We start from the raw sequence: 115,343 nt of genomic DNA, 5'->3' as shown, positions 1-115,343 counted from the left end.
CGGCCCCAGCGTCGCCCACGGCTACTGGGGCAACGAAGAGGCCACCCGCGAGGTGTTCCGGGCCCGCACCGCCGACGGGCAGGAAGGGTTCCTGCGCACCGGCGACCTCGGCGCCCTCCACAACGGCGAGATCCTGACGACCGGACGGCTGAAGGAAGTCCTCATCATCCGCGGGCGCAACCTCTACCCGCAGGACATCGAGTACGAACTGCGCGCCCAGCACAGCGAACTCGTCGGACTGTTCGGCGCCGCGTTCGCCGTGCCCTACCGGCAGGCGGTCGGAGCGACGGAGAACCTGCTGGTCATCACCCATGAACTCCGCGGACGCCACTCCGACGCGGACATGGCCAAACTGGCCAGCGACATCAAGCGGACCGTGTCCCGGGAGTTCGGCGCCAGCGCGTCCGGCGTGGTCCTGGTGCGCCGCGGCGGAATCCGCCGGACCACCAGCGGCAAGATCCAGCGGACCGCGATGCGGGACCTGCTGCTCGCCGGCGGTCTCAACATCGTCCACCTGGACGCCGACCCGAAGCTGCGCACGCTGCTCGACGCATGAGGTCCGGGCGGCCCGCCGGGGACGTCCGGCCGCCCGTCCAGCCGCTACCGCCACAGACAGAAGGCACGTTATGGGGGAGTTGGAAATGAGCATGCATCACTCGTCTGTTGCGGCTCTCGAAAAAGCGATGGGCGACGCCGACCAGCACGACGGCCCCTTCCGGCCCGGCAGCCTCGCCGAACTCGACGAGCGGGAGGCGTTCCCCGCCGCCGCGATCCGGGCGCTCGACGACTTCGGACTGGCCCGCCACTACGTGCCCGCACGCTTCGGCGGCCTGCTCGGCGACCACAGCGAACTGCTGCACCTCCTGCGCGCCGTCGCCCGCCGCGACCTCACCGTCGCCGTCGCCCACGCGAAGACCTTCCTGGGCGGCGCCTGCGCCTGGGTGGCCGGCGACACCGCACAGGCCACCGCCCTCGGCGCGGAGATCCAGCGCGGCGCGGTGGCCGCGTGGGGCCTCACCGAACGCCATCACGGCAGCGACCTGCTGGCCGGCGAGCTCTCCGCGACCCGCACCGACGCCGGCTGGGTCCTCGACGGCGAGAAATGGCTGATCAACAACGCCACCCGCGGCGACCTGATCTCCGTACTCGCCCGCACCGACCCGGCCGGCGGCCCCCGCGGCTTCAGCCTCTTCCTGGTCGACAAGCGAGCGCTCCCCGACGGCAGCTACACCCATCGGCCCAAGATCCTCACCCACGGCATCCGCGGCGCCGACATCAGCGGCATCGCCTTCCACCACGCCACCGTCCCCGAGGACGCCCTCATCGGCGAGGCCGGCGGCGGCGTGGAGACGGTCCTCAAGGCGCTCCAGCTCACCCGGACCGTGGCCGTCGGGCTCTCCCTCGGCGCGGCCGACCACGCGCTGAGCCTGGCCACCGGGTTCGCCGAGGGCCGCAACCTCTACGGCCGGCGCCTGACCGACCTGCCGCGCGTGCGCCGCATCCTGGGCGAGATCTCCGCGACGATCTTCCTCGCCGAGGCCACCGCCCTGGTCTCCGCCCGCAGCCCGCACGCCCTCACCGCGGAGATGAGCGTCGTCTCCGCCGTCACCAAGGCGGCCGTGCCCACCCTCGCCCAGGACGCCATCGACCGGCTCACCGAACTCATGGGCACCCGGGGCTTCCTCAGCCGCACCTACGCCGAGGGCCAGTACGCCAAGCTGGAGCGCGACCACCGCATCGTCGCCATCTTCGACGGCAGCACCGTCGTCAACCGCAACGCCCTCATCGACCAGTTCGCCCGGCTGGCCCGTGAATACCGCAAGGGCCGGTGGAACGCGGCCGGGCTCACCGAAACCGTCGACACCCAGCAGGAACTCACGGCCTTCGACCCCGCCCGCCAGCGACTGCTCTCCAGCGACGGATGCAGCCTCGTGCAGAGCCTGCCCGACGCCGCACGGAAGATCGCCGACTTCGCCGACCGCGGCCTCCTGCCGCTCCAGGTCTCCCGCATGGCGGACGAGCTGACCGCCGTCGCCGACCGGCTGCACGAGGACATGGCCGCCCTCCGCCGCACCCCCCGCGACGTACCGCCGGCCGCCTTCCACCTCGCCGAACGCTACGAACTGGTCTACGCCGGCACCGCCGCACTGCGGCTGTGGCTGCACAACGCCCACATCACCGACTCCGCCGCGGACCCCCAGCTGTGGCGCAACGGCCTGTGGCTGGGGGCGGCCCTCGCCGCCGTGCTCACCCGGCTCGGCTGCCCCGTCGACGAGTCGCACGCCGCCGCCTACGACCGGGTGGCCGACCGGCTGCTCCTCGAAGCGCCCACGGGCACGTTCTCCCTCCTCAGCACCGACCTGGCCTGGAGCACGTCATGACTGCCCCGCACAGCTCGCCGGACGCCGCCACCGCCCCCGCGCAGGCCCGGCTGGACGAACTCGACAAGCGGCTCGGCGATCCCTGGGACCGCGGCAACCCGCTCGGCTTCACGGCCGTACTCGACGCCGACGAACGCGCCGAGATGTTCGCCGACGGCGAGAGCGCCCTCGACGCCTACGGCCTCAACGCCGAGTTCGTACCCGCCGAGCACGGCGGCCGGCTCACCCGCGTCGACCACCTCGTCGAGATCATGCGGACCGTCTACCGCCGGGACCCCTGCCTCGGCCTCGGCTACGGCTTCAGCTCCTTCATCTCCTCCGTCAACGTCTGGACCGCCGCCGACGCGGCCCAGCAGCGCCAGGTAGCCGACATCCTGCTGCGCGGCGGCAAGATCGCCGCCGCCTACCACGAACTCGCCCACGGCAACGACATGGCGCGCACCGACTTCCAGGCCCTGCCCTCCGGCGCCGGCCGCCTGCTGCTCAACGGCCGCAAAGAGGTCGTCACCAACATCCAGCGCTCCGACGCCATGGTGATGTTCGCGCGCACCGACGCCCGCCAGGGCAGCCGCAGCCACTCCCAGATCCTCGTCGAGAAGGACCGCGTCGCCGCCGACCGGATGAGTTATCTGCCGCGGTTCGGCAGCGCCGGCATGCGCGGGGTCCAGCTCGGCGGCGTCGAGTTCCGCGACTGCCCCATCCCCGAGGACCGTGTCCTCGGCAATCTCGGCCAAGGACTTGAGACGATGCTCAAGTCCTTCCAGATCACCCGGACCACCCTCGTCGGCATGTTCACCGGCGCCCTCGACACCGGACTGCGCACCACCCTGCGGCACGTGCACGACCGCCGGCTGTACGGCCGTGCCGTCGCCGAACTGCCCCAGGTACGCTCCACCCTGACCGGCGTCTTCCTCGACCTGCTCATGTCCGAGGTCTTCGCCACCATCTCCACCAGAGCGCTGCACCTGGTCCCCGCCGAGACCGGGATCTACGCGCAGGCCGTGAAGTACTTCGTCTCCAAGACCCTCATCGACGCGATGAACCGCCTCTCCGGCGTACTCGGGGCGCACTTCTACATCCGCGACCCGCACAGCACCAACGCGATCTTCCAGAAGATGCTGCGCGACATCCAGCCCGCCGGCTTCGGCCACATCGCCCGCTCCGTCTGCCAGATGTCCCTGCTCCAGCAGCTCCCGCTGCTCGCCCGCCGGTCCTGGCTGCCCGGCACCCCCGCACCCGACGACCTCTTCCGGCTCGACGCCGACCTGCCGCCCATGCCCTTCGACCGGCTCGCCGTCAGCGCCGGCGGACGCGAACGGCTCAGCTCCTCGCTGGCCGCCGGACTCCAGGCGCTCTCCGCCGACGACCCGCAGCACCGCGAGGTCCGCCGGCTCGCCGAAGGGTTCGTCACCCAACTCGCCGCACTCGCCGAGGAGTGCGGGCGGCTGCCCGTATCCGAACTCGCCGTCGACGCGAGCTCCCACTCCTACGACCTGACCGCCCGCTACATCAACATCCTCGTAGCAGCCGCCTGTTACGAGACCTGGCGGCACAACCAGCACCACCCGGACCCCTTCTGGCGGGACCCCACCTGGCTCATCGCCGCCCTGGAACGGCTGTCCGCCCCGGCGGGCGCCGTCCGGGCCCCGCTCCCGGAGCACCTCGAACGCCACCTGTTCACCGAACTGACCCAGCGTCATGAAGCCGGACAGGGCTTCGGGATCAACAAGAACGGCCTGTCCGCCGGCTGACCGCGGGCCGACGGCCACAGCGCCGCCGCACGGCCGCCCGCGGCCACCGCGCCCCGAACCGCACATCTCGACCCGCACCAGGCGAAGGAGCCGTCATGTCCACTTCCGCTGTAGAGAACCAGGCCGACGGCAGGTCCACCGAAGACCTGCGCGTGTGGCTGACCGAGTGCGTCGCCCTGCACGTACAACTGGCACCCGAGCAGATCAAGCCCGACGTACCGCTCACCGACTACGGCCTGGACTCCATCTACGCCCTGACGGTCGCCAGCGAGATCGAGGACCACCTCGACATCAACCTCGACCCCACCGTCATGTGGAACCACCCGACCATCGACGAGCTCGTCGGCTTCCTCACCGAGGAAACGGCCTGACCGAGGCCCGGACGGCCCGGTCCGGGGCCGGCCGCTGAGGCCCGGTGAATTCGAAGTCAACCGCAGTCCCAAGAGAGCGTGGGTAGTTAGAAGTGACTGATGTGCGGATCGCCCGACGTGCCGTCTCGGCCGCGCAGCTGGGCGTCTGGGTGGCTCAGGAACTCGCCCCCGGCAGCCCGCTCTACAACTGCGGCGTCTACTTCGACATCAGCGGCCGCGTCGACCGCGCGGCGCTGCGGCTGGCCGTGCACCGCGCGCTCACGGAGACGGAGGCGCTGCGCGCCGAGTTCGCCGCGGACGGCGATGACCTCTGGCAGGTCATCGCCCCCGCCCCCGACGAGCCGCTGCGCTCCGTGACCACGAGCGGCGCCGCCGACCCGGCCGCCGCCGCGGCCGAGTGGATCGACGCCGACATGGCCACCGGCGTGGACCTCCGCTCCGGCGACCCCCTGTACACCCACGTCCTCTTCGAACTCGGCCCGGATCACTACCACTTCTACGTCCGCTTCCACCACATCGCCCTCGACGGCTACGGCCAGACCCTCTACCTCGACCGGCTCCGCGAGCTGTACACCGAACTGGCGGCGGGCCGCGAACCGGCACCGGCCCCCTTCCACCCGCTTTCGGACCTGCTCGACGAGGAAGCGGCCTACCGCGACTCGGCACGCCACTCCCGGGACCGGGACTACTGGCTCGGCGCCTTCGCCGACCGCCCCGACTCCGCGAACCTCGCCGGCCGCACCGCGCCCGCCTCACCCACCGCCCTGCGGCGCACCGTGACCCTGCCCGCGCCCCGCCTCGCCGCCCTGCTGGCGGCGGTCCCCGCGCTCTCGGGCCGCTGGCCCCTCCTCGTCATCGCGGCCGCGGCCGCCTACACGCACCGCATGACGTCCACCGACGACGTCGTACTGGGCCTGCCCACGACGGCCCGGATGAGCAAGGCATCCCTGGCCACTCCCGCCATGCTGGCCAACGAACTGCCGCTGCGGCTGCCCGTACGGCCCTCGATGCCCTTCACCGAACTGATCGAAGCGGCCGCGCGGCAGGTGCCGATGGTCGGCAAGCACCAGCGCTACCGCAGCGAGGACCTCCACCGCGAACTCGGCCACACCGGCGGCTTCACCGGCCCCTCGGTCAACGCCATCACCTTCTCCAGGAAGTCCCGCTTCGGCACGCTCCCGACGAGCACCCACTACCTGTCGACGGGCGCCGTCAAGGACCTCTCGATCGTCGTGTCCGGGGACGCGGCGGGGACCGACGGCCTCCAGATCGAATTCCAGGCCAACCCGGCGCTCTACACCACCGAGCAGCTGACCGCACACCAGGACCGCTTCCTCGCCCTCCTCGACGGCCTCGCCGACGCCCCGCAGCAGGCCATCGGGCAGCTCGCGACGGTCACCGAGGACGAGCGCCGCCAGGTGCTGGAGGCGGGGACGGGAACGGCCCGCCGCACCCCGCCCGCCACGGTGCCCCAGCTCTTCGAGGACCAGGTCCGCCGCGCCCCCGACACCACCGCCCTGGTCTCCGGCGACGAGACGCTCACCTACCGCGAGCTCAACGCGCGCGCCAACCGGCTCGCACGCCACCTCGCCGCCCAGGGCATCGGCCCGGAGTCCCTGGTCGCCGTCGCGCTGCCGCGCTCGGCCGACCTTGCCGTCGCGCTCCTCGCGGTCCTCAAATCCGGTGCGGCCTATCTGCCCCTCGACGTGACGCACCCCGCCGACCGGATCGCCCACATGCTCTCCGACGCCCGCCCGGCGCGGGTGCTCACCTCGCGCGCGGCGACGGCCGCCGTGCCCGCGACGGCCGGCACGGCCCGTACCGTCCTCGACGAGGACGACGTGGCCAAGGCGGTGGCCGCGCTCGACGGCGGCGACCTCGCCCCGGCCGAACGCACCGGTCCGCTCACCCCGCACCACCCCGCGTACGTGATCTACACCTCGGGCTCCACCGGACTCCCCAAGGGCGTCGTCGGACTCCACGAGGGCGTGGCCAACCGCCTGGCGTGGTTCGGTGAGACCTTCCCCTACCGCGCCGACGAGCCCGTCCTCGCCAAGACCTCCATCAGCTTCATCGACGGCACCACGGAGCTGCTCGGCGCCCTCGTGCACGGCGCGCCCGTCATCATGACGAGCCCTCAAGAGGCCCGTAACGCAGCCGAGATGGCCGAACTCGGCGCACGGCACGGCATCGGCCGCATCACCGTCGTACCCAGCCTGCTCGCCGGACTGCTGGAGAGCGGCGGCGCCGAACAGCTCACCGAGTGCGCCCTGTGGATCAGCAGCGGCGAAGCGCTGCCCGCCGCCTACGCCCGGCAGTTCGCCGAGACCCTGCCGCACGCCCGGTTGGTGAACCTCTACGGAGCCTCGGAGATCACCGGAGACAGCCTGTTCGCCGTCACCGACGGCGACGCCGCACCGATCGGACGACCGATCAGCGACACCCGCGTGCTCGTCCTGGACAGCGCCCTGCACCCGGTGCCGCCGGGCGCGGCCGGCGAACTCTACATCGCCGGAGCGGGCCTGGCCCGGGGCTACCTGGGCCGCCCCGGCCTCACGGCGGAGCGGTTCGTCGCCGACCCGTACGGACCGGCCGGCGCCCGCATGTACCGCACGGGCGACCTGGCGCGGTGGAACGCGGACGGCGCGCTGGAGTACGCCGGCCGCACCGACTTCCAGGTCAAGATCCGCGGCTTCCGCATAGAACTCGGCGAGGTCGAAGCCGTCCTCGGCGCCCACGCCTCGGTATCCCGGACCACGGCGGTCGTGCGCGAGGACCGGCCCGGCGACAAGCGCCTCGTCGCCTACGTGGTACCCGCGCCCGGCCACCGCCCCGACCCCGGCGAACTGCGCGAACACGCCTTCGCCGCACTCCCCGACTACATGGTGCCGTCCGCGGTCGTCACGCTGGACGAACTGCCCCTGACGCCCAACGGGAAGCTCGACCGCGAGGCGCTGCCCGCCCCCGACCACAGTGCGGGCTCCACCGGCCGGGCCCCGCGCGACACCCGCGAGACGCTGCTCACTGACCTGTACGCGGACGTCCTCGGCCTTCCCCGCACCACCATCGACGACAGCTTCTTCGACCTCGGCGGCGACAGCATCCTCGCCCTGCGCCTCGTCGGCCGGGCCCGCCGGGCCGGGCTGGAGTTCTCCGTCCGCGAGGTCTTCGAGCACCGCACCGCCGCCGCCCTCGGCGAGCACTGCCGTACGGTGCCGGCCACCGCGCCGCACCGGACGGCAGACGTGGAGCTGACGCCGCTGCCCGCCGACGAACTCGCCGGGCTGCTGGCCGCCGAGCCCGGCGCGACCGACGTGCTGCCGCTGTCGCCGCTCCAGTCGGGCCTGCTCTTCCACGGCCTCTACGACGAGCAGGGCCCCGACATCTACACCCTCCAGGTCCGCTTCGACCTCGAAGGCCCCGTCGACGCCCCCGCCCTGCGGGCCGCGGGTCAGGCGCTGCTGGAGCGGCACGCGAATCTGCGTGCCGGGTTCCGGCACGAGGGGCTGAGCCGCCCGGTGCAGGTGATCGCCGCCGAGGCCGTGGTGCCGTGGCGCGAGCTGGACCTGTCCGGCCTGGGAGAGGCGGAGCGCGAGGCGGAGGCCGAGCTGTTCCTGGCCCGCGACCGGGAGGAGCGCTTCGACCTGTCCCGGCCGCCGCTGCTGCGCTTCACCCTGCTCACCCTCGGCGACGGCCACCACCGCCTGGTGTTCACCCACCACCACCTGCTGCTCGACGGCTGGTCGCTGCCCGTACTCGCGCGCGAACTGTTCGCTCTGTACGCGGGCTCCCACGAGCTGCCCGCCGTACGCCCGTATAGCGACCACCTCAAGTGGCTGGCCGGACAGGACCGTTCGGCGGCGGAGACCGCCTGGCAAGAGGCGTTCGCCGACTTCGAGGAGCCGACCCGCGTCGCGCCCGTCGGTGAGCACACGCTGACGGAACCGGACCGGGTGGAGTTCGCCTTGTCGCGGGAGCGGACGGCCGCGCTCGCGGAGCGGGCCCGTGCGTACGGTCTGACGCTGAACACCGTCGTGCAGGGCGCGTGGGCCCTGGTGCTGGGCAGCCTGACGGGGCGTGAGGACGTCGTCTTCGGCGTCACCGTCTCCGGCCGCCCGCCGGAGCTGGCCGGTGTCGAGGACATGGTGGGTCTGTTCATCAACACCCTCCCGCTGCGCGCCCGTCCGCGCCCCGCCGAGCCCCTGGTCCGGTTCCTCGCCCGCCTCCAGGGCGAGCAGGCGCGGCTCCTGGACCACCAGCACCTGGGTCTGACGGACATCGCGCGCCGCACCGGCTTCGGTGAACTCTTCGACACCCTCCTCGTGTTCGAGAACTTCCCGCTCGACGCGGCCGAACTCGACGCGTCGGCCGCCGCGGCCGGCCTGCGGCTGCGCGGCGCCACGGCGCGCGACGCCGTGCACTACCCCCTCGGCCTGGTCGCCCTGCCGGGCGACTCCCTCGGCTTCCGGCTGCACTACCAGCCCGGCCTCTTCGACCGGGCGTCGGTCGAGCGGATCGGCGAGCGGTTCGTGCGGCTGCTGGAAGCGGTGACGGCCACGCCTGAGCTGGCGGTCAGTCAGGTCGATGTCCTCGGTAAGGCTGAGCGGCGGCGGGTGCTGGAGGAGTGGAACGACACCGCGCACGAGGTGCCGCGAGCGACACTGCCCGCACTCTTCGAGGCGCAGGTGGCTCGCACCCCGAATGCGGTGGCTGTCGTATGCGGTGAAGTCTCGTTGTCCTACGCGGAGTTGAATGAGCGTGCCAATAGGCTCGCGCACCACCTGATCGCGCTGGGCGCGGGCCCCGAGGGCTTTGTGGGGATCTCCCTGCCGCGCTCGGAGCTCACCATGGTCGCGGTGCTCGCCGTGCTGAAGTCGGGTGCGGCATACGTACCCGTGGACCCCGGATACCCTGCCGACCGCATCGCCCATCTGCTCACCGACGCCGCGCCCGCCCTGCTGATCACGGTCGACGACGTGCTGTCCCGGCTGCCCGAGGGCGGCCCGGCGCGCCTGGTGCTCGACGATGCACAGACCGTTGAGGCCGTCGCGAATCGTCCCGCCGCCGATCCGGTGGACGGGGACCGAAACGCCGCGCTGCTTCCGCTCCACCCGGCGTACGCGATCTACACCTCCGGCTCCACCGGTCTGCCCAAGGGTGTCGTGGTGCCGCACGAGAACGTCGCGGACCTGGCGGCGTGGGCGGCCGGAGAGTTCGGGGCCGAGGAGCTGGCCCGCGTGGTGGCGTCCACGTCCCTCAACTTCGACGTCTCCGTCTTCGAGATGTTCGGCCCCCTGCTCTCGGGCGGCTCGATCGAGGTCGTACGGGACCTGCTCGCCCTCGCGGACGGCTCGTACTCCGGCGCCAGGGCCGGGCTCGTGAGCGGAGTGCCCTCCGCCCTCGCCCACATCGTGGCGGGCGGCGAACTGCGCGGCGGCGCGCGCAGTGTGGTGCTGGCGGGTGAGGCGTTGTCGGCGCAGGCGGCGAACGACATCGTGCGGGCGGTCGGCGCGGAGCGGTTGGCGAATATTTACGGGCCGACGGAGGCCACGGTGTACGCGGCGGCGTGGTATTCGCGGTCGGGTGCGAGCGTGACGCCGCCGATCGGGCGGCCGATCCGCAATACCCGGCTGTATGTGCTGGACGCGGGGCTGCGTCCGGTCGCGCCGGGTGTCAGCGGTGAGCTGTACATCGCGGGCGAGGGCTTGGCGCGCGGGTATCACGGGCGTCCTGACCTGTCGGCGGAGCGGTTCGTGGCCGATCCGTACGGTCGGGCCGGTGCTCGTATGTACCGCACGGGTGACCTGGTGCGGTGGAGCGTCGACGGTGAGCTGGAGTACATCGGGCGCACCGACTTCCAGGTCAAGATCCGCGGGTTCCGCATCGAACTCGGCGAGATCGAATCGGTCCTCGGAGCCCACGCGTCGGTGGCGCGGACGGCCGCGGTCGTGCGCGAGGACCGGCCCGGCGACAAGCGGCTGGTCGCCTATGTGGTGGCCGCCGACGGCGCCGAAGCGGATGCGGGTGCGCTGCGCCGGCATGTGGGCGAGGCGCTGCCCGACTACATGGTGCCGTCCGCCGTCGTCACTCTCGACGCGCTGCCGCTGACGCCCAACGGCAAGCTGGACCGCAAGGCCCTGCCCGCCCCCGAATACACCGCCGAGAACGCCGGCCGCGAGCCCCGCACCCCGCGCGAGGAGCTGCTGGCCGCGCTCTACGCCGAGGTGCTGGGGGTGCCGGCGGTCGGCATCGATGACAGCTTCTTCGACCTCGGCGGCGACAGCATCCTGTCCATCCAGCTCGTGAGCCGGGCCCGCCGGGCGGGGCTGGAGTTCTCCGTCCGCGAGGTCTTCGAGCACCGGACCGTCGCGGCCCTCGACGCACACTCCCGTACGCTGCCGTCTTCCGCGTCGCACGAGGTAGCCGACGTAGAACTGACGGCGCTGCCCGCCGATGAACTCGCCGGGCTGCTGGCCGCCGAGCCCGGCGTGGTGGACGTGCTGCCGCTGTCGCCGCTCCAGTCGGGGCTGCTCTTCCACGGCCTCTTCGACGAGCGCGGCGACGATGTCTACACCGTCCAGACCGTCCTGGACTTCGAGGGCGCACTCGACATCCCGGCCTTCCGGGCCGCGGGTCAGGCGCTGCTGGAGCGGCACGCGAATCTGCGCGCCGGGTTCCGGCACGAGGGGCTGAGCCGTCCGGTGCAGGTGATCGCCGCCGAGGCCGTGGTGCCGTGGCGCGAGCTGGATCTGTCCGGCCTGGGGGAGACGGAGCGGAACGCCGAGACCGAGCGGTTCCTGGCCGAGGACCGGCAGCGGCGCTTCGACCTGTCCCGCGCCCCGCTGCTCCGCTTCACCCTGCTCACCCTCGGCGACGGCCACCACCGGCTCGTGCTGACCTGCCATCACCTCCTGCTGGACGGCTGGTCGTCGCCGATCGTCATGCGCGAGCTGTTCGCCCTCTACATCGGCGACGGCGAGCTGCCGCCCGTACGCCCGTACAGCGACCACCTCAAGTGGCTGGCCGCCCAGGACCATTCCGCCGCCGAGTCCGCCTGGCGCGAGGCCCTGGAAGGCTTCGAGGAGCCGACCCGGATCGCGCCCGCCGACGCGGAGCACGCCGTGTCCGACCCGCAGAAGGTGGAGTTCGCCCTGTCGCGGGAGCGGACGGCCGCGCTCGCGGAGCGGGCCCGTGCGCACGGTCTGACGCTGAACACCGTCGTGCAGGGCGCGTGGGCCCTGGTGCTGGCCGGCCTGACGGGGCGTGAGGACGTCGTCTTCGGCGTCACCGTCTCCGGCCGCCCGCCGGAGCTGGCCGGTGTCGAGGACATGGTGGGCCTGTTCATCAACACCCTCCCGCTGCGCGCCCGGCTGCGCCCCGCCGAACCCCTGTCGCGCCTGCTCGCCCGCATCCAGGACGATCAGACGGCGATGCTGGACCACCAGCACCTCGGCCTCGCCGACATCCAGCGGAAGACCGGCATCGGCGAACTCTTCGACACCTCCCTGGTATTCGAGAACTACCCGCTGGACGACGGCGAGTTCACCTCGCTGATCGAGGCGTCCGGCCTGCGGCTGCACCGGGCCAAGGCCCGCGACGCCGTGCATTACCCCTTGGGGCTGAAGGCGCTCCCCGGCGAACAGCTGCGCTTCGTCTGGGACTTCCAGCCCGACCTGCTCGACCGGGCCAGGGTCGAGGCGATCGCCGAGCGCTTCACGCGGGTGCTGGACATCGTCGCCACGGACCCGGAGCGCCCGGTGGGGCGTATCGACGTCCTAGGCGACGCCGAGCGGCGCCGGATCGTCACCGAGTGGAACGACACGGATGTGGAGTTCCCGGGGGACACGGCGGTCCATGTGCTGTTCGAGGCTCAGGTGGCTGCGACGCCGGACGCGGTGGCTGTGGTCTCGGGTGGGCGGTCTCTCACGTACGCGGAGCTGAACGTGCGGGCGAACCGTCTCGCGCATCGGTTGATCGGGCTGGGTGTGCGGCAGGAGAGCCGGGTCGCGGTGCTTCAGGAGCGGTCGGCGGAGGTGGTCGTCTCCAGCCTCGCCGTGCTGAAGGCGGGCGGCGTGTACGTGCCGCTCGACCCGAACCAGCCCGCCAGCCGCTCCGAATTCATCCTCGGCAGCACGGACGCGGTGGCGCTGCTCACCGACCGCGCCCCCGAGGAGGTCGGGTTCGCCGTCGCCGCTCCGATCGTCCACGTCGGCGAGGACTTCTCCGCCGAGCCGGACACCGACCCCGGGGTTCCGACGGACGCGCGGCAGCTGATCTACGTGATGTTCACGTCCGGTTCGACGGGCACGCCGAAGGGCGTGGCCAATACGCACCGCAATGTGGTGCATCTTGCGGCGGACCGGTATTGGCGGGGTGGCAACCATGAGCGGGTGCTGATGCACTCGCCGTACGCGTTCGACGCCTCGACCTTCGAGATCTGGACGCCGCTGCTGACCGGCGGCCGCGTCGTCGTCGCACCGGCGGGCCGTCTCAGCGGCACGGAGCTGGCGGCCGTGATCACTGAGCAGTCCGTCACCGGCATGTTCGTCAGCGCCGGGCTGTTCCGGGTGCTGGCCGAGGAGCGCCCCGAGTGCTTCGCCGGGGTCCGTGAGATCTGGGCCGGTGGTGACGTTGTGTCACCGACCGCTGTCCGTCGCGTCCTTGATGCCTGCCCGGGGATCACCGTCGCCAATGAGTACGGGCCGACGGAGACCACCGTCTTCTCCAGCGTCAACCCGCTGCGCGCCGAGGACGACGTGCCCGACACGGCCGTACCCATCGGCCGCCCCCTGTGGAACACGCAGGTCTACGTCCTGGACACGGGCCTCCGCCCCGTCGCGCCCGGTATCAGCGGCGAGCTGTACATCGCGGGCGACGGCCTGGCGCGCGGCTATCTGGGCCGGGCGGAGCTGACGGCGCAGCGGTTCGTGGCCGACCCGTTCGGCGGCGACGGCGGCCGGATGTACCGGACCGGCGATGTCGTGCGGTGGACGGCGGACGGCAAGCTGGAGTTCGTCGGCCGCGTCGACGACCAGGTCAAACTGCGCGGCTTCCGCATCGAACCCGGTGAGGTGGAGGGCGTCCTCGCCGGGCGCCCCGAGGTGGCGCAGGCCGCCGTGATCCTCCGCGAGGACCGCCCCGGCGCCAAGCGGCTCGTCGGATACGTCGTCACGGCCGCCGGAGCGACCGTCGACCCCGACGCGCTACGGGCCCACGCCGCCGACTCGCTGCCCGAATACATGGTGCCGTCCGCGATCGTCACGCTCGACGCGCTGCCGCTCACCCTCAACGGCAAGCTCGACCGCAAGGCGCTGCCCGCACCCGAATACGGTGCGGAGACCTCCGGGCGCGCGCCGCGCACCCCGCGCGAGGAGCTGCTGTGCGGGCTGTTCGCCGAGGTGCTGGGGCTGGAGCGGGTCGGCGTGGACGACAGCTTCTTCGAGCTGGGCGGGGACAGCATCATGTCCATCCAGCTGGTGAGCCGGGCCCGCCGGGCCGGGCTGGAGCTGTCGGCGCGCGATGTCTTCGACCACAAGACGGTCGCGGCGCTCGCCACGTCGGTGAGTGATGCCCAGGAAGCGGTGTCGGAGGAGGCGGGCGCCGGGGTGGGCCCGGTGCCGCAGACGCCGATCATGCGCCGGTTCGCGGAGAGCGGCGGCCCCGTCGAGCGGTTCAACCAGTCGCTGGCGCTGCGCGTGCCCGCCGGCATGGCGGAGCGCGACCTCGTGACCGCCGTGCAGACCCTGCTCGACCAGCACGACGTGCTGCGCATGCGGGTGGTCCCCGGGGCCGGTGACCGGACGGTGGAGGTCACCGCGCCCGGTTCGGTACGGGCCGGAGACCGCGTGCTGCGCGTGGACGAGACGCACCTGGACGAGGCGGCCCGCGAGGTTCGGTACGCGGCCGAGGCGGACGCGGCGCGTGACCGTCTGTCGCCCGCCGACGGGTCGGTGGTGCAGGTGGTGTGGTTCGACCGGGGTCCGGAGGAGCCGGGCCGGCTGCTGGTGATGGTGCATCACTTCGCGGTGGACGGCGTGTCCTGGCGGCTGCTGGTGCCCGCCTTGGCCGACGCGTGGCGGGCGGCGTCCGCCGGTCGCGCGGCGGAGCCGGAGCCGGTGCCGACGTCCTTCCGCAGCTGGGCCCAGCGCCTGACCGCAGAAGCCCAACAGCCTTCGCGGGCTGCGGAGTTGGAGTTGTGGCGGCGGACGCTCGGCACCTCCGATCCGGTGATCGGTGCCGGTCCGCTGGACTCGGCGCTGGACACGTACGGGTCGGCGGGCTCGGTGACGCTGCGGCTGCCCGCCGACGTCACGGAGGTGCTCCTGACGACCGTGCCGGGCACCTTCCGGGCTGGAGTCAACGACGTGCTCCTGTCGGCGTTCGCGCTCGCCGTCGCCGACTGGCGGCGGGACGACGTCTCCCCGCACGTCCTGGTGGACCTGGAGAGCCACGGCCGCGAGGAAGAAGCGGTCGGCGGGGTGGACGTATCCGAGACCGTGGGCTGGTTCACCAGCCTCTACCCGGTGCGGCTGGACGTCTCCGGACTCGACCGGACCCAGGCGTGGGACGGCGGGCCCGCCGCCGGGACCCTGCTCAAGCGCGTCAAGGAGCAGTTGCGGGCCGTACCGGACAACGGCCTCGGCTTCGGGCTGCTGCGGTACCTGAACCCGCGGACGTCCGGCGAGCTCGCGGGCCTCGGCGCGCCGCAGATCGGCTTCAACTACCTCGGGCGCATCGCGGCGGAGAGCTCCGCCGAGTCCGCCGACTGGTCCGTACTGGCCGGGTCGGCGGGCAGCGGCGGCACCGACGACGCCCTGCTGCTCACCCACACCATCGAGCTGAACGCGCTCACCGAGGACGGCGCTCGCGGCCCGGAACTGGTCGCGACCTGGACCTTCGCCGAGCGGCTGCTGGACGAGGAGAGCGTGCGGGAACTGGCCGAAGGCTGGTTCCGGGCGCTGCGCGCCCTCGCCGCGCACGCCGAACGCCCCGACGCGGGCGGCCTCACCCCCTCCGATGTGCCGCTGGCCGCCCTCACCCAGCCCGAACTCGACGGCGTCCTCGCCGCGTACCCGGACACCGCCGACGTGCTGCCACTGTCGCCGCTCCAGTCCGGCCTGCTCTTCCACGGCCTGTTCGACGAGCACGCCCAGGACGTCTACACCGTCCAGATGGTCCTGGACTTCGACGGCGCCCTGGACGCCTCCGCCATGCGGGCCGCCGGACAGGCGCTGCTGGACCGGCACGCCAACCTGCGCGCGGGGTTCCGGCACGAAGGGCTCACCCACCCGGTGCAGGTGATCCCCGCCGACGTCCCCCTGCCCTGGCGCGAGGTGGACCTCACCCGGCTGGGCGAGGCGGAGCGGGCGGCCGAGGCCGAACGGCTGCTCGCGGCGGACCGCGCGCTCCGCTTCGACCTGGCCCGGCCCCCGCTGCTGCGCTTCACCCTGCTCACGCTGGGCGCCGAACACCACCGGCTGGTGCTCAGCAACCACCACCTGCTGCTCGACGGCTGGTCGCTGCCCGTGCTCGTCCGCGAGCTGTTCCAGCTCTACACGGGCACCGGCGGGCTGCCGCCCGTACGCCCGTACCGCGACTACCTCGGCTGGGTCGCCGACCAGGACCGGCCCGCCGCCGAAGCGGCCTGGCGCGAGGCCCTCGAAGGCTTCGAGGAGCCGACCCGGCTGGCCCCCGCCGACCGCGCCGGGCGGCCCCCGGCCGCCCCCGAGCACCTGCGGTTCGCCCTGTCCGAGCAGGCCACGGCCGAACTCGCTGAGCGGGCCCGTACGCACGGGCTGACGCTCAACACCGTCGTCCAGGGCGCCTGGGCGCTGGTCCTGGCGAGCCTGACCGGCCAGGACGACGTGGCGTTCGGCTTCGTGGTCTCCGGCCGGCCCCCGGAGCTGACGGGCGTCGAGGACATGGTGGGCCTCTTCATCAACACCCTCCCGCTGCGCGCCCGGCTGCGCCCCGCCGAACCCCTGTCGCGGCTGCTCGCCCGCATCCAGGACGAACAGGCGCGGTTGCTGGAGCACCAGCACCTCGGTCTGACGGCCATTCAGCAGCAGGCCGGCACCGGCGAACTCTTCGACACCTCCGTGGTGTTCGAGAACTACCCCCTCGACCGGAACGCGCTGGACGACCTCGCGGGCCTCGGCGGGCTGCGCGTGGCGGACGCCGCGATCAGCGACTCCACGCACTACACCCTGGCCCTCGTCTCCATGCCCGGCGAAAGCCTCGGCTTCCGGCTCGACTACCAGCCCGACGTGCTCGACGCGGCGGCCGTACGGGCGGTCGCCGACCGCCTCACCCGCGTCCTGGACACCATGCGGACCGACCCGGACCGGCCCGTGGGGCGCATCGCCCTGCTGACCGGCGCCGAGCACCGGGCGCTGGTGACCGGCTGGAACGACACCCGCCGCGACGTGCCGGCCGCGACACTGCCCGAGCTCTTCGAGGCGCAGGCGGCCCGCACCCCCGACGCGCCCGCCACCGCGTCCGAGGACGGCGAGCTGACCTACGCCGAGCTCGACGCGCGGGCCAACCGGCTGGCCCGGCTGCTCATCGACCGGGGGGTCGGCCCGGAGCGCTCCGTGGCGGTCTCACTGCCCCGCTCCGCCGACCTGGTCGTCGCGCTGCTCGCCGTCGTCAAAGCGGGCGGCGCGTACCTGCCCGTCGACCCCGAGTACCCCGCCGACCGCATCGCGTACATGCTGGACGACGCCGCCCCCGCGCTGCTCCTGACGGACACCGCGCTCGCCGGCCGGTTCGGCGGCGTCGATGTGCCGCTGCTGCTCGTCGACCACGCCGACACCAGCGGCTACGGAGCCGCCGGCCTCACGGACGCCGACCGCGCCGCGCCGCTGAAGCGGACCCACCCCGCGTACGTCATCTACACCTCGGGCTCCACGGGCCGCCCCAAGGGCGTCGTCGTGACGCACACCGGCCTGGCGAGCCTGGCCGCCGGGCAGATCGACGGTTTCGCGGTGGAGCCCGGCAGCCGCGTCCTGCTGTTCGCCTCGCCCAGCTTCGACGCCGCCGTCTCCGAACTCTGCATGGCCCTGCTCTCCGGCTCCTGCGTCGTCCTGGCGGACGCGGACCGGCTGCTGCCGGGGGCGCCGCTGACCGCGCTCCTCGCCGAACAGCGGATCACCCACGCGACGCTCCCGCCGTCCGCCCTCGCGCAACTGGCCGACGACGCCCTGCCCGCGCGGATGACCCTGACCGTGGCGGGCGAGGCGTGCCCGCCCCACCTCGTGGAGCGCTTCTCGACCGGCCGGCGCATGATCAACGCGTACGGCCCCACCGAGTCCACCGTGTGCGCCAGCATGAGCGGCCCGCTGGCCGGAGCGGTCGTACCGCCGATGGGCCGACCGATCGTCAACACCCGCCTGTACGTGCTCGATTCGGCCCTTCGGCCCGCCGCTCCGGGCGTCACCGGAGAGCTGTACATCGCGGGCGACGGCCTGGCCCGCGGCTACCACCGCCGCCCGGCCCTCTCCGCCGAGCGGTTCGTCGCCGACCCGTACGGACCGGCCGGCGCCCGCATGTACCGCACCGGCGACCTGGCCGTGCGACGCCCCGACGGCGACCTCGAATTCGTCGGCCGCGCCGACAGCCAGGTCAAGGTCCGCGGCTTCCGCGTCGAGACCGGCGAGGTCGAGGCGGCCCTCGCCGGCCACCCGGCCGTGGCGCGCTGCGCCGTGATCGTGCGCGAGGACCGGCCCGGCGACAAGCGCCTGGTGGCCTACGCCGTGCCCGCCGCGGGCGCCGCCCCCGAGGCCGGCTCGCTGCGCGAGCACCTCGGCGGCTCGCTGCCCGACTACATGGTGCCGTCGGCCGTCGTCCTCCTCGACGCGCTGCCGCTCACCCCGAACGGCAAGCTGGACCGCAAGGCGCTGCCCGCGCCCGAATACGGGGGAGCGGCGGCCGGCCGCGCCCCGCGCTCCCCGCAGGAGGAGATCCTGTGCGGGATCTTCGCCGACGTGCTCGGCGTACCCAAGGCGACCATCGACGACAGCTTCTTCGACCTCGGCGGCCACTCGCTGCTCGCCACCCAGCTCGTCAGCCGGGTGCGCGCCGCACTCGACGTCGAGCTGTCCATCCGTCAGCTCTTCGAGGAGCCCACCGTCGCCGGTCTCGCGGCGGTCATCGGGGCGGCCGGCACGGCCCGCGCCGCCCTCGCGCCGAGGGAGCGCGACGAGCGGGTGCCCGCGTCCTTCGCTCAGCAACGCCTGTGGTTCCTCGGCCAGTTCGAGGGACCCAACGCCACCTACAACCTGCCCGCGGCGCTCCGCCTGTCGGGCCGCCTGGACCGCGCCGCGCTACGGCACGCGCTCGACGACGTCGTGGAGCGGCACGAGAGCCTGCGCACCGTGTTCGCCGAGGACGCCGAAGGCCCGCATCAGCGGGTCCTCGACGCCGCCGCGAACCGGCCCGAACTGACGGTGGCGACCGTCACCGAGGAGGAGCTGGCCGAGGAGCTGCGCCGCGCCGCCCGGCACGGCTTCGACCTCACCGCCGAAATCCCCGTACGGGCCACGCTGTTCGAGCTGGGCGCCGACGAGCACGTACTGCTGCTGCTCGTGCACCACATCGCGGGCGACGGCTGGTCGATGGGGCGTCTGGCCGCCGACTTCTCCACCGCCTACGCCGCGCGCCGCACGGGGGCGGCCCCCGACTGGGCGCCGCTGCCCGTGCAGTACGCCGACTACACCCTCTGGCAGCGCGAGACCCTCGGCGACGAAAGCGACCCCGACAGCCCCGCGTCCAGGCAACTCGCCTACTGGAAAGACGCGTTGGCGGGGCTCCCCGAGGAGCTGGAGCTGCCCACCGACCGGCCGCGGCCCGCGGCCTCCGCCCACCGGGGCGGCCACCTCGCCTTCGAGATCCCCGCCGATCTGCACACCGAGCTCGCCGCACTGGCCAAGGAGCGCCGCGCCAGCCTCTTCATGCTGGTGCAGACGGCCCTCGCCACGCTGTACGCACGGCTGGGCGCCGGCACCGACATCCCCCTGGGCACGCCGGTCGCCGGCCGCACGGACGACGCTCTCGAAGACCTCGTCGGGTTCTTCGTCAACACGCTGGTGCTGCGCACCGACGTCTCCGGCGACCCGACCTTCGCCGAGCTGATCGACCGGGTGCGGGCGGCGGATCTGGCGGCCTACGCCCACCAGGACGTGCCGTTCGAGCGGCTGGTCGAGGTGGTCAACCCGGCCCGTTCGCTGTCCCGGCACCCCCTCTTCCAGACCTCGCTGACCTTCGACACCGACCGGCGCGAGGCGCTGGACGCGATCGGTGCCCTGCCCGGCCTGACCGCCGTGCCGCAGCCGGTGGACACCCGCGTCGCCAAATTCGACCTCGACTTCAACGTCGCCGAGCTGTACGGCCCCGAGGGCGCGCCCGCGGGTCTGAGCGGCGTCGTCGAGTACAGCACCGAACTGTTCGACCGCGAGAGCGTCCAGCGCCTCGTCGACCGGCTCGTCCTGGTCCTCACCGCGATGACCGAGGCCCCCGACCGGCCCGTCGCGGCCGTCGACATCCTCGACCCCGCCGAGCGGCACCGCATGGTGACCGAGTGGAACGACACGGATGTGGAGTTCCCGGGGGACACGGCGGTCCATGTGCTGTTCGAGGCTCAGGTGGCTGCGACGCCGGACGCGGTGGCTGTGGTCTCGGGTGGGTGGTCTCTCACGTACGCGGAGTTGAACGTGCGGGCGAACCGTCTCGCGCATCGGTTGATCGGGCTGGGTGTGCGGCAGGAGAGCCGGGTCGCGGTGCTTCAGGAGCGGTCGGCGGAGGTGGTCGTCTCCAGCCTCGCCGTGCTGAAGGCGGGCGGCGTGTACGTGCCGCTCGACCCGAACCAGCCCGCCAGCCGCTCCGAATTCATCCTCCGCGACACCGAAGCGGTCGCCCTGCTCACCGACCGGAGCCCCGAAGAGATCGGGTTCACCGCCTACGCCCCGATCGTCCGTACCGGCGGCAGCGAGACCGGCTCCGGTGAGACCAGCTCCGGTGACGACCTCTCCGCCGAGCTGGACACCGATCCCGGCGTGCCGACCCACTCCCAGCAGCTCGTATACGCCATGTACACCTCCGGTTCGACGGGCACGCCGAAGGGCGTGGCGAACACGCACCGCAATGTGGTGCATCTTGCGGCGGACCGGTATTGGCGGGGCGGCAACCATGAGCGGGTGCTGATGCACTCGCCGTACGCGTTCGACGCCTCGACCTTCGAGATCTGGACGCCGCTGCTGACCGGCGGCCGCGTCGTCGTCGCACCGGCGGGCCGCCTCAGCGCCGCCGACCTCGCGACGGTGATCGCGGAAGAGGAGGTGACGGGCCTCTTCGTCAGCGCCGGGCTGTTCCGGGTGCTGGCCGAGGAACGCCCGGAGTGCTTCGCCGGGGTCCGTGAGATCTGGGCCGGTGGTGACGTCGTGTCACCGACCGCTGTCCGTCGTGTCCTTGACGCGTGCCCGGGGATCACCGTCGCCAATGAGTACGGGCCGACGGAGACCACCGTCTTCTCCAGCGTCAACCCGCTGCGCGCCGGGGACGACGTGCCGGAGGCCGTCGTGCCCATCGGCCGCCCCCTGTGGAACACCCAGGTCTACGTCCTGGACGGCGCGCTGCGCCCGGTGCCCGTCGGCGTCAGCGGCGAGCTGTACATCGCCGGTGCCGGACTGGCGCGCGGCTATCTGGGCCGGGCGGAGCTGACGGCGCAGCGGTTCGTGGCCGACCCGTTCGGCGGCGACGGCGGCCGGATGTACCGGACCGGCGACGTCGTACGGTGGACGGCGGACGGCAAGCTGGAGTTCGTCGGCCGCGTCGACGACCAGGTCAAACTGCGCGGCTTCCGCATCGAGCTGGGCGAGGTGGAGGGCGTCCTCGCGGCGCGTCCCGAGGTGGCGCAGGCCGCCGTGATCCTCCGCGAGGACCGCCCCGGCGACAAGCGGCTCGTCGGATACGCCGTGGCCGTCTCCGGCGCGAACCTCGACCGCGACGCGCTGCGGGCGCACATCGCCAAGTCGCTGCCCGAGTACATGGTGCCGTCCGCGATCATGACGCTCGACACGCTGCCGCTCACCCTCAACGGCAAGCTCGACCGCAAGGCGCTGCCCGCACCCGAATACGGCATGGAAGCCACCGGCCGCCCGCCGCGCTCCCCGCAGGAAGAGATCCTGTGCGCCGTCTTCGCGGAGGTGCTCGGCGTCGCCCACGTCACCATCGACGACAGCTTCTTCGACCTCGGCGGCCACTCGCTCCTCGCGACCCGCCTCGTCAGCCGGGTCCGCGCCGCCCTCGGCGCCGAACTGGCCATCCGCCAGCTCTTCGAGACACCCACCGTGGCCGCCCTGGCCGGAGCGCTGGCGCAGGCCGGCGGGGCACGCACGGGCGTCGTCCCCCGGGAACGCCCGGAGCGCGTCCCGCTGTCCTACGCACAGCAGCGCCTCTGGTTCCTCAGCCACCTCGACGGCCCCAGCGCCACCTACAACCTGCCCATCGCGATGCGCCTGTCCGGAGCCCTGGACCACGACGCCCTGCGCCACGCCCTCGCCGACGTCGTCGCGCGCCACGAGAGTCTGCGCACCCTCTTCGCCGAGGACGCCGACGGCGGACACCAGGTCGTACTCGACCCGGCCGACCCGCGCGCCCGTCCGGCCGTCGAGACCGTCGACGCGAGCGCCGACACCCCCGCCGCCTTCCGCGAACGGCTCGACGCCGCGTCCCGGCGCGGCTTCGACCTGGCCGCCGCCACACCCGTACGGGCCACCCTCTTCGAGGAGCGTGCCGACGAGCACGTACTGCTCGTCCTGGTGCACCACATCGCGGCCGACGGCTGGTCGCTGCCCGTGCTCGTGCAGCACCTGATGACCGCGTACGAGGCGCGCTGCGCCGGCGGGGCCCCCGACTGGGCGCCGCTGCCCGTGCAGTACGCCGACTACGCCCTGTGGCAGCGCGAGATGCTCGGCAGCGAGGACGACGCCGGCAGCGAGATATCCCGTCAACTCGCCTACTGGAAGGATAAGTTGGCCGATCTTCCGGAGGAGCTGGAGCTGCCCCGGGACCGGCCGCGCCCCGCCACGGCCACCCACCAGGGCGCCCGGATCTCCTTCGACGTCCCCGCCGACGTGCACCACGCCCTCGCCGGCCTGGCCAAGGAGAGCCGCGGCAGCCTGTTCATGGTGGTCCAGGCGGCGCTGGCGACGCTGCTGGCGAAGCTTAGCGGCTCGACGGACGTACCGATCGGCATGCCGATCGCCGGCCGCACGGACAGCGCGGTGGAGGAACTCGTCGGGTTCTTCGTCAACACGCTGGTGCTCCGCACCGACGTCTCCGGCGACCCGACGTTCGCCGAGTTGACCGAGCGCGTACGCGAAGCGGACCTGGGCGCCTACGCGCACCAGGACGTGCCCTTCGAACGGCTCGTCGACGTGCTGAGCCCGACCCGCTCCATGGCCCGCCACCCGCTGTTCCAGACGGCGCTGACCTTCGAGACGGACCACCGCGGCGCGCTCGACGTGATCGGCCGCCTCCCCGGCCTCAGCGTGGCCCCGGCCGCCGTGGACACCGGCGCCGCCAAGTTCGACCTGGCGTTCTCCTTCACCGAGCGGCACACCGACGACGGAACGCCCGGCGGCCTCACCGGACACCTCGAATACAGCACCGACCTCTTCGACGAGGACACCGCCGTCACCATGGGCGACCGGCTGGTCCGACTGCTGTCCGCCGTCGCCGCCGACCCCCGGCAGCCCCTCGGCACGCTGGAGATCATGGACGCCGCCGAACGCCGGCGCGCCCTGACCGACTGGAACGACACGGCCCGCGACGTGCCGCGGCGCACCCTCGGCGCGCTCGTCGAGACCCAGGCGGCCCGCACCCCCGACGCCCCCGCGGTGATCGCCGGGGAGACGGACCTGGCCTGCCTGTCCTACGCGGAGCTCAACGCCCAGGCCAACCGGCTCGCCCGGCTGCTGATCGAGCACGGCGTCGGCCCGGAGACGACCGTCGCCCTCGCCCTGCCGCGCTCCGCCGACCTCGTCGTCTCGCTCCTCGCGGTCGTCAAGGCGGGCGGCGCGTACCTGCCCGTCGACCCCGGCTACCCGGACGACCGCATCGCCTACATGCTCGACGACGCCCGACCGGTGCTCCTGATCAGCACCACGGAGACCGCCGAACGGCTCCCCGCCACCGGCACCGCACGGCTGCTCCTCGACGAGGCCGCCGCGATCCGGGCCCTGGACGGCGTCGACGGCCGCGCCGACGGCGACGTGCGGGACAGCGAGCGCACCGCCCCGCTGACGACCGACCACCCCGCGTACGTCATCTACACCTCCGGTTCCACGGGCCGCCCCAAGGGCGTCGTCGTCACGCACGCCGGTCTCACGAGCCTCGGCTCGACCCAGGTGGAACGGCTGGCCATCGACGCCGGGAGCCGCGTCCTGCAACTGTCGTCGCCGAGCTTCGACGCCGCGGTCATGGAACTGCTCATGGCCTTCCCGGCCGGAGCCGCGCTCGTCGTACCGCCCGCGGGCCCCCTCGCCGGCGAGGAACTGGCCGACATCCTGGCCGACCGCCGGATCACCCACGCGCTGATCCCGCCGACCGTGCTCGGCAGCGTGCCGGAACGGGAACTCCCGGACTTCCGCACCCTCGTCGTCGGCGCCGAGGCGTGCTCGGCGGAGCTCGTCGCCCGCTGGTCTCCCGGCCGCCGGATGGTCAACGCCTACGGCCCGACCGAGGCGACCGTCGCCGCCACCATCAGCGCCCCCGTCTGCGGCCCGGCCCTGCCGCCCATCGGCGGCCCGGTCGACAACACCCAGGTGTACGTGCTGGACGCGGGGCTGCGGCCGGTCGCGCCCGGCGTGGCCGGCGAGCTGTACATCGCGGGCGGCGGCCTCGCCCGCGGCTACCTCGGCCGCCCCGGACTGACCGCGGAGCGGTTCGTCGCCGACCTGTACGGACCGGCGGGCGCCCGCATGTACCGCACCGGCGACCTGGCCCGCCGGCGCAAGGACGGCGTCCTCGAATACGCCGGCCGCGCCGACGACCAGGTGAAGGTCCGCGGCTTCCGCATCGAACTCGGCGAGGTCGAGGCGGCCCTGTCGGCGCATAGCCGTGTCGCCCAGAGCACCGTCCTGGTCCGCGAGGACCGGCCCGGCGAGAAGCGGCTCGTGGCCTACCTCGTGCCGGACGGCGCCGAGGCCCCGGCCGTCGGCGAACTGCGGGAGTTCCTGTCCGCCTCACTGCCCGACTACATGGTGCCCGCCGCGTTCGTGGCCCTGGACGCCCTGCCGCTCACCCCGAACGGCAAGCTCGACCGCAAGGCGCTCCCCGAACCCGAGTACCGCGCCGAACTCTCCGGGCGCGCGCCGCGCACCCCGCGCGAGGAGCTGCTGTGCGGGCTGTTCGCCGAGGTGCTGGGGCTGGAGCGGGTCGGCATCGACGACAGTTTCTTCGAGCTGGGCGGGGACAGCATCATGTCCATCCAGCTGGTGAGCCGGGCCCGCCGGGCCGGGCTGGAGCTGTCGGCGCGCGACGTCTTCGACCACAAGACGGTCGCCGGCCTGGCCGGAGCCGTCGCCGTCGCCCGGGGCACGGTCGCCGAAGCGCCGGGCGCCGGGGTCGGCCCCGTACCGCTGACGCCGGTCATGCACTGGCTCGCCGAACGCGGCGGCCCCCTCGACCGGTTCAACCAGTCGACGGTCCTCCAGGCCCCGGCCGGCATGGTCCGGCAGGACCTGGTGACCGCCGTGCAGACCGTGCTCGACCACCACGACGCGCTGCGCGTGAAGGTCGTCACCGGGCCCGCCGCGGCCGACTGGGCGATGGAGGTCACCGCACCCGGCTCCGTACGGGCAGAGGAACGCGTGCTCCGCGTCGACCAGTACGGCCTGGGCGAGGCGGCCCGCAGCGCCCAGTACGCGGCCGAGGCGGACGCGGCGCGCGACCGCCTGTCGCCCGCCGACGGGTCGGTGGTGCAGGTGGTGTGGTTCGACCGGGGTCCGGAGGAGCCGGGCCGGCTGCTGGTGATGGTGCATCACTTCGCGGTGGACGGAGTGTCCTGGCGGGTGCTGGTGCCCGCGCTGGCCGACGCGTGGCGGGCGGCCTCCGCCGGCCGCCGTGCGGAGCCGGAGCCGGTGGCGACGTCCTTCCGGGGCTGGGTCCGGCGCCTGGCCGAGGAGGCCCGACAGCCCTCGCGGGCTGCGGAGTTGGAGTTGTGGCGGCGGACGCTCGGCACCCCCGATCCGGTGATCGGTGCCGGTCCGCTGGACCCGGCGCTGGACACGTACGGGTCGGCGGGCTCGGTGACGCTGCGGCTGCCCGCCGACGTCACGGACGCGCTCCTGACGACCGTGCCGGGCACCTTCCGGGCCGGAGTCAACGACGTGCTGCTGTCGGCCTTCGCGCTCGCCGTCGCCGACTGGCGGCGAGACGACCGCTCCCCGCACGTCCTGGTGGACCTCGAAGGACACGGCCGCGAGGAGGACGCCGTCGGCGGCGTCGACGTATCCGCCACCGTGGGGTGGTTCACGAGCGTGTACCCCGTGAGATTGGATGTGTCGGGACTGGACCGCGCACAGGCGTGGGCCGCCGGACCGGCCGCGGGCGCGCTCCTCAAGCGGGTCAAGGAAGACCTGCGGACGGTGCCGGACAACGGCATCGGCTACGGCCTCCTGCGATACCTGAACCCGGACACCGGCCGCGGACTGGCGGGCCTCGGGGCGCCGCAGATCGGCTTCAACTACCTCGGGCGGTTCACCACCGCCACCGACGCCCGGCCGGCCGACTGGGCCCTCACCCCGGAAGCGGACGGCAACGCCCCGGGCACCGACGACAAGATGCCGCTCCCGCACGTCCTGGGCCTGAACGCCCTCACCGAGGACGGCGCGCGCGGCCCGGAGCTGGTCGCGTCCTGGACCTTCGCCGAGCGACTGCTGGACGAGAAGAGCGTGCGGGAACTGGCCGAGGGCTGGTTCCGGGCGCTGACTGCGCTGGCCGAACACGCCGAACACCCCGACGCGGGCGGGCTCACCCCCTCCGACGTGGGCCTCGGCTCGATCACGCAGAACGAGATCGATGAATTCGAAGACGACCTGGTAGCCGAGTGGGAGATCTGAACGTGAGCCGACAGTCGCGGGTAATCGAGGACATTCTGCCGCTGTCCCCGTTGCAGGAAGGGCTGCTCTTCCACAGCGTGTACGACGAGGCGGCCCCGGACGTGTACACCGTCCAGCTCGTGTTCCACCTGGACGGCGAGCTGGACCACGAGGGAATGCGGGCCGCCGGCGGCGCGCTGCTCCAGCGCCACTCGAACCTCCGGGTCGCCTTCCGGCAGCGCAAGACCGGCGAATGGGCCCAGCTCGTCGCCCGCACCGTCCCGCTGCCCTGGGAGGACGCCGACCTCAGCGGCATCGCCGACGAGACGGAGCGCACGGCCGAGGCCGACCGGCTCGTCGCCGCGGACCGCGCCCGGCGCTTCGACGTAAGCCGCCCGCCGCTCGTACGGTTCCTGCTGGTCAAGCTCGCCGAGCAGCAGCACCGGCTGGTGCTCTCCATGCACCACACCCTGCTCGACGGCTGGTCCCTGCCCGTTCTGCTGCGCGAGTTCCACGCCCTCTACGTGAGCCGCGGCGACGCCGGCGGCCTGCCCGAGGCGCGGCCCTACCGGCACTACCTCGACTGGCTGGCGAAGCAGGACCGGCCCGCCGCGGAGCGGGCCTGGCGGGAGTCGCTGGCCGGGCTGACCGAGCCGACCCGCGTCGCCCCCATGGACGCGGGCCGGATGCCGGCCGCGCCGCAGCGGTACGAGTTCGGGCTGACCCAGCAGGCGACGGCCGCGCTCGTCGAGCGGGCCCGCGCGCACGGCCTGACCCTGAACACCGTGGTCCAGGGCGCCTGGGCGCTGGTACTCGGCCGCCTCACCGGCAGCGAGGACGCGGTCTTCGGCGTCACCGTCTCCGGCCGCCCGGCGGACCTGCCGGGCGTCGAGGACATGGTGGGCCTCTTCATCAACACCCTCCCGCTGCGCGCCCGGCTGCGCCCCGCCGAGCCCCTTTCGCGGTTCCTCGTGCGCGTACAGGAGGAGCAGTCCCGGCTGCTGGACCACCAGCACCTCGGCCTCGCCGACATCCAGCGGCAGGCCGGCATCGGCGAACTCTTCGACACCTCCCTGGTCTTCGAGAACTTCCCGCTCGACCAGGCCCGCGAGCAGACCGGCGCCGCCCCCGGCGGGCTCAAGGTCTCCGCCGCGGAGAGCACCTCCGCCAACCACTACACGCTCAGCCTCGTGGCGATGCCCCACACCAACCTGGGCTTCCGGTTCTTCTACCAGCCCGACCTGCTCACCGAGGCCGACGTCGAGGCCATCGGCGACCGCCTGCTCCAGGTCCTCGACACCTTCGCCACCGACCCGGACCTGCCCGTGGGCCGCACCGACGTGCTGCGCGCGGACGAGCGCCACCAGCTGCTGGAGGGCTGGAACGACACCGCCCGCGAGGTCCCCGCCACGACGCTGCCCGAGCTGTTCGAGGCGCAGGCGGCGCGCACCCCCGACGCCCCGGCGCTCGTCTTCGGCGACGAGTCCCTGACCTACGCGGAGCTGAACGCCCGGGCGAACCGCCTGGCGCGGGTGCTGGCGGGCCGCGGTGTGGGTCCGGAGCGGTTTGTGGCGATCGTGTTGCCGCGGTCGGCGGAGAATGTGGTGGCGATGCTCGCGGTGCTCAAGGCGGGTGGCGCGTATGTGCCGGTCGACCCGGAGTACCCGGACGAGCGCATCGCCCACATGCTGGCCGACTCCCGACCGGTCCTGACCCTGACCGAGGAGGAGATGGGCTCCCTCGCGCTCGACGGCGTATCCGACGAGAACCTGGGCCGCACCCCCGCGCAGTCCCACGCCGCGTACATGATCTATACGTCGGGTTCGACGGGTGTGCCGAAGGGTGTGGTGGTTGAGCACCGTTCGGTGGGTGCGTATGTGGTGCGGGCGCGTGAGGTGTACGCGGACGCGGCGTCGGGTGTGTCGTTGGTGCATTCGCCGTTGGCGTTCGACTTGACGGTGACCGCGTTGTACACGCCGTTGGTGAGTGGCGGGTGTGTGCGGTTGGCGGAGCTGGATGAGGGCGCTGCCGCTGGTCCTCGGCCGTCGTTCATGAAGGGGACGCCGAGTCACCTGTCGGTTCTGGAGGCGCTGCCGGAGGAGGTGTCGCCGTCGGGGATGTTGGTTCTCGGTGGTGAGGCGCTGGTCGGTGGGGCGCTGGACGGTTGGCGTGCGGCGCATCCGGGTGTGACGGTCTTCAATGCGTACGGTCCGACGGAGGCGACGGTGAACTGCCTCGAATTCCGTCTCGCGCCTGGTGAGTCGACCCCGGCGGGTCCGGTGCCGATCGGGCGGCCGTTCGCCAATACGCGTGCGTATGTGCTGGACGCGTCGTTGCAGCCGGTGCCGGTGGGTGTTCCTGGTGAGTTGTATGTGGCGGGTGTGGTTCTGGCGCGTGGGTATCACGGGCGTGCCGGGTTGACGGCGGAGCGTTTCGTCGCGGATCCGTTCGGCGGCGGTGGTGGTGGGCGGATGTATCGCACGGGTGATGTGGTGCGTCGTCGTGCCGGTGGTGATATCGAGTACGTGGGTCGTGCGGACGATCAGGTGAAGGTGCGGGGTTTCCGTATCGAACTGGGGGAGATCGAGGCGGCGTTGGCGGGTCATCCGTCGCTGTCGCGGGCTGCCGTGGTCGTGCGGGAGGACGAGCCGGGCGACAAGCGCCTCGCCGCCTACGTCGTGCCCAACGGATCGTCCGACGCGGTTCCCGGCTCCGCCGAACTCCACACGCGCCTGGCCGCGTCGCTCCCCGACTACATGGTGCCGTCCGCGTTCGTCGTCCTCGACGCGCTCCCACTGACGCCCAACGGGAAGCTCGACCGCAAGGCCCTGCCCGCACCCGACTACGGAACCCAGCAGGCGTACGCCGGACTCGCACCCGCCACGCGGGGCCCGCGCTCGCCGCGCGAAGAGATCCTGTGCGGGCTGTTCGCGGAGATCCTGGGTGTGGCGCGGGTCGGTGTCGATGAGGACTTCTTCGAGCTGGGCGGGCATTCGCTGCTCGCCATCCGGCTGGTCAGCCGGGCCCGTTCGACGCTCGGTGTGGAGATGGCGATCCGTCAGCTCTTCGAGACGCCGACGGTCGCCACCCTCTCCGAAGCCCTCGCCACCGCTGGAACAGCCGGCAGCGCACGGGCCGCCGTCGTCCCCATGGAGCGCCCCGACCGACTGCCTCTCTCCTTCGCACAGCAGCGGCTGCTGTTCCTCGGCAAGCTCGAAGGCCCCAGCGCCACCTACAACCTCCCCGCCGCCCTGCGCCTGACCGGCGCCCTCGACCAGCAGGCGCTAGGGGCCGCGCTGCGCGACGTGGTCGCCCGGCACGAGAGCCTGCGCACCCTCTTCCCCGAGGACGCCGACGGCGGACACCAGCTGGTCCTGGACCCCGGCGCGGAAGCCGCGCGGCCGACGTTCGAGATCGAGTCCGTCGGCGAAGACCGGCTCCAGGAACGGCTCGACGCCGCGGCCCGGCACGGATTCGACCTCTCCACCGAAATCCCCATCCGTGCCTGGCTGTTCGAGGTGGGACCGCAGGAACACGCACTGCTGCTCCTCGTGCACCACATCGCCAGCGACGGCTGGTCGATGCCACTGCTCGTACGCGACCTGGCCGGCGCCTACAACGCGCGCCGCACCGGACGCTCCCCGCGCTGGTCGCCGCTGGAGGTGCAGTACGCCGACTACGCCCTGTGGCAGCGTGAACTGCTCGGCGGCGAGGACGACGCCGAGAGCGCCATCTCGAAGCAGCTCGCACACTGGCGGGACGCGCTCGCGGGTCTGCCGGAGGAGCTGGAGCTGCCGACGGACCGGCCCCGCCCGGCGAAGGCCACCTACCGGGGCGACGAAGTCCCCCTGGAGATCCCCGCGGAACTCCACGGGCGGCTCGCGGCCCTCGCGCGCGCCAATCAGGCGAGCGTGTTCATGGTGGTACAGGCGGCCCTCGCGACCCTGATGTCGAAGCTCGGCGCGGGCGACGACATACCGATCGGCACGCCCATCGCGGGCCGTACGGACGACGCGCTGGAGGACCTGGTCGGGTTCTTCGTCAACACGCTCGTGCTGCGCACCGACGTTTCCGGCAACCCCTCCTTCCGCGATCTGGTCGGACGCGTGCGGGAGGCGGACCTGGCGGCGTACGCGCACCAGGATGTGCCGTTCGAGCGGCTGGTCGAGGTCCTCAACCCGGCCCGCTCGCTCTCGCGGCACCCTCTCTTCCAGACCCTGCTGGCCTTCAACAATAACGATCAGCACGCCTCGGCCGACGCCGCGGACGGGCTCCCGGGCCTGGCCGTCGAGGGCCGTCGGGTGAGCACCGGGGTCGCCAAGTTCGACCTCGCGTTCAACCTCGCCGAGCAGCTCGACGCCGACGGCGCGCCCGCCGGTCTCGACGGCGTCATCGAGTACAGCGCCGATCTCTTCGACCGGGCCACGGCCGAGCGGTTCGCCGAGCGGTTCGTGCGGGTGCTTGAGGCGGTCGCCGCCGCGCCCGAGGCGCCCCTCGGGCGGCTCGACGTCCTAGCCGACGCCGAGCGGCGGCAGGTGCTGGCGGAGTGGAACGACACCGCCCGCGACGTTCCCGGCGCGACGCTGCCCGCGCTCTTCGAGGCGCAGGCGGCGCGCACCCCGGACGCCACGGCGCTGGTCTTCGGCGACGAGACCCTTTCGTACGCGGAGCTCAACGCCCGCGCCAACCGCCTCGCCCGGCATCTGGCCGACCGGGGCGCGGGCCCGGAGCGGCTGGTGGCGGTCGTGCTGCCGAGGTCTGTGGACCTGGTGGTGTCGCTGCTGGCGGTGCTGAAGTCGGGCGCCGCGTATGTGCCGGTGGACCCGGAGTTCCCGCAGGACCGCGTCACGTACATGCTGGAGGACGCGCGCCCGGTCCTGACGCTGACCGAGGCCGACCTCCGGACACTCTTCCTCGACGGGTACTCCGCCGCGAACCTCGACGTGACCGTGCTGCCCTCGCAGGCGGCGTACGCGATCTACACCTCGGGTTCGACGGGCCGCCCGAAGGGCGTGGTGGTGCCGGGTTCGGCGTTGGTGAACTTCCTGTCGTCGATGCAGGAGCGTTTCGAACTCGGCGCGGATGACCGGCTGTTGGCGGTCACCACGGTGGGCTTCGATATCGCCGGTCTGGAGCTGTATCTCCCGTTGCTCAACGGCGCGGGGCTGGTCCTCGCCTCCCGCGAGACCGTCAAGGACCTGCCGGGTCTCGCGGCGCTCGTACAGCGCTCCGGGGCCACGGCGATGCAGGCGACCCCCAGCCTGTGGCACGCGCTGGTCGAGTCCGGCGTCGAGCTGTCGGGTGTGCGGGTGCTGGTCGGCGGTGAGGCGCTGCCGGGTGATCTGGCGAGTGCGCTCGCGGGGTCCGCCCGTTCGGTGACCAACCTCTATGGTCCGACGGAGACGACGATCTGGTCGACGGCTTCGGAGGTGGACGCTTCCGGGGCGGTGTCGATCGGTCGGCCGATCGGAAACACGCAGGTGTATGTGCTGGACGCTGGGCTGCGTCCGGTGGCCCCTGGCGTGGCGGGGGAGTTGTATATCGCGGGTGACGGCTTGGCGCGTGGTTATCACGGGCGTCCGGATCTGTCGGCGGAGCGGTTCGTGGCTGACCCGTACGGTCGGGCCGGGGCGCGTATGTACCGCACGGGTGATCTGGTGCGGTGGAGCGCGGTCGGTGAGTTGGAGTACATCGGCCGTACGGACTTCCAGGTGAAGGTCCGCGGCTTCCGCATCGAACTCGGCGAGATCGAATCGGTGCTCGCCGCGCACCCCTCGGTGGCGCGCGGCACCGTAGTGGTCCGCGAGGACCGCCCCGGCGACAAGCGGCTCGTCGCGTACATCGTCCCGGCCGAGGGCGCCGTCCCCGAGGCGGGCGCGCTGCGCAAGCACATCGGCGCGTCGCTGCCCGACTACATGGTGCCGTCGGCGTTCGTGACGCTGGAGGCGCTGCCGCTCACGCCCAACGGCAAGCTGGACCGCAAGGCGCTGCCCGCGCCCGAGTACGGCGTCGAGAGCGCCGGGCGCGCACCGCGCACCCCGCAGGAGGAGATACTCGCCGGCCTGTTCGCCGAGGTGCTCGGCGTCCAGCCGTCCTCCATCGACGAGGACTTCTTCAAGCGCGGCGGCCACTCGCTCGCCGCCATGCGGCTCGTCGGTCGCATCCGCTCCACCTTCGGCGTCGAACTGGCCATCAGCAGGCTCTTCGAGACTCCGACCATCGCCGGCCTCGCCGACGTGCTGCGCGGCGCGGGCGGCGCCCGTACCGCGCTCACCGCGCGACCGCGCCCCGAACGGATCCCGCTGTCCTTCGCACAGCAACGCCTGTGGTTCCTCAACCAGTTCGAGGGCCCCAGTTCCACCTACAACGTCCCCGCGGCCCTCCGCCTCACCGGCGCCCTCGACCGCGACGCCCTGCACTCCTCGCTCACCGACGTCGTGACACGGCACGAGAGCCTGCGCACGGTCTTCGCCGAGGACTCCCAAGGCGGCCACCAGATCATCCTGGACGCCCAGGACCCCGCCGTACGGACCGGCATCACGTTCGCCGAGGTCGCCACCGAGGGCGAACTGGAGGCGCGGATCGACGAAGCGGGCCGCTACAGCTTCGACATCACCGCCGAAATCCCGCTGCGCGCCTGGCTGTTCGGAATAGGCCCCGACGAGCACGTACTGCTGCTCCTCATGCACCACAGCGCGGGCGACGGCGGCTGGTCGATGCCGCTGCTCGTACGCGACCTCACCGTCGCCTACGCCGCACGCTCCCAGGGCCGGGCCCCGGAGTGGGCGCCGCTGCCCGCGCAGTACGCGGACTACACGCTCTGGCAGCGCGAGGTCCTCGGCTCCGAGAGCGACCCGGAGAGCGTGCTCTCCCAGCAGCTCGCCTACTGGCGGGACACCCTCGCCGACCTCCCGCAGGAGCTCAGGCTCCCCACCGACCGGCCCCGGCCGGCCGAGGGCTCGCACCGCGGCGGCACGGTCCGCTTCGACCTGCCCGCCGCTCTGCACCAGCGGCTGGAGACGCTGGCACAGGAGAACCACGCGAGCCTGTTCATGGTGGTACAGGCCGCCCTCGCCGCCCTGCTGGCGAAGCTGAGCGGATCGGACGACGTACCGCTGGGCACGCCCATCGCGGGCCGTACGGACGACGCGCTGGAGGACCTGGTCGGGTTCTTCGTCAACACGCTGGTGCTGCGCACCGACGTCTCCGGCGACCCGACCTTCGCCGAGCTGGTGGGCCGGGTGCGGCAGGCGGACCTGGCGGCGTACGCGCACCAGGACGTGCCGTTCGAGCGGCTGGTCGAGGTGGTCAACCCGGCTCGCTCCATCACCCGGCACCCCCTCTTCCAGACCCTGATCACCTGGCACAACGCCGGGCACCAGGCCGTGCAGTCGACCACCCAGCTCCCCGATCTGGCCGTGGACGGGCACTCGGTACGCACCGGAGTGGTCCGCTTCGACCTGCGCTTCGCCCTCGCGGACCTGCGCGGCGACGAGGGCACGGCGGCCGGGATCAGGGGCGAGGTGGAGTACAGCGCCGACCTATTCGACCAGGAGACCGCCCAGACCTTCGCCGACCGGTTCGTGCGCGTACTGGAGGCGGTGGCCGCCGCCCCCGACAGCCCGGTCGGCCGGATCGACATGCTGGACGCGGCCGACCGCCGGCGGGAGCTGGTGGAGTGGAACGACACGGACCGCGAGGTCCCGGACGCGCTGCTGCCCGACCTCTTCGAGGCGCAGGCCGCGAGCACACCGGACGCACCGGCTGTGATGGACGGTCAAGCGACGCTCACCTACCGACAGTTGGATGAGCGGGCCGGTCGCCTGGCGCGGTTGTTGGTGGATCGTGGTGTGGGGCCGGAGCGGTTTGTGGCGATCGTGTTGCCGCGGTCGGCGGAGAATGTGGTGGCGATGCTCGCGGTGCTCAAGGCGGGCGGTGCGTATGTGCCGGTCGACCCGGAGTACCCGGACGAGCGCATCGCGTTCATGCTGACCGACGCGGCCCCCGCGCTCGTGCTCACGAACGGCGAACTCGCCGCGCGACTGCCCGACGCCGCCGCCAAACGGCTGCTGCTGGACACCCCCGAAACCCTGGAGGCGATGGCCTCCGGACCGGCCGACGTGGCACGGCTCGCACCGCTGTCGGTACGTCACCCCGCGTACATGATTTACACGTCGGGTTCGACGGGTGTGCCGAAGGGTGTGGTGGTTGAGCACCGTTCGGTGGGTGCGTATGTGGTGCGGGCGCGTGAGGTGTATGCGGACGCGGTGTCGGGTGTGTCGTTGGTGCATTCGCCGTTGGCGTTCGACTTGACGGTGACCGCGTTGTACACGCCGCTGGTCAGTGGCGGGTGTGTGCGGTTGGCGGAGCTGGATGAGGGCGCTGCCGTTGGTCCGCGTCCGACCTTCATGAAGGGGACGCCGAGTCACCTGTCGGTTCTGGAGGCGTTGCCGGAGGAGGTGTCGCCGTCGGGGATGTTGGTTCTCGGTGGTGAGGCGCTGGTCGGTGAGGTGCTGGACGGTTGGCGTGTGGCGCATCCGGGTGTGACGGTCTTCAATGCGTACGGTCCGACGGAGGCGACGGTGAACTGCCTCGAATTCCGTCTGTCGCCCGGTGTGCCGACTCCGGCGGGTGCGGTGCCGATCGGGCGTCCGTTCGCCAATACGCGTGCGTATGTGCTGGACGCGTCGTTGCAGCCGGTGCCGGTGGGTGTTCCTGGTGAGTTGTATGTGGCGGGTGTGGTTCTGGCGCGTGGGTATCACGGGCGGGCGGGGTTGACGGCGGAGCGTTTCGTCGCGGATCCGTTCGGCGACGGTGGTGGGCGGATGTATCGCACGGGTGATGTGGTGCGTCGTCGTGCCAGTGGTGATATCGAGTACGTGGGTCGTGCGGACGATCAGGTGAAGCTGCGGGGGTTCCGTATCGAACTGGGGGAGATCGAGGCGGCGTTGGCGGGTCATCCGTCGCTGTCGCGGGCTGCCGTGGTCGTGCGGGAGGACGAGCCGGGCGACAAACGCCTCGCCGCCTACGTCGTGCCAGACCCGTCAGTCACCGCCGCTCCGAGCGCTGCGGAACTCCACGCCTACCTGTCCGACGCACTCCCCGAGTACATGGTGCCGTCCGCGTTCACGACGCTGGAGGCCCTGCCGCTGACGCCCAACGGGAAGCTGGACCGCAAGGCCCTGCCCGCACCCGACTACGGCACCCAGACGCTGTTCACCTCCGCTCCCGCCACCCGCGGACCGCGCTCCCCGCAGGAGGAGATCCTCTGCGGGCTGTTCGCGGAGATCCTGGGTGTGGCGCGGGTCGGCGTCGATGAGGACTTCTTCGAGTTGGGCGGGCATTCGCTGTTGGCGATTCGGCTGGTCAGCCGGGCCCGTTCGACGCTCGGTGTGGAGATGGCGATCCGTCAGCTCTTCGAGACGCCGACGGTCGCCACCCTCTCCGAAGCCCTCGCCGCCGCCGGAGGGGCCGGCAGCGCGCGGGCCGCCGTCGTGCCCATGGAGCGCCCCGACCGGCTGCCGCTGTCCTTCGCACAGCAGCGGCTGTGGTTCCTCCACCAGATGGAGGGCCCGAGCGCGACCTACAACATGCCGACCGCACTCCGCCTCAAGGGCGAGCTGAACCAGCAGGCGCTGGGGGCGGCCCTCGCCGACGTCGTGGCGCGGCACGAGAGCCTGCGCACCGTTTTCGCCGAGGACGAAGACGGCAGCTACCAGGTGATCCTCGCCCCCGACGAGGCCCGCCCCGCCATGGAGGTCGTACGGACCGAGGGCGCGGAGGTGGAGCGGCGCGTCGCCGAGGCGGCACGCAGGCCGTTCGACCTCGCGGCCGAGATACCCATCCGCACCTGGCTGTTCGAGGTGGGTCCGGACGAGCACGTCCTGCTGTTCCTGGTGCACCACATCGTCACGGACGGCTGGTCGGACCTCGTGCTCGCCCGGGACGTGGCGCGCGCCTACGCGGCGCGGTGCGCGGGCGCGCTCCCGCAGTGGTCGCCGCTGCCCGTGCAGTACGCCGACTACGCCCTGTGGCAGCGTGAGCTGCTGGGCAGCGAGGACGACGCCGACAGCGCCATAACCCGTCAACTCACCTACTGGGAAGAAGCGTTGGCCGACCTCCCGGAGGAGCTGGAACTTCCCCGCGACCGGCCCCGCCCGGCTACGGCGACCTACCGCGGCGAGACCGTGTCCTTCGGCCTGAGCGCCGAGTTGCACGCGGGGCTGGCGAAACTGGCGCGGGAGAGCCGCGCGAGCCTGTTCATGGTGGTCCAGGCCGCCGTGTCCACCCTGCTGTCGAAGCTCGGCGCGGGCGAGGACGTACCGATCGGGACGCCCATCGCGGGCCGCACGGACGACGCGCTCGACGAGCTGGTCGGGTTCTTCGTCAACACGCTCGTGCTGCGCACCGACGTCTCCGGCGACCCGACGTTCGCCGAACTCGTCGAGCGCGTAAGGGAGACGGACCTCGCGGCCTACGCCCATCAGGATGTGCCGTTCGAGCGGCTGGTCGAGGTGGTCAACCCGGCCCGCTCGATGTCCCGCCACCCGCTGTTCCAGACGATGCTGATGTGGAACAACAACGAGTCAGGCGGCTCGGCCGGCCGCGACGCCGTCGGGCTGCCGGGCGTCGAGGTCACGGGCGAGCAGGTGAGCATGGAGTTCGCCAAGTTCGACCTGGCCTTCAACCTCGCCGAGCGGCATGACGCCGCGGGTGTGCCGGAAGGGATGGACGGCGTCATCGAGTACAGCGCCGACCTCTTCGACCGGGCGACGGCCGAGGGGTTCGCGCGGCGGCTCGTACGCCTGCTGGAAGCGGCCGCCGAGACGCCCGGGGCTCCCGTCAGCACCATCGATGTGCTGGACGCCGCCGAGCGGCGGCGGGCGCTGGTGGAGTGGAACGACACCGCGCGTGAGGTTCCCGAGGTGTCGCTGCCGGTGCTGTTCGAGGCGCAGGTGGCGCGGACGCCGGATGCGGTGGCATTGGTGTTCGAGGGTGTGGAGTTCTCGTATGCGGAGTTGAACGCGCGTGCCAACCGTCTGGCGCGGTATCTGGTGGAGCGGGGTGCCGGCCCCGAGCGGTTCGTGGCGGTCGTGCTGCCGAGGTCCGTGGATCTGGTGGTGTCGTTGCTGGCGGTGCTGAAGTCGGGCGCCGCGTACGTACCGGTGGACCCGGACTTCCCGCAGGACCGCATCGACTACGTCCTCGACGACGCGCGGCCGGTCTTGACGCTGACAGAGCCGGAACTCGCGGGCCTCGATCTGAGCACGTACTCGACAGCGGACCCCGAGGCCGCCGTGCTGCCCTCGCAGGCGGCGTACGCGATCTACACCTCGGGTTCGACGGGCCGCCCGAAGGGCGTGGTGGTGCCGGGTTCGGCGTTGGTGAACTTCCTGTCGTCGATGCAGGAGCGTTTCGAACTCGGCTCGGATGACCGGCTGTTGGCGGTCACCACGGTGGGCTTCGATATCGCCGGTCTGGAGCTGTATCTCCCGTTGCTCAACGGCGCGGGGCTGGTCCTCGCCTCCCGCGAGACCGTCAAGGACCCTGCCGAGCTGGCCGCTCTCGTCAAGCAGTCCGGAGCCACGGCCGTACAGGCCACCCCGAGCCTGTGGCACGCGCTCCTGGAAGCCGGGGCCGCGCTCTCCGGCGTGCGGGTGCTGGTCGGCGGTGAGGCGCTGCCGGGTGATCTGGCGAGTGCGCTCGTCGCGGCCGGTCGTTCGGTGACCAACCTCTATGGTCCGACGGAGACGACGATCTGGTCGACGGCTTCGGAGGTGGACGCTTCCGGGGCGGTGTCGATCGGTCGGCCGATCGGAAACACGCAGGTGTATGTGCTGGATGCCGGGCTGCGTCCGGTGGCCCCCGGTGTGGCGGGAGAGCTGTATATCGCGGGTGATGGTCTGGCGCGTGGTTATCACGGGCGTCCGGACCTGTCGGCGGAGCGGTTCGTGGCCGACCCGTACGGACCGTCCGGTGCCCGTATGTACCGGACGGGTGACCTGGTGCGGTGGAGCGCGGTCGGTGAGCTGGAGTACATCGGCCGTACGGACTTCCAGGTGAAGGTCCGCGGCTTCCGCATCGAACTCGGCGAGATCGAAGCAGTCCTGACCGGCCACGCCGACGTCTCACGCGGTGCCGTCGTGGTGCGCGAGGATGCGCCCGGCGACAAGCGGCTCGTCGCGTACGTCGTCCCGGCCGAAGGCACGGCCCCCGAGGCGGGCGCGCTGCGCAAGCACATCGGCGCGTCGCTGCCCGACTACATGGTGCCCGCGGCCGTCGTCACCCTCGACGCCCTGCCGCTGACACCCAACGGCAAGCTGGACCGCAAGGCCCTGCCCGCACCCGACTACGGGACCGCGAGCGCCGGGCGGGCGCCCCGCACACCGGAGGAAGAGACCCTCGCCGGCCTGTTCGCCGAGGTGCTCGGCGTCCCGGAGGTGACCATCGACGACAGCTTCTTCGACCTCGGCGGCCACTCGCTCCTCGCGACCCGCCTGGCCAGCCGGGTCCGCTCGGCCCTCGGCAAGGAGATGAGCATCCGCGGCTTCTTCGAGGAGCCCACGGTCGCCGGCCTCGCGAGCAGCCTGGCCGAGAAGAAGGCGGCCAAGGCCCGCCCGGCCCTCCGCCGCCAGCCCAAGAACAAGGAGAACTCGTGATTCCGCTGTCCTTCGCGCAGCGCCGGCTGTGGTTCCTCCACCAGTTGGAGGGCCCCAGCGCGATCTACAACATCCCCACCGCGCTGCGACTGTCCGGGGAACTGGACCGGCAGGCGCTGCGCGCCGCCCTGGCCGATGTCGTGGAACGGCACGAGACGCTCCGCACCCTCTTCGCCGACGGCCCCGACGGGCCGCACCAGGTCATCCTCGACGCGCGGGACGCCCGCCCCGAGCTGACCGTCGTGCCCGTGGGCGAGGAAGGGCTGGACCGGGAGTTGGAGTCGGCCGCCCGACACGCCTTCGACCCGCTCGCCGACATCCCGCTGAAGGCGACGCTCTTCGAGGCCGGGCCCGGGGACCATGTGCTGCTGCTCCTCGTGCACCACATGGCCGGCGACGGCTGGTCGACGCCGGTGCTCGTACGCGACCTGCTCACGTCCTACACGGCCCGACGCGAGGGCGGAGCGCCGGACTGGGAGGAACTCCCGGTCCAGTACTCGGACTTCACCCTCTGGCAGCGGGATGTCCTCGGCTCCGAGGACGACCCGGAGAGCGTCATCTCCCAGCAGCTGGCCTACTGGCGGGCCACGCTCGAAGCGCTCCCGGAGGAACTGGAGCTGCCGACGGACCGGCCGCGCCCGGCCACCGCCTCCTACCGCGGCGACACCCTGCCCATCGAGGTACCGGCCGCAGTGCACGCCGGGCTCGCGGGGCTGGCGCGGGAGAGCCGCGCGAGCGTGTTCATGGTGGTGCAGGCGGCCCTGGCGGCCCTGCTGTCGAAGCTGGGCGCGGGCGATGACGTACCCGTCGGCACGCCGATCGCCGGCCGTATGGACGACGCGCTGGAGGACCTGGTCGGGTTCTTCGTCAACACCCTCGTGCTGCGCGCCGACGTCTCCGGCAACCCCACGTTCCGCGATCTGGTCGGACGCGTGCGGGAGTCGGACCTGGCGGCGTACGAGCACCAGGACGTGCCCTTCGAGCGGCTGGTCGAGGTGCTCAACCCGACCCGCTCCATGTCCCGGCACCCCCTCTTCCAGACCCTGCTGACCTGGAACAACAACGACGAGAGCCAGGCCCGGGCGGCGGCCGACCGCACGGCGGGGCTGACGGTCGCCGAGCATCCGACGGGCAGCGGTTTCGCGCGCTTCGACCTCTCCTTCACCCTGGGCGAGCAGCACGGCCCCGGCGGCCGGCCGGAGGGGCTGGCCGGCGCGCTGAACTACAGCACCGACCTGTTCGACCGCGCGACGGCCGAGGGGATCGCGGAGCGGTTCGTACGGGTGCTCGCGGCGGTCGTCGCCGCGCCCGACGCGCCTGTCGCACGGCTCGACGTCCTCGCGGACGCCGAGCGGCGGCGGGCGCTGGTGGAGTGGAACGACACCGCGCGTGAGGTTCCCGAGGTGTCGCTGCCGGTGCTGTTCGAGGCGCAGGTGGCGCGGACGCCGGATGCGGTGGCGTTGGTGTTCGAGGGTGTGGAGTTCTCGTATGCGGAGTTGAGCGGGCGTGCCAACCGTCTGGCGCGGTATCTGGTGGAGCGGGGTGCGGGTCCCGAGCGGTTCGTGGCGGTCGTGCTGCCGAGGTCTGTGGACCTGGTGGTGTCGTTGCTGGCAGTGCTGAAGTCGGGTGCCGCGTACGTACCGGTGGACCCGGACTTCCCGCAGGACCGCATCGACTACGTCCTCGACGACGCGCGGCCGGTCCTGACGCTGGCTGTGGAAGACCTCCGGGACCTCGACCTCAGCGGCCGCTCGCCCGAGAACGTACAGGTTCCGGGCCGCTCGCCGGCCCATGCCGCGTACGCGATCTACACCTCGGGCTCGACGGGCCGCCCGAAGGGCGTGGTGGTGCCCGGTTCGGCGCTCGTGAACTTCCTGTCCTCGATGCAGGAGCGTTTCGAACTCGGCGCGGATGACCGGCTGTTGGCGGTTACCACGGTGGGCTTCGATATCGCCGGTCTGGAGCTGTATCTCCCGCTGCTCAGCGGCGCCGGGCTGGTCCTCGCCTCTCGCGAGACCGTCAAGGACTCGGCAGCTCTGACCGATCTGATCAAGCTCTCGGGCGCCACGGCGATGCAGGCGACCCCCAGCCTGTGGCACGCGGTCGTCGAGACCGGCGCGGATCTGTCGGGTGTGCGGGTGCTGGTCGGCGGCGAGGCGCTGCCGGGCGATCTGGCGAGTGCGCTCGTCGCGGCTGGTCGTTCGGTGACCAACCTCTATGGTCCGACGGAGACGACGATCTGGTCGACGGCTTCGGAGGTGGACGCTTCCGGGGCGGTGTCGATCGGTCGCCCGATCGGAAACACGCAGGTGTATGTGCTGGATGCCGGGCTGCGTCTGGTGGCCCCCGGTGTGGCGGGAGAGCTGTATATCGCGGGTGACGGGCTGGCGCGTGGTTACCACCGGCGTCCGGACCTGTCGGCGGAGCGGTTCGTTGCCGACCCGTACGGTCCGGCCGGTGCCCGTATGTACCGGACGGGTGACCTGGTGCGGTGGAGCGCGGTCGGTGAGCTGGAGTACATCGGCCGTACGGACTTCCAGGTGAAGGTCCACGGCTTCCGCATCGAACTCGGCGAAATCGAAGCAGTCCTGACCGCCCATCACGACATCGCGCGCGCCGTCGTCATCGTGCGCGAGGATCAGCCAGGGGACAAGCGGATCGTCGCCTACCCCGTCTCCGCCGACGGCACGGCGCTCGACCCCGCCACGCTGCGCAAGCACGTCGCCGCGTCGCTGCCCGACTACATGGTGCCCTCGGCCTTTCTCACCCTCGACGCGCTGCCGCTGACGCCCAACGGGAAGCTGGACCGCAAGGCCCTGCCCGCCCCCGAGTACGGTGTCGACAAGGCCGGGCGCGCGCCGCGCACCCCGCAGGAAGAGATCCTGTGCGGACTGTTCTCCGAGGTCCTGGGCGTACCGCGGGTCACCGTCGACGACAGCTTCTTCGACCTCGGCGGCCACTCGCTGGCCGCGATCCGCCTCGCCGGCCGTATCCGCTCCACCTTCGACGCGGAGATGTCCGTCCGCAGGCTCTTCGAGACGCCGACCGTCGCCGGGCTGGCCGAGGCGATCGGCACGGGCGGCGGCGCGCGGACCGCGCTGGCGGCACGCCCCCGCCCGGAGCGGGTACCCGTCTCCTTCGCCCAGCGGCGGCTGTGGTTCCTCAACCAGCTGGAGGGCCCCAGCGCCACCTACAACATCCCCACCACCCTCCGGCTGTCCGGCGCCCTGGACACCGACGCGCTGCGCGCCGCGCTCGGCGACGTCGTGGCGCGCCACGAGAGCCTGCGCACGGTCTTCGGCGAGGACGCCGAGGGCCCGTACCAGCGGGTCCTGGACGCGAGGAGCGCGCGGCCCGAGCTGACGCCGGTACGCACCACCGAGGCCCGCCTGGAAGAGGAGCTGCACCGCGCGGCGCGCCACGGCTTCGACCTGGCCGCCGAACTTCCGCTGCGCGCCTGGCTTTTCGAGACCGGGACGGACGAGCACGTCCTGATGGTCCTCGTGCACCACATCGTGAGCGACGGCGGCTGGTCCACGCCGCTGCTGGTGCGCGACCTCACCACGGCCTACACCGGCCGCTCCATGGGACAGGCGCCCGACTGGGCGCCGCTGCCGGTGCAGTACGCGGACTACACCCTCTGGCAGCGGGAGATCCTCGGTTCCGACGAGGACCCGGACAGCCCGATCTCCCGTCAGCTCACCTACTGGGAGACGGCGTTGGCCGGGCTGCCGGAGGAGCTGGGGCTGCCGGCCGACCGGTCCCGACCGGCCGTGACCTCCTACCGCGGCGACAACGTGCCGATCGCGATACCCGCAGCCCTGCACCAGCGCCTGGAGACGCTGGCCCAGGAGAACCGGGCCAGCCTGTTCATGGTGGTGCAGGCCGCGCTGGCGGCGCTGCTGACGAAGCTCACCGGCGGTACGGACATCCCCCTCGGCACGCCCATCGCGGGCCGTACGGACGACGCGCTGGAGGACCTGGTCGGGTTCTTCGTCAACACGCTCGTGCTGCGCACCGACACCTCCGGCAACCCCGCCTTCACCGATCTGATCGCCCGTGCGCGGGAGGTGGACCTGGCGGCGTACGCGCACCAGGACGTGCCCTTCGAGCGGCTGGTCGAGGCGGTCAACCCGGCCCGGTCCATGTCCCGGCACCCGCTGTTCCAGACGATGCTGGCGTTCAACAACGTCGACCAGCGGGCGGCCCTGGGGGAGCGGGGCGGGCAGCTGCCGGGGCTGAGCGTCACCGGCCACCGCGTCGGCACCGGCATCGCCCAGTTCGACCTGCGCTTCGCCCTCGCCGACGGGCGGGCCGCCGACGGCGCGCCCGACGGGATCAACGGCGTCATCGAGTACAGCACCGACCTGTTCGACCGGGTGTCGGTCGAGCGGATCGGCGAGCGGTTCGTGCGGCTGCTGGAGGCGGTCGCCGCCGCCCCGGAGCTGCCGGTCAGTCAGGTGGACGTGCTCGGGGAGGGCGAGCGGCGGCGGGTGCTGGAGGAGTGGAACGACACCGCGCACGAGGTGCCGCGGACGACGCTGCCCGCACTGTTCGAGGCGCAGACGGCCCGTACTCCGCACGCCGTCGCTGTCGTGTGCGGCGAAGTGGCCCTGTCCTACGCGGAGTTGAATGAGCGTGCCAATAGGCTCGCGCACCATCTGATCGCGCTGGGCGCGGGCCCCGAGGGCTTTGTGGGGATCTCCCTGCCGCGCTCGGAACTCACCATCGTGTCCCTGCTCGCCGTGCTCAAGTCGGGGGCGGCGTACGTACCGGTGGACCCGGAGTACCCGGCCGACCGCATCGCGTACCTCTTGACGGACGCCGCGCCCGCCTTGTTGATCACGGTCGAGGACGTGCTGTCGCGGCTGCCCGAGGGCGGCCCGGCGCGCCTGGTGCTCGACGACCCGCAGACTATGGAGGCCGTCGCGGATCGCTCCGCCGCCGCTCCGGTGGACGGGGACCGCAGCGCCGCGCTGCTTCCGCTCCACCCGGCGTACGCGATCTACACGTCGGGGTCCACGGGAATGCCGAAGGGTGTGGTGGTTCCCCATGAGAATGTCGCGGATCTGGCGGCGTGGGCGGCGGCGGAGTTCGGGGCCGAGGAGCTGGCTCATGTGGTGGCGTCGACGTCCCTCAACTTCGACGTCTCCGTCTTCGAGATGTTCGGGCCTCTGCTCTCGGGTGGTTCGATCGAGGTCGTACGGGACCTGCTCGCACTCGCGGATGGCTCCCGGAAGGCCGTGGCCGCCGGCCTGGTGAGCGGCGTGCCCTCGGCGATGTCCCAGATCGTCGGCGAAGGGCGGCTCCCTGTCACCGCGCGCAGTGTGGTGCTGGCGGGTGAGGCGTTGTCGGCGCAGGCGGCGAATGACATCGTGCGGGCGGTCGGTGCGGAGCGGTTGGCGAATATTTACGGGCCGACGGAGGCCACGGTGTACGCGGCGGCGTGGTATTCGCGGTCGGGGGCGAGTGTGACGCCGCCGATCGGGCGGCCGATCCGCAATACGCGGCTGTATGTGCTGGACGCGGGGCTGCGTCCGGTCGCGCCGGGCGTCAGCGGTGAGCTGTACATCGCGGGCGAGGGCTTGGCGCGCGGGTATCACGGGCGCCCGGGGCTGTCGGCGGAGCGGTTCGTGGCTGATCCGTACGGTCGGTCCGGGGCGCGTATGTACCGCACGGGTGACCTGGTGCGGTGGAGCGTCGACGGTGAGTTGGAGTACATCGGGCGCACCGACTTCCAGGTCAAGATCCGCGGCTTCCGCATCGAACTCGGGGAAATCGAGTCGGTGTTGGGCCGCTCGCCCCAGGTCGCGCACAGCGCCGTCGTGGTGCGCGAGGACCGGCCCGGCGACAAGCGGCTCGTCGCCTATGTGGTGGCCGCCGACGGCGGTGAAGCGGATGCGGGTGCGCTGCGTCGGCACGTGGGTGAAGCGCTGCCCGACTACATGGTGCCGTCCGCCGTCGTCACTCTCGACGCGCTGCCGCTCACCCCCAACGGCAAGCTGGACCGCAAGGCGCTGCCCGCCCCCGAATACACCGCCGAGAACCCCGGCCGCGAGCCCCGCACCCCGCAGGAGGAGATCCTGTGCGGGATCTTCGCCGAGGTGCTCGGCGTGGACCGCGTCACTGTCGACGACGACTTCTTCGAGCTGGGCGGCCACTCGCTCCTCGCGACGCGGCTCGCCGGCCGCGTCCGTACGGCGCTCGGCACCGAACTGTCGGTCCGTCAACTCTTCGAGCGGCCGACGGTCGCAGCTCTCGCCGCGGAGCTGTCCGGTTCCGCCGCCGGACGGACCCCGCTGACGGCGCGCACCCGGCCCGACCGGCTTCCGCTGTCCTACGCACAGCAACGCCTCTGGTTCCTGCACCAGTTGGAGGGACCCAGCCCGACCTACAACGTGCCGACCGGCATCCGGCTGTCCGGTGCGCTGGACACCGACGCGCTGCGCGCCGCGTTCGCCGATGTCGTGGCGCGGCACGAGACCCTGCGCACGGTCTTCGCCGAGGACGCCGAAGGCCCGTACCAGAGGGTCGTGGCGGAGCGGGACGCCGCGCCGGAGCTGACGGTCGTCGCCACGTCCGAGGACGGCCTCGCGGGAGAGCTGGAGCGGGCCGCGCGGCACGCCTTCGACCTGACCCGCGAACCCCCGCTGCGCGGCTGGCTGTTCGAGACCGGGGGCGACGAGCGCGTCCTGTTGATCCTGGTGCACCACATCGCCACCGACGGCTGGTCCATGCCGCTGCTCGTCCGCGACTTGACGGCCGCCTACACGGCGCGCTCGACCACGGGCCGGGCGCCGGGCTGGACGCCGCCGCCCGCGCAGTACGCGGACTACACCCTGTGGCAGCGCGAGGTCCTCGGCGCCGAGGACGACCCCGAGAGCACCATCTCGCGGCAGCTCGCGTACTGGCGGAAGGCGCTGGCCGGGCTGCCGGACCAGCTGGAGATCCCCGCCGACCGGCCGCGCCCGGCGGAGGCCACCTACCGGGGCGACGAGGTCGCCTTCGAGATCCCCGCCGACGTGCACGCGGCGCTGGCCCAGGTGGCCCGCGCGACCCAGTCCAGCGTGTTCATGGTGGTGCAGGCCGCGCTGGCGACCCTGCTGGCCAAGCTCAGCGGATCGACGGACGTCCCGGTGGGCACCCCCATCGCGGGACGCACGGACGACGCCCTGGAGGACCTGGTCGGGTTCTTCGTGAACACCCTCGTCCTGCGCACGGACGTGTCGGGGGACCCGGCCTTCACCGAGCTGGTGGCCCGGGTGCGGGAGACGGCGCTCGCCGCCTACGCGCACCAGGACGTGCCGTTCGAGCGGCTGGTCGACGTGGTCAAGCCGGTCCGGTCGATGTCCCGGCACCCGCTTTTCCAGACGATGCTGGTCTTCAACAACGCGGGCCACCACAGCGAGTCGGGCCCGGACGCCGGCGGTTCCCCGGACGTGGCGGTCTCCGGCCACCGGGTCGGCACCGGCGTCGCCCGCTTCGACCTGCTGTTCTCGCTCGGGGAGCGGACACCGGCCGACGGCGCTCCGGCGGGCATCGGCGGCCTGCTGGAGTTCAGCACCGACCTGTTCGACCGCGAGACGGCGCGGACCATCGCCGGCCGCCTGGTGAGCGTGCTCACCGCCGTGGCCGCCCGGCCGGACCTCCCCGTCAGCGCCATCGACGTCCTCGAACCGGCCGAGCGGCGGCGTGTGCTCGTGGAGTGGAACGACACCGCGCTCCCGGTGCCCGACGAGTCGCTGCCGGACCTCTTCGAGGCGCAGGCGGCCCGTACCCCGGACGCGGTGGCCGTCGTCTTCGAGGACGAGGAACTGTCGTACGCGGAGCTGAACGCGCGGGCGAACCGGCTGGCCCGGCTGCTCGTCGAGCACGGCGCGGGCCCGGAGCGGTTCGTGGCGGTGGCCCTGCCGCGCTCCATCGACCTGGTGGTCTCACTGCTGGCCGTGGTCAAGGCGGGCGCCGGCTACGTGCCCGTCGACCCGGAGTACCCGGCCGAGCGCATCGCCCACATGCTGGCCGACATCGGCCCCGTCCTGGTGCTGACCAGCACCGCCGCGGCCCGGTCCCTGCCGCCCGCCGACGCGGGGAGCACCCCCCGGCTCGTACTGGACGGCCCGGAGCTCGCGGAGCTGATCGGCGGTCAGGGGCCCGCGCCGGACCTCACCGCCGCCGAGCGGACCACGGCCCTGCTGCCCGACCACCCCTCGTACGTGATCTACACCTCGGGGTCGACGGGCAAGCCGAAGGGCGTCGTGATGACCGTCGGCGCGCTGAAGAACCTGCTGACCTGGCACGCGGCAGAGCTGCCGAGCCCGCCGGGCACCCGCGTCGCGCAGTTCACGGCGGTCAGCTTCGACGTGTCGGTCCAGGAGATCCTCTCGGCGCTGCTGCACGGCAAGACGCTGGTGGCCTGCCCCGAAGAGGTACGGCGCGACCCGGAGCGGCTCGTCGCCTGGCTGGAGCGCCACCGGGTGGCGGAGCTGCACGCCCCGAACCTGGTGGTGGACGCCCTGTGCGGGGCCGCCGAGGAGCAGGGCGCACCACTGCCCGCGCTCAAGCGGCTCATACAGGGCGGAGAGGCGCTGACGCTCGGCGGTGCGGTGCGCGCGTTCACCGGCCGGGGCGAGGGCAGGCGGCTGCACAACCACTACGGGCCGTCGGAGACCCACGCGGTGACGGCGTACACGCTGCCCGAGTCCGTCACCGGCTGGCCGGGCGTCGCCCCGATCGGGCGGCCGATCGCCAACTCCCGGGCGTACGTGCTCGACGGCGCGCTGCGCCCCGTGGCGCCGGGTGTCGCGGGCGAGCTGTACCTGGCGGGCGCGGCGCTGGCGCGGGGCTATGTCGCGCGGCCGGGGCTGACGGGGGAGCGGTTCGTCGCCGACCCCTACGGCCCGGCCGGCGCGCGCATGTACCGCACCGGCGACCTGGTGCGGTGGAACGCCCAGGGGCAGCTGGAGTACCTGGGCCGCACCGACCACCAGGTGAAGGTCCGCGGCTTCCGCATCGAACTCGGGGAGATCGAGGCGGCGCTCGCCTCCCACCCGCACGTCGCCCGCGCGGCGGTCGCCGTGCACGAGGAAGGGCCCGGCGGCAAGCACCTCGTCGCCTACGTCGTGCCCGCCGAGGGCGCGGCGCCGAGCCCGGGCGACCTGCGCGAACACGTCGGGACCGCACTGCCGGACTACATGGTGCCGTCGGCGTTCATGACCCTCGACGTGCTGCCGCTGCGGCAGAACGGCAAGCTGGACCGCACGGCGCTGCCCGCACCCGACTTCGCGGCCGCCTCCAGCGGCCGGGAGCCGCGGACGCCGCGGGAGACGGCGCTGTGCGCCCTGTTCGCCGAGGTCCTCGAAGTGGACCGGGTCACCGTCGACGACAGCTTCTTCGAGCTCGGCGGCCATTCGCTGCTCGCGGCCCGGCTGGTGAGCCGGGTACGGGCCGCACTGGGCGTCGAGGTGGCGGTCCGTCAGCTCTTCGCCGCCCCCACGGTCGCGGAGTTCGCCGCCGCGCTGGACTCGGGGGCGGAGCCGGACCCGCACGCGGTGCTGCTGCCGCTGCGTACGAGCGGATCGCGGCCCCCGGTCTTCTGCGTCCACCCGGGGGCCGGGCTGAGCTGGTGCTACGCCGCTCTGCTGGCGCACATCGGACCCGAACACCCGGTGTATGGGCTCCAGGCGCGCGGCATCGGCCGCGCGGAGCCGCTGCCCGCGACCGTCGAGGAGGCGGCGGCGGACTACCTGGCGCAGCTGCGCACCGTACAGCCCGAGGGCCCGTACCGGCTGCTGGGCTGGTCGATCGGCGGGCACATCGCGCACGCCATCGCGGCCGAGTTGCAGCGGCAGGGCGAGGAGGTCGAGCTGCTGGCGATCCTGGACTCCTTCCCGATGACCTGGCGGCAGGGCGAGTCGGTCCCCGCCGAGCGGGAGATCGTCGCCGGGAATCTGCGGGGCATCGGGTTCCCGTTCGAGGAGTCGGAGATCGAGGACGGGGCTTTTCCCGTGGAGCGCTACCGCGAGTTCCTGCGGCAGGGGAACTACGCGATGGCGCATCTGGGCGCGGAGGAGATCCTCGCCATGAAGGACCTGTGGGTGAACAACACGCGTCTGATGTGGGGGTTCACCCCGGGCCGGTTCACCGGTGACGTGATGTTCTTCACCGCCGGGCGGACCGAGGCGGACATCATGCGGCGGCGCGGCCCCGAGACCTGGCGCCCCTTCGTGGGGGGCGAGATCAGGGACCACTTGATCGACTCCGACCATGAGGGAATCATGGTCGAGGCGAGCGCCGTCGCCCATGTCGGACGTCTGCTGGACGAAATGCTGGACACGTTGTGAGCTGCCTGCGGGTGGCCTTCGCGAATACAGGAGTCAATCCATGACGAATCCGTTCGAGGATGCTGAGGGTACCTATCTGGTGCTGGTGAACGATGAGGGGCAGCATTCGCTGTGGCCCGCGTTCGTGGAGGTGCCGGCCGGTTGGGCGGTGGTGCTGAAGGAGACGGCGCGTCAGGCGTGCGTGGATTACATCAACGAGCACTGGACCGATATGCGGCCCAAGAGCCTCGTCGCGGCCATGGACGGCACCGCCGCCTGACCGTACGACGCCTGCCGGGACGGGCCGGCCGCTCACAGCGGCCGGCCCGTCCTCTCTTTGCGCGCGGGCGTGGCCGCCGCCGATATGGGTGCGCGACCGTGTCGGTTCCGGCCGCCGCCCACGGGGAAACGGGCGACGCCTCCGTCGGGGCGCCGCGCCGCGCGGCGGCCGGAATCCGCCGCCGGGGATCAGCCCTCGGACTCCAGGCTCCGGGCGATGGCCCGCAGCCCGATGGCCAGCTCACGGCTGCTGGGCGCCCGCTCCGGATCGATGAGCCACTGCTGGGTCAGCCCGGCGACCAGCGCCATGTGCACCGAGCCGACCGCCCGCGCGGTCTCCTCGTCGGCCTCCGCGTCCAGGCCGTGCAGCGCCGCCGCCATCTGCGGTCGGGACCGCTCCTGCGCGTCGGCGATCTGCTGCCGGATCTCCGCGGACCGCTCCGCCTGCGCCTGCGACTCGGTGGCCGCCACCAGCATCGGCCGGTCCGTCGCCACCGAGTCGATGATCTGCGACCACATCGACTCCAGCCGCACCGCGGGGCCGGACCCGGACCCGGACGCGGGCCGCGCCGACCGCGCGGCCGTGATCCGGTCGCCCCACTCGTTGAGCGACTCCAGCAGGGCGGCGTTGAGCAGCTCCTCCTTCGAGCCGTAGTGGTAATTGATCGTGCCGAGCGGGGCATTGGCCGCCGCGGCGATGTCCCGCGACGTCGTACGGGCGTAACCGCGCTCCTGGAGGCACCGCTTGGCGCCGATCATGAGTTGTTCCCGATGTCCCATGCGGATCACCCTACCCGGCTCTGGACGACCGTTCAGAACGGATGTTCATGGCGGCTCGCCCGGCCCGGCGCCGGGGTGCGGCACGGTACGCGCGGCGGTGACGGAGCCTTGGACACCACAGTGACCCGCGGCCCGCGCCCCACGCCCCGCGACCCGTGGACCCGCGACCCACGCCCCGCGTCAGCGGACCATCGCGGGTGACGAGCCGCCCGGCACGCGCAGCACCGGAGCACCCGTGCCGTCCGCCGGCACGGTCCAGATGTCGCTCTTACGCCCGTCGCGGCCCGGCAGGGCGTAGCCGACGGTGTGATCGTCCAGCCACGCCGCCTGGTCGTCGACGCTGCGCTCCTCGGCGAGCGGGGTCTCCCGCATGGTGCGCAGGTCCAGCGCGTACAGCCGCCAGGGGGCACTGGCCCCCGATCGCACCCGCTTCTTGAACACCAGCCGGGTGTTGTCGGGGGAGAGCGAGGGGCACTCCGCGTTCTCGCGCAGCGTGCGGGCCTTCCACGTCCTCATGTCGCCCTCGACGAGATAGGTCTTGCCCTTCGTGGAGACGGTGGCGTAGAAGCGGTTGTCGTCGCGGGCGAAGGTGACGCCCCAGTAGTTGACGTCGGGGGAGTGGTAGCGGTGGCCGTCGAGGGTGAGCTGGATCCCCTCCATGTTCTTGATGAGGTAGCCGGTGCGGGTGTCCAGGATCGAGGTGCGGGTGGAGAAGGACGACGTGGCGTACGAGTCGCCGGTCGCGAACATCGTCCACGACAGCATCCGGCCGGACGCCGAGACCCGAGCCCGGTTGGGGATGCCGGTCAGCGCGATGCGGCGCTTCTCGCGCAGCCGCCCGTCCAGCACGACGGCGTACGCGGTCGGCGGGATGCCGGGGCGGCGCGTGAGGCACAGGCCGGTGCCCCCCGCCGCGTAGAAGCGCTCGCACGCGGGCCCGCCGGTGGTGCGCTCCGCCGCGCTCACCCCCGGAGCGGCGGGCAGCCGCGCGACGCGGCCCTTCCCGGCGGTGGTACTGCGGAAGTACAGACTGCCGCTGTCGAGGCCGAACGCGGAAGCGGTGTCCTCCGGTTCGGCCCGCTGCGCCGCGCCGACCGTATAGACGGTCGCGACGCCGGCGAGCACGACGGCCGCCGTCGCGACGGCGATCACCTTGGCCCGCGTCGACAGCGTCGCGAACGGGGTACGGGCGACCATAGGGGGCTCCTGCGTGCGGCGGTCCGTGACGAGGGGCGTCGCCTCCGCCGCCGCGGTCGCACCGGTTTCGTCGCTCATGGGTGACGGCATGACTGTCATGCCTTCCTTTCGGGGCGGCGGAGCAGAACGGCCGAGCAGGCCAGCGCGGCCGCCAGCGCCAGCACGGCGGTGATGAGCGCGGGCCGGACGCCCCACAGCGTCCAGGCCGCGCCGAACCCGGCCGCGGCGAGCAGCCGGGCCAGGGCCTGCCCCGTCTGCAACAGGGCCATGCCGCTCGCGCGCCGGTCGGCCGCCAGCACCGGCCCGGCCAGCGCCATCAGCACGCCGTCGGTCGCCGCGTAGAAGACCCCGACCAGCAACAGCACACCGACCAGCAGGAATGGACCGGCGCCGGTGGTGAGCAGCAGCAGGTACGCGCCGAGCAGCGCCGCGTGCCCGAACAGGAAGGGCACCCGGCGGCCGACGCGGTCGCCGAGCCGCCCGGCGGGTACGGCGAGCGAGAGATAGACGGCGGCGGCCCCGAGCGGCAGCAGCGGGAACCAGCGCACGGCGAAGTCCAGTTGCTGCTGGAGCAGCAGGTAGACGAACGCGTCGCCGATGGTGGCCGCCCCGAGCAGCGACGCCGCGCCGAGGACGCGGCGGAAGACGGGGTCGCGGAACGGGTCGAGGATCTTGGTGCGTGCGGCGCCCGGGGCGGCGGGGGACGGCATGGCGGGGGATGGCGTGGCCGGGGACGCTGGAGCGGGCGAAGGCGGAGCGCTCGGCGCCGCTGGGGACGGCCGTACGTACAACTGCGCGGGCAGCGCGTCGCGTCCCGGCACGAAGGCGACCAGCATCAGCACGCCCAGCAGCCCGACACAGAAGCTGACGACGAAGACCGCGTCGTACGCGTCGGCGGTGGCCCACAGCAGGGCGAAGGCGGCGAGCGGGCCCAGGAGGGCGCCGGTGGTGTCCATGGCGCGGTGCACGCCGAAGGCCCGTCCCAGCGCCTCGGGCGGGCTGCTGAGCGAGATGATCGCGTCGCGCGGAGCGGTCCGCACGCCCTTGCCGATCCGGTCGGCGGCGAGCGCCGCGCCGATGCCCAGGGTGCCGCCGCCCGCCAGCAGCAGCCCGACGCGGGAGAGCGCGGAGAGCGCGTAACCGGCGCCGGCGACGAGCTTGTGCCGGTTGCCGCGGTCGGCGGCGTGCCCGCCGACGAGCCGGACGAGCGCGGTGACCCCGTTGTAGAGACCGTCGAGAAAGCCGAACTGGAGCGGGGAGAGGCCGAGATGGAGGACGAAGTAGAGCGGCAGCACGGCCGTGACCATCTCGGAGGAGACGTCGGTGACGAGGCTGACCGCGCCCAGGGCGAGAACGGGTCCGGCGACGCGGCCGCGCGACGCCTTGCGTGTCGCCGCGGCCGCGCCCGTGGTCGCGAGGTACATCAGGGGCTTCCGGGCCCGCTCAGCGGCACTTGTAGGACGGGCTGGCGTCCTTGGTCTTGCCGTCCGTGCCGATCAGTTCCCAGGAGTAGCCGTCGTCGGTGAAGTTCAGTTTGACCACGCCGAACGTCTTGGTCAGCCGCTTCTCGCTGTTCGGCTGGACCTCCTCGATCTTGTACGGGTTGGCGCCGCCCATCCCGCCGAGGAGCTCCACCAGGCCGTTCGGGTCGGCCTTGCCGTCCGCGTTCTGCGGCGCGAACCGCTCGTAGTGGTGGTCGTGGCCGTTGAGCACCAGCTCGGCCTTGGCGTCGATCAGCATCTTCCAGACGGGCCTGCTGACCGGGTCGTTGCCGTGCTCGCCGGAGGAGTAGAGCGGGTGGTGCCAGTAAGCGGCCACGCACTTCTTGGAGTTGGCGGCGAGGTCCGCCTTGAGCCAGTCGATCTGCTCGGACTTGTCGAGGCTGTTGGAGTCCAGCGCGATGAAGTGCCAGTTGTCCTGGTCGAAGCTGTAGTAGCTCTTGCCCTTGGGGTAGGCGATGGCGCCGAAGTAGGACTTGTAGCCCTTGAGCGCGCCGTCCGGGTCGTACGTCTCGTGGTTGCCCGCGATCGGGTGGGTCTTGTCCTTGAACGCGCCCCAGGTCTTGTCGTAGTACTTCTGGAAGTCCTTGAGCCGGGCGTCGTCGTACTGGTTGTCGCCCATGGTCATCACGAAGGCCGGGTTGATCTTCTTGACCAGCGCGGCAGTCTTGGGGTGGACGCAGCCGCTGCTGCTCGCGGTGCACTGCTCGGCGATGTCGCCCGCCGCGACGGCCGTGAACCCGGCGGCCTTCGCCCCGGCGGGCCTCGCCCCGGCCGGGCTGCTGGGCGCGGCGTCCGCCCGGCCGCCCGGCGACCACAGCAGCACGCCGCCGACCAGTGCGAGGGCGGCTCCCGCGGCCACGGGGACACCGATCCGGGGGTTCCTGATGAGCGGCTTCTTGGCGCGGGGGATGGGCGTCATGTCCGTCTCCTAGGTCGGCGTGGGAGCCGTTGCGAGGAATCCTGGCGATAGCTCATGTACGCGTCAAGAAGTACGGATGAATTATTGTTAGGAAACTTTCCTACCCTCGCTCTGCCGACCCGGCCCCGCTGCCCCCCGGACCGGCCTCACCGACCCGGCTCGGCCGCTCCTCTTCTAGCCCAACTCGACCTCGTAGAAGCAGTAGTGGTCCTTGATCCGGGCGACGCCGTCCTTCGGCTCGGGGTAGGCCCACACCAGGTCCTGCGGGCCGCCGTCGAGCGACCAGTAGGAGGCGGTGCCCTTGAACGGGCAGTACGTGTGGGTGTCGGACGGGGTCAGCAGCTCGGTGCGTACGTCCTCGGGGGCAGGTAGTAGCGCACCGGCAGCCCGGTCTCGTGCAGCAGGAGGGGGCGGCCGCTGTCCGCGAGCACCTGGCCGTCGCGCACGACGCGTACGCGCTCGGCGCCCTGTTCGATCTCGATGTGGTGTCCCTTGGGTGCCATGTCCGTGCCTTTCGGTCGGGGCCGCCCGCACGGGCGGGCCTGCGGTCCGCAGCCCGTAATCTGCGATCTGCGGAGAGTCTCGCAGCCTCTCGGCGCTCAGCGCTCGATGCCCGGCGTCGAGCGCTCGGCGGGCGAAAGGGTCGGGCACTCGGCGCGCGAAAGGGCTGAGCGCTCGGCGCGCGACAGGAAGGACGCGAGCAAGGCCCTCTTGTCCGGCTTGCCGCCCGGCGTCACGGGCACCTCCCGCACCACGGCGACCGTGGCCGGAACGCTCCCCTCGCCCAGTTCGGCCGCGACGTGCGCGCGGAGCGCGGCGAGGTCCGGGGCGCGCCCCGCGACGGGGACGACGAAGGCGTACGCGGCCTCGCCCGTACGCTCGTCGGGCGCCCCGGCCACATACGCCTGGTCGACGTCGGGGTGGCCGGCCAGGCACTGCTCGATGGCCCCGGCGTAGTGGAGCACGGCGTTGACGATGACCACGTCCCGGCTGCGCCCGGTCAGCCGCAGCAAGCCGTCCTCGTCCAGCCGCCCGAGATCGTGGGTGCGTATCCAGCCGTCCCGCAGTACCTCCCTGGACTGCTCCTCGTCCTGCCAGTAACCGGACATGGCGTTTTCCGTGCGGGCCCAGATCTCGCCGGTCCCCCCGGCGGTCAGCGGGCGGCCCTCGGGGTCGCGGACGCTGATCTCGACGCTGTCCAGGGGGCGGCCGACGGAGGTCAGGGCGCGGGCCTCGCGCGGCAGGCCGGCCAGTTCGCCGGGGGTGAGGAGGGTGAGCATGCCGGTCTCGGTCTGCCCGTACGCGTGGTGGACCGCGGGGCCCAGCCGCTCGACGGCCTCGGCGAGCCGGTGCGGGGCCAGCGGGGAGCCCGCCACCAGTAGGGCGCGCAGGCTGCCGGTGTCGACGCGCTCGGTGCGCAGGGTGTCGAGGACGTGGTGCAGCCGGGGGACGGTCAGCAGGCAGGCGGTGATGCGGTACCGCTCGAAGACCTGCGGGAATTCCAGTGGGGCGGCGGGGATGACGGCGGTGCCGCCGCTGAGCAGGCTGAGCGCCAGATGCTCGAAGAGCACGGCGCTGGTGAGGGTGCCGAAGAGCAGATAGCGGGAGTAGCCCGCGGCCAGTTCGGCGGTGCGCGCGGTCCAGCGGGCGGGCTGCCACGCCCAGTGCCGGGTGAGGCTCCGATAGGTCTGCGCGCAGCCCTTGGGGCGGCCGGTGCTGCCGCTGGTGAGGTTGATCAGCGCGATGTCGTCGGGGCGTCCGAGCGCGGTGAGCCCGTCCGGCGTGAGGGGGCCGGTGCCGGTATCCAGCAGGTCGGGGCCGAGGCGGAGCCGGGTGATGTCACGTGCCGCCGGGGGGAGTCGGAGGCTGTCCGTGCTCTCGTCGGTGACTACGGCCCCGGCGTCGCCGGTCAGCGCGTGAGCCAGCTGAGGCGGTGTCAGTCCTGGCGGCAGGCCCGTCACCCGGCAGCCCAGTAAGTGGGCCGCGATGCGCAGCGCGAACGCCTCGGGGGTGACGCCGGTCGCCAGGGCGACGGGGCGGCCGGGCCCCAGGCCGGCGGCCCGCAGCCCGTGGACGCACCGGCCGATCGACTCCAGTACCTCCCCGCGGGGGACCGGGCGCGAACGGTATTCGAAGGCCGGGATGTCCGGCCGGGCGCGGAAAGCGTCGATGAGGGGCTGCGGGAAAGGGGATTCGGTCGAAAGATCCACTCTGTTTCCGCTCCGGAGGGTGCGAATGGCTGGAATACGCCGTGATCCGACCGGCCCGATGGGGTGGGATCGGGTCGGCCCAATGAGGCGGTGAGGCCGCCCACAAGCTATCGCCAAGAACCATCATGACTACCGGGAGGCTGTGTGATATAGGTCACAAAAACGCGGTCTGGTGTCGTTCTTTAACTATCAAGTACTGTCGTTCTCCTCTCCCCGCCGAACAGGAGAAAACAATGGCCACGGAAGAATCGGTCGACTACCTCATTGTCGGCGGCGGCCCCGCCGGACTGCAGGCCGGATATTTCCTGGGGCAAGCGGGGCGAAGTTATCTCATCGTGGAATCCGGTACCGCTCCGGGTACGTTCTTCACGCGCTTCCCCCGGCACCGCAAGCTCATATCCATCAACAAGGTGCACACCAGCTGGGACGACCCCGAACTCAGACTGCGCACCGACTGGAACTCCCTCCTCAGCGACGAGGGCGCCCCGCTATTCACGACCTACACCGAGCGCTATTTCCCGGCCGCCGACGACCTGGTCCGCTACCTCGCCGACTTCGCCGCCATCCACCGGCTGCGCGTCCGCTACGGCACCCGCGTCGCCGAGATCACCCGCCCCGGCGACTTCGTCGCCCGCGCCGAGGACGGCAGCGTCTACCGCGCCAAGCGGCTGATCATGGCGACCGGCTACACCCGCCCGTACGTGCCGGACATCGAGGGCGTCGACACGGTGGAGCGCTACGACGAGGTCACCACGGACGCCGCGGACTTCACCGGCTCCCGCGTCCTCATCATCGGCCGCGGCAACTCCGCCTTCGAGACCGCGGACCACCTCACGGAGAAGGCCGCGGTCATCCACGTGGCGGGCCCCGGCTCACTGAAGCTCGCCTGGCAGACCCACTTCGTCGGCCATCTCCGAGCTGTCAACAACAACTTTCTGGACACGTACCAGCTGAAATCGGAGAACGCGGTGCTGGACGGCCGCATTGTGCGTATACAGCGGCACGCCGACTCCTCCTACACCGTGGCGGTCGCCTTCGCCCGGGTGAACGAGGTCGTCAAGGAGATACGTTACGACCGGGTGATCCTGGCCACCGGATTCCGCTTCGACGCCTCCCTTTTCGCCCCGGAGTGCCGTCCGGAAATGGTCATCAACGACAGGTTCCCCGCACAGGACGACGCCTGGGAATCGACGAACGTACCCGACCTGTACTTCGCCGGAACCATCACACAGGCACGCGACTTCAAGAAATCCACCAGCGGATTCATTCACGGCTTCCGGTACAACGTCCGGGCCCTGCACCGCATCCTCGAACAGCGCTATCACCAACGCCCCTGGCCCACCCGCGCCCTGGCCGGTACGCCCGAGGCGGCCACCGACGCCGTGATCGCGCGGGTCAACCGCACCTCCGCGCTGTGGCAGCTCTTCGGCTTCCTCGCCGACGCCGTACTCGTCGGCCCGGACGGCGCCCTGCGCTACTGCGAGGAAGTCCCCCTCGACCACTTGCACCGGGCCGTCGCCGACGGCCGCTTCGGCGACGTCGACGGCTATGCCGCCATCACCCTCGAATACGGCGCCGGCCACGACCTGATCAATCCGTTCGACATCTCGGCGGGCCGCGGCGCGCAGCAGGGCGCCGGCGGACTCGACGGCCGCTACCTGCACCCCGTCGTCCGCTTCTACCGCGCCGGCGCCGACGGCGAGCCGACCGGCGAACACCACCTCTCCGAGAACCTGGAGAACGAGTGGGACAGCGAGGACGGGCACCGTGCCCCACTGCTCCGCTTCCTGCGCACCCGGCTCGACGACCGCCTCCCGGCCCCCCGGCCGTGATACCCACCCTGTCGGACCTGCGCGAACAGGCGCGCAAGCGTCTCGCCCCCGCGCACTACGACTTCTTCGCCGGAGGCGCCGCCGACGAGCGGGCCGCGGACGAGAACGAACGGGCCTTCCACCGCCTCGCCCTGCTGCCCCGCGTGCTCCGCGGAGCGGCGCACCGGGACATCCGCCTGACGCTCCTCGGCGACCGGCTCACCATGCCCGTCTTCGTCTCGCCCACCGCCTTCCACCGCCTCGCCCATCCCGAGGGCGAACGCGCCACCGCCCGCGCCACGGCGGCGGCCGGCACCGTCCTGGTCACCGGCGTGGCCTCGACGGTGCCGGTGGCGGAGGTCACCGCCGCCGCCCGGGCCGTACGCGCCGACGCCCCCGTCTGGTTCCAGCTCTACCTCGACCCCGAACCCGACGTCACCCGCGCCCTCGCCGACCGGGCGGAACAGGCGGGCTGCACGGCCCTCGTCGTCACCGCCGACTCGCCGGTCCTCGGCCGCCGCGAACGCGACGCCCGCAACGGATTCCACGACCTGCCGCCGGGGATCGCGGCCGAGAACATGCGCCACCTGCCCGGCGCCGACGGCGACCGCCCCCGCGACATCGCCATGTCACCCGCACTCTCCTGGGACCACCTGCGCCGACTGCGCGCGCACACCTCGCTGCCGGTCGTCCTCAAAGGCGTACTCCACCCCGAGGACGCCCGGATCGCCGTCGCCGAGGGCGTGGACGCGCTGCTCGTCTCCAACCACGGCGGCCGCCAGCTCGACGCGGCCCCCGCCGCCGTCGAAGCACTGCCCCGCATCGCGGCCGCCGTCGCCGGACGCGTGCCCGTACTGCTGGACGGCGGCGTCCGCAGGGGCTCCGACGCGGCGATCGCCCTGGCCCTCGGCGCCACGGCCGTCGGCGTGGGCCGCCCCGTGCTGTGGGGCCTCGCGGCGGACGGCGAACGCGGCGTCACGCACGTACTGGAGCTGCTGCGCGCCGAGTTCGACCACGTACTGGCGCTGTGCGGCGGCAGCCGGACAGCGGACCTCACCCCCGACCTCGTCACCGCCCGCGGCCGGTTCGACGACCCGCGACCGTGCGGCCCGGCGACGGGAGCGGACACATGACGGCCCGTCGCGGCCGGCGCGCGGCGGCCGGCGCACTGGCCGCCGCCTCCGTCCTGACCATGCCCTACTGGCTCCCCGGCCTCGTCGTCACCGCGCGGATGAAGCTCTTCGCCAAGGTCAACGGGGACGAGGGAATCGCCTTCCCCAACGCGACCGTGGGAGCCGACCGGTTCCAGGAGATCTACTCCCACCCCGCCGCGGGCGGCCGGAGCCGCGGCGCCGCCCTCTCCGACCTCTTCTGGTACTGGCTCGCCCCCGGCGCCGAGGTGCACCAGGAACACCTGGAGAACGGCCCGCGCTACGACGAGGTCGCCCGCACCACCCTGGCCGTCCTCTCCGGTCCCGGCGAGGACCTGGCGGACGCCGCCGCGCGCAGCGCCGCGCACGTCCTCGACACGACGGTCACCGGCCGCGCCGCGCTCGTCCGGCTCCGCGACCTCATGATGCCCGTGTGGGCGGAGTTCTTCTACGGACTCGTCTTCCGCGAACCATGCCCGGCGCACGCCCGGGAGCTCATCGTGGCCAACGCCGAGGACGTCGTGAACTCCCTGAAATGCACCCGGCCGCGCCATCTGCGCCGCCGTGCCCGCCTCACCCGCTATCTGCGCCGCCGGATCGCCGCCGGTGAGGTGCCGCACCGCCTGCCGTCGAGCCTGACACCGGCGGAACAGGCCCACTACCTCCAGGGCACGTTCTTCAACACGGCCGTGGTGCAGATGTCCGAAGCCATGGCGCACCTCCTGCTCGTGCTCGCCCAGCACCCCGACACCCAGGACGCCCTGGCCGCGGCCCCGGCGGACGACCGCCACTTCTCCAACGTCCTTAACGAGACCCTGCGGCTGTACCCGCTGTTCGGGGTGGCCCACCGCATCAGCACCGACGACATCGCCCTCGGCGGCGGAGAGGTGCTCCCCGCCGGCTCGGTGCTGTGCTTCAACTACCCCGAGTACCACGCCACCGGATACCCCGACCCGCAGACCTTCGACCCCGGCCGCTGGGACCGGCTCGCGGCCCGGCAGGCGCACCACATCCCGTTCGGCGTCGCGGCCAACCGCCCTTGCCCAGCCTGGCGGATCGCCCCCCTGGCGATGCGCGCCGCGACCCGCGAGGTGCTGGACCGGTTCACGCTCGACTCGCCGGTCTCGCACACCCGGTCCATCCCGCACCGCGCCCCCTGCCTGCTGGTCCGCCGCGAACAGCCGCTGCCGCGCCGGCGGCTGTCGGCCGTACGGGCCTTCCTGCGCCTGCGGGACCGGTGGGAGGACGTGGGGCGCGGCTGGGCCCAGCTCGTCCTCGGCGCCTGGATGGTCCTCGACGCCCGCCGACTCCGCCCGGCGGAACGGTACTTCGCCGCCCACGACACCGAGGGGCGCCCACTGGCCGACGCCCCGGCGTCCGAGCGCTGCCCGTACCGCGGGCGCGCGAACTGACCCGCGCTCCACCGCACGCGCCGACGACGCTCGCGTCCCCGTGTCCCCGTGTCCCCGTGTCCCCGTGTTCCCGCTCCGCCGAGCCGAAGGGCGCACCACGATGTCCACCACCGAGCTGGGCCCCGCCTTCTTCCTGGCCGCCGTCGTCATCCTGCTCACCTGCCGCGTCGTCGCCCGCGTCCTGCGCGCGCTGGGACAGCCGCCCGTCGTGGGCGAGATGGTCGCCGGCGTGGTCCTCGGCCCCTCGGCGCTCGGGCTGCTGGCCCCCGGCGTCGAGGAGGCGCTCTTCCCCCAGGAACTGCGGCCGATACTGTACGTCGCCGGGCAGATCGGCCTGGTGGTCTTCATGTTCCAGACCGGCTACGAGTTCCGCACCGACCGGATACGGGCCGTGGCGCGGCCGGCCGCGGCGATCTCGACGGCCGGCATCCTCGTGCCGCTGGCCCTCGGCATCGGGCTGACCTTCGCCACGCACGACGCGGTCGACGTCTTCCCGGCGGACATACCGATCGGGGTGTCCGCCCTGTTCGTCGGCGTCACCGTCGCCATCACCGCGTTCCCGATGCTGGCCCGCATCATCTCCGAACGCGGCCTGGTCGGCACCCGGTTCGGGTCCCTGTCCCTGGCCAGCGGGGCGCTGGACGACGCGGTGGCCTGGGTGCTGCTCGCCGCCGTGCTGGGCCTGGCGGGCGACGGCGCGGGCCCCGTGGCCATCGCCGTCGGGGGCGCCCTGGGCCTGGTCGCGGTGCTCGCCATGCTGGTCCGCGAGAGCGGGCGGGCGGCGGCCCTCGTCGAGCGGCGCTCGGACGACGACCTGCTGCTCATCACCGTGATCGTGCTGTTCGTCGCCGCCTGGTACACCGACCGGATCGGGCTCTACGCGGTCTTCGGCGCGTTCAGCCTGGGCGTCGTCTTCCCGCGCTCCGAACGGGTGGACCGGACCGTGGAGGCCGTCGCACCGGTCAGCCGGATCGTCTTCCTGCCGCTGTTCTTCACCTACTCGGGCCTCAACACCGACTTCGCCCTGCTGGCCGACCCGGCGCTGCTGCTCTTCGCCGCCGCCTGCGTCGCCGTGTCCGTACTGGGCAAACTCGGCGCCTGCTGGCTGGCGGCCCGCATGGTGGGGGAGACGCCGGGGGTCGCGCTGCGGGTCGGCACCCTGATGAACGCGCGCGGGCTGATGCAGCTCATCGCGATCAACATCGGGCTCGCGGCGGGCATCGTGACGCCCTCGATGTTCGCGGTGCTGGTCGTCGTCGCCCTGGTGACGACGGTGATGGCGACCCCGCTGATGAGCCTGTGGGACCGGCTCGACGCGCGGCGGGCCGCCCGCGCCCCGGACCCCGAGGATCAGCGGCCGCTGACCGTTACCGGCGACGTTACGGGCCCCAGATAGACCCAGCGCCCCTCGTCCCGTACGAAGCGGCTGTCCTCGTGCTGGGCGTCCGCGCGCCCCCGCACGCTGAAGTGGGCCCGGAACTCGACGGTGCCTTCGGTGTGGAAGGCGCTGCCGCCCGTCGTGCCGAGGATGTCGAGCCGGGTCCACCGCTGCTCCGGGTCGAACTCCAGGCCGCTCGGCCGCGTCGTCGGGTGCCAGCTGCGCAGCAGATAGGCGGCGTCCCGGACGGCGAACGCGCTGTACCGGGACCGCATGAGCCGCTCCGCCGTGGCCGCCTCCCGCTGTCCGCCGTGGAGGGCGCCGCAGCAGTCGCGGTAGGAGGAGTCGAGCCCGCAGGGGCACGGCGAGCCGGGGTCGATCGCCGGTTGCCGGCGCGCACTGTTTCTGGACACCCCTCGATTGTGACGGCTGTGCGGCGGGCGCCGGCCCCGGGGGTGGGCGGCCGGCGGCTCCGGCTGCCGGGTGCCGCCGGCCCCGACACGCTCGATGCCATGCCTCGATATATATCGGAAGGCAGGATATGGTGGGGTGCATGGCTTCGAGAGGCATGACGCAAGCGGCGTTCTTCATCCTCACCGCGCTCGTCGACGAGCCCCGGCACGGCTACGGCATCGTGCGGGAGGTCGAGGAGCTGTCCGACGGAGAGGTTCAGCTCCGTGTCGGGACGCTGTACGGAGTGCTGGACCGGCTGGCGGCGGACGGGCTCATCGAGCTGGACCGCGAGGAAGTGCAGCGGGGACGGCTGCGCCGGTACTACCGGCTGACCGACGAGGGCGAGGCCGCGCTCTCCGCCGAGGCGGAGCGGATGGCGGCCGGAGCCCGTACGGCCGCACGTCGGATAGCGGACCGCCGCCGCCCGGCCGCCGAACCGCCCGCCGCCGTACGTCCCGTCCGCCCCGAAATCGCGGGAGGCAGTGCATGACCACTCTCCTCGAACAGCGCTACCGCACCGTTCTGCGACTGCTCCCCGCCTACTACCGCGCCGAGCGCGAGGAGGAGATGGTCGAGACCTACCTCCACGGCATCGACGAGCACGACCAGGACGAAATGCGACCGGCCTGGGGCGAGGTGGCGAGCGTCGCCGCCCTCGCGGTCCGCAGCCGGATGGGCGGCGCCGGAGCCCCGGCCCGCTACGCGGCGGCCGGTTCGGCGGTGCGGCTCTTCGCGCTGCTGGGCGTGGCCCTGCACGCCGCCTCCGAGCTGACCGAACGGGCCCTGTCCCTCGCCTGGTTCCACGGCGCCGCCTCCGCCGACCGGGAGATCTACCTCGACCCATTCACCCACCACGGCGCGTGGGAGAACGCGCGCTCCGCCGCGCTCTGGCTGCTCCCGCTCCTGTGGGCGGCGGCGTACGCGGCGCTCGTCCGGGACCGCCGGATGGCGGCGTCGGTGTTCGCCGCCGTCGCGGCCCTGCCCTCGCTGATGTTCGTCGTGGACTGGGCCACCGGCAGGGCGCTGGGCCCGGTGTCCGCGCTCTCCGTCGTCACGGCGGCCTTCGCCTGGCTGACGGTCCTCGCCCTGTGCTGCGGCTTCCACTCCGACGCGCCGCCGGCCCGGCTCCCGCTGGGCACCCCCGGTCTGGTCCTGCTGGGCACCTGCGTCCTGATGGGCGCGGCCAGTGTGGCCTGGAGGGGCGGTGCGGACGTGGTGTGGGGCGACGGCTGGGCGTTCACCGCGGCGGCCGTCGCCTGGCTGATCGCCGCGCTCCGGTCGCCGAAGCGCGGTACGGGCCGCGCGGCGGACCCCGCGCTTCCGCTCGCCCTCGCCGGGCTGGGCCTCGCCGTCCTGGCCGTACGCGCCTGCATGCTCGCGCTGTGGGCCGACTCCCACGCCCCCGACACGCTCCTGCTCGGCATCGGCGCACAGGCGGTCGTGCTCGTTCTCCTGGTGACGTCCCTGGCCGTGGCCGGCTCCCGCAACTTGGTGGCACGGTCGCGGACCGAATGAGATGGCCGAAGGGCCTTACCGCCAAGGCGAGTTGACGGTCCGCCATCAGTCGCGATGGGCTGATGGCGAACCGTCGACCACGGTCCGGCCGCCGTTACCCGGCCGGACGCACCATCGAGGCGAGCACGGTCCGCCAGTCCTCGCCCGGCCGCTCCCGCAGCGGCGCCGCCAGCCGGTCGGCCCGGTAGCGCCAGCGGTGGTCCAGGTCCTTGTCGGCCCGGGGCGCGTAGCGGATCTCGCTGCCACCGCCGAGCAGCCGGGCCAGCTCGGCGGCCAGCTCCGGCCACCCCACATGGCCGCCCACCGCGTTGGCGACGCCGAGCACCGGCTCGTCGACGCACACGGCCAGCGCGCGGGCCAGCCCCGCGGCGTGCACCCACGGCGCTCCGTACCAGGAGTGCTCGCCCGACGGCGACGGGTCGGGGAGCACCAGCGGCTCCCCTGCCAGCGCCGACTGGTACAGCGTGCCCGTCGCGCCCCACCGCAGCTGGTCACGGAGCCGGGCGTGCGCGCCCCAGACGATGGGGGAGCGGACCGCGCTCGCCCCGCCGCGCCCCTCGGTGCCCGCGGCCCGCAGCAGCATCCGCTCGCAATCGAGCTTCGCCTGCCCGTACGGGCTCAGCGGACCCTCGCTGGGGCCGCCCTCGGCCACCTCGGCGGCGGCCGGCTGCCCGTAGGCGTCCACACTGCTGACGAAGACGAACGTGCCGCTCCGCCAGGAGTCCACCAGGGTGCGCATGGCCGCGACGTCCACCTCGGGCCGGGTGAACGTGCACGCGGAGTGGATGACGCCGGACACGCCCTCCGCCGCCGCCCGCAAGCTGTCCAGGTCGGACAGGTCGCCCTCCACGACCTCCACCCCGTCGCCGGTCACCTGATGGGCCGACTCGGGGCGGGCCAGGGCGCGCACGGGGCGTCCGCGCGCGGCCAGTTCGCGCAGTACGAACGCGCCCACGCCGCCGGTCCCGCCGGTGACCAGGACCGTGCCCTCGCGGGCCCGGCCCCGCCGTGCGGGCGCGGCGGCGGGGGCCGCGGCGCGGCGCTCGGCCTCCCGGCCGTCCAGCAGCACGGCGAGCGCCCGGGGGGTCCGCTGCTCCATGATGTCGAGCCCGGTCATCGGCAGCCGCAGCAGGCCGCGCAGCCGCTCCGCGAGCTGAACCGCCATCAGGGAATGGCCGCCGAGGACGAAGAAGTCATCGTCCGGTTGCGGGCGTTGGCCGAGCAGCTCCGCGAACGCGTCGAGCACGGCACGGGCGCGGGGCCCTTGGTCCGCGTCCGGTACGGCCGGCGGGGGCGCACCCGGCAGCCGGGTGCGGTCCGCCGCGCCGTCGGCGGTGCGCGGCAACGCGTCGAGCAGCATCACCGCCGCTGGGACCGACGGCGCGTCGAGCCGCGATCGTACGTACGCGCGCAGTTGTACGGGGGACGGGCCGCCGATGGCGCGCAGCACCGCGTACGCCAGAGGCGGCTCGTCCCCGAGGTCCACGACGGCGGCCTCGGCCACGTCGGGGTGGCCTGTCAGACAGACCTCGGCGGGGTGCCGCTCGCGGGTCCGCAGTTCCCTCGGGGAAACGGTCTGGTCCTTATGGCCCGTCAGGAGTTCGCCGGGCAGCTGTGACAAGGGGCGGTCGGGCTCGGTGGCCACGGCCTCCAGCAACTGGGCGAAGGAGCGCAGCAGCCGCGCGCCCGATTCCTCGTCGAGAGCCGAGACGCCGTGCTGGAGAAGGCACTTGGGCGCTTCGGTGTCCTCGATGAGGAACGAGAGGTCGAACTTGGCGGAGCCCGGGTCCACCTCGACCGGCTCGGCCTCGGTGCCGGGCAGCCGCAGGGCGGTCGCCTCACGTACGACGTCGGCCGTGACCCCTATCAGCGGTGCCCCGTCCCGGCCCCGGGCCGCCGCGCCGAGCCGCTCGACGATCAGGTCGAAGGGGACGTCGCGCCGGTCCTGCGCCTCCAGCAGTGCGTCCCGCACCCGACCGAGCAGCACCTCGAAGCCGGGGTCGCCCGAGGCGTCGACCCGGATGGGAAGGGTATTGACGCAGAGCCCGACGAGCCCGCGCATGGCCGACCCCTCGCGGTGCGTGCTCGCGCAGCCGATGACCAGGTCCCGCTCGCCCGTGGCGCGGTGCAGGGCGGCGAACGCGGCGGTGAGCGCCACCGTGAACAGCGTGGCCCGGTGGCGCTGCCCGATCCTCCGCAGCCCCTCCAGCACCGTCGGTGAGAGGGCAGCGGTGTGCGTACGGCCGAGCCGCTTGCGCCCGGTGCGGTCCGCAGGCGCGGCCTGCGATCCGGCTGCGGCCGATGCGGAGTCGGCAGGCGATGCGGAGTCGGCCGGTGATGCGGTGGCGGCGGGCGGCGCGGAGGCGGGCCGGGGCAGGGGTACGGGCCGTGCCCCGGCGAGCCGCGCGGCCCAGTGCTCCAGCCCCTCGGACAGCCTGTCGCCGCCCGACTGCTCCCGGCGCGCGAAGCCGGTGTACTGCGGCGCCGCCGCCAGGGCCGGGGCGCCCCCGTCGCGGGCCGCCGCGTAGAGCGTGCCGAGTTCGGTTGCGATCGTCTCCAGCGATTCACCGTCCACCGCGATGTGATGCAGCGTCACCATCACCGTGTGGTCCCGCGGCCCGTGCCGCAGGACGAGCGCGCGCAGGACGGGCCCCGCCGCGAGATCGAACGGGCGGCGCGCCTCCGACAGCAGCAGCTCCTGGCCGTCGTCCGCGACGTCGACCACCGGTACGGACACCGGGGACGGGGCGGTGACGTCCTGCCAGGGCTCGCCGTCCCGCTGCCGGTACCGGGTGCGCAGCACCTCGTGGCGGGCGACGAGCGCGGACAGCGCCGTGCCGAAGGCGTCGACGTCGAGCGGGCCGCGCACCCGGGTGGCGAACGGCACGCTGTACAGCGCGCCGTCCTGGCCGAGGCGGTCCATCAGCCACATGCGGCGCTGGGCGTACGAGAGCGGCGCGGGCCCGGCGTCCGCCGCGGCGGCCTCGGGGGCGCGCTCTGCGCGGTCCGCCGCCCCGCGCGAGCGGGATCGGTCGCGGGCGAGGCGCAGCAGCTCCTCCTGGCGCCTCGCGGAGGCGCGCTCGCGGTCAGTGTCGGTTGCCATCGGTGTCCTCCTGGGACGCGTCGTGGTCGGGCCCGTCGTGCGCGTCGAGCAGCGCCCGCTCGATGAGCGCGGCGTGTCCGGCCACGGTGGGAGTGGCGAAGAACTCGGTGAGGGACAGCTCCACCCCGAGGTCCTCACGCAGGTCGTCGACCACGGCGAGCGCGAGGAGGGAGTGTCCGCCGAGCGCGAAGAAGTCGACGTCGGGGTTGCTGACCTCGCGCCCGAGGGACTGGGCCCAGGTGTCGGCCACGGCCTGCTGAATCGGCGTCAGTCCGGCGCCCGCGGCGGGAGAGCCGGGCGCCGACTGGGCGGCGACCTCCGGCAGTTCGGTGAGGGCGCGGCGGTCGACCTTGCCGGAGACGGTGAGCGGAAGCCGCTCCACGACCGTCCACTCGTCCGGCACCAGATGGGCCGGCAGCCGCTCCGCGAGCCGGGCGCGCAGCGTCTCGCCCCTGGGCACCGGCCCCGGCGCGGGGACGACGAACGCGGCCAGCCGCGCGTCGTCGGGCGTCGGGCGGCGCACGGCGACCGCTGCGGCGTCCACCTCCGGCTGCTCCCGCAGCGCGTGCTCGATCTCGCCGGGCTCGATGCGGAACCCGCGGACCTTGACCTGGTCGTCCGCGCGGCCGCGGAAGTCGAGGACGCCGTCCGGGCGGCGCGAGACGAGGTCCCCGGTGCGGTAGAGGCGCCCGTGCCGCGGGTGGTCGACGAAGTGCTCCGCGGTCAGGGCGGGCTTCTTGAGGTAGCCCCGCGCCAGCCGCGGGCCGCCGATCCACAGCTCACCGCGTTCCCCGTCCGGCACGGGCTCCCCGGCGCCGTCCAGGACGTGCGCGGTGGCGCCCGCGATGGGCCGGCCGATGGGCGGCGGCGCATCGCAGTCCGCGTCGGTCACGGTGTGCGCGGTGGCGAAGGTGGTGGTCTCCGTCGGACCGTAGCCGTTGACCAACTCCAGCCACGGGAAGGCCCGCAGGACCTCGCGGGCGGACTGGGCGGCCAGCGCCTCGCCCCCGACGACCACCGTGCGCAGCACGCCGAAGAGCCGTGAGCGCCGCGCCGCCAGCTGGTGGAAGAGCGCGGTGGTGAAGAAGCCCACGGTCGCGCCGTGCCGCTCGACCTCCTGCGCCAGCTCCTCCAGGGACGGACGCTCCGCGGCGCAGACCGCCACCGACGCACCGCAGGCGAGCGCGGTCCACACCTCGAAGGTGGAGGCGTCGAACGTACCGGGGGAGTGGAACAGCACCCGGTCGCGCGGGGTGACGGTGACATACGAGGGGTCGGTCACCAGGCCCGCGATGCCGCGGTGCGTGATGGCGACGCCCTTGGGGTGACCGGTCGAGCCCGACGTGAACATCACGAAGGCCGTGGCGTCGGGGTCGTACGGGGCGCGGGTCGGCGGTGTCCCCGCCGCGCCCTCGCCGCGCTCCGCGCCGTCGGCGGTCAGGGCCAGCGCCCGGTCGGCGGAGATGCCGGCACGCTCCAGCAGCTTCTTGTCACCGACCGTCAGTACGGCCTCCGCGTCCGCCAGCATCGCGGCGGTACGCGGTCGGGGGTGGGCCGGGTCCAGCGGCACGCAGGTCGCGCCCGCCCACCACACGGCGAGCTGCGTGACGACGGTACGCGCGGAGCGCTCCGTGAGCAGCGCGACCGCGTCGCCGGGACGCACCCCGCGATCGTGCAGCGATGCGGCCAACCGCTCGGCACCGGCGACGAGCTGTCTGTACGTCAGTCTGGTGTCGCCGTCCGTGACGGCGAGCGCCGAAGGGCTGTGCTCCGCATGGCGGGCCATCAGGGCGGGCAGACCCCCCGGCTGTTCGGGCGTGCTGGACGCCGGGGTGTCGGCGGACACGGGCGCTTCCTTTCCGGGAGCGAGAGCCTTCGAGAACTCGGTGGTCGACGTCATGTCAGCGCACCCCGCCGGCTGCCAGGCGCTTGTCCACCAGGGCGGCCACGGCGCGCAGATCGGGCTGGCGCAGCACTTCCGGCGCGCGCAGCCGCACGCCGACGGCGTCCTGGATCGCGGCCAGCAGCCGGGCGGCGGTGAGCGACTGGCCCCCGGCCTCGGTGAAGTTGTCGTCGAGAGTGATGGCCGGGCCGGCGAGCAGATCACGGCAGAGCCGCAGCACCAGCACCTCGCTCGCGCTGCCCGACAGCTCGCCGGGGCCCGCGGCCCCGGCGTCGGCCGCCGGTCCTTGCGCGGCCGGTTCCTCCTCGGCGGCGAGGAGCGCGGCCCGGTCCACCTTGCCGTTGGCGTCGAGCGGGTACCCGTCCACCAGGCGCACCTCGCTCGGCACCGCCTGCTCGGGGAGCCATGCCCGTACCTCGCTCAGCAGCTCCCGGGCGGTGGGCGACGCGCCGGGCGCGGGCAGCACGAACGCCACGAGCCGGGCGGTGCCCGACGGTGAGCGCCGGACGGCGACCACGGTCCGGCGCACCCGCGCGTCGTGCTCGAACGCCGCCTCGACCTCAGCGGGCTCGACGCGTACGCCGCTCACCTTGACCTGGTCGTCGAGGCGGCCGAGGAACTCCAACTCCCCGTCGGCGCGCATCCGCACCCGGTCGCCGGTGCGGTAGACCCGCTCCACTCCGGTCAGGGCGTGCGGCGCGGAGACGAAGCGCCGCGCGGTCAGCTCCTCGTCCAGATAGCCCAGCGCCAGGCACTCGCCCCCGACCAGCAGCTCGCCGGCCTCGCCCCGGGGCACGATCCCGCCCCGCTCGTCGGTGACGCAGACGACCGCGCCCGCCACCGGACGTCCGATCGCCGGGGGCGCGTCCAACGCACCGCCGAGCGGCTCCCCGCGCATGGCGTGCGCGGTGCAGACCACCGTGGCCTCGGCCGGACCGTACGCGTTGTGGATGGTCGCGGTGACATCGGCGCCCGGATGGCGGCGCAACCGGTCGCCGCCCGCATAGATATGACGCACCTTCAGCCCCTGGGGCCAGGGACGGTCCAGCAGCGGTTCGATCATCGGCGTGGACGACACCACCACCGTGACGCCCGCCTCCCGCCACCAGTCGGCGAGCGCCCCCGGGTCCCAGCGCACCTCGTCCGGAGCCACCGCGAGGGCCGCGCCGCAGGTCAGGGCGGACCACAGCTCCAGAAGGTGCGGGTCGAAGGCGATGCCCACACTCAGGCTGTGCCGGTCTTGGGCGGTCAGGCCGGTGCGCTCGCGGTGCCAGCGCAGCAGCGCGCCGAGCGAACGCTGAGCCACGGCGACGGCCTTGGGCGTTCCCGTGGAGCCGGAGGTGAGCACCGCGTAGAACGTGCCGGGAGGGGCCGTACGGGCGTCGGCGGCCGGGGGCAGGAAGGCGGCGACGGCCGTGGCGACCGCGTTCACGCCCTCCGCGGGGACCGGCAGCGGCAGGTGCTCCGCCGCGCGGTGGCCCGGCGGCAGCAGCTCGGGCGCGCCGATCACCGACACCACGCGCAGCCCCTCTGCCACGGCGGCGAGCCGCCGCTCGCCCGGCCGGGGCCCCAGCGGAAGGTACACGGCCCCCAGCCGGGCCAGTGCGACGGCGACGGCCACCAGCGCGGCGGACCGGTCCAGGCAGACCGCGACGATGTCACCGGGACCGACCCGCCCGCGCAGGGCGTCGGCGACCGCGTCGGCCGCCGCGTCCAACTCGGCGTACGTCCAGCGGTGTTCGCCGTCCAGGACCGCGGGTGCGTCAGGGCTGCTGCGCACCCAGGTCTCGTACCAGGACAGCACGGTCTCACCGGCGGCCGGGGCTTCTGGCAGCGGACCGCCGCGCAGCACGCTCGGCGCGGGCGCGTCGCCCCGGGAAGCGCGGTCGTCGAGGGGCAGGGGGGCTGACTCGGTGATCTCGGTCATATCGACTCCGAAGGCGCGGCCGTCGTGCCGACGGCGGTCAAGGCGCGGGCCTGGTCGGCCAGCACCGGGTTCTGGAACAGCAGCCGCAGGGGCGGCCGGTCGCCGAGGTGCGGCTCCAGCCACGCGGCGAGCCGGGCGGCGAGCAGCGAGTGCCCGCCGATCTGGAAGAAGTGCGACGAGCCCGTGAAGCGCTCGTGGCCGAGCACCTCGCGCCAGCCCTCGGCGAGCAGCGCGACGCCCGGGTCCTCGAAGGCCGCGGGCTCCGGCGCCGCCTCCTCGGCCGGCCGGGCCTGCGGCAGCGCGGCGGCTATCCGCGCCAGCCCGGCCCGGTCCGGCTTGCCGCCGGACAGCGTCGGCATGGCGTCGAGCCGCACCCAGCGGCCCGGCACCAGCGCGGCGGGCAGCCGCTCGGTCAGCGCGGTGTGCAGCGCCCGCTGATCCGGCTCGTCCGCCGACTCCAGGAAGCCGACCAGGCGCGGCCCGCCGGTGGACGCGCGGTCCAGGACGACGGCGCAGGAACGGCCGCCGAGGACGGCGGAGGCCGCGGCCTCGATCTCCTCCAGCTCGATGCGGTAGCCGCGCAGCTTGACCTGGTTGTCGCGGCGGCCCAGGAACCGCAGCCGCCCCGCCAGATCGCGGTAGCCGAGGTCACCGGTGAGGTACGCCCGTACGCCGCCGAGTGAGTCCGGCGTCACGAACCGGGCCGCCGTCGCCTCCTCGTTGCCGACATACCCCTCGGCCAGCCCGACGCCGCTGATGGCCAGCTCGCCGACGGCTCCGGCGGGCAGCGGACGCAGCCCGCCGTCCAGTACGTGCACCCGCTCGCCGGGCAGCTCGGCGCCGAGCGGGATCTCCGCGCCGTCCGCCAGGTCCTCGGCGGTGATCTCGTGGACGGTCGTGCTGATCGCGGCCTCGGTGACCCCGTACACATTGAGCACGGCGGCGTCGGTGACCCCGAGCAGCCCGCGCATCGCGTCGGCGGGAATACGCTCACCGCCGAGCGCGATCAGCCGCGGGGCCCAGCGGCCTTCGCCGAGCGCCGCGCACAACTCCTCGCGCGTGGCGAGGAAGTAACTGGTCGGCAGGTTGGCGACGCTCACCCGGGCGGCGGCCAGCAGGTCGATCAGCTCGGCGCCGGTCGGCACCTCCCGCTCCGGCACCACCAGACACGCCCCGGCGTGCAGCGACGGCAGCACCTCCTCCAGCGACACGTCGAAGGAGGGCTGGGCGAAGAGCAGCGCCCGGTCGCCGGGGGTGAGCCCGAACCGTTCGGCCGTGCCCGTCATGTGCCGGGCCAGCGCCTCCCGGCCCACCGCGACGGGCTTGGGGATGCCGGTGGAACCGGAGGTGTGGATGATGTACGCCGCGCCCTCCACGACCCGCGCCGCGGCGGCGCGCGGGAAGTCCGGGCCGTCCACGAGGGCGAGCGGCAGACCGTCGGCGGGCAGCGTCGCCGCGCCGTCGGCGGTGGCCAGCACCAGGGCCGGGCCGAGTCGGCCGAGCAGCAACTCCAGCCGCGAAGCAGGGTCGTTGGGGGACAGCGGGCAGTACACCGCGCCGGTCCGCAGACACGCCAGCAGCGCCACGACGGACTCCATGCCGCGCGGAAGCACCGCGGCGACCGGCTGTCCGGCGGCCACGCCCGCGCCGCGCAACCGCTCGGCGAGCCGGTCCACCCGCTCATCGAGATCGCCGTACGTCACCTGACGTGCGCCGATGAGCAGGGCGGGCAGCGACGGGTCATTGCGCGCGGCGGGGTCCAGCGCGAGGGCGTCCTCGCCGAGCGCGGCGCAGCCTTGCGCCGGCGCCTCCTCGACGGCCGGCGCCAGCGAGGCGAGCTTCGCGTCCGGCGCGTCGAGATACGACCGCACCAGGCCCAGGAAGCGCTCCGCGAGCAGCCGCGCCACGTCGTCGCCGAACAGGTCGGCGTCGTAGTCCCACACCAGCGTCATCCCGGCCGCCCCGTGCCGCGGCCCCACCCCGCGCCGGTCGTCGGGCAGCAGCACGAGGTCGAGGTCGAAGCGCGTGGTGCCGGTGTTGAACCCCTCGAACAGGGACACCTCCAGCCCTGGCGTCTCCGTCTCCGGCAGCGCCGCGTCATGGGCGCTGAACATCACGTTGAACAGCGGGTTGTCCGCGCCGGAGGTGTGCATGCCCAGCGCGTGGGTCAGCTCCTGCACCGGTACTTCCTGATGCGGCAGGGACCGGATCAGCGCGTCGGTGACCTCATCCATCGTCTCCTCGGCGCCCGCCTCCGGGTCCAGCCGCAGCCGCAGCGGGATGGTGTTCACGAACATCCCGACGGTCTCCTCGAAGCCCCGCGGCCGGTTGCCCACCGCGGTCCCGACGACCATCTCCGCACGCCCGCTGTGCCGTCGCAGCAGCTCCGCGAAGAGCCCGAGCAGCACCGAGAACGGCGTGTACCCCTGGGCCCGGGCGTGCCCGCGCAGCCGCTCGGCGAGATCCGCGCCAATGGACTGGCGCAGCTGCCCGCCCCGGTGGCGGCGGTGCGCGCCGGGCCGGGTGAGCCCGGGCAGCGGCAGGTCGAAGGACGCGCCGGCCAGCTCGTCCCGCCAGTACGCGAGGGAGCGGGCGCGCTCCTCGCCGCCGGCCGCGTCGGCGACGGCGCGGGCGTGCTCCTCGTACGAGCGTACGGGCCCCAACTCCGGCCGCTCGCCCAGCACTCGGGCACGGTAGACGCCGAAGATGTCGCTCAGGATGATCGCGAACGAGTGCCCGTCGTGCACCAGGTGGTGCTCGACGTGGACCAGCCGGTGGTGGTCGTCGGCCAGCCGCGCCAGCGTCCAGCGCAGCAGCGGCGCCTGGTAGGTGTCCAGGGGCCGCTCGGCCTCGGCGCGCACCAGCTCCAGGAACGCGGCCTCCGGGTCCGGCTCCCCGGAGAGGTCGACGGTGCGGTAGCGCGGGGCGCACCCGTCGGCGACCCGCTGGCCGGGCACGCCGCCGGGGACGGCGACGAGCTCCAACCGCAGGCCGGGATGCCGGTCGAGGGTCGCGGCGAGGCCGGCGCGCAGCGCGTCCTCGTCCAGCGTGCCCCACAGGTCGAGCGAGGCGGTGAAGTTGTACGCGCGGCTTCCTGGCAGCACCTGTTCGTGCAGCCAGACGATCTCCTGTGAGGAGGAGAGGGTGAACATCGGCAATTCCCAAGGGTTGTCGGGGTCGTCGGTCCCGGTGCGGAGCGGGCACACCGCGCCGCGCCACGGGTCGCGTGGCGCGGCGGGCATGCCTGGGACAGCGGGCACGGCGTTGACGCGACGGCCTGTCGGCCCGTCAGCTCACGCCGGACGGAAGGAAGATAAGGGGGTGTCAGGCCAACGGCGCGGGGCTGGTGAGCCGGGCGCGCAGCGCGCCCGTCAGCTCGCCGAAGGCGTCCTCGGCGACGTTGTCGTCGAGGACGGAGCGGTCCCAGGCCATCCGTACGAGAAGTTCGGCGCCCTGTGAGACGGAGACCGCGAACGGCGCGCGTACGGGGCGGCCGTTGACGTACACCTCGCGGCCGGCGGCGCCGCCGAGGCGCAGCGGCGGGGTGCGATGTGAGTCCTCGACGGTCAGCAGCCCGTCCAGCCGCCCCGACCAGGGGGCGCCGGCCGTCCGGGCGGCGCGCACCACCTCGTCGAAGGGGGTGTCCGCGCGGTCGAGGTCGTCCCACCACGAGGCGGACAGCTCGGCGTGGGCGTCGGGGGAGGCGGCAGCGGCCGTCGCGGGGAAGACGACCGTGTTGAGGAAGCAGCCGAGCACGGGCCGCGCGGCGGCGGGCCGGCCGCCCCACGGGTAGCCGATCGGGTGCGTTCCCTGGCCGTACAGCGCCTGCGCGGCGGCGGCGCACGCGCCCAGCAGGTCGGGGAACGGCAGGGGAGTGGAGCCCGGGGGCAGCCGCAGTTCGGCGGCGCCGGACGGCAGGGCGCCCGGCGGCAGGGCCCGGGGCGAGGGGGCGGCGCCGCGCACGGCCCGCAGCCGCTCTCCCCAGTAGCCGAGCGCCGCCGGGGCGCCCGCCCGGGACTCGGCTTCGAGCTGGAGGAACACGGCCTCGCGGTACGCGTCGGCCTCCTGACCGGCCGAGGCGGGCGATACGTCGCCGGGGCCGAGGGCGGCCGCGTAGGCGGCGGTCAGCTCCTCGACGACCCGGGAGAGCGACTGCCCGTCGCAGGCGGTGTGGTCCAGGGCGATCGCCAGGATTTCGGAGTCCGCGCCGGCCCCCGGCGTGCCGGGAGCGTCGCAGGCGAGGAAGAGCCGCAGCGGCGAGCCCTCGGCCCGCCAGCCGCCCAGCGCACGGCGCAGCGCGGCGGTCGCGTCCTCTCCGGGCGCGGCCTCGACGCGCACCGCCGGAACGTCGGCCTCCGCGAGCCGCTGTACGGGCGTGCCCCGTACGACCTCGGGCCGGGCGCGCAGCGCCGGATGTAGCGCGGCCAGGTACCCGGCGGCGGCCCGTAGGCGCGCCAGATCCACGGTGCCGCGCGGAAAGGCGAAGAAGAGCGGGACGACGTCGGGCCGCCCCTGCGGGTCGAGCGAGCGGACCAGCAGGAACCGCCGCTGCGCGCCGGTTAAGGGGAGAAGGCCGCGGGGCGTATCCGCGCCGTCCGCTGTTCGCCGGTACCGGGCGAGGTACTGGCCCGTGATGCTGTGGTGCACGTTGTCCTCTCTCTTGTCGTGCTCGCGCTGAGGCTGACCGTTTCGCAGGGGCAGCGGGGGAAGCGGGTGAGGCGGGGAGGGTGAAGCGGGGAGGGGGAAGGCGAACGCCCGCGGCTCAGTTGGCCGCGGCGGTCTCGGCGAGGGCGTCGGGGTCCGTACCGGGCTCGTCCGCCACGGCGAGGGGCAGGTCGCGCATCGTCCGCAGCCGCGAGAAGAGCAGGGGCAGCGGGACGGCGAGGAAGCCGATCGCGCACACCCACACCGCGGCCCGCGGCCCGTACGCGCCCGCGACGGCGCCGCCCGCGAGCGCGCCGAGCGGCATGGTGCCCCAGACCAGGAAGCGCGTGGTGGCGTTCATCCGGCCCAGCAGCCGGGGCGGGCAGAGCAGCTGCCGGAAGCTGACCTGGGCGACGTTGTAGACAACGGCCCCGAAGAAGACCACCGCGGAGCCCGCCGCGAACAGACCGGCCGCGGCGCCGTGCCCGGCCAGCGGCCACAGGAGCGCGAACGGGCCGCTGACCAGGGCGGAGAGCCAGATGATGCGGGCCTGGCCGAGCCTGCGTGCGAGCCGTCCCGCGCAGAGCGCGCCGGCGAGTCCGCCGACGGCCGAGGAGGACAGCATCAGCCCTATGGCGGCCGGCGGCAGGTCGAGCACCCGCACCAGGAACACCGTCTGTACGGAGAGCAGCAGCGCGGAGAAGAAGTTGCCGAGCCCGGTGGTGGCGACGATGACCCGCAGCAGCGGGTGGCGCAGCACGAAGCCGAGCCCCTCACCGATCTCGGCGCGCAGCGACGTGCCCGCGCCGCCCGCGCGCGGCACGGGCTCCTTGTGGCGGATGGCGAGCAGGAACAGCGCGGAGACGCCGTAGCCGACCGCGTCGGCGACGATCGCCAGATGCGCGCCGAGGAGCTGGACGAGGCCGCCGCCGAGGCCGGGGCCCGCCACCTGGGCGGAGGAGCGTACGGTCTCCAGCGCGCCGTTGCCCGCGACGATCTGCTCCTTGGGCAGGAGCTGCGGCAGATAGCTCTGGTGGGAGACGTCGAAGAAGACCGTGGCGACGCCGGTGATCAGGGCGACGGCGTAGAGCTGAGTCATGGTCAGGAAGCCCGCCACGGCGGCGAACGGGATGCTGGCCATCGCCACGGCCCGTACGACGTCGGCCCGGATCAGCACCGGGAGCTTGCGCATCCGGTCCACCCAGGCGCCGGCGGGCAGGCCCACGAGGAGGAACGCGGCGGTCTCCGCCGCGGTCAGCATGGCGACCTGGAACGCGGGCGCGTCGAGTTCGAGTACGGCGACCAAGGGCAGGGCGACAAGGGTGACTTGCGCGCCGACCTGGCTCGCCGCGGCGCCGGACAGCAGGTGCCGGAAGTCCCGGTGCCGAAGCAGGCCGCCCGCCGCGGCCTGGTGAGGGGTGCTCATTTGCCAGACATTTGACGATGCGCCCCTTCAGAGTCAAAGCGATAAGAGCGTTTCAGGACAGGTTCGTTGGTTTAACGGTGGCTGTGTCAAAAATTTTTAGCTGATTACCGCCAATGAGCGGATGAACTTCGGTCGATGACCAAGTGGAATCACACGCTCACCGCTGGGTTCTGTGTCCGACTAACGGGCGCGAACGCACGATATCCGGACTCGGAGCGACTGTCCGAAAACCGAACAGCCGCCTGAAGCCGCAGGCAACCTACCGGCCGCCCCGTGCATCCGCGCGCGGCGACGGCGCCGCATCCCTCGACCGGCCCGCGGCCGAACCCACAAAAAGCCGCTGCCGCCGTGTGCCCCAGAGGGCTCACGGCGGCAGCGGCACGGCAGCGGTGCGCGGCGGCTATCCGGCGGAACGCCGCGCGCGGTGCTCGCCGCCGGCCCGGCGCCGGCCCGGCGTGGGCGCGGTGAGCAGCGGACGCAGCGGCCCGCCGCGCAGCCGGACGATCAGCGGCGGCGCGAAACGGCGCGCGAGCAGCGTGCAGACCACCCCGACGACGGCCCCGACCACCGCACCGACCAGCACGTCATGGGGGTAGTGGGCGCCCACGTAGACCCGGGAGAAGCCCATCAGCACGGCGATAACAGCGGACAGCGCGCCCAGCCGCTTGTTGACGAGGAACAGGGCGGCGGTCACGGCGGCCACGACCGTGGTGTGGTTGCTCGGGAACGCGTAGTCGTGGAGCTTCGGGCACTTCTCGATGAGGAAGTCGTGCGGCAGCGCCCGGCAGGGCCGCGGCTCGGTGAAGACCGTCTTGATCGCGTCATTGGCGAGATAGGCGATGACGGTGGCGACCGGGGCGGCCAGCGCCGTCGCCATGGCGGCCGCGTCCTTCCGGCGGGCGAGCCACCAGCCCACCAGCATGAAGACGGCGAAGAGCCCGACGCCGACACTGGTGAAGGCGGACATCGGCCCGTTCAGCCACTGCGTGTCACGGGCGAAGTCCGTGATGGTGGTGTAGAGGCCGCCGTCGATGCTGGCCCCGTCCAGGGCGAGAGACGTCGTGCTGGTGGGCGTCATCGGATACGGGCCTCCGGATCGTTCAGGCGCAGGGGTGCGGTACGCCGTCCCCACTGCGGTGGTCGTGAGCCGCCGTCGTACCGTGGGACCATGGGTAACGCCAGGCGTTGCCCACAAGGCGTTCCAGTAGCCGTGAAGCGACCGAGAATACGTGCGTCTACAAGACTGTAGATGATAAATCCGGGCACCCGTGCCGCCCGCCCGGCCCCCGGCGCCGATCCGTCGCCCCCGGTAGGGGAACCCGGCCATACATGTTCACCCTTCTTCCACCAACCGCCGCGCGGGGCATGGGAGAACAAGGGCCATGTGTGCAGACGACATCCCTCCGAAGGCCGATCTGACCGAGGCCCAGTGGGCCGCCGAGCGCGGCACGCCTCCGATATCCGCGGCCGCGCCGGACCGCACGCCCCCGATATCCGCCGTCGCGCCGGACCGGGCGCCCGGCGCGGCCCCCGCCCTGCGACGGCGTACGCTCCTGGCCTCCGTGGCGGCGGGCGTCGCGGTCGGCGGCCTGGCGTCCGGCGCACCCGCCCGGGCGGCCGCGCCGGAGAAGTTTCCGCTCCCGGGCGGAGTGGGCGCGGACGGCTCGCTCTCGGTGCTCATCACCGGAGACGCGGGCACCGGAAAGGCCGCGCAGTACGCCGTGGCCGCGGCGGCGCGCGAGGTGTGCCGGGCGGAGGGGGTCTCCCTCGCCGTCGGCCTCGGCGACAACATCTACGAGAACGGGCCGGAGTCGGGCCACGACCCGGAGTTCGCCGACAAGTTCGAGCGGCCCAACGCGGGCATCGACGTCCCCTGGCTGATGGTGCTCGGCAACCACGACTGCTCCGGCATCATCCCGGGCAGCGGCGGCAACCCCTCCCGCGGCGACCGCGAAGTGACCTACGCGGCATCCTCGCGGCGCTGGTACATGCCCAGCCGCTACTACTCCGTGCCGCTCCCGGCGGGCGGCTCCGGCCCGCCGCTGGTGGAGTTCTTCGCGCTGGACACCAACCCCGTCGCGTCGACGGTCATGCAGACCGACCCGTACTTCACCTGGGACGGCCCCTATATGCGCGAGCAGCGCGCCTGGCTGGACGGCGCGCTGTCCCGCTCCCGCGCCACCTGGAAGGTGGTACTCGGCCACCACCCGTATCTGAACAACGGCGTGCACGGCAACGCCGGCGCCTACGACGGCTTCGTGATCGGCGACTACACCAGCGGCGTCCACCTCAAGGAGCTCTACGAGCAGGTGGTGTGCGGCCGGGCCGACCTGATCCTCTCGGGCCATGACCACACCCTCCAGGTCCTGGAGCCGGACGCGCGCAGCCGCGGCACCCGGCAACTCGTGTGCGGCGCGGCCGGCAAGACCGGGGACGGCCGGGCCCACGGCCGCACTCCCGCCCGGTGGCAGGACTTCTCCCGCCACGGATTCATGGTCGCGAAGCTCTCGGCCGAGCGGCTGACGGTGAACTCCTACACCGTCGACACCGCCGCGGCCCGCGCCCGCCTGGCCCACAGCTTCAGCTCCGCGCCCCTGCTCACCCCCGCCGCCTGACCTCTCGCGGCCGGCCCCCGGAGGGCTCAGTGCGCGTGCGGCTCGGCCCGGTGCACCGGCCCGTGCGGATCCTCGCAGTGCGCGTGCGAATGATCCTCGGGCGCCTCCCCGTGCCGGGCCACGGTCAGCATGCGCGCGGGGGCGTGGTCGACCTGGAGGGTCGTGTGGCCGATCTTGTAGTCGTGCCGCAGGACGTGCTCCAGATCGCGCCGCACCGCGTGGCAGTCGCCCTCCGGGGTGACCAGGACGTGCGCGGAGAGCGCCGGCTGGCCGGAAGTGATCGTCCAGACGTGCAGATCGTGGATCTCGGTCACCGACGGGTTGGCGGCGAGCCGGTCGCCTATGGCGTCGGGGGCGAGGTCGGCCGGGGCGGCTTCGAGGAAGATCCGCCCGGACTCGCGGACCAGTCCGTACCCGGCCCGCACCATCAGCGCGACCACCACCAGCGTGACGACGGCGTCGATGCGCGCGAACCCGGTGGTCAGCACGACGAGCCCGGCGACGGCGGTGGCGATGAAGCCGAACAGGTCGTTGAGGATGTGCTGATACGCGCCCTCGACGTTGAGCGAGGAGCGGTTGGCCCGCGAGATGCACCAGGCCGCCGCGATGTTCACCACGATCCCGGCCAGCGCGGTGAAGAGCACGAGCGAGCCGTTCACGCTCGGCGGGTCGATCAGCCGGCGCACCGCCTCGTACGTCAGCCACGCGGCGAGCAGCAGCAGGGTGACGCCGTTGACCTGCGCGGAGAGGATCTCGGCCCGCTTGAGCCCGTAGGTGAAACCGCCGCGCGCCGGCCGGGCCGCGAGCCGCATGGCGACCAGGGCCAGCACGATCGACGCGGCGTCGGTGAGCATATGGGCCGCGTCGGAGATCAGCGCGAGGGAGCCGGCGGCGATGCCGATCAGGACCTCGACCGCCATATACGCGGTGATCAGGGCGAGCGCGGCGAACAGCCATCGGCGGTCGGCGTCCGCCGACACCCCGTGGGAGTGCCCGGCGTGCCCGCCCGGACCGTGGCTGTGATCGTGGCCGTGCTCGGTGTGCTCGCTCATGGCTCCTGCGCCTCCCCATCAACGCTGCCGACCCCCGCAGTGAAGCGCACCGCGAGCAGATCGGCAAAGGCTGCATCGGTGACCGTTGTCATCATCGATAACGCTGCTCTGACCTGCGGTTATGTAATGGCGGGGAGAGGTTGCGGCGAGGGGCGCGACGCGCTGCCCGAGGCGGAGCGCGCACCTCGGCGAGCGGCCGTACGGGCCCCGGCCGAAGCGCCGAACAGCGGTGCCCGCAGCGCGTGCGGACGGTCAGTCAGTCAGGAACACGCGGCGCCGGTTGCCCTGCGGGCGACTGGGTAGAGGCGCAAGATGATGATCTAGCCCCTGTCCGCCTCCGTACGGGATGTTATGAACACTGGACGACCTAACCCGTCGAACCACAGGCGGGACAAGAAGCAGAACGGCGGCGGCAGCGCCGCAACGGACCGCATGCTTCGCATCGTGCTGCGCCGTGGGAAGCACTCGCTGAGCGCCGAGGACGTGACCGTCACCGACAAGCCGCAAGTGCGCCGCGCGGTGTCGGCGGCGGCGCTCGGCAACACCATGGAATGGTTCGACTTCGGGGTCTACGCCTATCTGGCGGGCACGCTGGGGAAGGTGTTCTTCCCGTCCAGCGAGCCGGGCACCCAGGTGGTCTCCACCTTCGCGACCTTCGCCGCGGCGTTCCTGGTCCGGCCGCTCGGCGGGCTGGTCTTCGGCCCGCTCGGCGACCGCATCGGCCGTAAGCGCGTACTCGCCGCCACCATGATCATGATGGCGATCAGCACCTTCGCGGTCGGTTTCCTGCCCAGCTATGACGCCATCGGCTTCGCCGCGCCGATCCTGCTGCTCGTCTGCCGCCTGGTGCAGGGCTTCTCCACCGGCGGCGAATACGCCGGAGCCACCACCTATATCGCCGAGTACGCGCCGGACAAACGCCGCGGCTTCCTCGGCAGCTGGCTCGACTTCGGCACCTTCATCGGCTACTCCCTCGGCTCCGGCCTGGTCACCGTGCTCACGGCCGTACTCGGCTCCGACGGCATGACCGACTGGGGCTGGCGGCTGCCGTTCCTGGTGGCCGGGCCGCTCGGGCTGATCGGCCTGTACATGCGGCTGCGGCTGGAGGAGACCCCGGCCTTCCAGAAGGAGACGGAACAGGCGGAGGCCGACGCCGAGAGCGCCGAGGGCGACCCGGTCGAGGAGGCCCGCCAGTCCGGCCAGGGGCGGCTGAAGGAGATCTTCACCCGGCACTGGCAGGCGGTGCTGATCTGCATGGGCCTGGTGCTGCTCTACAACGTCACCAACTACATGGTGACCTCGTACCTGCCGACCTTCATGACCGAGACCCTCGGCGAGGACGACCTCACCGCCCAGCTGCTGGTGCTCGGCACCATGATCGTGGTGGTGCTGACCATCACCACCGTGGGCCGCACCTCCGACCGCTGGGGCCGCCGGCCCGTCTTCATGGTCGGCAGCGTCGCGCTCGTCGTGCTCGCCATCCCCGCGGTGGCCCTCATCAAGCAGGGCGGCATCCTCATGCCGGCCTTCGGCTGCCTGATCCTGGGACTGCTCCTCGTCTGCTTCGCCGGCACCTCCGCCTCGACGCTCCCCGCGCTCTTCCCCACCCGGCTGCGCTACGGGGCCTTGTCCATCGCCTTCAACATCTCCGTCTCCCTGTTCGGCGGCACGACGCCGCTGTTCGCGTCGGGGCTGGTGCAGGCGACCGGCGACAAGATGGTGCCCGCCTACTACCTGATGGTCGCGGGCGTCATCGGATTCATCGCCGCCTTCTTCCTGCACGAGACGGCGGGCAAGCCGCTGCGCGGCTCGGGGCCGATGGTGGAGACCACCGAGCAGGCCGAGGCGCTGGTCGCCGACAGCCGCACGGAGGCCAGCCGCCGGGCGCGGGACCTCTGGATCAAGCTCCGGCACCCTTGGGCGCACCGCGAGGAGGAGTAGTCGCGGCGCCGGGCGGCCTCCGGCCCGCCTGCCGGGCCCCGGATCACCCCGGCGCCGAACCGCCCCGCCACGCGCGCAGGTCCGCTTCCACCCGGGCCTGCGCGCGGCTGAGGGCGGGCAGCAGCGCGGCCCGGGTCTCCTCGGGGGTGCCCCGGCCGGCGTGGGTGGAGACGTTCAGCGCGGCCACGACGCGGCCGGAGCCGTCGCGCACCGGGACCGCGAGGGACCGCAGCCCCTCCTCCAGCTCCTCGTCCACCAGGGCGTGGCCCCCTTCGGCGGCGGCGTCGAGGATACGGGCCAGGGCGCGCGGATCGGTGACGGTGTGCGGGGTCAGCGGGCGCGGTTCGGCCCGTACGAGCCGTGCCGCGCGCTCATCGGCGGGCAGCCCGGCGAGCAGCACCCGGCCCATCGACGTCGCGTAGGCGGGGAAGCGGGTGCCGACGCGGATATTGACGCTCATGATCCGGTAGGTGGGCACGCGCGCGATGTAGCGGATGTCATCGCCGTCCAGCACCGCCATCGAGGCGGACTCGCGCACCCGCGCCGCCAGGGACTCCAGATGGGGCTGGACGATGTCGGTGAAACCGAGCCCCGACAGATGGGCGTAACCCAGCTCCAGAACCCGGGGCAGCGGGTGGAAGAGCCGCTCGCGTGAGGCGGCGTAACCGAGCCGCTCCAGGCTGAGCAGCGCCCGCCGGGCGGTCGCCCGGGCCAGGCCCGCCGCCTCCGCGACCCGCGCCAGGGAGAGCCCGCCGGGCCGCCCGCCGAGGGCGCGCAGGACGGCCAGCCCGCGCGCGAGGGACTGGAGGTACTCCGCGCCCAGCTCCTCCTTCGCCGCACGCGTCGAGGACGGGGCCGCCGCCGGGGGAGCGGCGGCGAGGGGTGCCACGGACGCCTCGGCCAGGGCCTCGGCCAGCAGCGGCAGCCGCTCCCGCAGCCGCGGCAGGACGGCGGCGGCCAGTGAGGCGACCGTGTGCCGGCTGGTGTGGCTGACCACGCTCACCGCGCACACGACGCGGCCCGCGGCGTCGGACACCGGCACGGCGACGGCGATCAGACCGGGTTCGATCAGCCCGTCGTCCGCGGCCCAGCCGCGCTCGGCCGCCTCGGCGCGACGCCGCTCGAAATCGGCCTCGGCGCGCGCTGCCGCTTCCGTGGCCTCCGCCGCGCCGTGCCGCGCCGGTACGGCCGGGAAACCGGCGTCCTGCGGGTCGGCCCGCCGCCGCTCGCGCCACGCGGCGCACTCCTCGGCGCCCCAGCCGGCGGCGAACAGCGCGCCTGCGGCGCAGCGTTCGGCGGGCAGCAGGTCGCCGATGCGGAAGGCCAGCGACATGGTGCGGCGCCGGGTGTGCTGGGCGACGAACCGCACCCCGTCCCCGTCCGGCACGGCGAGGGAGACCGACTCGTCGAACTCGTCGGCGAGCCGGGCCGCGAACGGACCCAGCGCCGCCGGGATGCCACTGCCCGTCAGATAGCCGTTGCCGATCTCCAGCAGACGCGGCGTCAGCTCGACGTCGCGACCGACGGCGCGCAGATATCCGACGTGGACCAGCGTGGCGACGACGCGGTCCACCGTCGAGCGGGCGAGCCCCGTGGCGTGCACGAGATCGCTGGGGCGCCTCCGGTGACCGTCCGGCACCGACATCGCGCGCAGTACGGCGAGCCCGCGTTCGAGCGGCCCGACGACCGCCGCGTCGGAGGCGGTGTCAGCTGGGCCCGGGGTGCCGGCGGAGTCGGCGGCTGGTGGACGGGGCACGGAGCGGGCTCCTCGGTAGTGGTGCGGGCGGGGGCTGCGGCGGGGCCCTTCGGAGGCCCCTCGGCATCTCGTGGCAGGGCCATTGACACCCGCGAACGCGCGGGCAGAGACTCGTCCGCGACCCATTATGAACGAAAGTTCACCAGGCGAACAGCAGCATGCGAAGGGAACCATGGCCGAGATTCGAACCCTGCGCGACGCCGTAGCGGAACTCATCCACGACGGGGACACCGTCGCCCTCGAAGGGTTCACCCACCTGATCCCGTTCGCCGCGGCGCACGAGATCATCCGGCAGGGCACAACCGACCTCACGCTCGCCCGCATGACCCCCGACGTCATCTACGACCAGCTCATCGGCGCCGGCCTGGTGAAGAAGCTCGTCTTCTCCTGGGGCGGCAACCCCGGCGTCGGCTCGCTGCACCGCTTCCGCGACGCCGTCGAGAACGGCTGGCCGCGCCCGCTGGAACTGGACGAGCACAGCCACGCCGGCATGGCCAACCGCTATGTCGCCGGCGCCTCGAAGCTCCCCTTCGCCGTCCTGCGCGGCTACCGGGGCTCCGACCTCGCGACCCGTACGGACACCGTGTCCACCGTCGTCTGCCCCTTCACCGGCGAGGAACTGGCGGCTGTCGCCGCCCTCAACCCCGACGTCACCGTCATCCACGCCCAGCGCGCGGACCGCGACCACAACGTGCAGCTGTGGGGCGTTCTCGGCGTCCAGAAGGAGGCCGCGCTCGCCGCCCGCCGCGTCCTGGTCACCGTCGAGGAGACGGTCGACGAACTGCCGCCCACGCCCGGCGCCGTCGTCCTGCCCGGCTGGGTCGTCGACGCGGTCGTCCCCGTGCCCGGCGGCGCACACCCCTCCTACGCGAGCGGGTACTCCGTCCGTGACAACGCCTTCTACCGCGCCTGGGACCCCGTCGCCCGCGACCGCGAGGCGTTCCGGACCTGGCTCCAGGAGAACGTGCTCGGAGAAGGAGCCGCGACCCGATGACCGATCAAAAAGGCGCCAAGGTACAGGAGTTCACCCGCGACGAGCTGATGGAGGTCAACGCGGCCCGTGCGCTGGCCCGCGCGCGTACCTGCTTCGTCGGCATCGGGCTGCCCAGCACCGCCGCCAACCTCGCCCGCCGCACCGTCAACCCCGGCCTCGTGCTGATCTACGAATCCGGCACCATCGGCTCCAAGCCCACCCGGCTGCCGCTGTCCATCGGCGACGGCGAACTGGCCGACACCGCGGACGCCGTCGTCCCCGTGCCCGAGGTGTTCAACTACTGGCTCCAAGGCGGCCGGATCGACGTCGGATTCCTCGGCGCCGCCCAGGTGGACCGGTTCGCCAACGTCAACACCACCGCCGTCGACCGCGGCCCCGGCAGGCCCGAAGGCCGCCTCCCCGGAGCCGGCGGCGCGCCGGAGATCGCCGCCAACTGCGGCGAAGTACTCCTCGTACTGCGGCACTCCACGCGCGGCTTCGTCCGGCGGCTCGACTTCGTCACCACCCTCGGCCACGGCTACGGCCCCCACGACCGTACGAAGCTCGGCCTGCCCGGCCGCGGCCCCGTAGCCGTCATCACGGACCTCGGCATCCTCCGCCCCGACCCGGCCACCTCCGAACTGACGCTCACCGAACTGCACCCGGGCGTCACCGCCGAGCAGGTCCGGGCGGCCACCGGCTGGGAGCTCAAGACCGCCGACCCGGTCGGCGTGAGCGAACCGCCGACCGCCGACGAGCTCCACGAGCTGCGCGCCCTCAAGGCGGCCGGAAGGGACGACGCGTGAACCACGGGACGTCCCGCACACCCACGCAGGCGGAGATCAGCGCCGAGATCGCCGAGCTGCGCGCCGCCTACGCCGAGGCCCGCGCCGGGGGCGCACCGGCCGCGGACCACCCCGCCCGCGACTATCCCCCCTACCGGTCGAGCCTGCTGCGCCACCCCCGGCAGCCGCTGGTGGCCATAGCCGGGGGCCCGGAGACCGTGGAGCTGCACACCCCGGTCTTCGGCCCCACCGACGTCACCGAGTGCGACAACGATCTGACGGTCCAGCACGCCGGGGAGCCGCTGGGCGAGCGCATCACGGTCTTCGGCAAGCTGCTCGACAGCCGGGGCCGGCCGGTGCGCGGGCAGCTGATCGAGCTCTGGCAGGCCAACGCGGCGGGCCGCTACGCCGACCTGAGAGACCGTCACCCAGCTCCGCTGGACCCCAACTTCACCGGCGTGGGACGGACGCTGACCGGGAACGACGGAAGCTACACCTTCACCACCGTCAAGCCCGGCGCCTACCCGTGGCGCAACCACACGAACGCCTGGCGCCCGGCCCATATCCACTTCTCCGTCTTCGGTACGGCCTTCACCCAGCGCCTGGTCACCCAGATGTACTTTCCCGGCGACCCGCTCTTCGCCCACGACCCGATCATGCAGTCGGTCACCGACGACGCCGCCCGCGACCGCCTCGTCGCCACCTACGACCACGCGCTCTCCCGGCCGGAGTGGTCGCTCGGCTACCGCTGGGACATCGTCCTCGACGGCCCCTCGGCCACCTGGACCGACGCCGAGCGCTGACGGCGACCACCGGGGAACCGGCAGCGGCCCCCGGCACCCTGGCACCTCAAGCACCCCTCGCGCACCCCCTGACTACTTGTGAGGCGACACGCGGTGAACACCGATCTCACGGGCGAGTACCGGCCCACCCCCTCCCACACCGTCGGCCCCTTCTACGGCCACGCGCTGCCCTTCACCGGCGGCGCCGATATCGCGCCCGCCGGCCGGCCCGACGCGATCACCCTGCACGGCCGCGTCCTGGACGGCGCGGGAGACCCCGTACCGGACGCCATCGTGGAGACCTGGCAGGCCGGACCCGACGGCGCCCTCCGCGGCCGGCCCGGCTCCATGCGCCGCGACCAGGCCGACGGCGGCTTCCTCGGCCGCGACGGCACGGACTTCACGGCGTTCGGCCGGTGCGCCACCGACGCCGACGGCCACTGGGCCGTCCGCACGCTCCGGCCCGGCCCGACCGGCGGCCCCGACGCCCCCTACATCAGCGTGTGTGTCTTCGCCCGCGGCCTGCTCCACCACCTCTTCACGCGCGCCTATCCCACGGACGGGGCGGCGGACCGGACAATGGGCGGAACCGACGCGATCGCCGCCGACCCGCTGCTCGCCTCGCTCACCCCGCGACGCCGGCGCACCCTCCTGGCCGTCGCCAAACCGCACGGCCCGCACCGCTTCGACATCCGCCTGCAAGGCGAGGAAGAGACGGTCTTCCTTGAATTCCGCTGAGCCTTCCGACGGGACGGCCCACCCGGACACCGGGCTGCTCGCCCCCTCCCGAGCCGGGTCCCCGGCCGAGGCCGCCACCGCGGACGCCGCCTGCCTCGCGGCCCTGCTGGACGCGGAGGCCGCCCTCGTCCGGGCCCAGGCGGCCGTCGGCCAGGCCCCGCGCGCCGCGGCCGACGCCATCGCGGCCGCGGCCCGCGCCGACGCCTTCGACGCACGGGACCTGGCCCTGCGCGCCCGCGACGGCGGCAACCCCGTCATCCCCCTGGTCGCCGACCTCACCGCGGCCGTCGCCCGTACGGATCCCGCCGCGGCGGCGTACGTGCACCGCGGCGCCACCAGCCAGGACATCCTCGACACCGCGCTGATGCTGGTCGCCGCCCGTACCCTGCCGACGATCACCGGCGAACTCGCCCGCACCGCCGAGGCGTTGGCGGACCTGGCCGCCGCCCACCGCGCCACCCCCATGCCCGGCCGCACCCTGACCCAGCACGCCGTGCCCACCACCTTCGGCCTCAAGGCCGCCGGCTGGCGCGCCCTGATCCTGGACGCCCACGACCGGCTCACCGCCGCACGGGCCGGGCTGCCCGCCCAACTCGGCGGCGCGGCCGGAACACTGGCCGCGTTCGACGCCTTCGAAGCGCCCGGCCCCGGCGGCGCACCCGAGACCGGCGGCGCCCGAGACTCGGGCGGTGCGCTGCGGCTGCTCGCCCGGTTCGCCGCCGAGACCGGGCTCGCCGAACCCGACCTGCCCTGGCACACGCTCCGCACGCCCGTCGCCGACCTCGCGGCGGCGCTCGCGTTCTGCGCGGGAGCCCTCGGCGAGCTCGCCGCCGATGTGCTCGTCCTCTCCCGCACGGAGATCGGTGAGGTGGCCGAGGGCGACGGCGGCGGCTCGTCCGCCATGCCGCACAAGAACAACCCGGTGCGGGCCGCCCTCATCGCGGCCGCGGCCCGGCAGGCCCCCGCCCTCGCCGTGATCCTCGTCGGCTCGCTCGTCGCCGAGGACGAGCGCCCGGCCGGGGCCTGGCACGCGGAGTGGCAGCCCCTGCGCGAACTCCTGCGGCTCGCGGGCGGAGCGGCCCGGCAGGCGGCCGAACTCGTGGACGGGCTCGCGGTGTTCCCGCACCGGATGCACGAGAACCTGGGCGCCACCGGCGGTCTGATCGTCAGTGAGCGGATCGCCGCCGCGCTGAGCCCGCTGCTCGGCCGCGCCCGTACCAAGGAGCTCGTCACCGCCGCCGCCCGGCGCGCCGCGGCCGAGCGCGTACCCCTGGCGGACGCCCTCGCCGCGGAGGAGCCGGGGCTCCTGGCGAAGATCCCCGCGGACCGGATCCGGCGGCTGGCCGACCCCGCCGGCTACCTCGGTCGCGCACCGGAACTGACCGACCGCGCCCTCCGGCGCCTGCCCAGGACGGACTCATGACCAGCCTCCACCACCACCTCTCCGGCGATGGCGGCGACAGCGGGCCGCCGCTGCTGCTCGGCCCCTCCCTCGGCACGTCCCTCGCCGTATCGGCGGCGCTACGGGCCCACTTCGCGTCCGCTCCGGTCCCCTCCGGCCCCGCGGTCCACGGGCGATCGGGGCGGAGCTGATGCGCACCACCGTCGGCATCATCGGCGGCGGCCCCGCCGGGCTGCTGCTCGCCCGGCTGCTGCACCGCGCGGGCATCGACAGCGTCGTCCTGGAGAGCCGCGACCGTGCCTACGCCGAGCACCGCCAGCGGGCCGGAGTCCTCGAACAGGGCACCGTCGACATCCTGCGCGCGTGCGGCGCGGGGGAGCGGATGGACCGTCAGGGGCTGGTCCACCGCGGCATCGAGCTGCGTTTCGACCGCCGGTCCCATCGGATCGACTTCCCCTCGCTCACCGGCGGCCGCAGCGTCATGATCTACGCGCAGACCGAGGTGGTGAAGGACCTCATCGCCCTCCAACTCGCCGACGGGGGACCACTCCTCTTCGAGGCGCGGGCGCTGTCCGTCGAGGGGGCCGACACCGGCCGGCCCGTGGTCCGCTACCTGCGCGGCGGCCGCGAGCGGAAGCTGGAGTGCGACTACGTGGTCGGCTGCGACGGGTTCCACGGCATCGCGCGCGATGCCGTGCCCGACGGTGTGCGGCGGACGTACGAGCGGGTCTACCCGTACTCCTGGCTCGGGGTCCTCGCCGACGTGCCGCCCTCCTGCGACGAGCTGATCTACGCACACTCGGCACGCGGTTTCGCGCTGCACAGCATGCGGTCGCCCACCGTCAGCCGGCTCTACCTCCAGGTGCCGAGCGGCGACGACGCGGCCGCGTGGCCCGACGAGCGGATCTGGGACGAACTCGACGCCCGCTTCGCCATCGACCGGGGATGGCGGCTCGAACGGGGCCCGATCACCGCCAAGTCGGTGCTGCCGATGCGCAGTTGGGTCACCGAGCCGATGCGTCACGGCCGGCTGCTGCTGGCCGGAGACGCGGCGCACATCGTGCCGCCCACGGGCGCCAAGGGGCTCAATCTGGCCGTCGGCGACGTCGTCGTCCTCGCCCGCGCGCTGACCGAGCTGAAGGAGACCGGCTCCACCGCGGGGCTGGACGCCTACTCGGACACCTGTCTGCGCCGGGTGTGGCGGGCCGAGCACTTCTCGTACTTCATGACCACCACCCTGCACACGGAACCCGGGCAGTCCCCGTTCACCACACGCCTCCAGCTCGCGCAGCTCGACCGCATCGCCTCCTCGACGGCGGCCGCCACCGAACTCGCCGAGAACTACGCCGGGTTGCCGTTCGGCTGAAGCAGCGCCGCGGCGGCGGACCGCGCGTGCCGGGCCGCCTCGGGGGACCCGGAGACGGCGGCGGTGGTGATCGCCCCCTCCGCGAGCAGCGCCAGGTGGCCGGCCGTCTCGGGCGGCGCCCCGGCGTCGGCCGTGAGCTCGGCCAGATAGCGGTGGAAGGCGGCCTTGTGGTCGCGGGCCGCGGCGGCGACCGCGGGGGAGACGCCGCCGAGTTCGCCGAAGGAGTTGATGAACGCGCAGCCGCGGAAGCCCGGTTCGGCGAACCAGTCGTGCAGCCAGTCGAAGACGGCCAGTACCCGCGCCCGCGGATCGGTCCGCTCGGACACGTACGCGGCCAGCGCCCCCCGCCACCGGGTGTCGCGCCGCCGCAGATACGCCTCGACCAGGTCGCCCTTGGAGGGGAACAGCTGGTAGAGGCGCTTGAGCGAGACACCCGACGCGGACCGGATCTCATCCATGCCCACGGTCTGCACCCCGCGCCCGTAGAAGAGCTCTTCGGCCGCGTCGAGCAGCCGGTTTCGGGCGATGTCGGGATCCACAGCAGACCTGCCTTGCGAGAGAACAACCGTTCTCCCACTGTACCGCCCGGTGTCGTGGAACCGCGCCCGCCGACTTGTGACGTGCAAAGCGGATGAAGCGCCTGTTTCCCGGCAGGGCCGCTGTTTCGCCGTCACGCTCGGTGGCGTCGGCGGAGTGGAGTGCTAAGAGGGTGTGAACGGTCCGCGTATGGACGGGCGTACGGGAGAGAACGGGTCTTCGCCGGGCCCCGTGTGCCGATGCCCGGCCGACCTCGAAGGATTGCCGCGAACGGGCTGAAAACGGGAGTGAAAGAGAGTAGCTAGATCACCCCTTGGTCCGCGAGCCTATGACCGAAAGTAAGTTGACACATTCCGCCTGCGAAGTAACCATCATCTCGATGTCCGAGACGGGGGCGCATGCGGACAGTGGCGAAACATGGCACCACCGCGATGCGCCGGTCATTGCTAGGAGGAGCTATCACGTCATGATCCACTCCGAAACTCCCACCGATGGGACACCGGTCACCTTTGAGAGGCCGGTGCGTACTCTGATCAGTGGCGGTCCGGGGAGCCAAGAAGCCGTTGGGGGCGGCCAGAGGCAGCTCTTTGACGCAGCTCTCCATCCATGGAAGCGCACCCCTGGCGGGTCGCGACTTCGAAGGATTCACCAGTCCGTAGGGAACGAAACCACGGCGTGGAGGTTCTGATGGCCTTGTATCTGGCCTCTTCCACGACCGTACCCGTACCGACTGCCGGCACCGCGGTCACCACCGTGAAGGGCCCGGCCGCGGCAATGGTCCGCCAGCGGCGCGGCGGCTCCTCGAATCCGGCCCGCACGGTGATGGTTCCCATCGATTCCCTGCTGCCCTCGGATTCGCCGCGCACCGCGGGTGAGGACGACGGGCATATTCAGGTACTCGCGGAATTGGATGCTCCACTTCCGCCTATTATCGTGCACCGCTCGACGATGCGCGTTATCGACGGAATGCACCGACTGCGCGCCGCCCAGGTCAGTGGCGCGGAGTGCATCGAAGTCCGCTTTTTCGAAGGCACCGAGGAGAATGCCTTTGTCCTCGCGGTCAAGCTGAATGTCGCCAACGGACTGCCGCTCTCCCAGAGCGACCGCACCGCGGCCGCCGTACGGATCCTCGGCAGCCATCCGCAGTGGGCGGACCGGCGCATCGCCGCCGCCACCGGGCTCGTGGCCAGTACTGTCGCTGCGATGCGCAAGCGTTCAACCGGTGGCATCGAGCAGTTGAACGCCCGAGTGGGCCGCGACGGGCGGGCCCGCCCGCTCAACTCCGCCGAAGGGCGCAGGCGCGCCAGCCAGGTGATCGCCGACCGGCCCCACGCTTCCCTGCGGGAGATCGCCGACGCGGCCGGGGTCGCCCCCGCCACCGCGAAGGACGTGCGCGACCGGATCCTTCAGGGCCGCGACCCCGTCCCGTCCAGGCTGCGCGCGGCGGAGGCCCAGCAGGAGACGGCCGCGACGGTGGTGGCGGCGGCCCGGTCCGGGGCGGACCGCCTCGACGCGCGGGCCGTCGCCGAAGCGACCGCCGCCGGGACCGCCTTGCCGAACATGCGCAAGGACCCCTCGCTGCGCACCGAAGCGGGGCGCACGCTCCTGCGGCTGCTGAGCGCTCACTCCATCGGTGAGGAGGAGAAGTGGCGGCGGCTCGTGGACAGCGTGCCCCGGCACCGGGCGGATTCGGTGGCCCGGGCCGCCCGGGCCTGTGCCGAGCAGTGGGTCCGCTTCGCGAAGGAGCTGGAGCTCCGCGGCACCTGAGCGCGGCCGGGGCGTCCGCACGTCCCGTCGAAGCCGGTGACGTCGGGGCCGGTGACGCTTCGGCGTCGCCGGCCCCGACGGCGTTCACGGCTGCACGCTCTACGGTTCACATTCCCGCCCAGGAAAGGTGAACCACTGCGGACGGGCGGGCCGGCGGGTGAATTGCCGACGGCCGTACCCGGCCATGTGCACGGCCATCCGACGGCGTTGGCACGTCTACCCCCAGGTGATAGTTTCGCGGCGTAATGCGGAGGGCCGAAAGCGGGGCGGGGAATTCCATCGGCTGCCGCTGATCGCGGTCACCGCGTATATACGCAGAATACTGCAACCGTGAACAGGGCACGCTGGATTTTTTTCGGACGCCCGCGGAAGAGGGAGTTTTCGCTGTGACGGACGTGCAGGACTGGAAGCCGCTGGAGATTCGCCCCGAGGACGTCGGGACGCGGCCGGGGGCGGCCGGCCTGGTGGAGTATTTGAAGGGCCATCCGGGATTCGACGCGCTCCTGGTGGAGAACAAGGCAGTGGTGTTCCGGGACTTCGCCGTCCCGGAGGGCGAATTGGAGCCCGTACTCGATCTGCTGCTGCCGAACCGGCTGGCCTACGTGCACGGAAATTCGCCGCGGACCAAGGTGGGGGAGAATGTCTACACCTCCACGGAATATCCGCAGGAGCTGACGATCTCCATGCACAACGAGCTGTCCTACAGCGCCCATTGGCCGTCGCGGCTGCTGTTCTACTGCGCCATCGCCCCGGGCTCCGGTGGCGCCACCCCCGTCGTCGACGGGGTGAAGTGGCTGGCGTCGCTGGACGACGAGGTGCGGGAGGCGTTCGCCCAGGGCGTGCGCTACTCCCAGAACCTGCACGACGGCCTCGGCCTGGGCAAGAGCTGGCAGGACACCTTCGAGACCGACGACCGCGCCACGGTGGACGCGTTCCTGGCGGGCTCCGCCGCCGAGTGGGAGTGGAAGAGCGACGGCAGCCTGCGGGTGAGCCAGGTCCGCCCGTCCACCACCCGCCACCCGGTGACGGGCGCGGAGGTGTGGTTCAACCAATCGGACCAGTGGCACCCCGCGGCGCTGGGCGACGAGACCGCGGCCGAGCTGGCCGAACTGCTGCCGGCGGACGAGCTGCCGCAGTCCGTGACGTTCGCGGACGGCAGCCCCATCCCGGGGGCGTACGCGATCCAGGTGCGGGACCGGGGGCTGGAGGCCGCCGTCGACGTGGACTGGCGCCAGGGCGACCTGCTGCTGATCGACAACGTTCTCGTCGGGCACGGGCGGAGGCCCTTCACGGGCGACCGCAAGGTGCTCGTCGCGATGACCGACTGACCCGTCCCGCCCCCTACCGACATGTTGTGAGCTGCCTGCGGGTGGCCTTCGCGATGACAGGAGTCAATCCATGACGAATCCGTTCGAGGATGCTGAGGGTACCTATCTGGTGCTGGTGAACGATGAGGGGCAGCATTCGCTGTGGCCCGCGTTCGTGGAGGTGCCGGCCGGTTGGGCGGTGGTGCTGAAGGAGACGGCGCGTCAGGCGTGCGTGGATTACATCAACGAGCACTGGACCGATATGCGGCCCAAGAGCCTCGTCACGGCCATGGACGGCACCGCCGCCTGACCGGTCCACCGACGGCGCACACCGAGGCGGCCGGCGACCGCGGGGCGCGAGCCCCGTACGGGCCGGCCGCCTTCGTGCGTCCCGGTCGCCTTCGCGCCCGATGCCGTGCCGCGCTGATCACCTGACGAAAGTGGGGGTCAGGTCCTGTCTAAGGACCCCTGACCACGCACTCACCGGCCCGTAGCGTCCTTGACACGCACCGCCGGAGAGGACTTGGACCACGATGCTCACCCTGCAGGGCCTGACGAAGAGGTACGGCGAGAAGACCGCCGTCGACCAGCTTTCGCTGGAGGTCGCGCCCGGTAAGATCACGGGTTTTCTGGGGCCGAACGGCGCCGGGAAGTCCACCACGATGCGCATGATCCTCGGACTGGACCACCCCACCTCCGGCACCGCCCTCATCAAGGGCAAGCGCTACGCGGACCTCTCGCACCCGCTGCGGGAGGTCGGGGCGCTGCTCGACGCCAAGGCCGTGCACCCCCGGCGCACCGCGTACAAGCACCTGCTGGCCATGGCCCGCAGCCACGGCATCAGCGCCAAGCGCGTCGACGAGGTGCTCGGCGTCGCGGGGCTCGGCGAGGTCGCCGGGAAGCGGGCCGGCTCCTTCTCCCTCGGGATGGGGCAGCGGCTGGGCATCGCCGGAGCGCTCCTGGGCGACCCGGAGGTGCTGATGCTCGACGAGCCGGTCAACGGCCTCGACCCGGACGGCGTGCTGTGGATCCGCAACTTCCTGCGCTCGCTGGCCGCCGACGGCCGCACCGTGTTCGTCTCCAGCCACCTGATGAGCGAGATGGAGCTGACCGCCGACCGCCTGATCGTCATCGGCAAGGGCAAGCTCATCGCGGACGCCCCGATGGCGGACATCCTCTCGCGCAGCTCCCGCAACTCCGTCAAGGTGCGCGGCCCCGAGGCCGAGGGCCTGCACATGCTGGCGAACCGGCTGCTGGAGGAGGCCACCGACGTGACGTGGCAGTCCGCCAGCGAACTGGTCGTCACCGGGCTGAGCGTCGAGCGCGTCGGCGACCTTGCCCACGAGCGGCACGTACGGCTGCACGAACTGCGGGCGGTGGAAGCCTCCTTGGAAGAGGCGTACATGGAACTGACCGCGGGGAGCGTCGAATACGGCGAGAAGCAGGCCGCGACCGGAGAGAAGCAGACCGCACCCGGGGAGAGGCAACTTGCCGTCTGACCGCCGCCGCGCCGCCCGGACCGCCACCGGCCCGCCCCGGCGCACCGCCGTCTCGCACCGAACCGCCGGCCCGCGCCGGCCCGGCACCTTTCACCGAACCGACCAGAGAGACCGCGTCCGATCATGAGTTCGCTGACTACTTCCCCCGCGGCCGCGCCGCGCGCCACCCCCCGTCCCTCCGGCGGCGGCCTGCCCGGCGCCGTGGCCGCCGAGTGGACGAAGCTGTGGTCGCTGCGCTCGACCTGGTACTTCCTCCTCGCCGCCGCGGCCGTGATGGCCGTGACGGCCGGGTGCATCGGCACCGTCTCGCACGATGCCACGGCCTCGGTGGCCCGACCGGCGACGCTCGCGACCGTCTACGGCGTCGAGTTCGTCGTCGCGGCCCTGGCGATGCTCTCCGTCACCGGTGAGTACGCCACCGGCAGCATGACCAACACCCTCCAGTGCGTGCCCAACCGGGCGCGCATGCTGGTGGCCAAGAGCATCACCCTGGGCGGCGTCGCCTTCGGCGTGGGCGTCGTGCTGGCTGTGCTCGGGGTGGCCACCGGCGGTGCGGCCATGGACGCCGGCACCTTCGAGATGTCCTACGTCGCGGGCCAAGTGCTGGCCATCGCCGTGCACTTGGCGCTGCTGAGCGTGCTGACCATCGGGCTCGCCTCCATCCTGCGGAGCTCGGCCGGTGCCATCACGGCGCTGTTCCTGCTGCTGCTCATCGTGCCGATGATCCTTCAGTCGATTCCCGCGGACTTCTTCACCGACCTGACGCAGTTCCTGCCGCAGGCGGCAGGCACGCAGTTCATGGCGGACGAGGCCGAGCTGTACGGGCCCGTCGCCGGGCTGTTGATCCTCATCGCCTGGGCCGCCGCGTTCCTGACCGCGGCCACGGTCGTCCTGCGCCGCCGCGACGCCTGAGCGTCGTGGCCACAAGCCGGCTGGGCCGGCGCCTTACTCCCCCGGAGGCGCCGGCCCAGTCCGTTCCTCGAAGCGAGGGCTTCGAGGGGCCGCTCAGTCGTCCTCGTCCACCAGGCCCGCCTCGTGGGCGAGGACGGCGGCCTGCACCCTGTTGCGCACCTGGAGCTGACCGAGCACGGCGCTCATATAGCTCTTCACGGTGCCCTCGACGACATGCAGCCGCTGGGCGATCTCCGCGTTCGACAGCCCGGCCCCGACGAGCGCGAGAACCTCGCGCTCCCGGTTGGTGAGCACCTCGATCCGGTCGCGGGCCGCGGCACCGCGCCGCATACGGCTGCCGGCGGAGCCGGAGCTCAGTTCGCCGATGACCCGGTGGGCGACCTTCGGTGAGAGATAGGCGGCGCCACCGGCCACGGCCCGTACGCCCGCCAGCAGTTCGCGCGGGTCACCGGACTTGAGCAGGAACCCGCTGGCGCCCTCGCCGAGCGCACGGACGATGTATTCGTCCTCGGAGAAGGTGGTCAGCATGAGAGCGGCGGTGCCCGGCACGGTCCGTTTGATCTCGGCCGCCGCGTCCAGGCCGCTCATCCCGGGCATCCGGACGTCGAGCAGTACGACGTCCGGATGCTGACTGCGAGCCAATTCGACGGCCTCCAAGCCGTTCGTCGCCTCCGCCTCGATCACCTCGATCTCGGGGTCCGTGGAGAGGACGGCTCGAACTCCGGCGCGGATCATGGCCTCATCATCGGCAAGCAGCACTCGAATCACGTGAGTACCGTACGAGTTTCATTGCCGGGACAGAATCGACGAAAGTAAGAAATGCTCAGACTGTCAGCGGGGATGTCAGGTGTGCGTACTTCCCCCGGTAGTAGAGCAATGGACCGACCGCGCCGTCGGCGCCGAGTCCACGCACATCCGCCGTGACGATGAGATGGTCCCCACCGTCGTATTCGGCCTGAAGTTCGCAGTCCACCCACGCCGCGACGCCGGAGAGCAGCGGCATTCCATGGGGGGAGAGGTCCCACTCCACCCCGCTGAACTTGTCGCCGCCGGACCGGGCGAAGCCATTGCTCAGCCCCTCCTGGCCGGCCGCGAGCACGTTGACGCAGAACCGCCCGGCGGCGCTGATGACCGGCCAGGTGGTCGAGGACCGGCTCGGACAGAGCAGCACCCGTGGTGGTCGCAGCGACAACGAGCTGAACGACTGGCAGGTGAACCCCACCGGGCCGTCCGGGCCGAGGGCTGTCACGACGGTTATGCCGGAACAGAAATGTCCCATTACTGACCGAAACTCCTGAGGGTCGATCCCCTCCGGAGCCACGGCATTGGCGACGGCTTCACGCACTGTCGCTCCTTCCTCCCGTTGAAGGGAAATGATACCGATTGGCTTTCACCCGGACAGTGCTACCGGGAACCGAATTCCAGCCAGCGGACCACAGCCCGAGGCCGGTCCGCCCGCCCCGATTCACGCGGGATTCACACGGCGCACACCGAGCGCGCCGATACTCAACCAAGAGAAACCAAAAGGGAATCGCCATGTCCGACACCGGCAGCACCACGCCCGCCGCCTCCGTCCCGGCCACCCGCACCGCGATACCGCGCCGTCTTCTGATGTGCTCCCCGAGCCACTACGACGTCACCTACTCCATCAACCCCTGGATGGAGCCCGAGAAGCCGGTCGACGGCCGTCTCGCCCTCGCCCAGTGGGAGCGGCTGCGCGACCTCTACCGCGAACTCGGCCACACCGTCGACGTCATCGAGCCGGTCGGCGGCCTGCCCGACATGGTCTTCGCCGCGAACGGCGCCACCGTCATCGACGGCCGGGTCCTGGGCGCGCGCTTCCGGCACATGGAACGCACCGCCGAGGGGCCCGTCTACCTCTCCTGGCTCCGGGAGCACGGCTTCGGCGAGGCGCACTGGCCGGAGCACATCAACGAGGGGGAGGGCGACTACCTCCTCGCCGGCCGCCGGCTGCTGGCCGGCACCGGCTTCCGGACCGACCCCCGCTCCCACGCCGAGGCCCAGGAGTTCTTCGGCCTGCCCGTCACCGGCCTGACCCTGGTCAACCCCCGCTTCTACCACCTGGACACCGCCCTCGCCGTGCTCGGCGACGACGAGATCATGTACTACCCCGCCGCCTTCTCCCCGGGCAGCCGGGCGGCCCTGCGGGAGATGTTCCCGAACGCCCTGCTCGCCACCGACGAGGACGCTGCCGTCTTCGGCCTCAACGCCTTCAGCGACGGCCGCCATGTGCTGCTGCCCGAGGCCGCCACCCGCCTCGCCGCCGCGCTGCGGGAGCGGGGCTACGAACCGATCGGCCTCGACCTGTCCGAACTCCTCAAGGCCGGCGGCAGCGTCAAGTGCTGCACGTTGGAGCTGCGCACCGGCCGCACGGCCACCTGACGAAGGTCAGGGGTACCCGCTGCCGTTTGTGCAGTGCGCCATCCGGCGTACCGCTCCTACGGTCGTTCCACAGGGGGTCAACGCCCCACGGAGGACCGCGAAGCAGGGCAGCGGACGATCGCCGCCGGTACCGAATGCCCACTGAATGGAGATCAGGACACTCATGCTCTCGACATCCACCGCGTCAGCGGCAACCACCTCGTACGTCACCTCCATCGCGGACACCACGCAGCAGATACGCGCCGCCCAGCGGCTGCGCTACCAGGTATTCGGCGAGGAGATGGGCGCCACCCTCCAAACGCCCCTCGCCGGCCACGACATGGACGCCCACGACGACCTCGCCGACCACCTCATCGTCACCGACACGACCACGGGCGAGGTGGTGGGCACCTACCGGCTGCTCCCGCCCGGCCGCGCCGAACACTCCTACTCGGACAGCGAGTTCGACCTCCGCGCACTGGACGGGCTGCGCCCCTCCATCGTCGAGGCGGGCCGCTCCTGCGTCCACCCGGACCACCGCAGCGGCGCCGTGATCAACCTCATGTGGTCCGCGCTCGCCCGCTACGTCCTGCTCTCCGGCCACCGCTACCTGGCCGGCTGCGCCTCCGTGCCGCTGGCCGACGGCGGGCAGGCCGCCTCCAGCGCCTGGCTGCTCGGCACCGCCAAGCACTCCTCGCCCACCGAGCTGCGCGTACACCCGCACCGCCCCTGGATGCCCGCCGACCTGGAGGCCGTGCACCCCAGCTACGCCGACCTCCCGCCGCTGCTCCGCGGCTATCTGCGGCTCGGCGCGTGGATGTGCGGCGCGCCCGCCCACGACCCCGAGTTCGACGTCGCCGACTTCTTCGTGCTGCTCGACATGGACCAGCTGAACGACCGCTACCGCCGCTACTTCCTGGGGGAGACCCGATGAACCCCTGGGCCGTGGACGCACGGTGCACCCCCGGCTGCGCCACGCACGCCGCGCCGCGCGTACCGATGGCGGAGATGGTCCGCCGCTACGCCGCCCTGACCTACGAGCTGACCCGAGGCGTGGCCAAGGGCGAGCGGCTCGCCGAGTTCGAGACGCTGCGCGCCCAGGCCCGGGGCATGCTCACGGCGCTCGGCATACGGCTGGAGGCGGCCCCCGAACCGCTGAGCGTCAGCGGGCCGCACGGAGTCGGCACGCTCATCGTCGCCAACCACGTCTCCTGGCTCGACATCATCGCCGTGCTCGCCGTCGAACCGGCGACGCTGCTGGCCAAGCGGGAGGTGGGCGGCTGGCCGCTGATCGGCACGCTGGCCCGGCGGATCGGCACCCGGTTCATCGACCGCGAGGGGCTGCGGGCGCTGCCGGGCGCGGTCGCGGAGCTGACCGGGACGCTGCGCGCCGGCCGGTCCGTGGTGGTCTTCCCGCAGGCCACCACCTGGTGTTCGACGTCCGGCGGCCGGTTCCGGCGCGCCACCTTCCAGGCGGCGGTCGACGCGGGCGCGCCCGTACGGCCGCTGACCATCGACTACCGCCAGCACGGCGCGCCCAGCACGGTGGCGGCCTTCCTCGGTGACGAGGACTTCGGCACGTCGCTGCGCCGGGTGGTCAGCGCCGGCGGGCTCAGCGTGCGGGTCACCGCGCATCCGCAGCTCGCCCCCGGCGCCGACCGGCGCACCCTGGCCGCCCGTACCCGGTCCGCCGTGTGCGGCACGGAGTTGCCCGCCCATGTTTGAGCTGTTCGACCGGCTGGTCGAGCTGTTGCAGTCCACCCTCGACTCCCCCTGGCTCTGGGTGATCGTCTTCCTGGTGGCCGGTCTGGACGCCCTGCTGCCGCTCATGCCGAGCGAGACGACCGTGGTCATGGTGGCGGTCCTGCTCGGCTCCGATCTGCCGCAGCTCGCGCTGCTCGCCGCCGTCGCCGCGGGGGGCGCGCTCACCGGCGACTGCCTCAGCCACGGCGTGGGCCGGTGGCTCGGGCCGCGGGCGGTCGCCCGGCTGATGCGCGGCGAGAAGGGCCGGCAGCGCTACGAGTGGGGCCGCGGCATGGTCGCCCGGCACGCCACGACGCTGGTCGTCGCGGCGCGCTTCCTGCCGGGCGGACGGGTCGCCTCCGGGCTGTCCACCGGCAGCCTGGGATTCCCGCTGCGCCGCTTCGTCACGCTGGACGCGATCGGGGCCGGCCTGTGGGCGGTCAGCAGCACGGCCATCGGCTTCATCGGCGGGGCCAGTTTCAGCGACGAACCGGTGAAGGGGCTGCTGCTGGCGTTCGCCCTCGCCCTCCTGGTCGTCGGGGCCATCGAGTCGGCGCGCCGCGTCCGCGCGCGCCGGGGCGGCGCGGGCTCCGTGCCGCTGCCCGACGCACGGGCCGTGACCGGCGGGCCGCGGGCCGCCGACCCCGCGGCCGGGTCCGTCGCGGAGGCCGTCGCGAATTCCGACTGACCGACCGCCCGGCGCGTCGAATTCCGGATTCCAGTAATCCGGTTGTCCGTGCCGGGCCGGTCCGCACCATGACGGTGCGGCAGCTGTGCGGGGCCGGGAATACGGAATCATCCGTCCCGGCCCTTCGGCATGCCCGGTGCCACCCTTGCGAATCCACCTGGATTCCGGTAGGGGCACGCGGGGGCAATGCCGCCGACGCGTCCCCGTACTCGGCAGTGGAATCTGCTGTGACCGTTCAAGGGGACCTTTGACTGTTCTTGATCTAGTGGGTAGCGTCGAACCGCTTTGGTGCGCATCGGCATTGACTGCCAAATGCGCGCGGACCGGAGCGCGGTCTTGGCTTACGCGGTCCTGACGGGGGATGGTGGGCGAGTTGCGTGCGATGCGCTGTCGGCCGGGCGGATATCCGAGCCCGGTTCACGCGGCCTTTAGCGGATTCTCAGCCATTCGGTGACGGAACCGATTGGATAATGTCTGGCCCGTCGGTCGGAAGGCCCGTGACCGATTATTTCCGCGTGGTCCGTCGCCCTCGTTTTTCGCGTGGGTCGGCGCCCTCGTGTTTTCTGTTCGCCCCGAATTCGCAGGGAGCTTTCATGGGGGCAACCATGCCTATGTTCCAGGAGATCACCGAGGCGCAGATGATGCCGCGGCTCGTGCGTCTCGGCCCGAATCTGTACGGGGCCGTCTTCACGCTGATGAAGCTGCTGCCGGCCCGCTACATCCTCCGCCGCGCCATGGAGCGCGGTGACCTGGACCGGGACACCGTGATCACGGAAACGACGTCGGGCACCTTCGGGCTCGCCCTGGCGATGCAGGCTGCCCTCATGGAGCGGGACCTGATCCTGGTCAGCGACCCGGCCATCGACGCCAACCTCTTCCGCCGCCTGGAAGACCTCGGGGCCCAGGTGGAGATCTGCCCGGAACCCGCGCCCACCGGCGGCTTCCAGGAGGCCCGGCTGCGCAGACTCGCCGAGATCCGCGCCGAACTGCCGAGCAGCTTCTGCCCCGAGCAGTACACCAACCCCGACAACCCGCGGTCGTACGCGGTCGTCGCCGAGCAGCTCACCCAGACGCTCGGGAGGATCGACTGCGTCGTGGGCCCCGTCGGCTCCGGCGGCTCGATGTGCGGCACCGTCCGCACCCTGCGCGAACAGACCCCGCACACCCGGGCGATCGGCGTCGACACCCACCGCAGCGTGCTCTTCGGCCAGCCCGACGGCCCCCGCGCCCTGCGCGGCCTCGGCAACAGCCTGTGGCCCGCCAACCTCGACCACACCGTCTTCGACGACGTCCACTGGTGCACCGCCTCCGAGGCGTACGCGGCCACCCGCCGCCTCCACGCCAAACACGCCCTCTTCCAGGGGCCGACCAGCGGCGCCGCCTACCTCGCCGCCCAGTGGTGGGCCCGGCGCAACCCCGACTCGCTGTGCGTGGTGATGCTCCCCGACGAGGGCTACCGCTACCAGGCCACCGTCTACGACGACGCCTGGCTCGCCGAGAACGGCCACGCCGGCACCGCGATGCCCGCGGAACCCGTCGAACTCACCCGCATCGACCAGGCCCAGGACCGGTGGAGCCACCTCGCCTGGCGGCGCAGCCCGTACGGACACATACCCGGCGCCGTCGCCATGACCGCCGACCCGCGGAACGCCGAGGCGCTCTCATGAGCGGTACGGGCCGGCTCACCGCCACCCTCGGCGCGCGCACCCAGCGCGTGGTCTACGGCGACCCCACTCCCGCCGAGACCAGCCGTGAACTCGGCTTCACCACCACCATCGACCTGGCCCACGTCGTCATGCTGACCGAACGGGACCTGCTGCCCGCCCCGGCCGCCGCGGCCCTGCTCGACCACATCAGCCGACTGCGCGCCACCGGCTTCGCCGAACTGCTCGGCCAACCCGCCCCCCGCGGCCTCTACCTGATGTACGAGAGCCACCTGGTGGCGGCCCTCGGCGCGGACATCGGCGGCAAGCTGCACACCGGCCGCTCCCGCAACGACATCAAGGCCACCATCACCGCGATGCGGCTGCGCACGGAACTGGCCGAGCTGCTCGGCCAGGTGCTGCGACTCCAGGGCGTACTGCTCTCCCGCGCCAGGGCGTACCGGCACACCGTCATGCCGGTCTACACCCACTTCCAGCCGGCCATGCCCATCACCTACGGCTACTACCTGGCCGGCATCGCGGTCGCCCTCGACCGGGACATCGACGCCCTGCGCCACACGCTGGCCGGGCTCGGCCGCTGCCCGCTGGGCGCGGGCGCCGTCGCCGGTACGGACCTGCCCATCGACCCGGCCCGCACCGCCGGCCTCCTGGGCTTCGACGCGCCGCCGCTGCACGCCGTGGACGCCGTCGCCAGCCGGGACGGCGTCCTGCGGGCGCTGGCCGTCATCAGCGGCGCCGGCATGACGCTCAGCCGGCTCGCCACCGACCTCCAGCTGTGGAGCACCCAGGAGTTCGCCTTCATCGAGTTCCCCGAACGGCTCGTCGGCGGCAGCTCGGCCATGCCGCAGAAGCGCAACGCGTTCCTGCTGGAGCACGTCAAGGCCAAGGCGGGCGTGGCGCTCGGCGCCTGGACGGCGGCGGCCGCCACCATGAAGTCCACTCCGTTCACCAACTCCATCGAGGTGGGCACCGAAGCGGTCGGCCCCGCCTGGGGCGCCCTGCACACCGTGACCGAGTCCGTACTCCTGGCACAGGTGCTCGTGAGCGGCGCCCGCCCCGCGCCGGAGCGGATGGCCCAGCGCGCCGACGAGGGCTTCGTCACGGCCACCATCCTCGCCAACAGGCTGGTGAGGGAAGGCGTACCGTTCAGGACCGCGCACCATGTCGTCGGCGCCGCCGTGCGCGAGGCCGTCGAGACCGGCGCCACCGAACTGCGCCTGCCGCCGGACACCCCCGGCGCCGGGAACGCCTCGCTGCCGCCGCTCGGCGAAGTGGTCGCCGAGCACGACCGCGGCGGCGGCCCGGGCATGTTCGACACCGCCTTCACCACCGTGCGCGGACGCCTGGCCGAACACGGCGACTGGCTGCGCGGGCACCGGGAGCGCCTCGACGCCGCCCGGCACGAACTTCTGACGTCCGTCGGCAAGCTCATCGACGGCGCGGAACCGACGGGGCGGACCGGAAAGGCACGCGATGAGTGACACCCGCGGCGAACGGCAGTGGTTCGCCTTCCTGGAGAGCAACACCACGGGCACCGGACGGCAGTTCTGCGCGGCGGCCGCGGCACGCGGCACGCGCCCGGTGCTGCTGGCCCGCGACCCCGCCCGCTATCCGTACGCGGCGGAGGACGGCATCGAGACCGTGGTGCTCGACACCGGGGACTTCGACGCCGTCCAGCAGGCGTGCGAGCGGCTCGCGGCCGAGGCCGGGCTCGCCGGGGTCGCCTCCAGCTCCGAGTACTTCGTGGCGCCCGCCGCCCGGGTCGCCGCGAAACTGGGGCTGCCCGCCGCCGACGGCGACGCCATCGCCCGCTGCCGCCGCAAGGACACCCAGCGCGATCTGCTCGCCGCGGCCGGCGTGCCCTCGCCCGAGTACCGCTCCGTCGGGGAGGTCGCCGAAGCCCTCGGCGCGGCCCGGGAGATCGGCTACCCCGTGGTGCTCAAACCCGTCAGCGGCTCCGGCTCCGTCGGCGTGAAGCTCTGCCGCGACGAGGAGGAGACGCGGCAGTGGGCGGACCGGCTGCTGTCCCGGACGGGCGACGAACGGGGCACGCCCGTACCCCGCCGCCTGCTGGTCGAAGCGGCCGTCGACGGACCGGAGTTCTCGGTGGAGACCTTCGATACGGACGTGGTGACCGTGGTCGGCAAGCACCTCGGGCCCGAGCCCTACTTCGTCGAGACGGGCCACGACGTGCCCGCGGCCGTCCCCGAGGACGTACGGGCCGCCCTCGCGGGCACCGCCGTACGGGCGCTCGCCGCCCTCGGCCTCGGCTGGGGCGCCGCCCACACCGAACTGCGCTGGTCCGCCGCGGGGCCCGTGGTGATCGAGGTCAACCCGCGGCTGGCCGGCGGCATGATCCCCGCCGCCGTCAAGGCGGCCACCGGCACGGACCTGGTGGACGCGGTCATCGCCCGCGCCTGCGACGGACCCCTCCCGGCGCCCGGCCCCGCGGCCGGGCACGCCGCCGTCCGCTTCCTCATGGCGCCCGGGGCCGGCCGGGTCACGGCCGTCGGCGGGCTGGACGAGGCGGCGGCCGGCCCCGGCGTCGTCCTGGCCCACGCCACCACGGCCGCCGGGAAGGCCGTGGGCATCACCCACTCCTTCCTCGACCGGCTGGGCTACGCCGTGGCCGCCGGCCGGGATGCCGAGGAGGCCGCGCGGCGCGCCCGCGCGGCCGTACGACTGATCAGGATCGAGATGCGGGCGACGGTACGGGACGAAGGGGGCGGCGGGCAGTGACGGAGAACGCGAGCCAGGGGGTGCCCACCAGCGCCCCGCGGTGGACGGCGCCCCGCGCGCACGGCCACGGGACCGGCGAGCACCACGGCCGGATACCCGAGGAACTGGTGGCGGACCTCCGCCGCGCCGCCACGCGGCTCGGCGTCGATCTCGCCGCCCTGCTGCTCGCCGCGCACGCTCGGGTGCTGGCCACCGTGACGGCGGAACACGAGCTGATCATCGGTCAGGTACGTGCCGCCGGCACGGCTCCGACCGCGCTGCGGCTGACCGTCGCCAACTCGACATGGGCCGAACTGGTGCAGCGCGTAGGGGAGTCGGCGGACGGCCGGGGTGCGGGCCCGGCTGTGGCGGCCGAGATCGTCTGCGATCTCACCGGCCTCGAAGACCCCGGCTCCGAGACCGGGCCCGTCGAGGGGCCGGGCGGTCTCTTGGGCGGCATCCCGGGCGACGGAGCGCTGCTGCGCGTCGCCTTCGCCCGGGACGGAGCCGGGCTGGCGCTGCGCGTACTCTTCGACCGCGCCACGCTGAACGAGGAGTACGCCGCCCGCCTGACGGGGTATCACCTCAGCGCGCTGCGCCTGCTCGCCGCGGCCCCCGACGCCCCGCACCACCGGCAGAGCCTGCTCTCCCCGGCCGAGACGGAGACCCAGCTCTACGGTCTGTCCGGGCCCCGGGCTGGGCTGCCGGAGGGGACGTTCGTGGACGTCTTCGAGGAGCAGGTCCGTACCGGCCCCGATCGGGTCGCCGCCGTGCACGGCGCGGTCCGGTGGACGTACGGCGAACTCAACGCCCGCGCCAACCGGTACGCCCACGCCCTGATCGCCGCCGGAACCGGGGCCGAGGACGTGGTGGCCGTGGTCATGGACCGCGGCCTCGACTGGATCGCCGCGGCCCTGGGCGTCTTCAAGGCGGGCGGCGTCTACCTGCCCGTACACCCGGACTTCCCGGCGGAACGGATCGCCGGTCAACTCGACCGCAGCGACTGCCGGCTGGTGCTCGCCGAACCGTCCGCCGAGGCGCGCGTACGGGAGGCGGCGGCCGGCCTCGACCAGCCGCCGCGCATCCTGCTCGCGTCGCAGGCGGGCCTCCGGGACAGCACAGGAGGCGCAGGAGCGGACGCCGCCGAGAACCCCGGGGTCGCCGTCGCCCCCGGCCAGGCGGCGTACATCTACTTCACGTCGGGTTCCACCGGCGCCCCCAAGGGCGCGCTGTGCGAGCACGCGGGGCTGCTCAACCACCTCTATATGAAGATCGAGGACATGGGCATGACGGCGGGCGGCGGCGAGGTGAGCGCGCAGACCGCCGCCCAGTTCGTCGACATCTCGCTGTGGCAGTTCGCCGCGCCGCTGCTGGTCGGCGGCAGCGCCCGGGTCGTGGACACCGACACGCTGCTCGACGTCGACCGGTTCCTCGACGAGCTCGTGCGCGGCGCGGTCACCGTCGCCCAGGTCGTCCCCTCCTACCTGGAGGTGCTGCTCGCCCACGTGGAGCGGCACCCGCGGCCGCTCGACGGCCTGCGGGCGCTGTCGGTGACCGGCGAGACGCTGCGGCTGGAGTCGGCGCGGCGCTGGTTCCGGGCGTATCCGCACATCAGGCTGGTCAACTCCTACGGGGCCACCGAGGTCTCCGACGACACCATGCACGAGATCCTGGACCGCGCGCCGGAGGGCGACTTCGTCTCGGTCGGCCGGGCGCTGCGCAACGTCAACGCCTATGTGCTGGACGAGAATCTGGCGCTGGTGCCGCTCGGCTCGCCCGGCGAGATCGCCTTCTCCGGAGTCTGCGTGGGCCGCGGCTACATCAACGACGAGGAGCGGACCCGGCAGGCGTTCGTCCCCGATCCGTTCCGGCCCAACACCCGGATGTACCGCACGGGGGACTTCGGCCGCCGGCTGCCGGACGGGCGTATCGAGTACCTCGGGCGCCGGGACGAGCAGGTCAAGATCCGGGGCTTCCGCATCGAGATCGGGGAGATCGAGAACCGGCTGCTGGCCATGGCGGGCGTGCGTGACGCCGCCGTGGTCATCGAGGGCGCGGCGAGTGGCCCCCGCAACCTCGTCGCCTTCTTCACCGGCGGCGAGGAGCTGTTCGCCGAGCGGCTGCGCGACTTCCTCGCCGCATCGCTGCCCGACTACATGGTGCCCACCTACTTCCACCGGCTGCGGCGGCTGCCGCTGACCGAGAACGGCAAGGTGGACAAGAAGGCGCTGACCCGGCTGGCCGGCACGCTCGGCCACGGCGGCGCGCCCTACGTCGCGCCGCGCACCCCCACCGAGCAGCGCCTGGCCACCCTCTGGGCGGAGGTGCTGAACGCCCCGCTGGAACGCATCGGCAGGGACGACGACTTCTTCGAACTGGGCGGGTCCTCGCTCGCCGGGGTGCGGCTCGTGGTCCGGATGGACCGGGAGCTCTCGCTCAAACAGCTCGTCCGGTACCCGGTGCTCAGCTCCCTCGCGGCGGCCCTCGACGGAACGCACCCCGGGGGCGAGGGGGCGGCCGCGGACGGTCTGCTCCAGCCGCTGTCCCGGGTCGGCGCCGCGCACCACAGTCTGGTCTGCTTCCCCTACGCGGGCGGAAACGCCGTCAACTTCCGCGCACTCGCAGCTGAGTTGGAGCGGGACGGCATCGCCGTGTACGGGGTCGAGCCGCCCGGGCACGATCTGGCCGGCGACGGTGAGTCGCTGGCCGACGTGGCGGAGGTGGCCCGGCGGGTGCACGCGGAGATCGTGGCGCGGATCGGCACGCCCCTGCTGCTGTGGGGGCACGGCGAGGGCGCGGCGGCGGCGCTGGAGACGGCGCGGCTGCTGGAGGCCGGCGGCCGGCGGGCGGAGCGCGTCTTCATCGGGGCGCTGCTGCTGGAGGAGATCGACGACCTGCGCCGCGAGATGCGGACGGTCGAGGACGCCGACAACCGCACCCTCCTCGCGCGGCTGCGCTCCGAGAGCGCCTACGTCGAACTCGACGGCCTCAAGCCGGAGCGCGCCGAGGTGGTGGGCTCGGCGTACCGCCATGACGTGCTGACGGCCAATCGCCATCTCATCACCGTCCGGCAGAACGCCGAGCGGTACGGCATCAGTTCCGCGGTGGACGTCGTCGTCGCCCAGGACGACGCGACGACCAGCGGGTTCGGCGAGCGGCACGGTGAGTGGAAGCTGGTCGCGGACACCGTGCGGCTGCGCGAACTCGCCCAGGGCGGGCGGTATTTCGTACGGGCGTCACCGGCGGACAGCGCGGCGCTGGTACGGGCCGCGTGTGAGCGGCCGCGGCATACGACGGTGTGACGCCCCGGCGGATTCCAGGGTTCCTGGCGCTGCCGGGGGTTGAGGCGATCGCAGCGACCCAGCGAGGTTCGCAGGCATAGGGAGATCTTTATGACGATGACGGGGGAAGTCGCGCTCACCGGGGGGCACCGCACCGGTGCCACCGGCATGAGCTCGACGTTCGGAACGTTCGGCGAGCTGCTGCAAGGGGTGCTGCCGGAGGACGACGGTGACTTCCTGGTGACGCTGCCGGTGGCCCGGTGGACGTCGGTCACCTTCCAGACGTACCCGGACAGCGACGGGCTGCACGTATGGCCGCCGCACAAGAAGAAGGCGCTGCGGCTCGTCTCGATGATCATGGACGAGGCCCCGGGCCCCAGCGGCGGCCTGCTGACCATCGACAGCATGCTGCCCGAGGGCAAGGGGCTGGCCAGCTCCTCGGCCGACCTGGTGGCCACCGCCCGCGCGGTGGGCAACGCCCTGGACCTGCCGATGCCGCCGCGCCGCATCGAGCGGTACCTGGCCCGTATCGAGCCCACCGACGGGGTGCTCTACCCCGCCGTCGTCGCCTTCCACCACCGCAGCGTGCGGCTGCGGGCGCGGCTGGGCTCGCTGCCGTCGATGGCCGTGGTGAGCATCGACGAGGGCGGCGCGGTGGACACGGTGGACTTCAACCGGATACCCAAGCCCTTCACCGCCGCGGACAAGCGGGAGTACGCCGGGCTGCTGGAGCGGCTCACCGGCGCGGTGGCGCGGTGCGACCTCGCCGAGGTGGGCGCGGTCGCCACCCGCAGCGCGCGGATGAACCAGGCGCTGCGCCACAAGAAGTCGCTCGACGCGATGATCGCCGTCTGCGAGGAGATGGGCGGACTGGGCGTGGTGGTCGGCCACAGCGGAACGACGCTCGGCATCCTCCTGGACACGGCGGACCCGGCGTGCGTGGGCCGGCTGGCCGCCGCGGCGCAGGCGTGCGAGGAGTTGGCGGGGAACGTCACGGTGTACCGCACACTGAGCTTCCACTAGCTCCCCAGGGCCTCTCGTTCAGCGGCGGTTTCTAGGGGCCCTCGCGCGGACCGGGCCCGGCCGGAAGCGGCGCTCCGGGCGTCCGGGCCCCGCGGCCGGGGTATCAGCCATTCGGTCCTTCGGGACGGCCGGTCCGGCGGCCGGTGAGCGTCCCCGGTGCGAAGAGATGCGAAGGTGCCCCCATGGCCAGCAGACGATCCGTCTTCCACCTCGGCAGCCTCGCCCTCGGCGTGTGGGCGCTGTCGTCCCCCTTGGCGTCGGCGGTCGGCGCGCACGAGTCCGGGCCTGCGCGCGGGGGCCGGGTGCCCGCGACGGAGCTCGGGGCCGGTGCGGCGTGCGCGGTGCCGCCCGGTCACGACGCCGAGGTCATCCGGATCGTCCACCGGGTCGGCGGCGAGCTGGACGTCGGCGGCAAGGTGATGCTCGCCGGGTTCGAGGCCGGCTGGGTCGAGTCGCACATGAACAATCTCGCGTGCGGCGACCGCGACTCCGTCGGCGTCTTCCAGCAGCGCCCGAGCCAGGGCTGGGGCACGCCCGAGCAGTGCATGGACGTGGCGCACGCCGCGAACTCGTTCTTCACCCGAGCGGTCACCGTCGCCGGTGACCACCCCGACTGGACCGCGGGCCAGGTCGCCCAGGAGGTTCAGCGGTCCGCGTTTCCCGATCGGTACGACGAGGCCGAGGCCAAGGCCCGCGCGCTCCTCGACGAGGCCGGAGGGGCGAGCGGCGGCCGCGAGCGCTGACCCCGGCCCCGGCGGATCGGGCTACGGCCTCGGCGGCTCGGGCCACGGGCCCGGCGGCTCGGGTTACGGCCCCGGGACCGATCCCCGCCCCGAGCGGTCCCCGGCCGGGGGACCCTCGCCCGGCGACGCCCACCCCCGGTGATCCTCTGGTCAGAGCGTCACCTGCTGTACGGAAAGCGGCCGTCCGGCCGCCTGCTCCCCGGCCCCCGCCGAGAGGCGGACCGTCGCGAATGGCCGAACCATGGGTAGGAGCCCGCGAAACCGAGCAGGAGACAGATCATGACGCGACCCAGGATCCTCATCGTCGGCGGCGGCTTCGCCGGAGTCGAGTGCGCCCGCAGGCTGGAGCGCACCCTGGCCCCTGGAGAGGCGGAGATCGCCCTCGTAGCACCCTTCAGCTATCAGCTCTATCTGCCGCTGCTGCCCCAAGTGGCCTCCGGGGTGCTCACCCCGCAGTCGGTCGCGGTCTCCCTGCGGCGCGGGCTGCGGCGCACCCGGATCATCCCCGGCGGCGCGATCGGCGTGGACGGCACGGCCAAGGTCTGCGTCATCAGGAAGATCACCGACGAGATCGTCAACGAGTCCTACGACTACATCGTGCTCGCCCCCGGCTCCGTCACCCGGACCTTCGACATCCCGGGCCTGACCGAGTACGGGCGCGGCATGAAGACCCTCGCCGAGGCCGCGTACGTACGCGACCACGTCATCGCCCAGCTCGACCTCGCCGACGCGGCCACCGACGAGGCCGAGCGTGTCTCGCGGCTCCAGTTCGTCGTGGTCGGCGGCGGCTACGCGGGCACCGAGACCGCCGCCTGCCTCCAGCGCGTCACCACCGCGGCCGCCGCCCGCTACCCCCGCCTGGACCCGAAACTCATCAAGTGGCACCTCGTGGACGTCGCGCCCAAGCTGATGCCCGAACTCGGCGACAAGCTCGGCGCCGACGCCATGGAAGTGCTCCAGCGCCGCGGCATCGAGATCTCCCTCGGCGTCTCCGTCGCCGAGGCCGGACCCGAGACGGTCACTCTCACCGACGGCCGCGAACTGCCCTGCCGCACCCTGATCTGGACGGCGGGCGTCGCCGCCAGCCCGCTGGTCGCCACCCTCGACGCGGAGACCGTACGCGGCCGGCTCGCCGTCACCGACCGGATGACGCTGCCCGGCTTCGACGGCGTCTTCGCCCTCGGCGACGCCGCCGCCGTGCCCGACATCGCCAAGGGCGACGGGGCCATCTGCCCGCCCACCGCCCAGCACGCGCAGCGCCAGGGCAAGGCCGTCGCCGACAACCTCACCGCCACCCTGCGCGGCGCTCCACTGCGCCCGTACGTCCACAAGGACCTCGGCCTGGTCGTCGACCTCGGCGGCAAGGACGCGGTCTCCAAGCCGCTGGGCGTGGAGCTCAAGGGCATCTCCGCGCAGGCCGTGGCCCGCGGCTACCACCTGATGGCGCTGCGCACCAATGTCGCCAAGATCCGCACGGTGACCAACTGGCTGCTGAACGCCACCGCCGGCGACGACTTCGTACGCACCGGCTTCCAGACCCGGCGCCCCGCGACCCTGCGCGACTTCGAGTACACCGATGCTTACCTGACCCCTGATCAAGTGCGGGAACACACCAAGGCCATGACGGCACATCACTGACACCTGACGGATCGTGGCGAGGGGATCGCGGTGAGCGGCCCCCTCCCGCCGGGCCGCACGGCGCCCCTTGGGCGGGGCGGGGGCCGGAAACGGATGCGGGTGGCCCTGGTGTGCCGGGCGGGCCCGGCCGGTGGCGCGCGGGCACCCCCTGAGACCGGCCGTGGCCGCCCGCCGCCTGGCCGCCCGCCCGCCGCGCCGTCCGTCCGCCCGCCGCGCCGCGTAGCCCCTCGCCCCGGCCGTCGCGTTAAAAATATGGGTAAATATGGGCAAGTGCATCAAATGATGACAGAGTGGGCTCATGGTTGATCGGGGAGCGACGCCGGCCGCCGTATCGCTGCCGGGCGACTGGCCCGCGCACCCGGACCTGACGCTGGCCCTCAACCGCATGGGCACCTTCGACTGGGACCTGGACAGCGGGCTCATGCACCTGGACGCCGCCGCCCTCGCCGTCTTCGACCTCACCCCCGAGGAGTACGACGGCAACCCCGACACCCTCTCCGCCCGCGTCCAGCTCACCGAGTCCGCCCGGCTCGACGGGCTCGTGGCGCGGGCCCTCAAATCCGGCGGTGCCTCCTACGGGGCGTACTTCCGCGTCCAGCGCCGCGACGGCACCCCCCGATGGGCCCACACCCAGGGTCACATCCGCCGCGACCCCGACGGCCGCCCGCACCGCATCCTCGGCGTCGTCCGCGACGCCACCGCCGAATTGGCCCATTCGGTGGAACGCCGCGACGCGCCCACCCGGCGCCGCCACCAGAGCGCCGTCGTCGAACGGACCACCGCCGCCCTCGCACACGCCAGGACCGTGCAGGACGTCATCGACGTCCTCAGCGATTCCCCCGGCCTGGAGCGGCTCGGCGCCGACAGTCTCGTCGTCGGCCTCGTCGAAGGCGGCCGCATCCACCTGATCGCCGAGGGCCCCACGGACAGCTTCGTACCCGGCACCCGCTACACCCGGATCGACGACAACTACCCCATGAGCGAAGTGGTCCGGACCCTCGCGCCCCGCTTCATCGAGTCCCGCGAGGACTTCGCCACCTCCTACCCCGAGCTCTGGGAGCACATCGAGGCGCTCGAACTCTCGGCCGCCGCCTATCTGCCCCTGATCGCCCAGGCCCGCCCCATCGGCGCCCTCGGCCTGCTCTACCGCGACCGGCAGGGCTTCACCCACGAGGAGCGCACCCTCCTCGTCGCCCTCGGCAGCAGCATCGCCCAGAGCCTGGCCCGCGCCATGCTCTTCGACCAGGAACACGACCTCGCCGAGGGCCTCCAGCAGGCGATGCTGCCGCGCCGCATCCCCGCCGTCCCCGGCGCGCAGCTCGCGGTGCGCTACCGCTCCGCGCGGCTCGGCCGGGACATCGGCGGCGACTGGTACGACGTCATCCAGCTGCCCGGCGGCCGCATCGGCGCGGTCATCGGCGACGTACAGGGCCACGACACCCACGCCGCCGCCGTCATGGGCCAGCTGCGGATCGTCCTGCGGGCGTACGCCTCCGAGGGCCACGCGCCCGCCACCGTCATGGCCCGCGCCTCTCTCTTCCTGCACGAACTCGACACCGACCGCTTCGCCACCTGCACCTACGCCGAGGCCGACCTGGCCACCGGGGCGCTCAGGCTCGTACGGGCCGGGCACATCGACCCGCTGCTGCGGCACACCGACGGCACCTGCCGCCGACTGCCGTTCCCGGGCGGACTGCCGCTCGGCCTCTCCGCCCAGTTCGGCCGGCTGGACTACCCCGTCACGGCCATGGAGCTGGACCCGGGGGAGACCCTCCTGATGTGCACCGACGGCCTCGTCGAACAGCCCGGCGCCGACCTGGACGACGGCTTCCAGTGGCTCGCCGGGGTCGTCCGCGACGGCCCGCACGACCTTCAGGAACTCGCCGACCAGCTGTGCGAGCGGGTCGACGAACGCGCCGGAGAGGACGACCTGGCCGTACTGCTGATGCGCCGCACGGGAACCGCCGCGCACAGCGGCGGACGGCTCCAGCAGCACATCGCCTCCGCCGACCCGGAGGCCCTGTCCGCCGCCCGGCACATGATCCGCGCGGCGGTACGGGCCTGGGGCGCGGGCGAGCGCGCGGACGACATCGAACTCGTCGCCGACGAGCTGATCACCAACGCCCTGCTGCACACCGACGGGGCCGCCGTGGTGACTGCCCGGATGCTCCCCGTCACGGGCGGCGAACGGCGGCTGCGCGTCGAGGTGGAGGACCGGTCGAGCGCCATGCCGCGGCGCCGGGAGCCCGGCGAGGCGGGGGTCTCGGGGCGCGGCCTGCTCCTCGTCGACGGGCTGGCCGACGTCTGGGGCGTGGAGTCGCGGGGCGCCGGCAAATGCGTGTGGTGCGAGTTCACCTGTCCGGAACGCGACCGCTGAGTTCCGGCGCCCGCCGCGCCGGGCACAGCACAATGGATGCCGGAGCCAAGGCCGTCACCGCCGCGCGTCCCGTGCCGCACCCCTCAGGAGGTCACCGGCCATGAACGAGCCGATCCGCCGATCCGACCCCACCGCCCCGCACCCCCGCGCCGTGGTCCTCGGCACCGGCCTCGCCGGTCTGCTGGCCGCCGCGGTCCTCGCCGAACACTGCGCCTCGGTCACCCTCGTCGACCGGGACCGGCTGGCATCAACAGCCGCCTCCCGCAAGGGACTTCCGCAAGCCCGCCACGCCCACCTGCTGTGGTCGGGCGGCGCACGCGTCATCGAGTCCCTGCTGCCCGGGACCACCGACCGGTGGATCGGGGCGGGCGCACGCCGCAGGCCCCTGCCCACCGACACCTCCGCCCCAACCACAAAGAGCGGGGTGCACCCAGCGGCGGAGACGCAATACCCGATGGCCTGC

General features: G+C 72.9%; 59 protein-coding genes and 1 pseudogene (1 of these 60 running past the window's edge). 41 read left to right on the top strand and 19 right to left on the bottom strand.

All coding sequences use genetic code 11. The features are described 5' to 3' along the window. From AC07AB_RS04845 to AC07AB_RS04810, 8 genes are all read left to right on the top strand, one after another. Positions 1-556 carry the 3' portion of a fatty acyl-AMP ligase gene (locus AC07AB_RS04845; protein WP_478560084.1) on the top strand. Its footprint begins 1,181 nt before the window's first position, so only the last 556 of its 1,737 coding nucleotides appear in the window; its start codon lies beyond the left edge, outside the window; the stop codon is at positions 554-556. An 85-nt stretch (positions 557-641) separates the two neighbouring features. Then, positions 642-2,381, top strand: a complete 1,740-nt coding sequence (locus AC07AB_RS04840; RefSeq protein WP_478560082.1) for an acyl-CoA dehydrogenase family protein — start codon at positions 642-644, stop codon at positions 2,379-2,381. Continuing rightward, the gene (locus tag AC07AB_RS04835; protein ID WP_478560080.1) at positions 2,378-4,132 is read left to right on the top strand and encodes an acyl-CoA dehydrogenase; all 1,755 of its coding nucleotides are present in this window, start codon (positions 2,378-2,380) and stop codon (positions 4,130-4,132) included. Before AC07AB_RS04840 ends, AC07AB_RS04835 begins: the two co-directional genes overlap by 4 nt. Before the next feature lie 95 nt (positions 4,133-4,227). Continuing rightward, positions 4,228-4,503, top strand: coding sequence for an acyl carrier protein (locus AC07AB_RS04830; RefSeq protein WP_478560078.1), 276 nt, complete (start codon positions 4,228-4,230; stop codon positions 4,501-4,503). A 101-nt stretch (positions 4,504-4,604) separates the two neighbouring features. After that, positions 4,605-26,624: a non-ribosomal peptide synthase/polyketide synthase gene (locus tag AC07AB_RS04825; protein WP_478560076.1), complete on the top strand. Its 22,020-nt coding sequence runs from the start codon at positions 4,605-4,607 to the stop codon at positions 26,622-26,624. Positions 26,625-26,626: 2 nt separating this feature from the next. After that, the gene (locus tag AC07AB_RS04820) at positions 26,627-39,262 is read left to right on the top strand and encodes a non-ribosomal peptide synthetase (RefSeq protein ID WP_478560074.1); all 12,636 of its coding nucleotides are present in this window, start codon (positions 26,627-26,629) and stop codon (positions 39,260-39,262) included. After that, positions 39,259-49,602 (top strand): non-ribosomal peptide synthetase, encoded by a 10,344-nt coding sequence (locus tag AC07AB_RS04815; RefSeq protein WP_478560072.1) that lies wholly within the window; start codon positions 39,259-39,261, stop codon positions 49,600-49,602. The genes AC07AB_RS04820 and AC07AB_RS04815 overlap by 4 nt, the downstream gene beginning before the upstream one ends. Before the next feature lie 40 nt (positions 49,603-49,642). After that, entirely contained in the window at positions 49,643-49,861 is a 219-nt protein-coding gene (locus AC07AB_RS04810; RefSeq protein WP_478560070.1) for an MbtH family protein, read from the top strand. Positions 49,862-50,049: 188 nt separating this feature from the next. Here the strand turns inward: AC07AB_RS04810 and AC07AB_RS04805 are convergent, their stop codons facing one another. The 6 genes and pseudogenes from AC07AB_RS04805 to AC07AB_RS04780 form a co-directional block, all read right to left on the bottom strand. Continuing rightward, entirely contained in the window at positions 50,050-50,640 is a 591-nt protein-coding gene (locus tag AC07AB_RS04805; protein ID WP_478560068.1) for a TetR/AcrR family transcriptional regulator, read from the bottom strand. Between the two features lie 180 nt (positions 50,641-50,820). Next, positions 50,821-51,837 (bottom strand): TolB-like translocation protein, encoded by a 1,017-nt coding sequence (locus tag AC07AB_RS04800; protein WP_478561535.1) that lies wholly within the window; start codon positions 51,835-51,837, stop codon positions 50,821-50,823. Between the two features lie 95 nt (positions 51,838-51,932). Beyond that, on the bottom strand, positions 51,933-53,261 hold the full coding sequence (locus AC07AB_RS04795; protein WP_478560066.1) for an MFS transporter: 1,329 nt from the start codon (positions 53,259-53,261) through the stop codon (positions 51,933-51,935). 19 nt (positions 53,262-53,280) lie between these two features. Next, positions 53,281-54,258 (bottom strand): metallophosphoesterase family protein, encoded by a 978-nt coding sequence (locus tag AC07AB_RS04790; protein ID WP_478560064.1) that lies wholly within the window; start codon positions 54,256-54,258, stop codon positions 53,281-53,283. Between the two features lie 174 nt (positions 54,259-54,432). After that, positions 54,433-54,761 (bottom strand): annotated as a pseudogene (locus AC07AB_RS04785) (DUF427 domain-containing protein). Between the two features lie 96 nt (positions 54,762-54,857). Further along, a complete protein-coding gene (locus AC07AB_RS04780) occupies positions 54,858-56,468 on the bottom strand; it encodes a class I adenylate-forming enzyme family protein (protein ID WP_478560062.1) in 1,611 nt (536 codons plus the stop codon). Between the two features lie 233 nt (positions 56,469-56,701). Between AC07AB_RS04780 and AC07AB_RS04775 the strand changes: the two genes are divergently transcribed. The 4 genes from AC07AB_RS04775 to AC07AB_RS04760 all read left to right on the top strand — a co-directional run bounded on the left by AC07AB_RS04775 (position 56,702) and on the right by AC07AB_RS04760 (position 62,238). After that, on the top strand, positions 56,702-58,300 hold the full coding sequence (locus tag AC07AB_RS04775) for an NAD(P)-binding domain-containing protein (protein WP_478560060.1): 1,599 nt from the start codon (positions 56,702-56,704) through the stop codon (positions 58,298-58,300). Beyond that, on the top strand, positions 58,297-59,412 hold the full coding sequence (locus tag AC07AB_RS04770; RefSeq protein ID WP_478560058.1) for an alpha-hydroxy acid oxidase: 1,116 nt from the start codon (positions 58,297-58,299) through the stop codon (positions 59,410-59,412). The genes AC07AB_RS04775 and AC07AB_RS04770 overlap by 4 nt, the downstream gene beginning before the upstream one ends. Next, positions 59,409-60,842, top strand: a complete 1,434-nt coding sequence (locus AC07AB_RS04765; protein WP_478560056.1) for a cytochrome P450 — start codon at positions 59,409-59,411, stop codon at positions 60,840-60,842. The genes AC07AB_RS04770 and AC07AB_RS04765 overlap by 4 nt, the downstream gene beginning before the upstream one ends. A gap of 100 nt (positions 60,843-60,942) precedes the next feature. Beyond that, positions 60,943-62,238, top strand: a complete 1,296-nt coding sequence (locus tag AC07AB_RS04760; RefSeq protein ID WP_478560054.1) for a cation:proton antiporter — start codon at positions 60,943-60,945, stop codon at positions 62,236-62,238. On the opposite strand, the gene AC07AB_RS04755 is transcribed toward AC07AB_RS04760, so the two are convergent. Then, positions 62,193-62,633, bottom strand: a complete 441-nt coding sequence (locus tag AC07AB_RS04755; RefSeq protein WP_478560052.1) for a YchJ family protein — start codon at positions 62,631-62,633, stop codon at positions 62,193-62,195. The genes AC07AB_RS04760 and AC07AB_RS04755 overlap by 46 nt on opposite strands. A 155-nt stretch (positions 62,634-62,788) precedes the next feature. Between AC07AB_RS04755 and AC07AB_RS04750 the strand changes: the two genes are divergently transcribed. Beyond that, complete coding sequence (locus tag AC07AB_RS04750; protein WP_478561532.1) at positions 62,789-63,163, top strand: PadR family transcriptional regulator; 375 nt, start codon at positions 62,789-62,791, stop codon at positions 63,161-63,163. Beyond that, a complete protein-coding gene (locus AC07AB_RS04745) occupies positions 63,160-64,188 on the top strand; it encodes a hypothetical protein (RefSeq protein ID WP_478560049.1) in 1,029 nt (342 codons plus the stop codon). Before AC07AB_RS04750 ends, AC07AB_RS04745 begins: the two co-directional genes overlap by 4 nt. 94 nt (positions 64,189-64,282) lie before the next feature. On the opposite strand, the gene AC07AB_RS04740 is transcribed toward AC07AB_RS04745, so the two are convergent. The 7 genes from AC07AB_RS04740 to AC07AB_RS04710 all read right to left on the bottom strand — a co-directional run bounded on the left by AC07AB_RS04740 (position 64,283) and on the right by AC07AB_RS04710 (position 78,269). Continuing rightward, the gene (locus AC07AB_RS04740; protein WP_478560046.1) at positions 64,283-67,291 is read right to left on the bottom strand and encodes a condensation domain-containing protein; all 3,009 of its coding nucleotides are present in this window, start codon (positions 67,289-67,291) and stop codon (positions 64,283-64,285) included. Beyond that, positions 67,275-69,191, bottom strand: a complete 1,917-nt coding sequence (locus AC07AB_RS04735; protein WP_478560043.1) for an amino acid adenylation domain-containing protein — start codon at positions 69,189-69,191, stop codon at positions 67,275-67,277. The genes AC07AB_RS04740 and AC07AB_RS04735 overlap by 17 nt, the downstream gene beginning before the upstream one ends. 1 nt (position 69,192) lies before the next feature. Next, positions 69,193-71,121, bottom strand: coding sequence for a non-ribosomal peptide synthetase (locus AC07AB_RS04730; RefSeq protein WP_478560040.1), 1,929 nt, complete (start codon positions 71,119-71,121; stop codon positions 69,193-69,195). After that, a complete protein-coding gene (locus AC07AB_RS04725; RefSeq protein ID WP_478561529.1) occupies positions 71,118-74,273 on the bottom strand; it encodes a non-ribosomal peptide synthetase in 3,156 nt (1,051 codons plus the stop codon). Before AC07AB_RS04725 ends, AC07AB_RS04730 begins: the two co-directional genes overlap by 4 nt. 172 nt (positions 74,274-74,445) lie before the next feature. After that, positions 74,446-75,768, bottom strand: a complete 1,323-nt coding sequence (locus tag AC07AB_RS04720; protein ID WP_478560037.1) for a non-ribosomal peptide synthetase — start codon at positions 75,766-75,768, stop codon at positions 74,446-74,448. Positions 75,769-75,883: 115 nt separating this feature from the next. After that, positions 75,884-77,191 (bottom strand): MFS transporter, encoded by a 1,308-nt coding sequence (locus AC07AB_RS04715; protein WP_478560034.1) that lies wholly within the window; start codon positions 77,189-77,191, stop codon positions 75,884-75,886. A 400-nt stretch (positions 77,192-77,591) separates the two neighbouring features. Next, a complete protein-coding gene (locus tag AC07AB_RS04710) occupies positions 77,592-78,269 on the bottom strand; it encodes a phosphatase PAP2 family protein (protein WP_478560031.1) in 678 nt (225 codons plus the stop codon). A 304-nt stretch (positions 78,270-78,573) separates the two neighbouring features. Between AC07AB_RS04710 and AC07AB_RS04705 the strand changes: the two genes are divergently transcribed. After that, entirely contained in the window at positions 78,574-79,806 is a 1,233-nt protein-coding gene (locus tag AC07AB_RS04705; RefSeq protein WP_478560028.1) for a metallophosphoesterase, read from the top strand. 26 nt (positions 79,807-79,832) lie between these two features. Here the strand turns inward: AC07AB_RS04705 and AC07AB_RS04700 are convergent, their stop codons facing one another. Next, positions 79,833-80,858, bottom strand: a complete 1,026-nt coding sequence (locus tag AC07AB_RS04700; RefSeq protein WP_478560025.1) for a cation diffusion facilitator family transporter — start codon at positions 80,856-80,858, stop codon at positions 79,833-79,835. A gap of 432 nt (positions 80,859-81,290) precedes the next feature. Here AC07AB_RS04700 and proP point away from each other — a divergent pair, with 432 nt between their 5' ends. Continuing rightward, positions 81,291-82,799 carry a glycine betaine/L-proline transporter ProP gene (gene proP / locus AC07AB_RS04695; protein WP_478560022.1) on the top strand — a complete coding sequence of 503 codons (1,509 nt, stop codon included), beginning with the start codon at positions 81,291-81,293 and terminating at the stop codon, positions 82,797-82,799. A 43-nt stretch (positions 82,800-82,842) separates the two neighbouring features. Here the strand turns inward: proP and AC07AB_RS04690 are convergent, their stop codons facing one another. Beyond that, complete coding sequence (locus AC07AB_RS04690; protein ID WP_478560019.1) at positions 82,843-84,555, bottom strand: IclR family transcriptional regulator domain-containing protein; 1,713 nt, start codon at positions 84,553-84,555, stop codon at positions 82,843-82,845. Positions 84,556-84,727: 172 nt separating this feature from the next. Between AC07AB_RS04690 and AC07AB_RS04685 the strand changes: the two genes are divergently transcribed. The 7 genes from AC07AB_RS04685 (at position 84,728) to AC07AB_RS04655 (ending at position 90,601) form a co-directional block, all read left to right on the top strand. Next, positions 84,728-85,549, top strand: a complete 822-nt coding sequence (locus AC07AB_RS04685) for a CoA transferase subunit A (RefSeq protein WP_478560016.1) — start codon at positions 84,728-84,730, stop codon at positions 85,547-85,549. Then, positions 85,546-86,334 (top strand): CoA-transferase subunit beta, encoded by a 789-nt coding sequence (locus tag AC07AB_RS04680; RefSeq protein ID WP_478560013.1) that lies wholly within the window; start codon positions 85,546-85,548, stop codon positions 86,332-86,334. The genes AC07AB_RS04685 and AC07AB_RS04680 overlap by 4 nt, the downstream gene beginning before the upstream one ends. Beyond that, entirely contained in the window at positions 86,331-87,116 is a 786-nt protein-coding gene (gene pcaH / locus AC07AB_RS04675) for a protocatechuate 3,4-dioxygenase subunit beta (RefSeq protein ID WP_478560010.1), read from the top strand. Before AC07AB_RS04680 ends, pcaH begins: the two co-directional genes overlap by 4 nt. 93 nt (positions 87,117-87,209) lie before the next feature. Beyond that, positions 87,210-87,833 (top strand): protocatechuate 3,4-dioxygenase subunit alpha, encoded by a 624-nt coding sequence (gene pcaG, locus AC07AB_RS04670; protein ID WP_478560007.1) that lies wholly within the window; start codon positions 87,210-87,212, stop codon positions 87,831-87,833. Beyond that, positions 87,820-89,256 carry a 3-carboxy-cis,cis-muconate cycloisomerase gene (gene pcaB, locus AC07AB_RS04665; RefSeq protein WP_478560004.1) on the top strand — a complete coding sequence of 479 codons (1,437 nt, stop codon included), beginning with the start codon at positions 87,820-87,822 and terminating at the stop codon, positions 89,254-89,256. Before pcaG ends, pcaB begins: the two co-directional genes overlap by 14 nt. After that, positions 89,253-89,426 (top strand): hypothetical protein, encoded by a 174-nt coding sequence (locus tag AC07AB_RS04660; RefSeq protein WP_478560001.1) that lies wholly within the window; start codon positions 89,253-89,255, stop codon positions 89,424-89,426. The genes pcaB and AC07AB_RS04660 overlap by 4 nt, the downstream gene beginning before the upstream one ends. Then, positions 89,426-90,601 (top strand): 4-hydroxybenzoate 3-monooxygenase, encoded by a 1,176-nt coding sequence (locus AC07AB_RS04655; protein ID WP_478559998.1) that lies wholly within the window; start codon positions 89,426-89,428, stop codon positions 90,599-90,601. The genes AC07AB_RS04660 and AC07AB_RS04655 overlap by 1 nt, the downstream gene beginning before the upstream one ends. On the opposite strand, the gene AC07AB_RS04650 is transcribed toward AC07AB_RS04655, so the two are convergent. Beyond that, entirely contained in the window at positions 90,577-91,140 is a 564-nt protein-coding gene (locus AC07AB_RS04650) for a TetR/AcrR family transcriptional regulator (RefSeq protein ID WP_478559995.1), read from the bottom strand. The two genes, AC07AB_RS04655 and AC07AB_RS04650, sit on opposite strands and share 25 nt — an antisense overlap. A 685-nt stretch (positions 91,141-91,825) precedes the next feature. Here AC07AB_RS04650 and AC07AB_RS04645 point away from each other — a divergent pair. The 5 genes from AC07AB_RS04645 (at position 91,826) to AC07AB_RS04625 (ending at position 96,623) form a co-directional block, all read left to right on the top strand. Beyond that, positions 91,826-92,905: a ParB/RepB/Spo0J family partition protein gene (locus AC07AB_RS04645; protein ID WP_478559992.1), complete on the top strand. Its 1,080-nt coding sequence runs from the start codon at positions 91,826-91,828 to the stop codon at positions 92,903-92,905. A 386-nt stretch (positions 92,906-93,291) separates the two neighbouring features. Next, on the top strand, positions 93,292-94,233 hold the full coding sequence (locus tag AC07AB_RS04640; RefSeq protein ID WP_478559989.1) for a TauD/TfdA family dioxygenase: 942 nt from the start codon (positions 93,292-93,294) through the stop codon (positions 94,231-94,233). A gap of 70 nt (positions 94,234-94,303) precedes the next feature. Next, positions 94,304-94,522 carry an MbtH family protein gene (locus AC07AB_RS04635; RefSeq protein ID WP_478559986.1) on the top strand — a complete coding sequence of 73 codons (219 nt, stop codon included), beginning with the start codon at positions 94,304-94,306 and terminating at the stop codon, positions 94,520-94,522. A 223-nt stretch (positions 94,523-94,745) separates the two neighbouring features. After that, positions 94,746-95,711: an ABC transporter ATP-binding protein gene (locus tag AC07AB_RS04630; RefSeq protein WP_478559983.1), complete on the top strand. Its 966-nt coding sequence runs from the start codon at positions 94,746-94,748 to the stop codon at positions 95,709-95,711. Positions 95,712-95,834: 123 nt separating this feature from the next. Beyond that, positions 95,835-96,623 (top strand): ABC transporter permease, encoded by a 789-nt coding sequence (locus AC07AB_RS04625; protein ID WP_478559980.1) that lies wholly within the window; start codon positions 95,835-95,837, stop codon positions 96,621-96,623. 93 nt (positions 96,624-96,716) lie between these two features. Here AC07AB_RS04625 and AC07AB_RS04620 read toward each other — a convergent pair whose 3' ends face one another. Both AC07AB_RS04620 and AC07AB_RS04615 read right to left on the bottom strand, forming a co-directional pair. Then, complete coding sequence (locus tag AC07AB_RS04620; protein WP_478559977.1) at positions 96,717-97,391, bottom strand: response regulator; 675 nt, start codon at positions 97,389-97,391, stop codon at positions 96,717-96,719. Between the two features lie 55 nt (positions 97,392-97,446). Continuing rightward, the gene (locus AC07AB_RS04615; RefSeq protein ID WP_478559974.1) at positions 97,447-97,902 is read right to left on the bottom strand and encodes a flavin reductase family protein; all 456 of its coding nucleotides are present in this window, start codon (positions 97,900-97,902) and stop codon (positions 97,447-97,449) included. A gap of 257 nt (positions 97,903-98,159) precedes the next feature. Here AC07AB_RS04615 and ddaH point away from each other — a divergent pair, with 257 nt between their 5' ends. The 13 genes from ddaH to AC07AB_RS04550 form a co-directional block, all read left to right on the top strand. Next, positions 98,160-99,026: a dimethylargininase gene (gene ddaH / locus AC07AB_RS04610; protein WP_478559970.1), complete on the top strand. Its 867-nt coding sequence runs from the start codon at positions 98,160-98,162 to the stop codon at positions 99,024-99,026. A gap of 163 nt (positions 99,027-99,189) precedes the next feature. Then, a complete protein-coding gene (locus tag AC07AB_RS04605; RefSeq protein ID WP_478559967.1) occupies positions 99,190-99,939 on the top strand; it encodes a GNAT family N-acetyltransferase in 750 nt (249 codons plus the stop codon). After that, the gene (locus AC07AB_RS04600) at positions 99,936-100,730 is read left to right on the top strand and encodes a lysophospholipid acyltransferase family protein (protein ID WP_478559964.1); all 795 of its coding nucleotides are present in this window, start codon (positions 99,936-99,938) and stop codon (positions 100,728-100,730) included. The genes AC07AB_RS04605 and AC07AB_RS04600 overlap by 4 nt, the downstream gene beginning before the upstream one ends. Continuing rightward, on the top strand, positions 100,723-101,436 hold the full coding sequence (locus tag AC07AB_RS04595) for a DedA family protein (RefSeq protein WP_478559961.1): 714 nt from the start codon (positions 100,723-100,725) through the stop codon (positions 101,434-101,436). Before AC07AB_RS04600 ends, AC07AB_RS04595 begins: the two co-directional genes overlap by 8 nt. A 605-nt stretch (positions 101,437-102,041) precedes the next feature. After that, positions 102,042-103,103 carry a cysteine synthase family protein gene (locus tag AC07AB_RS04590; RefSeq protein ID WP_478559958.1) on the top strand — a complete coding sequence of 354 codons (1,062 nt, stop codon included), beginning with the start codon at positions 102,042-102,044 and terminating at the stop codon, positions 103,101-103,103. After that, positions 103,100-104,581, top strand: a complete 1,482-nt coding sequence (gene argH / locus AC07AB_RS04585; RefSeq protein WP_478559955.1) for an argininosuccinate lyase — start codon at positions 103,100-103,102, stop codon at positions 104,579-104,581. Before AC07AB_RS04590 ends, argH begins: the two co-directional genes overlap by 4 nt. Beyond that, positions 104,574-105,839 carry an ATP-grasp domain-containing protein gene (locus AC07AB_RS04580; protein WP_478559952.1) on the top strand — a complete coding sequence of 422 codons (1,266 nt, stop codon included), beginning with the start codon at positions 104,574-104,576 and terminating at the stop codon, positions 105,837-105,839. Before argH ends, AC07AB_RS04580 begins: the two co-directional genes overlap by 8 nt. Beyond that, the gene (locus AC07AB_RS04575; RefSeq protein WP_478559949.1) at positions 105,836-109,120 is read left to right on the top strand and encodes a non-ribosomal peptide synthetase family protein; all 3,285 of its coding nucleotides are present in this window, start codon (positions 105,836-105,838) and stop codon (positions 109,118-109,120) included. Before AC07AB_RS04580 ends, AC07AB_RS04575 begins: the two co-directional genes overlap by 4 nt. Before the next feature lie 90 nt (positions 109,121-109,210). Then, complete coding sequence (locus AC07AB_RS04570; protein ID WP_478559946.1) at positions 109,211-110,122, top strand: GHMP family kinase ATP-binding protein; 912 nt, start codon at positions 109,211-109,213, stop codon at positions 110,120-110,122. A gap of 182 nt (positions 110,123-110,304) precedes the next feature. Next, on the top strand, positions 110,305-110,865 hold the full coding sequence (locus AC07AB_RS04565; protein ID WP_478559943.1) for a hypothetical protein: 561 nt from the start codon (positions 110,305-110,307) through the stop codon (positions 110,863-110,865). 279 nt (positions 110,866-111,144) lie between these two features. Then, on the top strand, positions 111,145-112,503 hold the full coding sequence (locus tag AC07AB_RS04560) for an NAD(P)/FAD-dependent oxidoreductase (protein WP_478559940.1): 1,359 nt from the start codon (positions 111,145-111,147) through the stop codon (positions 112,501-112,503). 298 nt (positions 112,504-112,801) lie between these two features. Next, positions 112,802-114,880 carry a SpoIIE family protein phosphatase gene (locus AC07AB_RS04555; protein WP_478559937.1) on the top strand — a complete coding sequence of 693 codons (2,079 nt, stop codon included), beginning with the start codon at positions 112,802-112,804 and terminating at the stop codon, positions 114,878-114,880. A gap of 100 nt (positions 114,881-114,980) precedes the next feature. Then, positions 114,981-115,343 (top strand): NAD(P)-binding protein (locus AC07AB_RS04550; protein WP_478559934.1); only part of this gene is annotated, 363 nt, incomplete at its 3' end.

This window comes from Streptomyces sp. NPDC044033, assembly GCF_056434425.1.
Note: the sequence above shows the minus strand (reverse complement) of the source record. Positions and strands in the feature narration are given on the sequence as shown.

Coding starts and splice junctions, on each gene's coding strand:
- AC07AB_RS04840 (WP_478560082.1), top strand. CDS start 642: ATGAGCATGCATCACTCGTCTGTTGCGGCTCTCGAAAAAGCGATGGGC.
- AC07AB_RS04835 (WP_478560080.1), top strand. CDS start 2,378: ATGACTGCCCCGCACAGCTCGCCGGACGCCGCCACCGCCCCCGCGCAG.
- AC07AB_RS04830 (WP_478560078.1), top strand. CDS start 4,228: ATGTCCACTTCCGCTGTAGAGAACCAGGCCGACGGCAGGTCCACCGAA.
- AC07AB_RS04810 (WP_478560070.1), top strand. CDS start 49,643: ATGACGAATCCGTTCGAGGATGCTGAGGGTACCTATCTGGTGCTGGTG.
- AC07AB_RS04805 (WP_478560068.1), bottom strand. CDS start 50,640: ATGGGACATCGGGAACAACTCATGATCGGCGCCAAGCGGTGCCTCCAG.
- AC07AB_RS04800 (WP_478561535.1), bottom strand. CDS start 51,837: ATGGTCGCCCGTACCCCGTTCGCGACGCTGTCGACGCGGGCCAAGGTG.
- AC07AB_RS04795 (WP_478560066.1), bottom strand. CDS start 53,261: ATGTACCTCGCGACCACGGGCGCGGCCGCGGCGACACGCAAGGCGTCG.
- AC07AB_RS04790 (WP_478560064.1), bottom strand. CDS start 54,258: ATGACGCCCATCCCCCGCGCCAAGAAGCCGCTCATCAGGAACCCCCGG.
- AC07AB_RS04775 (WP_478560060.1), top strand. CDS start 56,702: ATGGCCACGGAAGAATCGGTCGACTACCTCATTGTCGGCGGCGGCCCC.
- AC07AB_RS04765 (WP_478560056.1), top strand. CDS start 59,409: ATGACGGCCCGTCGCGGCCGGCGCGCGGCGGCCGGCGCACTGGCCGCC.
- AC07AB_RS04760 (WP_478560054.1), top strand. CDS start 60,943: ATGTCCACCACCGAGCTGGGCCCCGCCTTCTTCCTGGCCGCCGTCGTC.
- AC07AB_RS04750 (WP_478561532.1), top strand. CDS start 62,789: ATGACGCAAGCGGCGTTCTTCATCCTCACCGCGCTCGTCGACGAGCCC.
- AC07AB_RS04745 (WP_478560049.1), top strand. CDS start 63,160: ATGACCACTCTCCTCGAACAGCGCTACCGCACCGTTCTGCGACTGCTC.
- AC07AB_RS04740 (WP_478560046.1), bottom strand. CDS start 67,291: ATGGCAACCGACACTGACCGCGAGCGCGCCTCCGCGAGGCGCCAGGAG.
- AC07AB_RS04735 (WP_478560043.1), bottom strand. CDS start 69,191: ATGACGTCGACCACCGAGTTCTCGAAGGCTCTCGCTCCCGGAAAGGAA.
- AC07AB_RS04730 (WP_478560040.1), bottom strand. CDS start 71,121: ATGACCGAGATCACCGAGTCAGCCCCCCTGCCCCTCGACGACCGCGCT.
- AC07AB_RS04725 (WP_478561529.1), bottom strand. CDS start 74,273: ATGTTCACCCTCTCCTCCTCACAGGAGATCGTCTGGCTGCACGAACAG.
- AC07AB_RS04715 (WP_478560034.1), bottom strand. CDS start 77,191: ATGAGCACCCCTCACCAGGCCGCGGCGGGCGGCCTGCTTCGGCACCGG.
- AC07AB_RS04710 (WP_478560031.1), bottom strand. CDS start 78,269: ATGACGCCCACCAGCACGACGTCTCTCGCCCTGGACGGGGCCAGCATC.
- AC07AB_RS04705 (WP_478560028.1), top strand. CDS start 78,574: ATGTGTGCAGACGACATCCCTCCGAAGGCCGATCTGACCGAGGCCCAG.
- AC07AB_RS04700 (WP_478560025.1), bottom strand. CDS start 80,858: ATGAGCGAGCACACCGAGCACGGCCACGATCACAGCCACGGTCCGGGC.
- proP (WP_478560022.1), top strand. CDS start 81,291: ATGCTTCGCATCGTGCTGCGCCGTGGGAAGCACTCGCTGAGCGCCGAG.
- AC07AB_RS04685 (WP_478560016.1), top strand. CDS start 84,728: ATGGCCGAGATTCGAACCCTGCGCGACGCCGTAGCGGAACTCATCCAC.
- AC07AB_RS04680 (WP_478560013.1), top strand. CDS start 85,546: ATGACCGATCAAAAAGGCGCCAAGGTACAGGAGTTCACCCGCGACGAG.
- AC07AB_RS04660 (WP_478560001.1), top strand. CDS start 89,253: ATGACCAGCCTCCACCACCACCTCTCCGGCGATGGCGGCGACAGCGGG.
- AC07AB_RS04655 (WP_478559998.1), top strand. CDS start 89,426: ATGCGCACCACCGTCGGCATCATCGGCGGCGGCCCCGCCGGGCTGCTG.
- AC07AB_RS04645 (WP_478559992.1), top strand. CDS start 91,826: ATGGCCTTGTATCTGGCCTCTTCCACGACCGTACCCGTACCGACTGCC.
- AC07AB_RS04635 (WP_478559986.1), top strand. CDS start 94,304: ATGACGAATCCGTTCGAGGATGCTGAGGGTACCTATCTGGTGCTGGTG.
- AC07AB_RS04630 (WP_478559983.1), top strand. CDS start 94,746: ATGCTCACCCTGCAGGGCCTGACGAAGAGGTACGGCGAGAAGACCGCC.
- AC07AB_RS04625 (WP_478559980.1), top strand. CDS start 95,835: ATGAGTTCGCTGACTACTTCCCCCGCGGCCGCGCCGCGCGCCACCCCC.
- AC07AB_RS04615 (WP_478559974.1), bottom strand. CDS start 97,902: ATGGGACATTTCTGTTCCGGCATAACCGTCGTGACAGCCCTCGGCCCG.
- ddaH (WP_478559970.1), top strand. CDS start 98,160: ATGTCCGACACCGGCAGCACCACGCCCGCCGCCTCCGTCCCGGCCACC.
- AC07AB_RS04605 (WP_478559967.1), top strand. CDS start 99,190: ATGCTCTCGACATCCACCGCGTCAGCGGCAACCACCTCGTACGTCACC.
- AC07AB_RS04600 (WP_478559964.1), top strand. CDS start 99,936: ATGAACCCCTGGGCCGTGGACGCACGGTGCACCCCCGGCTGCGCCACG.
- AC07AB_RS04595 (WP_478559961.1), top strand. CDS start 100,723: ATGTTTGAGCTGTTCGACCGGCTGGTCGAGCTGTTGCAGTCCACCCTC.
- AC07AB_RS04590 (WP_478559958.1), top strand. CDS start 102,042: ATGCCTATGTTCCAGGAGATCACCGAGGCGCAGATGATGCCGCGGCTC.
- argH (WP_478559955.1), top strand. CDS start 103,100: ATGAGCGGTACGGGCCGGCTCACCGCCACCCTCGGCGCGCGCACCCAG.
- AC07AB_RS04580 (WP_478559952.1), top strand. CDS start 104,574: ATGAGTGACACCCGCGGCGAACGGCAGTGGTTCGCCTTCCTGGAGAGC.
- AC07AB_RS04570 (WP_478559946.1), top strand. CDS start 109,211: ATGACGATGACGGGGGAAGTCGCGCTCACCGGGGGGCACCGCACCGGT.
- AC07AB_RS04565 (WP_478559943.1), top strand. CDS start 110,305: ATGGCCAGCAGACGATCCGTCTTCCACCTCGGCAGCCTCGCCCTCGGC.
- AC07AB_RS04560 (WP_478559940.1), top strand. CDS start 111,145: ATGACGCGACCCAGGATCCTCATCGTCGGCGGCGGCTTCGCCGGAGTC.
- AC07AB_RS04555 (WP_478559937.1), top strand. CDS start 112,802: ATGGTTGATCGGGGAGCGACGCCGGCCGCCGTATCGCTGCCGGGCGAC.